Consider the following 110532-nt stretch of genomic DNA (forward strand, 5'->3'; position numbering starts at 1 on the left):
CATCGAAGTCGCCCCGCTCGCCTACATGCGCGGCCGCACGCTCAACGACGCATTCATCATCCTCGACGAGGCACAGAACACCACCGCCGAGCAGATGAAGATGTTCCTGACGCGACTCGGATTCGGGTCGAAGATCGTCGTCACCGGCGACGTGACCCAGGTGGACCTTCCCGGTGGCGCGCGATCCGGGCTGCGCGCGGCGTCCGAGATCCTCACCGACGTCGACGACATCCACTTCGCGCAGCTGACCAGCAGCGACGTGGTGCGGCACCGATTGGTTTCGGAGATCGTCGACGCGTACGAGCGGTTCGAGTCGACGTCGGAAGGCGTCATTCCCAATCGGGCGCAACGGCGGACCGGTGGACCGCGTTCGGCGAGAAGATGATTCAGGCGTACGGAACGACAGATGCAGGCAACGAGAGCGTGGGTAGTGGCTAGATGAGTATCGAAGTGTCCAACGAGTCGGGGATGGACATCTCCGAACCCGAGCTGGTCTCGGTCGCACGGTTCGCGATCGCCGGCATGGACGTACATCCCGCCGCGGAACTGTCGATGGTGCTGGTGGATTCGGCCACGATGGCCGATCTGCACATGCGGTGGATGGATCTGCCCGGCCCCACCGACGTGATGTCGTTTCCGATGGACGAGCTCGAGCCGGGCGGTCGTCCCGATGCGCCCGAGCCAGGACCGGCGATGCTCGGCGACATCGTGCTGTGCCCGTCGTTCGCCGCGGATCAGGCTGCAGCTGCGGGACATTCGCTCGAGCACGAGTTGGCGTTGCTGACCGTGCACGGTGTGTTGCACCTGCTCGGTTACGACCACGCCGAGCCGGACGAAGAGAAGGAAATGTTCGAGCTGCAGAACCGACTGCTGGCCGAATGGTACGAGGACGCAAGGCGAGCGGAACAGGCTGCCGAACAGGCCGCCCGCGATGCCCGGCTCCTCGGCAAGGCCGGTTTCGTCGATGGACTCGATCGATGAGCTGCGTCGTCGAACAGGTGGAAGTGTGGGGTCGTAGCGCGTGAGCAGTGCTGCTGCGCTCATCGTGTTCGCTGTCCTTCTGGTGCCTCTCGGAGGCCTGTTCGCTGCCGTCGATTCCGCGCTGAACACGGTGTCGCGGGCGCGAATCGACGACATGGTCAAGGACGAGCGCCCCGGTGCCGCCGGCCTCGTCGTGGTGGTCGGCGACCGCCCGCGGTACGTCAACCTGATGGTGCTGCTGCGCATTCTGTGCGAAATCGGCGGCACGGTGTTGCTCGCGGGTGGCCTGACGCAGTTGATCGACTCCACCACGGCACTGGTGATCAGCGCGGTGGCGATGGTGTTGGTCAGTTACGTCGTGATCGGCGTCGGTCCGCGAACCCTCGGTCGGCAGAACGCGTACTCGATCGCGTTGGCGGCCGCACTGCCGCTGCGTGCACTCGGGTGGCTCCTCGGGCCGATCAGCCGCCTGCTCATTCTCATCGGTAACGCGATCACCCCCGGTAAGGGATTTCGCAACGGCCCCTTCGCTTCCGAGATCGAACTGCGTGAACTGGTGGACATGGCCCGCGAGCGCGGTGTCGTGGCCGACGACGAACGGCGGATGATCCAGTCGGTGTTCGAGCTCGGAGACACCTCCGCCCGTGAGGTCATGGTTCCGCGCCCCGAGATGGTGTGGATCGAGTCCGACAAATCAGCAGGACAGGCCACTTCGTTGGCCGTGCGCAGCGGCCACTCCCGCATCCCGGTGATCGGCGAGAACGTGGACGACGTGGTGGGGGTCGTCTACCTCAAAGACCTTGTGCAGCAGACGTATCACTCCACCGACGGTGGCCGCGGAGTGCAGGTGTCCGAGGTGATGCGTCCGGCCGTCTTCGTTCCCGACTCCAAGGCGCTCGACAGTCTGCTCGCCGAGATGCAGCGCGATCGAAACCACATGGCCCTGCTCGTCGACGAGTACGGAGGCATCGCCGGACTGGTGACCATCGAGGACGTGATCGAGGAAATCGTCGGCGAGATCGCCGACGAATACGACTCGGACGAGGTTGCGCCCATCGAGGAACTGGACGACGGACGTTACCGGCTGTCCTCGCGGTTGCCGCTCGAGGACCTCGGCGAGATCTTCGGCATCGACATCGAATCCGAGGAAGTCGACACCGTCGGTGGACTCCTCGGCTACGAACTCGGCCGAGTACCGTTGCCCGGTTCGCAGGTCATCACCCACGGACTCCTGCTGCGCGGAGAAGGTGGAGCCGACCCGAAGGGGCGCGTCCGTATTGCCACGGTCCTGGTCGAGAAGCTCGAACCGGACGAAGAAACCACCGAGGACGACGACTCGTCGGACGTCACTCGCCAACACTGAAATCTGGAGGTGCTCTTGTGTCAGAGCAGAACAACGGTGAGTTCCGATCCGGATTCGTCTGTTTCGTAGGTCGACCCAACACCGGCAAATCCACGCTGACCAATGCGTTGGTGGGATCGAAGATCGCCATCACGTCCTCACGTCCCCAAACGACGCGGCACACCATCCGCGGCATCGTGCACCGAGAGCACGCCCAGCTGATCCTGGTCGACACCCCGGGGCTGCACCGACCGAGAACGCTACTGGGTCAACGCCTCAACGACCTGGTGCAGGACACCTACTCCGAGGTCGACGTCATCGGACTCTGCATCCCCGCGGACGAGAAGATCGGGCCCGGCGACCGGTGGATTCTCGACCAGGTGCGGCACATCGCGCCCAAGACGACGCTCATCGGCATCGTGACCAAGATCGACAAGGTCAAGAAGGAACGCGTCGTACAGCAGCTGATGTCGCTGTCGAAGCTGCTCGGCGAGAATTCGCACGTCATCCCGGTGTCGGCCGAATCGGGCGAGCAGATCGAGAAGCTCGTCGACCTGTTGGCCTCCGAGCTCCCACCGGGCCCGGCGTTCTACCCCGACGGAGAGTTGACCGACGAGCCCGAGGAAATCCTCATGGCCGAACTCATCCGTGAGGCCGCGCTCGAGGGCGTCCGCGACGAGTTGCCGCACTCGCTTGCCGTCGTCATCGACGAGGTCCTCCCTCGGGAGGGCCACGACAACATGCTCGACGTGCACGCAATTCTGTACGTCGAACGATCGAGTCAGAAGGCGATCATCATCGGCAAGGGCGGTTCGCGACTCAAGGAAGTCGGCACTGCATCGCGACTGCAGATCGAGAAGCTGCTCGGCACCAGGATCTATCTGGACCTGCACGTGAAGATCGCCAAGGACTGGCAGACCGACCCGAAGCAGATGGGCAAGCTCGGCTTCTGACCGGAGCGGCTTCGCCGCACGTGCACGACAATTCGTAGCAGACTACGAAGTTTCGCTCACCTGGTCCACCAGGGATCGGGGCGCTTGCGGTGCCACTGCAACACGTTCTCGAGCTGAGCGGCCACCGACACCAGTAGCGGCTCCGAGGATTCGTGGCCCATCAGTTGCAGGCCGATCGGAAGGCCGGCGGTGGTGAACCCTGCCGGCACGTTGACGCTCGGCCAGCCAAGCACGTTCCACGGCCAGGTGTAGGGACAGTGCTCGGTGATCACCCGATCGGTGTCGGCATTGGAGATGCCGTCGATGGCCTCGATCCGCGGCGGTGGGGTGGCCGTCGTCGGGGCGAGCACGATGTCGTACTCGTCGAAGAATCGGCCGATACGACGCCCGATGCGCGGCTCGGCGGCGCGGGCTGCACGGAGCGGCGCTCCGGCGAGAGCTCGGCCGCTCCTGGCATTGGCTCGGGTCCTCGGGTCGGCGAGAGACGGATCCGGCAGACGGTCCACCCAGGCCGCCACACCGGCCAGCGAGCGGGGTAAGAAGTTGAGCCCCAACAGCATTCCGTAGGCGGGGTCGTCGACGACCACTCGATGTCCGAGCAGTCGCAGCACCGCGGCCATCTCGTACGCGGCAGCCGCGATCTCGGGGTCCAGGGGTGCGGGCGTCGGGATGAAGGGCTTACGCAGGCTGAGCGCGATGCGCAGCGAGCCGGGGTTGCGTCCGACGGCATCGGAGACGGTCAGTGGTTTCGGACGATGCAGATCTCCGTCGTGACTACCCGAGACCACGTCGAGGAGCAGTGCCGCGTCGGCCACGGTACGTGCGAGCGGGCCGATGACGGTGATGCCGTTGAACGCCTCGGGCTCCGGCCACGACGAGATGCGTCCGCGTTGCGGCTTGATCCCCACGAGATTGGTCCAGGAGGCCGGAATTCGCACCGAGCCGGCACCGTCGGAACCGAGAGCGGCAGAGACCAATTCGGCAGCCACTGCGGCAGAGCTCCCACCCGAGGAGCCGCCGGGGGTGCGCTCGCGGTCCCATGGATTGCGGGTGTGCCCGAAGGTGCCGCCGGTGAAGGGCCATTGGCCGAGTTCGGGGCTGTTGGTCTTTCCGACGATGACGGCCCCGGCCGCACGCAGTCTGCGCACCACCTCCGAATCCGTGGGGGCCGGTGGAAAGTTGCCCGCGCAGCCGAAGGCGGTCGGCTCCCCGGTGACGTCGACGTCGTCCTTGACGGCAACGGGAACGCCGAGCAGGGGAGCGCTGGTGCCGGCGGCGCGCAGCCGGTCCGCTTCGGCGGCCTCGGCGAGGGCCGCGTCGCGGCGCACGAGGCGGAACGCGTTGAGCGTGGGTTGGCTCTTGTCGATCCGATCGAGCGATTCGGTGACCGCCTGTACCGAGGTGATGCGACCCGACGCGAGAGCGGCGGCCTGGGCAACGAGAGTCGACCGATGGAAATCCACGCCTGCACAGTATCGACTTCTCGTCAGCGCGGGAACGGTCGCCGCCGCTGCGCGCGTGGGACACTGGACGACGTGAGGCCATACCGTGACAACGCAGTCGTCCTGCGCCAGCACAAGCTGGGCGAGGCCGATCGCATCGTCACGCTGTTGACCAGGGAGAACGGCATCGTGCGGGCCGTCGCAAAAGGGGTTCGCCGCACCAAATCCAAGTTCGGTGCACGGCTGGAACCGTTTGCGCACATCGACGTCCTGCTCTACCCGGGACGCAACCTCGACATCGTCACCCAGGTGCACACCGTCGACGCGTTCGGTGGAGACATCGTCGCCGACTACGGCCGCTACACCACCGGTTGCGCGGTTCTCGAAACGGCCGAACGGCTGGCCGGTGAGGAACACGCGCCCGCGCAGCGCCTGCATCAGCTGACTGTCGGTGCCCTGCGCGCCCTCGCGCAGCACGTGCGGCCGCCCGAGTTGGTGCTCGACGCATACCTGCTGCGCGCGATGGGCTTCGCCGGATGGGCACCCGCACTGACCGACTGTGCGCGGTGCGCCGCGGTGGGACCACACCGAGCCTTTCACGTCGCGGCCGGTGGAGCGGTGTGCGTGCACTGCCGACCGCCGGGCTCGGCGACGCCGTCGACCGGGGTACTCGACCTGATGGTGGCGCTCGAGCGAGGCGAGTGGGACTACACCGTCACCACCTCCGATGCCGTCCGCAAGCAGGCCAGTGGCCTGGTGGCGGCTCATCTGCAGTGGCATCTCGAACGACAGTTGCGCACCCTTCCGCTCATCGAACGCTCGCACCCGCACCAGGTGCCGCTGGCCCAACCTGACTCCGTGTTCGCCGACACCGTCGGGCAGGATGGGGACCGTGATTCGACGACGCGAGCCGCAACCCCGGCCTGACGAACGGCCGGCGGTGCGCCCGCCGGACCCGCACCCCTCGGGTGCGCGGCCACCGATCCTGCAGCCGGAACTGATTCCTCGTCACGTCGCTCTGGTCATGGACGGCAACGGTCGGTGGGCACAGGATCGTGGATTGCCGCGCACCGCAGGGCACGAGCAGGGCGAAGCGGTACTGATGGACGCCGTCTGTGGCTGCATCGAGATCGGTGTGCAGTGGTTGTCCGCGTACGCATTCTCGACGGAGAACTGGAAGCGCAGTCCCGACGAGGTCAAGTTCCTGATGGGCTTCAACCGGGACGTCATTCGTCGTCGACGCGACGAGATGAACGAGATGGGCGTCCGGGTTCGCTGGGCCGGCCGTCGCCCGAGGTTGTGGGGCAGTGTCATCAAGGAACTCGAGGTTGCCGAGGAGTTGACGAAACGCAACACCGTGATGACCTTGACGATGTGCGTCAACTACGGCGGCCGAGCCGAGATTGCCGATGCCACAAGGGAAATCGCTCGACAGGTGGCCGCGGGCAAGCTGAACCCGGAGAAGATCACCGAGGCCACCGTCGCCAAGTACCTCGACGAAGCGGACATGCCGGACGTGGATCTGTTCCTGCGTCCGTCGGGGGAGCAGCGGACGTCGAACTTCCTGCTGTGGCAGTCGGCGTACGCGGAGTTCGTGTTCCAGAAGAAGCTCTTCCCGGATTTCGACCGTCGGGATCTGTGGGAGGCGTGTATCGAATACGCCTCGCGGGACCGACGATTCGGTGGAGTCAAATATGAGTGAGGACGCGAACGGGACGCCGGACGACAGGCTCTCGTTGCAGGCCCGCGCCCAGTTGGCGCTCTCGCAGTTCGCGACGGTGACACTCGGCGACGAGGGATCTCTCGGTTTCGACTACGCGGGCGCTCTGTGCTCGCTGCGTGCCGTTCGACTCTCGCCCGAACTCGAGGTGCTCTCGCTCACCGCGGTCTTGGCCTGGGACCGGCCGCTGAAGCCGGCCCTGCACAAGAAAGTTGCCGACCGCAATGCGGACTCCCAATTCGGCGCGATCTCGGTCAACACTCACGGCAAGCTCGCGGATGTGTTGTTGCGCTACACCTTTCCCGCGAATGGTCTGGACGACGAGGCGATGTTGACGATGCTCATTCTGGTGCTCGCCGGAGTCGAGAAGGCGCGTGAGGGCCTACTTCCCTGACTCGTCGGCTAAGGTTTGCCTGTACTTAGTTTCTAGTAGAGGTGGATGCGATGACTGTGCGGCGGACCCGAATGCTCACGGTAGTGGTGGCGGTGATCACCCTCGGTGCGGCCGTGACGGCCTGTTCGACCACCGACGACGTCGACACGGCGACGCAGTCGGCGGACGGTGCGTTCCCGGTTGTCATCGACCACATCTACGGCAGCACGACCATCGCCGAGAAGCCCACGCGCATCGTCACCCTCGGGGTGTCCGACGCCGATGCCGTCATCGCGCTCGGCACCGTTCCCGTCGGGAACACCGGGTACACGTTCTACGAGACCGGACTCGGTCCCTGGACCGACGAGTTGGTCGGTGACGCGCCGTTGACGCTGCTGGGCTCGGAGTCCGAGCCGAACTTCGAGCTGATCGCCTCGCTGGCACCGGATCTCATCACCGGACTCAACGCGGGTTTCGACGAGGCGACGTACGACAGGCTCAGCGGCATCGCGCCGACGGTCGCCCGACCTGCAGGATCTGCTGCCTATGCCGTCGATCGTGAGGTTGCCACCGACACCATCGCTCGCGCGATGGGTGAACGCGACCGCGGCGAGGAGTTGAACGCGCAGACCGACGCCGCGCTCGAGCAGGTTCGAAACGAACATCCGGAGTTCGCGGGCAAGACTGCAGCAGTGGTGCTTCCGTACGACGGCCAGTTCGGCGCATATCTGCCCGGTGATGCCCGCGGCACATTCGTCACCTCACTGGGCTTCGAGGTCCCGGAATCGATCCGCGCCGAGGACGACGGCACCAACTTCTTCGTTCCGGTCTCGTCCGAGAACATCTCGATGCTCGATGCGGACCTGGTGCTCTATCTCGGTACCGGTGCTGACATCGACGTGGTGGCGGAGAACCCGATCTTCGGAACGCTCGATGCTGCTCGGCGCGATGCGATTGTGCCGTTGTCCACCGATCAGCGTGGAGCGATCACGTACAACTCGGTGCTGTCGATTCCGTTCGCCATCGACGCGTTGGTACCTCGCGTGGCAGAGGCCGTCGCCTGAGCGGGCTCAGCGACCGGCAGTGCTGCACTGACTGCAGGTGCCGAAGATCTCGATCGTGTGGCTCACGTCGCTGAAGCCGTTGGATTCGGCGACACTCTGCGACCACTTCTCGACGGTGGGGCCTTCCACCTCTACGGTGAAACCGCACGAGCGGCACACCAGGTGATGGTGATGTCCGGAGGAGCAGCGCCGGTAGACCGACTCGCCGTTGTCGGTGCGCAGTACGTCGACCGTCCCGGCGTCGGCCAAGGTCTGCAAGGTGCGATACACCGTGGTGAGGCCGATACCCTCACCGCGCTTGCGCAATTCGTCGTGCAGATCCTGTGCGGACTTGAACTCCTCGATGGTGTCGAGCAGATCCGAGATCGCACTGCGCTGCTTGGTGGCCCGCACTCCGACGACGACGGGTCGTCGCGATGTCGCGGTGTCGGTGGACTTGTCGGTCACAGGTTCCGGCCTTCCTCGGCGTGGGCCACGGCGTCGACGACGATATGGGAGAGGTGATCGTCGACCAATCGGTAGAGGACCTCGCGTCCGTTGCGTTCTCCGCGCACCACACCCGCTGCCTTGAGCACTCGAAGGTGCTGGCTGATCAACGGTTGCGTGACGCCGAGGGCGACGACGAGTTCGTGTACGCACCGCTCGGACTCACGCAGCTGCAGCACGATGGCGATGCGCACCGGGGCCGCGAGTGCCCGGAGGATGTCGCCCGCCGCGGTCAGAGTCTCCTTCGGCGGGATGTGAGCCGGGGGAGCGGCGGCGAACGGATCGCCGGAGTGCAACGGGTGCTCCGGGTCCTGCCGGTGGGTCGAACTTGCTTCAACTGTCGAATCCGTGGACACGGTTGCGGCTCCTTCGATCGCCGGTTCGTTGTCGGCGGACTCTCCCTGCACGAGCGACGTCATGACACCAGGTTAGTGCAGTAGTTGTTATTGCAAATCGTATTCATTGTGATATGCACAGGTGCGCATGTCAACTTCCGCACCCGACCGCTGTTCGGTTTCGCCCGCCGAGCCAGATAGTCTGATCAGGGCGAAAACCGCCCGTCACCTCTTACACGATGTAACCGAAGATGGAGAGCTCCGCCAGTGGCACCCAAGTCCAAAGTCGAAACCGTCGCCAACCTCGCCAAGCGCAGAGGCCTCGTCTACCCGTGCGGCGAGATCTACGGCGGTACCAAGTCGGCCTGGGACTACGGCCCGCTGGGCGTCGAGCTCAAGGAGAACATCAAGAAGCAGTGGTGGCGCAACATGATCACCAGCCGCGACGACACCGTCGGGCTGGACTCCTCGGTGATCCTGCCCCGGCAGGTGTGGGAGGCGTCGGGCCACGTCGAGACGTTCTCCGACCCGCTGGTGGAGTCGCTGCACACGCACAAGCGGTACCGCGCCGATCACCTCATCGAGGCCTACGAGGAGAAGCACGGCCACCCGCCGGAGAACGGCCTCGCCGACATCCGCGACCCGGAAACCGGTGAACCCGGCTCCTGGACCGAACCGCGTGCATTCTCGGGTCTGCTCAAGACCTTCCTCGGCCCGGTCGACAACGAAGAGGGCCTGCATTACCTGCGTCCCGAGACCGCACAGGGCATCTTCGTCAACTTCGCCAACGTGCTGACCACCTCGCGCAAGAAGCCACCGTTCGGCATCGGCCAGATCGGCAAGAGCTTCCGCAACGAGATCACTCCGGGAAACTTCATCTTCCGCACCCGTGAGTTCGAGCAGATGGAGATGGAATTCTTCGTCAAGCCCGGCGAGGACGACGAGTGGCATCAGTACTGGATCGACTACCGCATGAAGTGGTACACCGATCTCGGTATCGACCCGGAGAACCTGCGGCTCTACGAGCACGCCAAGGAGAAGCTGTCGCACTACTCCAAGCGCACCGTCGACATCGAGTACAAGTTCGGCTTCCAGGGCAGTGCGTGGGGCGAGTTGGAGGGCGTGGCGAACCGCACCGACTACGACCTCTCGGTGCACTCCAAGGCGTCGGGCCAGGACCTCAGCTACTACGAGCAGGCCACCGACACCCGCTACACCCCGTACGTCATCGAGCCTGCGGCCGGTCTGACGCGTTCGCTGATGGCGTTCCTCGTCGACGCGTACACCGAGGACGAGGCCCCCAACGCCAAGGGCGGCGTCGACAAGCGCGTCGTGCTCAAGCTCGATCGTCGCCTGGCACCGGTGAAGGTCGCGGTGCTTCCGCTCTCGCGTAACGCAGACCTGACGCCCAAGGCGAAAGACCTTGCGCAGCAACTGCGTCAGTACTGGAACGTCGAATTCGACGATGCCGGAGCCATCGGTCGCCGTTACCGTCGACAGGACGAGATCGGCACCCCGTTCTGCATCACCGTCGACTTCGACACCCTCGACGACCACGCAGTCACCATCCGCGAGCGCGACACGATGGCGCAGGAACGCGTGGCACTCGATCAGGTCGAGGGCTACATCGCCTCCCGTTTGATCGGCGCGTAAGAACCTCACTCACCCGACAGGGCCCGATCTCGCGATGAGATCGGGCCCTGTCGGCTGTCGAGGGGTGGGTCAGAAGCGGCCGCCACCACCACCGAATCCGCCGCCGCCACCTCCGCCGAAGCCCCCGCCGCCGCGAGGACCGTGACGATTCTCCCAGTTCTGGACATCGGACTGGGCGATCTGCGATGCGCGTGAGGCCAATTGGCTGGCAGCGTGAGCATGCTTGAGGGCTTCGTCGGGGTTGTCCTGGCTCAGCTGCCGAGCCGCACCGAGGTGGCGTTCGGCCTCGGACAGGCGCGTTCTGGCATCGGCCCCCACACCGCCACGGCGGGTCGAGATGTAGTCCGCGGCTGCGGTGATCTGCGCCTGAGCGGCCGCAATATCGCGATCCAGACGGGCCCGCAGTTGATCCTCGGCAGCCTTGTCCGCCGAGGCCTCGTCGACGATCTTCTCGAGTTCGGCGTCGGCCGCCGCGAGCGCGGTGTAACTGCCCAGAGGGTCCGAGGACTGCGCCGTCTCTGCGTTCTTCAGAGCCGCCTGTGCCGCCGTCATGGCCGATTGCAGTTCGGCCCCACCGTGTTCGGCCAAACCACGCGCCTGCTCGATGTCGCGGCGAACGTCCGCGATGGCGTCGGGCAGGGTGGCGATGGCATGCCGGATGTCGTCTCGCGCATGGTCGACGCCGTCGAGCAGGGTCTTGGCCTGGTCGACGGCTCGTTCGGCCGTTCGAATGGCGGTCACAGCAGGTCCCTGCTTACCGGGCGGGAGTGCTGCCGCCTTGCGGCCGGCTTCGATGTTGTCCTCGGCCAGGGCCATTCGGTCCTTGGCCATCGTGACGTTGTCTGCGATCGAGGCCAGGGCGGAGGCGGCGAATTCCGAATGCAGCTGCGCGAGAACCGACTCGGATTGCGGAATTCTCACCGTCAAGCCGACGACCGCCTGGGTCAGTTCGTCGAGGTGGGCGTCTGCGTTCATCACGAGATCGCGGAACCCGTCGAATTCCTCAACCCGCGAATCGAGTTCGCGATCGGCCTGGCCACAGGAGGAGATGATCTCGACGAGCATCGCGCGACGCTGATCGGGAGTTTCCGGAATGGCGTCGTCGAGGCGTTGGCGGATCTCGAAGGCGGACGCGAGGGCCCGTTTGGCGTTGTCGTGGGCGGCGATGAAGGGTGCGGCCGCAGAATCTCCGAACTCTCCACGAGCGAGGTTCAATTCCTCTTCGCTGGCGCGTACTGCATTGTCGGTCTCGACCAGGATTTCCTTGGCACGGGTGTCGAGTACGTCGATGGGGAAGGCGGCCAGTGCGGCCGGATCGCTCGGGTCGATCTTCGCCACGGCCTCGACCTCGGCGGCGACGCGGGCCTTCTTGCGCCGCGACGAGTAGACGACGGCTCCGCCGCCGGCCACGGCCAGTACGCCGACGCCGATCAGCAGGGGTGCGGACGAGCCGCCGCTGCCGCTCGAGGCATACGCGTCGCCGAGCGCACCCGCTGCTGCGATGGCCGCACCGGACCAATCTTCTTCGCGCAGTGCGGGTTCGACGTCATTGACCCGAATATCTTCCTGCTCGGACGAGGTGATCTGCGACAGTCCGGTGTTCACACCGAGGTAGTACGAACGGTCCACGGTCGCCACCGCGAGCAGAACGTCGCGCTGCCCGAGATCGCTCCTCGATGCAGTCTGCTCGGCCCAGCTCGCCGCCGACATGTTGTCGAAGTCCGCGACGTACGTGACCCACAACCGAAGCTGGCTGCTGCCGTAGAGGTCGTCGACGGAGGTCTGTACCTCGGCCATCGAGTCGGGGTCGAGTGCCTGGACGTTGTCGGTGATCTGCGTGGGCAGGCGCGACGGAGCCTCTGCGGAGGCGACCCCCGGCGCGAGCAGGACCGCCGAGAACAGGGTCAGGGCACCCACGGCGGCGAGACGACGAAATCGATGGACCGAGCTTCGGGCGGCTGACTTTCGAACGACTGTGGCGCTGCTGTGCCGCCGGTGCTGGACTGCCATGCGCTGAAATCTACCGGCTGGGCGGCGAGGAGATCGAGCAGGTCGATGTGGATGCATGACAGTTGTCACCTCGCAATCGTGACGCTCGAACGAGGTCGACGCTGCTCGATCGCAGCAGAGTGATTCCCATGACCACAACGAAGGCAGTCGAACTGCGAAACGTCACCAAGACCTACGGCTCGGTCCGGGCGGTCGACGGGCTCAGCCTGTCCATCGAATCGGGCGAGGTCGTCGCATTTCTCGGACCGAACGGAGCGGGAAAGACGACCACCATCGACATGATGCTCGGCCTGGCGACACCCACCACCGGGTCGGTGTCGGTGTTCGGGGGAACACCCGCGGACGCGATCGCCCAGGGCCGCATCTCGGCCGTCATGCAGACCGGCGGTCTGCTTCGCGACCTGACCGTCCGAGAAACCGTCGAGCTGACGTCGGCACTGTTCGCCCGCACACGGTCGGTGAAGGAAGTCCTCACCCGGGCCGGCATCGCCGACATCGGAGATCGCCGAGTGGCCAAATGCTCCGGCGGACAGCAGCAGCGACTGCGATTCGCGCTGGCACTGCTACCCGATCCGGACCTGCTGGTGCTCGACGAGCCGACCACCGGAATGGACGTCGAAGGACGTCGCGACTTCTGGAACGCCATTCGCCAGGACGCCAGCACCGGCCGAACGGTGCTGTTCGCAACGCACTACCTCGACGAGGCCGACGCGTACGCGGACCGCATCGTGCTGGTGCGGCACGGCAAGATCGTCGCCGACGGCAGCGCCGCCGAGGTGAAGAACCTGGCGGCAGGGCGCACCGTCACCGCCACGCTGCCCGGCGTCGACCAGTCGGTGCTGCTGGCTCTGCCGGGAGTGGACCGCGTCGACACACGTGGCGACAAGGTGATCGTCCACGGACGCGACTCCGACGCGGTGGCCCGGTACCTGCTCAACGACGCACAAGCGACCGATCTCGAAATCGTCTCGCGCAACCTCGAGGACGCATTCCTCGCCCTGACCACCGACTCCGAAAACAACCTCGCCGGGAGCATCCGATGACCACGACCACGCAGTCCACAACCACCCACACATCTGGCAGAGCCGTTGCCTGGGGCGGATTCTCGACCACGTTCCTCGGACTCGAAATCCGCAGACTGTTCCGAAACAAGCGCACGCTGATCTTCACGTTGGTCATGCCGCCGGTGTTCTTCGTCATCTTCGGCACGCAGTCGGACTACCGCACCGACTATCCCTTTGCGCACGGCAACGTCACCGGTTACATCGCCATCAGCATGGCCGTCTACGGAGCGATGCTGGCGACGACCAGCGGGGGAGCGATGGTGTCGGTCGAGCGGGCACAGGGGTGGAGCCGACAGCTTCGCCTGACGCCGCTCAGGCCCGTCGCCTACATCGTCACCAAGGTGCTCGTGGCCATGACGATGGGCGCGGCCTCGATCGTGGTGGTGTTCGTCGTCGCGAAGTTCCTCGGGGCGGACATGCCGATCTGGGTGTGGATCGTCAGCGGCCTGATCGGCTGGATCGGCTCGGCGGTGTTCGCCGCGTTCGGACTGTTCATGGGCTACCTGCTGCCCTCGGAGAACGTGATGCAGATCCTCGGACCCGTGCTCGCGTTCCTGGCGCTGGCAGGCGGACTCTTCGTTCCCCTCGGTGACAGCGGCTGGTTCCCGATGTTGGCCCAGTTCACCCCGCTCTACGGCTTGGCCACCGTGTCCCGGGCCGCGTTCGCCGGGACCGAAACCGGAACGTTGCTGATCGCCGTGATCAATCTGGTGGTGTGGGCGACGATCTTCGTCACAGGCGCGGCGATGCTGTTCCGGAGAGACACCAAGCGTGCCTGAGACCGAAACCACTGATCGTGTCGCCCACAGGGATACCGTGGGCGACATGACCACGTTCACCGCCGATCTCCCCGAGGGCCGGGTCTGGCGGTACGGCTGGATGTTCGGAGCCATCTGGCTCATCTATCTGATCTATCCGTTGAACGAGATTCTGTCTCTGGAATCCGTGCCGGCCCGGGTCTTCGGGATCGTCGTGATTCTCGGCTTCGGTGTCGTGTTCACATCCACCTTCTGGCGTTTCCGCAACGGACACCGCCGAGGACATCCACTGCCAACGTCGCAGGCATGGATCGCGCTCGGGGTGATGGTGGCCCTGACTTTCGCGATGAGTGCCTTGGTCGGTACCACCGGTTTCGGCGCGACCGTCTACATAGCGGTGCTGGCGATGATGACCCTGCCGGTCCGGCAGGCCTGGGCGTTGGTGGCGGCGATGGTGGTGATCGTCGAAGCGGCTCCACGCTTCGTCGATTCCTGGGAGCCCGACAACTTCTTCGCCTTCCAGCTGCTGATCAGCGCGGCCGCGGCTTGGGGAATCACTCAGGTCTTCCAGCGCAATCACGAATTGGCCGTGGCCAGGCAACAATTGGCAGACCTGGCCATCGTGGCCGAACGCGAGCGCATGAGCCGGGACGTGCACGACATCCTCGGTCATTCCCTGACCGTCATCACCGTCAAGAGCGAACTGGCCGGCAGGCTCATCGAGATCGACCCCGCCCGAGCGGCCGTCGAGATCGCCGAACTGGAAACCCTTGCCCGGCAAGCACTTGCCGATGTACGCAGCACCGTCGGGGGCATGCGACAGGTCGACATCGGATCCGAGTTGGCCAGTGCACGAACCGCATTGACCGCTGCGGGAATCGATGCCGAACTTCCCGATGACGCCGACGTGGTGCCACTGCGACATCGAGAACTGTTCGGTTGGGTGATCCGGGAGGCGGTGACCAATGTGGTCCGCCACTCGAGCGCACGACATTGCCGAGTGACGCTGACGGCGTCGACCATCTCCATCGTCGACGACGGAGTGGGACCGGCAGACAAGGATTCCGGCGGCAACGGTCTGCGGGGTCTGGGAGAACGAGTGGCCGCCGCGGGTGGTGCACTGACGATCGCCCGGGTGCCGACCGGTGGTTTCAGGGTGGAGGTACACGGTGAATAGGACGCAGGCGCAATGACCATCACACTCCTGCTGGCGGACGACCAAGCCCTGGTGCGGGGAGCGTTAGCAGCTCTGCTGGGGCTCGAACCGGATCTCGACGTCGTCGCCGAGGTGGGACGCGGGGACGAGGTCGCCGCTGCCGTTCTCGAACATCGACCCGACGTCGTCCTGCTCGACGTGGAGATGCCCGGCAAGAACGGTATCGAGGTCACCGCCGAACTGGCCCTGATCGCTCCGGAGTCGAGAGTGCTGATCGTCACCACATTCGGGCGACCCGGCTACCTGCGGCGCGCGATCGATGCGGGTGCGTCGGGTTTCGTGGTCAAGGACACCCCAGCCAAGCAGTTGGCCGACGCCGTTCGGCGCGTGCACATGGGGCTTCGCGTGGTCGATCCGACGCTGGCGACCGAAACCCTCACCGACGGCGTCTCTCCACTGACGGCCCGAGAGCAGGAGGTTCTCCGGGCGGCCGCCAAGGGCGGGACGGCGGGATCCATCGCTGCTCAGGTCCACCTCTCGGAGGGCACGGTACGCAATCATCTGTCGTCGGCGATCGGTAAGACCGGCACCAGTACCCGGGCCGAGGCGGTACGGGTGGCCGAGGACAGAGGGTGGCTGTAGGTCGTTCGGGGCGCGCCGTGACCACGCCGACGAGCAGGCCTGGCAAACTCGAGGGGTGAATTCAACTCTCGACCGAGATTCGTACGGAGATCCGTACGACGATCGGTATGCCCCGGACCCCGGTCCCGAGCGCCTGGGCTTCTTCGGAACGCTCGGACGCTGGACCGGTCGGCTCGTCGCGGGAGTGGTGCTGATGTCGCTGGTGCTGGTCGCGGGAACAGCAGTGCGGGTGTGGCAGGTAGCGCGCATCGACGACTATTCCAAGGCGGACGCCATCGTGGTGCTCGGTGCCGCGCAGTACAGCGGCACCCCCTCGACGGTGTTCGAGGCACGACTGTCCCAGGCCGCGACGCTTTACGAGCAGGGTATAGCCCCCGAGATCGTCACCGTCGGTGGCAAGCAGGAGGGGGACCTGTTCACCGAGGCCGCATCGGGCCGCAACTATCTGATCGATCAGGGCGTTCCCGCCGACGCCATCGTTGCCGTCGAGACCGGCTCGGACACACTGGAGAGCATCGAGGCCGTGAGCAACACCCTGCGCGAGCAGGGCAAGTCGTCGGTGGTGTTGGTCAGCGATCCGTGGCATTCACTTCGCACCCGAACCATGGCGCGCGACGCGGGCCTCGACGCCTGGACCTCGCCGACGCGCACCGGTCCGGCTGTCTACACCAGAGAATCCCAGGCGCACGGAATCGCCAGGGAGACAGGCGCTCTGCTGTGGTATCAGCTGACCCACTTCACCGCGGACTTCTCTTACACGGCAGGCCAGTAGATGACCGGCACGTACTCGGCCCACGACGTCGAACGATTCGTCCCCGAACCGCCCAAGACCGCGGGACTGCGGGCCGGGGCAGACAACGCCTCGCACCGAAGCGCCTTCGCGCGCGATCGAGCGCGCGTGTTGCACTGCGCCGCACTGCGCAGGCTCGCCGACAAGACCCAGGTCACCGGACCGCGAGACGGAGACACCCCACGCACGCGGTTGACGCACTCGCTCGAAGTTGCCCAGATCGGCCGCAGCATCGCCGAAGGACTCGGCAGCGATCCCGATCTGGTGGACCTGGCCGGGCTGGCGCACGACATCGGCCACCCGCCGTACGGGCACAACGGCGAACGCGCCCTCGACGAAGTGGCCCAGGATTGCGGTGGGTTCGAGGGCAATGCGCAGAACCTGCGCATTCTCACCGGACTCGAGCCGAAGATCCTCGATGCCGACGGTCGCAGCGTCGGGCTCAACCTGACCCGAGCCTCGCTCGATGCCGCCACCAAGTACCCCTGGATCCGACCAGCCCCGGGCGCGAAATTCGGTGCCTACGACGACGACTCCGCCATTCTGGGTTGGGTGCGTGACGGCGCTCCGGACGAACACAAGTGCCTCGAAGCGCAGAGCATGGACTGGTCCGACGACGTGGCGTACTCGGTGCACGACGTCGAGGACGGTGTGATCGACGCTCGAATCGACCTGCGGGCGCTGTCCGATCCGATCGAGCGACGCGCCCTCGCAGAACTCGGCGTCTCCGAATTTCGCGGACTCGATGTCGACGAACTGATCGAGGCCGCGGATCGACTGTCGAGGATGCCCGTCGTGGTCGCGGTCGGACGCTACGACGGAACTCTCGCCGCATCGGTGGCGCTCAAGCACATGACCAGTGAACTCGTCGGCCGCTTCGCCACCGCCGCCATCGAGGGCACGCACGAGAAGTACGGCACCGCGCCGTTGAGTCGCTACGACGCCGATCTCGTGGTGCCGTCGATCGTCGGCTCGGAGGTTGCGCTGCTCAAGACCATGGCCCTGCGGTACGTGATGTCCGACGCCGGACACAAGATCCGCCAGGAGCGTCAGCGCGATCGCATCCACCGTGTCGCCGAGTGGTTGATGCGCTCGGCTCCGGGCGAGCTGGACCCCATCCTGGTGCCCGCCTGGCAGCGGGCCGACAGCGATGCCGAACGGACCCGAGTGGTGGTCGACCAGATCGCGTCGTACACCGAAAGTCGACTCGAACTGATCGACAAGCGTTCGCTCGGAGCTCAGGCCAGCTGGGGCTGACCGCTCCGCGACCGAATGTGGGTAGGTCCGGATCGGGACTAGACTGCCCTTCGTGGCCGGCCGAATTCCTGAACGCGACATCGCCGCCATTCGCGAACGCACACGGATCGAAGACATAGTCGGCGACTACGTCTCTCTCAAGCGCGCGGGCGGCGACTCCATGAAGGGGTTGTGCCCCTTCCACGACGAGAAATCTCCGTCGTTCCATGTCCGACCCAACCACGGTCACTATCACTGCTTCGGCTGCGGCGAGGGCGGTGACGCCTACTCCTTCCTTCAGAAGATCGAGCACATCTCCTTCGTCGAGGCCGTCGAGCAATTGGCCGATCGGTTGAACTACTCGATCTCCTACGAGGGCGGAGGGCCGTCGGTTCAACGTGACCGCGGCACCCGAGCACGCCTGATCGCCGCGAACGCTGCCGCGCAGGAGTTCTACGCGGGCAGGCTCAGTGGTCCCGACGCCCAGACCGCGCGGGACTACCTCACCGAACGCAACTTCGACGGCCACGCCGCCCTGGCCTACGGCTGCGGATACGCGCCCGACGGCTGGGACACCCTCACCAAACACCTGCTGGGCAAGGGCTTCGAGGCCAAGGAAATAGTCGACGCGGGGCTGGCGACACCCGGTAAGCGGGGGACGCCGATCGATCGCTTCCGGCGTCGGCTGGTGTGGCCCATTCGCAGTCAGAGCGGCGACGTCATCGGCTTCGGCGCGCGCAAGCTGTTCGACGACGACACTATGCCGGGTAAGTACATCAACACCCCGGAAACGATGCTGTACAAGAAGTCTCAGGTGTTGTTCGGCCTCGATCTGGCGCGCAAGGAGATCGCGAAATCGCATCAGGCCGTCATCGTCGAGGGCTACACCGACGTGATGGCGATGCACCTGGCAGGCGTCAAGACTGCGGTGGCGTCCTGCGGAACCGCATTCGGCGAGGATCACCTGGCGATGCTGCGTCGATTGATGATGGACGACAGCTACTTTCGCGGCGAAGTGATCTACACCTTCGACGGCGACGAGGCCGGCCAGGCCGCCGCGATGAAGGCATTCGAGGGTGATCAGAAGATCGCCGGTCAGACGTTCGTCGCCGTCGCGCCGGACGGAATGGACCCGTGCGATCTGCGCCTGAAATCCGGCGACAACGCCGTTCGCGATCTCGTGGCCAGGCGCACCCCGATGTTCGCTTTCGTCGTCAAATCGCTGCTGCGAGAACATGATCTCGATACGCCTGAGGGGCGCGTCGAAGCATTGAAGCGAACCGTCCCCGTGGTCGCCCGCATCAAGGATGCGTCGCTGCGGGACGAGTACGCGCGGCAGCTCGCCGGCTGGACCGGGTGGGACGACACCGCGATGGTGCTCGCCCGCGTGCGCGACGAGGCGAAGAAGGGTGCCCGAGGCGACTCGAGTGGAAAACGCGTGCCGTTCGAGAAGCGTCAGGCAGCGCCCGCCGAAGCCCCCGCCGGGCCGCCGCGCCCCAATCCCACCGATCCGTCCCTGTGGCCGCAACGGGAAGCGCTCAAGGCGGTATTGCAGATGCCCGCGATGGCAGGAACGGTGTTCGATTCGCTCCCGCCGGAAAGCTTCCATCACCCGGCGTACGCGGCTGTGCGCGACGCAGTGGCCGCTGCCGGCGGCACCGCTGCCGGGCTGGGCGGAGGGGAGTGGGTCGACGCCGTGGCCAAACAGGCCAAGGACGCCGTTGTCGTGTCGTTGGTCACCGAGCTCGCCGTCGACCCGATGCGCGTGGCCGACGACGCCCTCACCCGCTACATCTCGGGCGTGCTCGCACGACTCCAGGAGGTATGGGTCGGCCAACAGGTGGCGGAACTCAAATCGAAACTGCAGCGCATGTCGCCGGTGGAGAAGCCCGACGACTACAACGCGCTGTTCGGCGACCTCATCGCCCTAGAGCAGTACCGCCGCAGTCTGCTCGAGCTCGCCGTCGGGAGTGTGGCCGAGGTCGGTTAGCGCCGCAGCTGATCGCGGGGAACGAAGACCTGGGTCTCGTCGTCGATCGGCTTCATCGGTTCCAGTCGTGGCTGGGTGTTCAGGGAATCGGACAGCTTCTGACGGCCGACCTCGATCGCCTTCTTGGTGGCCGGGCTCGACGCGACGGCGCTCGCCGTCTTGCGAATCTGCTCGTACCGGCCACGTCCCGCCTTGGCACCGAGTACGTAAGCAGCTCCGGCCGCCAGTACCAAACGAATCATCAGTAGGTCCTCCCATAGGGCGTGCGGCTGTTCTTCCATCTTGCCCGACGAACCTCGAGCAGGGCGATTTGGTACTCGGCAGAACCCGATTTGGTAGTAGCAAGGGGGTGTGCGCTATTGTTTCCAACGGCTCGCACGAGAGTGTGACGCCGCGAGGTAATCCCCCATAGCTCAATTGGCAGAGCATTCGACTGTTAATCGAAGGGTTCCTGGTTCGAGTCCAGGTGGGGGAGCTCAGAGCCCCCGTCCGGTCCATCCGGGCGGGGGCTTTCGACTGTCCCCGTCTGCAGCCAGCTCACCGGAACACCGGTGGCAAGTGCCCACGCATTGAAGATCAGCTTCCGCGGGGACGTCTTCCCGCTCTCCGCGTTCGACACGCTCTGCCGAGAAATCCCGATTCGTTCCGCCAGCTCGGCCTGTTCGAGGCCGGCTTCTTCGCGCGCGATGCGCAGCCGGTGTCGCGGCTGAATCTCAGGTGCCCTGCCCTGGTCATACACGGTTGTCATAGTTCGTAGCTTAGAACCACGTTCGTAACTTGGCAACCGATCCGAACGCTGTGTGTGACGAATAACAACACATAGTCCACAAAAGCCGGTATGTGTTCAATAGTTGACGTGTGCCAAGTTGCACGGTACAACTTGACCTATGCCAAGTATCGAACACCTGCTAACCGTCGCTCAGGTGGCGTCTCGGCTGGGCATCACCCGCCGCGCAGTCCAGCAGGCCATCGCGCGCAACGCGCTGGCCGCCCAGAAGCTCCCGACGAAAACCGGGGCCTACCTGATCGAGCCGGCCGAAGTCGATCGATACGACCAGGCGCGACGTCACGAAACGGCAGTCTCGTGATTGCCATGCAGCGCAACCGATCTCCGCGCAGTCTCGCACTGTGGTTGCTCGGGACCTGTGTGGCCGGTGCGGGGGCGTGGGTGCTGATCCTCTACGTCTTCATGCTCGCTGGTGCGGTTCTGCGGAGTTGGCTGTGAGCGCGCCGGAGCGGGACGGCCTGCGGTTCCTGCTGTCGCCGGACAAGAGAAAGCGTCGGCCGTTCAGGCCTGAGGCCAGCCAGGTGCAGCCTGAGATGCAAGACGAGACGACACGCCGCGACGACGAACGCCAGCGTGCGCAGGACGTTCGGGACGCGGCTCGCCTGGCGACGTTGTGGATGCGGGACGCGATCCGCGCGATCGAGGACCTGGACTACGTCGACCGCGTCGGATTCCTCTCGGAAGGGGCCGACCGTCTCGATGCCGTTGCGGCCGAACTGGATCAGCGAATGGAACGCCTGCAGACGGCGCTCCGCATTGTGCTGGATACGGCCGAGGACCTGTCTGCGCGAGTGGGTTGGTCGAAACTCGCCAATGTGAACATGCTCCCGCTCGATCCGCTAGAGATCGCTGCGAACACAGCGCACCAGATGTCGCCGATGGCGCGTGATGCGGCCGCCAGACGCAACATCGATCGGATCACCGCGCATGTCAACTCTCTGCACGGCAACGATGCGTTGCGCACGGAGCCGGATGTTCCGAAGCCTGGCCAGCATCTCAAGAGCCGCCCGTCGGGGAAACCTGCCGGGCCGTCTGACCGTCACGGTGGCGCGCTGAATTCCACTGCGGCCCCTGATGGTTCAGGCCCCGGTGGTGGCGGCTGACCGGCCCCCCGGGTCGCCGCCACCACCGGTCACCACCTACCTCGACCGAATAGGTAACGGGCCCCGCATTGCCCGCGAGGCCCGTCTACTCACCAGAAGAATCGAGTGAATCCTGATGAGCACTAGCAACAATACCCCCGACTGGCTGCAGCAGTTGTCCTCCGAAGTGCAGGCCGACGCGCAGCTCGCGTACGACCGCTACATCCCGGCCGCCGCGACACCGACGGACCGACCGCACGGCGTCGATCTTCTCGTCCCGCACATCAACGAGCAAGGCAAGACCGTCTACACGGTGTACCCGTGCCGAGTGGTGTACCGCGGTGAGCTCGACGGTCTGCACCTGTGGCAGGCAGTCAACGACCGGTGGATGCAGCCCGGCGACAAACTCCGCGTCGCATACCTGCCCCCGCACTCGCAGGTCACCGGGCCACCTGTCGCAGCGCCGGCGGTGGCTCATGGCTGACACCGCCTGCGTCGGCGTCATCAACGGCCGCCGCGTCGTCCGAATGGTCCGAGAGGCGAAGCGCGCGCAGCTGATCGACAACGCCGAAGTCATCCGCCGTGCCGCCAAGAGCGCACTCGATCAGCTCGCCGAAACCGACGACGCGCGCGATCAGCACAAGCTCATCACCCACATCGGTTACCAACTCAGCCTGCTCGAGGCAGTCCTCGAAAACGTAGCGGAGGCATGACATGTCCGACATGAAAGTAATCGTGTCCGAGGTCAACGCGAAACGCGGCCTGGTCAACGAGCGGTACTTCATCCAGATCGATGCCGTCGACAAGCAGTCGCCACTCGGCAAGGCAGTCGTCGAGCAGTCACCGCAGGGCGGCGGCGAGACACCGATCACCGAGGTCACCGCCGACGCTCTCCCGAAGCACGTCCGTGACGCCCTGTACTTGTGGCTCGCATCGGTCGAGGTGACTGCAGCATGACCGCCGAACGCATCGCCTACGTGCTGATCGCCGCCACCGCGGTCTGCGGATACTTCGCGCTCCGCCTGATCTGCTCGCTCGTCATCGCCGCCGGGTGGTACGTCTCATGAACGAGCAGCTGCCACCGCAGGTTCGGTGCCGCCTCCGCTTCTACATGCTGTTCATCGTCGTACTCGTCGGCATCATCGTCGTGTCGTCCCTCGCCCCGTTGGTAGGTGCGCGATGACCACGCCCGGCGGCGTGAAGCCGAACTGCAAGACCGGGGGGTGCGAGCGCCCAACGCGATCTCGCGGATTATGTCGAGCCTGCTACGAACGCTTCCGAATACGCCAGCAAGCGTACGGCCGGTTCGAGTCGGTATATGTCGATGCCGGACCTGTCCGCGAGCACGTCACCCAACTCCTGAAAGCGGGACTCTCGCGTAGACGTATCGCCGAACTGGCGGGGCTGAACCGCAAGTCCATGGAGTACCTGTTGGTCGGCCGCAAGGATCGTGGACACGGTCCGTACAAGCGGATCACCTCCGAGAATGCGCGCAAGTTTCTTGCGGTGTCGATGCCGCCGTCCCTCGCAGCCATCGCTCCGGATGCTGCGGTGGTCGACGCCACCGGCACGATCAGACGGGTCCGCGCCCTCGTGGCATTCGGGTACACCGCAGAAGGTCTGACGGTCGAGCTCGCAGGACAGGTGTCTGCGTGCACTGTCCACGAACTCGTGCGTGGTCACCGCACACAGTGTCTCGCCCGAGTCGCCCGTGCGATCAAGCGCTTGTTCGACCGGTTGCAGTTGATTCCGGGTACCTCGCAACGGTCTCGGAACCACGGCGTGAAACGTCGTTGGGCTCTGCCGTTCCAGTGGGACGAGGAGACGATCGACGATCCGGCTGCCAAGCCGGAACCTGTCCGCCTGCCCCGGAGCCGGTCGCCGAAATCAAGGTCACCTGAGGTCAAGTCGCTGCGAGTGCAGAAGGTCGCCGAGCTCACCCGAACGAACCTCTCGGCCAATGAGATCGCCACGCGTCTCAACATCTCATCCCGGCAGGTCGTGCGCGACCGCTCGGTGCTCGCGCGCACCGGCTGAACGAGAGGAAGGAGGAACGCGGGCTGTGGCGAGCGAATGCAAGGACTGTCACGCACCGGTGCATTGGTGCAAGTCGATGTCCCGGGAGGACCGATGGATACCGGTGGACATCTCACCGGACCCGGAACTCGGCACCGTCCGAAAGCACTTCTCCGGACCGGTGAATGGCCGCGTGGTGTACGGCGAAGTCCTCAAAGGCTCCGACCTCGACGCTGCCCGAGCAGACGGGGAGCGCCTGTGGATACGGCACTCCGAAATCTGCACCGCACGCAAGCCGTACAACCCCCGCCCAGCTCACGTCCAACTCGATCTGCCGAACAGAACATGACCGCCCGCCCGCTACATGCCAGGAGCGACACACGATGACCACCACCACGACGCCCGCCACCGAGGTCCGCGAGACCACACTCGAACACCTCCGACCGACTGCGATCGTCCCGCACCCGAAAAACCCACGGACCGACCTCGGTGACGTCACCGAGCTGGCCGAGTCCATCAAGGGCCAGGGTGTCCTCGAACCGTTGATAGTGACGCCCGCGAAGGCGAAGGGAAAGTACACGCTCATCGCCGGGCACCGCCGTCACGCGGCCGCGAAGCGAGCGGTACTGAAGACGGTGCCGTGCATCGTCCGGTTCGACCTAGCCGGTGACGATCGCGCGCAGCTCGAAGTGATGCTCACCGAGAACCTGCACCGCTCCGACCTCAACGTCGTGGAGGAGGGCAACGCCTACCAGTCTCTGCTCAAGTTCGACGACATCGACCTCAAAGGTCTCGCCACCCGGACCGGACACAAGCAGAAGACCATCAAGGATCGGATCAAACTGGCGAATGCGCCGCAGACGTTGCGCGACAAACTCGTCGCCCGTCAGGTGACGATCGAGGACGCCCTGGCGCTCACCGAATTCGCCGACGATCAACAGTTGTACGACCGCCTCGCACTGTTCCTCGGTACCCCGAACTTCGCATTCAACGTCGAGGAGGCGCGCAAGCAGAGGGCCTGGCTGAGACGCGAGGCGAAGATCGTCAAGGAGCTCACCGACAAAGGGATTCGCGTGGCCACCGACGACGCACTCGACGAGGAGGCCGACGCGGCAACGGACGCTGCGGAAACCGATCCCACGGTTGTCACCTTCGATTGGATCGAAGCTCAATCCGAGGACGAGATCCCCGACGGTGCGGAGCGCGTCGCTCTCACCGACCGGCACGTCGATTCCGGATACGTCTGGAAGTACAAGCAGTTCTTCTCTGGCGATGGTGGTGATGGCACCGACCCTGCGGGTAAGCCGATCAAGCCCGTCGTAGAGACGCCAGCTCAGGTGCAAGCGCGGCAGGAGCGCGAGCAGAAGGCGAAGCTCGACGAGGACCTCCGGACTGCGGCGACGGTTCGTCGTCGCTTCCTCGCCAAGGCGGCTTCCGAAAGCGACGGCGACCTCGCCGTTCGATGCCTGCGCCTGTACGTGATGGACCACTGCACCCGATCTGGGTACACCAAGTCCGCAGCGATGGAACTGCTCGGCGTACCGCCGATGACGAAGGACGACGACGAGAACGACCACGCCGAGATCGAACGCCACGTCAACAAGATGACCCTGCCGCAACTCGCGGTGTCCGCGTACCTGCTCGCCAACGTCCTACAGGAAGCCCACCTCGCCACCAGCTTTCAGTGGCAGCGCGAGCCGTACCCGGCATTGGAGGCCTGGCACCACGACCTCACGACGGTGTTCGGGTACGAGTACTCCGACATCGAGCAGTCTCTGCTCGATGCCCGCGACGCGGCTGCGGCCGATGCGAAGGAGTAGCAGGTGGATTCCGCCGCTCTCGCTGCCGCGCAGGAGTGGTTCCTCTCCCTCGCGCCGGAGCGGCAGGTCGGTATCCACCGCTACATCGCGGGCAAGGAAGCGGCCCCGCACACCGAAGTCGAAGGCCAACTCGCAATACCTATCCCCGGACAACGACACCACCGAGCAGGAAGGACGTAGACCATGAGCGACGTCATCATCACCGTCGGGACTGCCGATCTCCGCGCGGCGCTGTCATCGGTGGTTGTCCACGCCGGCAACGACGAGCACCTCCCGACGTACACGCGAGTCCGACTGCTCGTCGACCCGGTCAATCTGTGGGTCATGGCGACCGACCGGTTCTCGATGGGGCAGGCGATCGTGTCGATCTGGGAGCAGGTCGAACCGGGCCGCGCAACGATCGATGTTCTGCCGGAGGACGTGAAGAAGATCCTCTCGATCTTCAAGGCAGGCAAGGAAAAGGCGGACTCGGACGCCCCCGAGTTTCAGGTCCGCATCGAGGCCGATGACGAGTTCGTCACCCTGATCGACTGCGCAGGGTTCGTCGACGGCCGCTCGTACAAGATCCCACGGCTGCCGACCGATGAGCAGTTCCTCGACATCCCGAAAATGATCTCACGATCGCACCACGCGCCGCCGGTGTTGCTCGAGAACATGGCCGTGAACGGGACGGACCTCGCACGCTTCGCTGTCGCCGCCAACGCGTACGTCAAGCCGCTGCTGATCGAGTCGCACACCGGATCCCGCGCGCTACTGATCCGGGCGGGGGAGTCGTTCCTCGGAATGCTGTTGCCGCTGAACATCAGCGAGGAGACCGAGGCCCGGAACAAGGAATGGGCTGTCGCGTGGTCCTCGCGGCTACCGAACCCCGACCACATCAACAACCACGACGAGGCGGCGAGCTGATGTCCAACACCTTCAACGTGTTTCGGCACTCGATTCCGATCGATGCCCCCGAGTTTTACCTTCCACTGACACCGAACTCAGTGCTTCTGTCGGTAGCTGAGTCCCGTGACCGCCCCCCTCGTGTCGCTCGACGTCTGGGTGCGTGTGCCGAAGGCCGATCGCTATGCCGCACAGACGAACCGGTACGCGGTGTTCCGTATCGCGGGCACCGGACACGACGTCGAAGCCGAGGACGCGACTGAATTCCTCGGCACCGTCGTCACCGGCATCGGGCTGGTGTGGCACGTCTTCTACCGCTTCGAGACCTCGACCGACGGGATGGCAATCCGATGAACGACACCGACACTCCGACAACGCCGCCGGACTTCTACGGCTTCTACGCCGCTATGGAAACCCCGGAGGTGACCAGCGACATGAGAGTGATCATCACCTGCCGAGGCATCGGCGAACCGTACGGTACCAACAGCCTGTCCGGTGTCACGAAGAACCTCGACCCCAAGAAATACTTGATCATCGAACTGGTCTGGTCGGCAGCGTTCGGGCCCGTACCGCGCTGGGACGGAGACAGCTTCACAGTCAACGTCCTTCACGCCGAACAAGCTCTGCTGGGACTGATCGCGAAGTACCCGGGCGCGATCCTCCTCGGGTACTCCGGCGGCGCACAGGTGGCCGGCAACGTCGCAGCCCAGATCGGCGAAGGCCTGCACCCGGGGCTGATCATCCGCGCGGTCGTCCTGATCTCCGACCCGTCTCGCCACAAGAGCCAGATCGTCGGAGTCAACCGCGGCGGCCAAGGCATCCTCGGTGGCCGGTACATCAAGTCCGACCGGTTCCAGGTGCTGCAGTTCTCCGCCCCCGGCGACCCGATCTCCGAGCTCCCCGAAGGCAACGCCCTCGCCGACCTCGCGCAGCTGATCACAAGTCTGTCCCTCGTCGACGTCCCCGCATGGATGGAAGACCTCCGCCGCAAAGCACTCAAGGGCGCACTGCAGATCTGGAAGCGCAACGGAGTCGACTGGTGGAACGCCTACAAATGGTCCCTCGGCTACACCGCACACGGCCGCCACACCTGCTACCTCCACGAGAAGATGCAGGGCGAGTCCGTCACCTACGCCGAGCGCGCCGCCAGCATGATCGCAGGTGTCCGATGAAGAAGTTCAGCACACTTACCGTCTGGCGGCACGGCAACAACGAACGCGCCCGACATCCGAAAGCCGGCGAATTCGTGAACTGGCGCGGATGGATCGACATCCGGAGCAGCGAAAGCGACAAAGCCCGATCACTGGCATCGGGACAAATCCAGATCGTGCTCGCACGTAAAGGATTCAACCTCTTCAGTGCGCGCCTACATGTCGGCACCCTCGCCTCGGAGACCCCGTTCGACGGCAACCTCCAGATCGGTGGCGCAGCGGTCTACTGGGGCATCGGCAACGGCCGCAAACTCGCACAGTGGCTCACCCACTTCACCGGCGACGAGCACGAATACGACGGCCGCGACATCGGCGTCGCAATCACCGACGGTGGTGCCCTCTCTTGGGATCTGTGGGTGCACCGCGACCGCACAGAACCCGACGAGTTCGCGCGGTGGCGTGACCAGTACATCAACATCAACCTGCTCGATCGGATCTGGGGACCGAAGCGATACGACTACGCAAACCTCGCGACCGCCGCGTTCATGATCGACATGCCCGAAGGCTCGTATCCCGTCGTCGCAACCGTCCAACGCCAGACGTACTCCCGAACCAAATCACGACGCATCATCGAGCAGAAGCTGGTGCTCGATGTCCATGCGCAGAAGGGTGTTCCGTACCGATACGACTCCTCCGGAGGATGGAAAGGGGATCGAGTCTACGGATTCAGTCTCCCGTTCAAAATGCCCCGCGAGCAGGACTGGCAGATCGACGCCAAGGCCGCCATCACCGGTTGGGTGTACCAACGCCGAGCCGACACAGGATTCCGCACAGCACAGGAGCAGTCGTCATGACCAAGCCCCAGAAGACCCCCGCCGGCGCACCGGACATCGACCCGGAGGAGTTGATTGCCAAGGCGGTCAACGCCCTTGTCGATCGCCAGCGCATCTTCGACAACGGCATCGCCAATAAGTTGACGGGCGAACAGGTCGCCGATGAGGTGCTGATGGAGCTGCGGAGTAACGGCTGCTCGATCTCGACGCCTCAACGATTCACACCTACACCCGCCGACTTCGCATTCACGGCGTACGGAGTAAGTCTCTCCGAGCTCGGCGAAGACAGCGACAGCATGATCGCCCTCGGCCACGTCGAGCCACGCCGAATGTTGGCCGCTCTCAACAGGTACTGGCGTAAGTTCTGCGGACTGGACTACGCCGACATCAAGTGGGCGTTCGAGGACTCTGTCGGATCGACACAGGTCAAGCACAGGTGGGTTCAGTTCACCAGGAATCCTCACGCCGACGGTGGGGACTTCGAGTTCGAGTGGATGGCGTGGCCGGCACCGGCCCCGAACCCTGGCGACCCCTACCGCTTCGACGTGGCTACTCCCGTGACGAGGTGGGAAGCATGACGTGGCCCGTAACGCACGTGTACCGCAGCACCGCAGCAGATCTGGTCGAAGCACTCACCTTGGCAGAGGCGCGGCGCGAGAACTTCAAGGCCGAGTGTGACGACTGGGCAGATACCTACCCGATGGATTCCGTCGACCGCGAGTATCAGATCCGGTACGACGGCGTCACCTTGGACCGCTGGTTCGCGGGCTTCGAGTTCGTGGAGGGTGATGACACCAGGTACCGCCGCAAGGCAGCCGACGCACCGCACCCGGGCTGGAAGTTCAACCGGCGAATCGGGTGCTGGGTGGCAGACCCTCGCACCGAAGCAGGTAAGGCGCTCGGGCGATCGATGCCGTACGTGAAGGGATCGGCGTCGATCGCCGATCGGCTTACTGGCCTACCCACCATGATCACCGTCGGTGAGACCGGTAACGGCGGCTTCTCCTGCACGTCGGCTCGCATCACAGTCGCGGACGGCGTTGTGACAGCTGCTTGCCCAGGCGATCCGTTCGACCAGCGAGGCCCGAAGCCGAGAGAGAAGTTTGCCAGCTACTGGACACCCGTGAAGTTGTCCGACTACTACGCCGAGCAGGGGCTCTGACAATGAAGGCGATCACCGTTCAGCAGCCTTGGGCATGGGCAATCATGCACGGCGGCAAGACCATCGAGAACCGCACGCAGAACTGGAAGTACCGCGGCCCACTGGCGATCCATGCCGGCAACCGCTGGTCCGAACGCGGAGAGCGATCGCCGCTCGTTAAGGCTCAGTACCGCAGGATGATGACTGATCTCGCCCCGACACAGCCCCTCGTTGGATGGGAGTTCGGCGGCAAGATGGTTCGCTGGCCGTTCCGTACGGGCGCGATCATCGGCATCGTGGACGTCGTCGATGTGCACCCCGAGGCAGGGTGCTGCAAGCCGTGGGGCGAGGCCTCGTACCCCGACCCCACAGGCAAAGAACGCCGCCAGATCGTGCACCTGGTCCTCGACAACATCACCCCGTTACCCGAACCGATCGAATGCGGTGGCGCACTCGGTTTGTGGACGCCGAAGCGAGAGATCGTCGATCACCTCGCCGAACGCTGCCTGCAGTGCGGCAACCCACGTAGCTGGGGCATCGGCAACTGCACCAACGACAGCAACCGTCCGCACTACTACGCGGCCGACGAGCGCGCCTACAACGCCGCTGCAGAGAGCGCGGGCCTCACATGACGGTTCACTACCAGGATGCCGCGGTCACTCTGCACCACGGTAAGGCTCTGGACGTCCTGCGCACACTGCCCGATTGTTCCGTCGATTCTGTGGTGACGGATCCGCCGTACGGAATCGCGTTCATGGGTAAACAGTGGGATCAACCTGGCGAGTTTGGGTCGGAGCGAGGGAACGGGACGCCTGGTGTGCACAGGCGCGGCGCTGACCGTCCAGACGAGAAGATCGGCGATACCGGTGCGATGGATGCCGGGACGTACGATCTGTCGCCCAGCGCGATGAAGAACTTTCAGCTCTGGTGCGAGGCGTGGGCCACCGAGTGCTTGCGTGTCCTGAAGCCTGGCGGCTACCTCGTCTCGTTCGGTGGTTCACGGACATGGCATCGACTCGCGACCGGTGTGGAGGACTCGGGTTTCGAGATTCGGGATTCGATCGCGTGGCTCTATGGATCCGGATTTCCCAAGTCGCGTGACGTATCGAAGGCAATTGACAAAGCAGCGGGAGTCGATCGACCCGTCATCGGGACAACGAAGGCGGGCACATCGAGCCTCAGTCGTGTGAGTCGAGTAGAGCAGGGATACCGGGACAGTCTGACCGACGTGACGCCTGAAGACCTGGCGATCACTGCACCTGTCACCGACGCAGCTCGGGAGTGGAATGGCTGGGGTACTGCACTCAAGCCGTCGTTTGAGCCGATCGTCGTCGGGCGGAAGCCTTTTACGGGTTCGGTTGCGGTAAACGTCCTCACCTACGGAACGGGCGCGATCAACGTGGACGCGTGCCGGATCGAGGGACGTGAGCGAGTCGACTACGGGCTGTCTGCGTCGACGCGGACCCAAGGTGCCACCTACGGCGCTCCTTCTGCTGCGGCTGACTTCGATGCCAGTAAGGGGCGGTGGCCGACGAACGTTCTTCTGGACGACTCCCAAGCTGCTGTCCTTGACGAGGAGGCTGGTCCGCGCCGTGTTGGATGTACTCCCGCCAACAGGCGTGGAATCGGGTTCACCGAGAGCGGCCACAACAGCGGGACACAGGGCGTCAAGATCGTGCACGGCGGGGGCGGCGCGTCGAGATTCTTCCCGACATTCCACTACGAGGCGAAAGCCCCAACCAGTGAACGACCGATCGTGGACGGTGTCCAGCATCCAACCGTGAAGCCGCTCGCTCTGATGCGGTGGCTCGTTCGTCTCGTGACTCCACCCAACGGTGTTGTCCTTGAACCGTTTGCGGGCTCCGGAACCACGGCCGAGGCCTGCGTGCACGAGCACATGCGGTGCATTGCGATCGAGCGAGAGGCTGAGTATTTACCGCTGTTCGTGGCGCGGTTGTCGAAGCCCATCGAGGTTGGATTCGACTTCGGCGGTGCGGCATGTGGCTGATCTTCATCGCGGCCGCTGGCGTCGCGCTGGGTGGGATTGCGTGGGCCGTTCTCCGCGAACCGGACTCGACACGCGCGCGCGGCTACCCCTGGAATTCTCCCGAAGCTCGGATACTGAGAGGTGAACTGTGACAAACGCACTGGTGTTCTTGGACACGGAAACGACTGGCCTGCATCACGATCGCCGTCCGTGGGAGATCGCGGCGATTCGCCGGGAGCCGAACGGCTACACGACGGAGCTTCGTGTGTTCGTCGCCGATGTGGATCTCTCGTCGGCCGAGCTGATGGGCCTGAACGTTGGGCATTTCTACGACAACCACCCGTCGTTCCGAACGAATTCTCCGATGCGCATTCCTGCGGGTGATGAGGAGTTTCAGACGTCACCGCGGGTGTGGTTGGCGTCCGAGGCGAAGGCTGCGGTGTTGGTCGAGCGGATCACTCGCGGCGCGACAATCGTCGGGAACAATCCGACGTTCGATGTCGAGGTGCTGGCCGCGATGCTGCGCCGTCACAAGCTCTGTCCGGCATGGCATTACCACCCAATCGATGTCGTGTCGCAGGCCCTAGGATTCCTGAGCGTCCTCAACCTCAAGGTGTTGGGGGACTTGCTCGCGCCTGAGCTCGTCGAGGACCTGACTCCACCGTTGAAGTCGGACAAACTCTCGAAGCTCTGTGGCATCACACCACCCGAAGGGGACGAGCGCCACACAGCGATCGGTGACGCCCGGTGGGTGCAGCGTTGGTACGACCGGCTGAGCAATCCATTCGAAGATGCCGACACGACCGAATCGGAGCAACCGCAGTGAGCCGCGCCGAGATCGGTTCGGTCGCGGTGGCGTTGGGTATCGCGACGTCGGCGGTGTTCTTCGTCGCGTTCCGTGTGACGTCGGCGGCCGTGGCGTTCGGCGAGGTGTATCTCGAGCGTCGGGGTCGGACATGATTCGGCCGTTTCTCGAGCGCGGGATGAAGGGCTGGAAGATCACCTGTGATTCGTGCGGGAAGGTCGCGCACTTCTACGTCGACACCGCGCGCGAGGCGTTCGACCTTGCCCGCCGGCACTCGTGGATCAAGAGCAGTAGCCGCGATCTCTGCCCGGACCACCCGTCCTGACCGAAGGAGAAGCCAGTGCGTGTATTCGCCAGGGCACCGCCCCTTAACCATTAATCGTCCCGCCACCGTTGTTACCCGTTCTTCGACAAAGGATGTCCGTTGCCGTTCTTCCAGCTGGTCGACGAGTTGGCCACCAACCGCAAGATCAAGGCGCTGTTGGATCCCACACTCGACGGCGACACCTCTGGATGTGCAGCGTTCACCGTGTGGGCACTGGCGGGAACGACGTGTCAGGCGGCAGGTGAAGATGGGGTAGTCAAACGTGCTGACGTCGCGAGGATTCTTCTCGACACTCGGATGAGCCTCGACGCCGCCACCATGTTGGTCGAGGTCGGTTTGTGGCACGCACCGGGGCACGAGTGCCCTCGGTGCCCGCCTGTCGCGGACGGGACATTCCTGTTCCACGACTGGTTCGACCTGAAGTACGACACGGGCGCAGCGGTCCGGCTCAAGCGGCGCAAGGCCGCGGAGCTGAAGACCGAAAAGATCGTTGCGGCTGTGTGGGCGCGGGATTGCGTCGATCCGAAGGTCCCGGCGAAGCAGATGTCGGCGCACTGCCGTTACTGCGGCGTCGTGGTCAAGCGCATGGACAACAGGTCGGGTGTCAAAGCACACCTCGAGCACGTCGACCCTGCAGTGGCGAACGGTGCACGCAACATCGTGATCGCGTGCTCGCCCTGCAACCAGAGCAAGGGCAACCGAACACCGCAGGCCGCGGGCATGACGTTACGTCCGGCACCGCGCTCGGGTCCTGAGCAGCACAGTTCGACCGTGGTCTCGCCGCCACGTTCCGATGACGGGTTGGTTTCGTCTCCGCGTTCCGACGCCGGGTTGTCTTCGACGGGTAGCTCCCGCGAAGGCGTACTCGCCGGCCGCGATGCAGACGATGCGGTACTCGCCGGAACGGACGACGCAGGGACGCGGAATGCCGCCCAGGACCGTCGCACGCGGCCGCAGGTGGCCGACCCGTCAGCAGTTGTCACGCCAGGCTCACCGGGGCAACCCGTCGCTGGGACAGTGCACGACAACGCCGACGAGTCGGCCACCACCCGGCCAGCGGGCGACGAGCCGACCAAACCGGAACAACCGGCGATCAAACCGGCACGGACAGCGGCGGATACGGAACAAACCCCGATCAAACCGGATCAACCCGGAAATCAACTTTCGGGAGCTGTGCTCGGGCGCGTGCGGGCGCAGGTGCGCCAGGCAGGGTCAGGGCAGGGTGATGGTTTGGGTAGGGGTCTGGGGGAGGGTCACTCGTCTGGGTCACCCGACCACCATCCATCCGGAGACACCGCTCGTAAACGTGGACGCCGCAGATCTCGTGGTCGTTCCCGTAGCTCTACGAAACAGGCCAGTCCAGATCCATCTCCTGACCGACCTGTGAATCCATTCCCACCGAGACCAGTCAGCACCGCCCAGCTTCTGAACCTGGTCGATCAATCGATGGACGCGGGCGCTGCACCCGATGTCGAAGTCCCCGCCAGATTCGGCTCGCCGTGGTTCGGCTGGCGCGGCCCGGCGTCGACGGTGACGGAAACCATCTGCGAGACCCACGGTCAGCACGAACCGTGTTCCACCTGCAAGACGAGCGAGGAGTGACGACCATGCCAGAGAACATCGATCCCGCCGAGAAGGCCGCTCAGCTGATCCTGCAAGCCAAAAACCATGAGGGCCACCTGCCGTCTGACTACCAACAGCGTCTCGAGATGTTGACCGCGGCACAGGTGTGGGCGACTCTCGCTCTCCGCCTGCCCGAAAAGCCGGAAGTGAAGGCGGCCGCGTGGACGTCGTCTACTCCGGCCGTACGTGTCGGTGAACTCGTCTGCCGCAACGCCCACTCGAACGACCGCATCAGCCTGCGGTTCGCTGCACAGAATCGGATGGCGATCCTGCTGATGAAGCACGGCGGCCTCGCGGTATCGGAAACGTTCATCACCGAGCCGAGAGCCGCTCGTATCGCTGGTGAAGTCCTGCAGGGGAAGTTCGGCGACATCGACGAGGACACCCTCGACGAGCTGTCGTTCCACCTCGGCGTACTCACCGAGGCGCAACGCCTCTCGGCCCTCGAAAACCTGTGATGCCGACAATGATCGAAGCCACCACGTACGTGTGCTCGCTCCCGCACAAACGCATCCCCGACAAGGGCGAGCCGTTCACCGCGGCCGACGGCAAGACCGGCGTCGGGGACGGGATGACTGCGGTGTGGGAACGAGTAGCCGACGGCGGCCGCGCGGTCACCGCATCCCACGACGGCTCGACTCTCTGCCGCGGGCACCTCACCCGGCTGCAGGATCTCATCGCGTCGACTCCCCGGACGGTGGAGTGGATGCGCGAGCAGATCGAGCCCTCGAACACAGCTCCGGATCGCAGTGGCGGATACACGAAACCGTCGAAGAAGGAACCACCCCTGCCGATCTCGGCGGCCGCCGTCGACGCCGCCGACGAGGAACTGATCTTCCTCTGCGAGTGGGCCGACCAGGTCTCGGCGGCTCGCGGCGAGATGGGACCGGACTTGACCGGCGCACGAACCACGTGGCGATCGACGTACCGGCCGCTCGCGCCGCTGCAGCAGGAGCGCCGCGTCGTCGGATTCCGGGCCATCGAACCGATCCTGGTGAACCGCACCGTCAACTCGGTCACGAAGTACCTGCTCGATCGCCTCGACTGGATCGCCGAGCAGGAATGGGCGGGGGAGATGATGGCCGAGCTCGGCGCGAACCGTCGCTCACACACCAACCGGTGGCCACTCGGCGATACATCACGGCGTGCCAAGGGATTCCGGTGCATGGACTGCAACCGCGAATCCATCGTCGTCCACCCACCAGCCCACGCACCGATGTACGAAGAGATCCCGGTTCTGCGGGAGCCACCCGAGCACTACCCACCCGGCGGCATCGGACCGCGGATGGAACCGGCCCCGTTCCCTCGGCTCGACGAGTACGGGCACCCGCTCCTCGACGACGCCGGCCAACCGGTCCTGCACATCATCCGCCGGGAGCTGTATGCGCACCCGATGCTCGTCGCCTGCTCGGACCTCCGCTGCGGCGGCCGGGTCGACGAAGTGTATTGGAACTGGGCCAGTCTCGTCGCCGAGTCCGGCGCAGACATCCGAGACAAAGACATCCGAAGCCGAGCGATGGGCACCACGTCCGGAGCGAGCATCTACGAAGGGAACGGCTGGTCATGACCGCGCAGGAGACACTCGCAGCCGCGCTCGCGGCGAAGCTCACCGAGGAACTGGGTTGGGACTGGAAGGGCGAGCAGTTCGAGGACGTGTGCATGCGCGGTGGATCAATGGACGTGCCTTCAGGCAAGCAGGTGATCGACGAGTTGGCCGAGAGCCTGGCGTCTGAGGTTGCTGCCCTCCCGACCATCGCCATCGTGCCTGTGCGGAATCGCAAATCTGACGACGTCGCCGTCCAATACTTCGACGGCGTCAACTACAAAATCAACGACCAAGGCGTATTGCTCAAACGTTTTGTGGTCGATGGGGTGTCGGGATACGCGATTGCGTCACCGTCGCGCGTCGAGGCGCACGCGATCGAGCTTCTCGCCGCTGCTCGCACTGCGGGAGCCCGAGCATGAACGTACCAAGTATCGAACCGGGACTGTTCGACCCACCGTGCAGCACCGCATCAGTGTCCCACGACGGAAAGTATCGATACACACTTCGCCGCGTCTGGGGTGACGGTCTCTGGCTCACATTCGTGATGCTCAATCCGTCGACTGCCGATGCGTCGCAGGATGACCCGACCATCCGTCGGTGCTGCGGGTTCGCCCGCACACTCGGGTACGACGGCATTCACGTCGTGAATCTGTACGCCTACCGGGCGACCAAACCGCAGGATCTATGGACCGTCGATGACCCCATCGGCCCCGAAAACAACACCGCATTGCGTGTCGCCCTGGGCCGTCCAGGCCTGGTGCTCGCGGCGTGGGGTGCGAATGCCCGCCCCGATCGTGTTCGAGAGGTCGCTGCGATGCCGGGTGCGAATCGACTGTCCTGCTTAGGGATTACGAAGGATGGCGCGCCACGGCATCCGTTGTATCTAAGCGCCGATAGCAAGCCAGTCCCGTGGGAGCGACCGCTGATCACTACCGCCCGAGAACCTCGTGCCGCTAAGGGGGAGGAGGCATGAGCGCGCCGCTGCCAGAGGCTGTCATCGCAGGGCAGGTCGCCGATTCGATTGGACGCGCACTGTTCTCGGTCGTACGCGCCGAGGAGATGGACCGCAAGATGCCGGCCGTTACGCGTCCGGATCTCATTCGATGGATGCACCGCAACGGCTGGGTCCTTCGGGCCGTGGGTTCGCTCGGTGGCATGTGGCAGCACATCGACACTCACACCGATGTCGGCGTGCCCTTCGTTCTCGACGCAGAGTATGAGCCACACATCCTGGCACGCCTGATCCGCTTCACTCACCTCGGTGAGGATCTCGACGCCCTCCGACGCGTCATCACGGCTACACAGTTCGATGCAGCGAAACCAAGAGCCGATGCGCAGGCCGGGCACAGCTGCGGGGGAATGGGTGCAGATCGCCGGGTCCAAGTCGGAGACACCGACTACGAGGTTGGAATCTACGGTGGTCGACTCACGATCTTCGGTTGCGACTGCTTCGAATCTGTTCCCACCGTCGAAAACGCTGAAGCCATCAGGGATCTGATCGAGGAGTGGATTCACTACACACCGAAGCGCGGTGACCGATGAACGAGTGCGATCCTCTGGATGTGGACTCGGACCAGTACGTGACGCTGGCCGAAGCTGTGCGCCGGACGTCTCGATCCCGCCCGACTATCTTGCGGTGGGTGAAGGCCGGCACAGTGCGCACGATCGAGCATCGAGGCGTTCGCGGATTCCATCTCGCCGACCTCGTCGACACGGAGGCAGCGGCACATTACAACGCGGCTCGGACACGAAAACAGTAGAAGCGCTGTGACCAGCGTATGGACACGTGGTGGTGTACTCTTCGCGTAAGCGATCGGTGACTCCACGTCCCGGTCGCTTTGTCGTTCCCTGACTGAGGAGATCCAATGTGCCGCAGTGAGGAGCAGCGTGAAGCTGACGATGCGCTGACTGCCGCTATCGATCGTGTCTGGCTCGCCTACTACCCGGATACTGCGCCGGGCATTCTGATGGAGTATGTCGTCAACGCCAGGCGTCGAACCTTCGACAAGGATGACGGCAGCCCACTCACCTCGAACGCGACGATGCCTCGCGATGGTGACGTGCCACTCGACACCATGCTCGGTCTTCAGATGTTCGGAGTGCTGCGGACACAGGCTCAGATACAGCAGGACTGATGGCACGGGCATCCAAGCGTGTGTGCTCGGTACCGGGATGTCCGTCGATACAAGCTGGACCACTGTGCACGGTGCATGCGAGGGAGCGGGAACGCTACCAACGAGCAACGGTGCCGACCAAGGTAACTCGGGACTGGGCCGAGCAACGACGCCGCGCGCACGCCGTCGCGGACTGGGTTGCGCGGCATGGCTATTGGTGCCCCGGTGTTCGACGGCCAGGGCACGCATCGCGGGACCTCACTGCGGCCCACGATCCACCGATCGCACTCGGTGGCGACCCGCGTGGGCCGCTGAAAGTGCACTGCCGGAGCTGCAACAGCAGGCAGGCTGCACGCTTCTGACCAGCGGAAACGCAAATGGTTCGCGTCGGTAACCAATGCTCTGACCTGCGGCGATGCACCCCAGGGGGGTGCCCCTACGGGGCCCTCCTCGAGGTTCGCCGTGGGGGAGGTCGCAAAATGGTGCGGAGGGTTCAAGATGTTCCGGAAGAAATTTCGCTTCGCGCCGCGGTGGGAATTCACGGCCATTCGTTGCAACGGAGAGCGCGACGCGTGGGTGCACATAGGCCTGCAGCGATTCCCTGATTACGGCTACTGAATATTCGATTTCAGTATTTGGCCATTGTTCTTGATCGTTGTCGATCGAAATCCACCGACCTGAGCACGACGAAAGGAACTGCGACATGCCAGCGCAGAATCTGAATCGGAGCCGAATGCATCTACTACCGCAAAGGTTCCGGACTCGTTGCGTCGATGTCGATGCAATGCAATTCGATGGATCATCGGCGCGGGGCCGAGACATCGTCAGCTGGGTCTTTCTGAGAGGCGGTATCGCGTCGTGGACTGAGGCGCGGCCGGCCTTTGTTTCAGACGACGGTCTCCAGGGATGTCCCGCCCAACCGGCCATCCTCGTCGTTGGCGGCGTAGTCGTCGAACCCGGGTCATGGGTGCTCGATGACAAGTGGACCGTCATGGACGACGCACAGTTCCACGAAAGGTTCCAGTCATGGCCCTGAGCGACCGTGCGCACAACTTGATTGCGGCGGCCGTCCGAAAGTTCGCACGTCGGATGGGTTGGTTCTGATCTATCCGTTCGGCGCAACGCCGGCGGATTTCTAGTTCGGCGCAATGCCGACGGCAGGAGTTGACCATGGGCAGTCACGGAGGTGCACGAAACAGGTCCGGCCCGCATGCGGCGATGTTCTCGGCGCGATCGGATGCGCGCGATGTCCGAGCGCTGAAGCTGCCGATCGGTGGTTACGACGGCGACTTCCCTCCGCTGTCGGAGTTCCTCCCCGATGCGAAGGAACGTGAAGGCATCGTGTGGGCGCAGGCGTGGCGAACCCCGCAGGCGGCGCAATGGATTCGCGAGTCGTGGCGGCACCGCACGATCGCGATGTGGGTACGGTGGTCGGTCAAGATGGAAGACCCCGAGGCCTCGGCCGCGACATGTGCGGCAGCGCAGCGCCTGGCCGACAACATCGGCATGACGCCGGCCGGACTGAAGGAAAACGGTTGGTTGATCGTGGCCGATGATTCGGCCGAGCATCCTGATCAGCAGGCGAAGCAGACGACGGTGAAGAAGTCGGTTGGCCGGACGATGGGCAACGGCAGGAGGATGCGCGCCGTCGCCACGCCGATAGTGCGCGACGATGACGACGACTGAGGGTTTCGTTGTCGACTTCCCGACCCTCGCGCACGTCACCGATCCGTGGAAGCAAGCGCACTGCTCGATCCCGGACGGGTTCGATCAGGGTAAGCCGTTCATCAGTTCGGACTGGCAGTTCTGGTGCGATGCAAACCATTACGCGGTCAAGCCGCGTGCGAAGTGGCAGCCGCTGAAGCCGCTGATGAACGAGGCGTTCGTCTACCGTCGTTCGTTGGTTGTCGGTCCGCAGAAGTCGGGAAAGGGTCCCTGGTCGGCGACGGGTGTTGCGCTCGAAGCTGTCGGGCCGTCGCTGTTCGCGGGCTGGGCCGAGTCCGGTGACGGGTACGCGTGTTCGGACTGGGGCTGCGGCTGCGGGTTCGAGCACGAATACGAGCCTGGCGAGCCGATGGGTATGCCTCACCCGTCGCCGCTGATCCAGTTGACGGCAACGTCCGAGGACCAGGTCGACAACGTCTACCGGCCGCTCAAGACGATGATCAAGAACGGCCCGCTCGCGGACCTGATGTTGATCCGCGAGGGGTTCATTCGCCTACCCGGCGACGAGAACCGTATCGACGTCGTCACCGCATCCGCGAACAGCCGACTCGGCAACCCGGTGTCGTATGTTCTGCACGACGAGAACGGCCTGTATCTCAAGTCCAACAAGCTGATTGCCGTTGCGCAGACTCAGCGTCGTGGTCTTGCCGGTATGCGTGGCAGGTCGATGGCGACGACGAACGCGTGGGATCCGTCGGAGAATTCCGACGCGCAGCTCACGTGGGAATCGCGCGCGAAAGACGTGTTCAAGTTTTACCGGATTCCTCCGAAAAACCTGTCCTGGGGCGACAAACGGGAACGCCGGAAGCTACTGAAGTTCGTGTATGCGGATTCTCCGTGGGTGTCGATCGACTCGATCGAGGCCGACGCGGCCGAGCTCAACGAGCGCAACCCTGCAGAGGCCGAACGCTTTTACGGGAACCGGCTGGTGAGCGGCCAGGGCGCATGGCTGAAGGCGGGATTGTGGGAGCGGGCATATGCCGGTAGCGAGTAAGACCAATCTCTGGTTGCCCAATCCTGCTCGCGGGACGATGATCTGCGCGGGTTTCGACGGGTCGCTGAACAACGACTGGACGGCGATCCGTTGCGAGACGAGGTCGGGGCGCAGTTTCACCCCGAGATTCGGGCCTGACAAACGCCCGACGATTTGGAACCCCGCAGAGTTCAACGACGAGATCCCGCGCGACCAGGTCTATGCGGCCGTCGACGAGATCTTCTCTCGCTGGCATGTCGCGCGGTTCTACTGCGATCCGGAGGACTGGGAATCCGAGATCGGGGACTGGTCGGTCAGACACGGCGACGAGCATGTCTTCGAGTGGCGCACCAACCGCACCGCGCAGATGTATTCCTCGATTCGCCGGTTCGAGAACGACCTGCGGAGTCGGCGCATCGAACAGGACGGGTGCCCGATCACGGCCACTCACATGGACAACGCCCGCAAAGCGCCCAAGCCCGGGCAGATGTACCTACTGCAGAAACCGAACGAGCACCAGAAGATCGACGCCACCATGGCCTCGATCCTGGCGCACGAAGCGTGCGCCGATGTGCACGTCGCGGGATGGCCCGAGCCGGTCGATTCGCGAGTGTTCTGCCTGGCCTGATCAGAGAGAAGGTGACCATGGTTCTGTTGCGCACCCTGCTCTCGGACGACGAACGCGACATGGTCGAGAAGATGCAGGCCAAGATGAGTCGCCGCAAGCGCCTCGATGATCTGTTGGAGGCCTACCACGAGGGTTCCGTGCGGATCTCGCAACTCGGTCTCGCGATTCCGCCGAACCTGTGGGTGCTCGAGACTCTGGTGAACTGGCCGCGAGTGCAGGTCTCGGAGATTTCCAATCGGATGCGTATCAGGTCGATCATGCGGCCGGACGAAGTCATCGCCGACGCGGCGCTGATGGAAGGTTTCCGTGCCAACAACCTGGCGTCCGAAGCACCTCTCAACCACACACAGACGATGGTCTATGGTCGCGGGTTCGTCTCGGTCGGCACGAACGAGGAGGACCCGGAGCATCCGCTGATCCTGATCGAGTCGCCGCGAGAGAGCAGCTGCTTGATCAACACTCGTCAACGGCGGATGGACGCCTACATGAGGACGTTCCGCGCCGACAACGGCGATGCACTGGGAACGTTGATCCTGCCGAACAAGACGCTGCAGATTTCTCTCGGTGTGCACGGGTGGCAGATCGACGAAGTCGGTGACGACACCGGCATAGACGAGCACGAGCTCGGCCGCGTGCCGGTGGTCATGTTCCTCAATCGCCGAAAGGCGGGTCAGTGGGACGGTGAGTCGGAGATGACCGACGTCATTCCGATCACGGACGCGGCCGCGCGCGCGTTGACCAACCTGCAGTTCGCTCTCGAAACGCATGCGACGCCGCAGAAGTGGGCGCTCGGTGTCGATCAGAAGGACTTCGTCAACGAGCGGGGCGAACCTATCCCCGCGTGGGAGTCGTACATGCACTCGGTGTGGTCGACGAAGAACGACAAGGCGAAATTCGGTAACTTCACCCCCTCGGATCTGCGCAACTTCCACGAAACCGTGTCGCTGTACGGGGAGATGGCATCGTCTGTCACTGGCCTGCCGTTGCGGTACTTCGGCAAGAACACCGCCAATCCCGCTGCGGAGGGTGCGATTCGGGCCGACGAGGCTCGAATGATCAACAACGCCGAGAACAAGATGGTCGACAACGGTGCGTCGTGGTCATGGGTGGCCTCGCTCTACGAGCGGTTCCGCACAGGAGAGTGGTTGCCGGGCAATCAGATCACCGTCGAGTGGTACAACGCGGCCACACCGACGACCGCTGAGCAGGCGGACGCGATCCAGAAGCTCAACGGCGGAACCCCGGTGTACTCCCGCGAAGGCTCGTGGGACGAGATGGGTTGGTCGGAGCCCCGAAAGAACCGCGAGCGTGAGTACTTCGAGAAGCAGGAGGCCGATCCAGTGTTCGATCGCCTCAACCGAGACCTGGGGAACATACCCAGGCGCACGTCAGTGATCCCTGCCGACGACGATGCTGCCGCAACCGTCAGCTGAGAACTACCTGCGACAGCAAGCCATTCAGCGTGAAGCACTCATCGCCGCGAAGCGGATCTGGGGCAGCCGACCGCCGAAGGACTTCGACGCGTGGTTCGCAGCCAACGTCGATCGGCTTGTGGCAGTGATCGTTCTCGGTCAACGCGCAGCAGTCGACGATGCAGAACAGTACGTGGCGGACACACTCGATGATCTCGGTGTGTCGACGTCTCCGACCGACGAGGTGGCACCTGACGGCCTGACGGGAATCGCCTCGGATGGCCGGCCACTCGACTCGCTGATGTACGGATCGATCATCACGGCGAAGGGCAAGATCGGCGATGTCGTCGATCGAGGTCTGCCGGTGACGGGCGATGTCGTCTCGGCGGCGTGGGAAGCCGGGCTGCGTTCTCTGCAGCTGCGCGTGCAGACGCAGATTGCCGACGCGAACCGGGTCGGTACCGGTCTGGCAATCACCTCGCGGCCGGGCATCGGGTATGTGCGAATGCTGAACCCGCCGTCGTGTTCTCGTTGCGCGGTGTTGGCCGGCAGGTTCTTTCGCTACAACGCCGGATTCGATCGACACCCCGGGTGCGACTGCCGACATATAGCCGCGCCGGAGGATCGAGCCGACGACCTGCGGACCGACCCGATGGACTACTTCGTATCCCTCGACCCTGCGATGCAGAACAAGATCTTCACCATCGCCGGCGCTCGAGCGATCCGCGAAGGTGCCGATATCGCGCAGGTGGTCAATGCCAGACGTGGTGCGAACGGACTTGACACGGCCGCCGGGCTGATGGGCAACGCCAGATATCACCACACCAAGCGCCGGGATGTGTATGGCCGCCAGCTCATCACCACCACCGAGGGCGTGACCAAACGCGGTGTTGCGGGCAAGGTTATCCGCGCTCGCGGCCGCGATCCGAAAACTACTCCGAGGCTGATGCCGGAGGACATTTACCAGCTCGGTGAGGACCGCGACGAGACGCTCAGGCTGTTGAGGTTGAACGGGTACCTGCTGGAGCGATCCGGTCCGAGGTCCGGTGCAGGCTCGAGAACCAGTCTGGTGCCTGATCTCGGATCCGCCGCGAAGCCGAAGCCGAAGCCACAACCGGCAACAGTCGACCTCGATGCGGTCACGGCCGCGGCGCAGGCCGAGGCTGCAGCTCGTGCGCGTCAGCGAGCTGCACCGCAGTTCGCGTTCTCGGTCAGCGCCGGAGTTTCTGCCGCCTCGGCGTTGGCCGCACGCAGGACCATTGCCCGGATCCCGTTCGAGGCTCGGCGGGAGTTGGATCGCCAGGGTATCCGACTCTTCCTCGCGCGCCGTGTTTCTCTGATCGACGACCAGCAGGTGCGTGATCGCTATGCCGGGAAGTTCACCGGCGATGGTCGTCCACTGGAGGAGACCTCGTTCTTCAACCCCAGCTTCGGCGATGTGATCATCGGGACCGACTCGCGGGGTGGCTCACTCGACGTCGTCGCTCACGAACTGGGCCATGCCCTCGACTATCGGGCGTTGCGTCGACTGCCACCGGAAGTGACGTGGCAGGAACAGGGGTCGGCGTCGCTGTCGGACGCCGCACGAGAGGCGGCGCAACGACCCGCGACGGCGGCGATCTACCGGATCCAGGACGACCCGTACATCAAGTGGGCGCACGAACGAGTCGCTGCGGGGAAGGGTCCGGAGTACTACCGCGCTGGCTCGCAGGGCAATCGGGGAAGTGGCCGCGCGGAATGGATTGCGGAGGGGTACGCCGCGGTGCTGAGCGGGAACCGGCCGTGGTTGGTCTACATCTCGGGCGGCGACGAGCAGGCCGCCGACATCCTGGCGTGGTCGTTCCGAAGATTTGGGGTGGTCGCATGATCCTGCCTGTCCTGATTCTGGGAGCCGGCCGATACCTCGACATCAGTGGGCGGGTTCTGAAAGCCGAACGCACCTACAGTGCCGCGGAGGTCGCCGCACACAGTGTGTGGGATCCAGGCTTCGATCCCGTGGCGGCTGGTGCCCCGGGCGAACCGGAGTCGTTGTCTCCGGAGCGTCGAAGCTACTGGGAGTCCATCGCAGCAAGCGGGGGACACGTTCTGAGTGAGTTACTCGCACCCACGTGAGACATGACTCTTGCCTAACCCGTTGATCCGCAAGGGATCAGCGTTCGAGCCGCCCGCAATGGGTTTGGCCGTATCCGAAGGAGCAGTACTTTCATGAAGCGAACCATTCTCACGGCCGACCAGTTCGCAGCATTGGCGCGCCGTACGTCCCTGCCGCAGTGGACTCAGCAGCCGCTGCAGCAGCACTTCGCCGAAGGTGATGGCGATGGCGACGGCGGTGGTGACGGGGGCGGGGACGGCGGCAACGACGGCGCAGGCGACGGTGCCGGTGATGGCACCGGCGACGGCACCGGGGACGGTGACGGGGACGGCGATGGGGACGAGGACAAGAAGCTCGGCCCCGCGGGAGAGAAAGCACTGGCCGCGATCAAGGCCAAGGAGAAATCCGAACGGACCCGTCGTATCGCAGCCGAGAAGGAACTCAGGGCGCTGAAGGCCGGAAAGAAGCCAGGAGCATCCGGCGGGGACGATGCCGCCGAGCAGGCTCAGCGCGAACGCGAGGAGCAGATCATCGCCCGCGCGAACGCCCGAGTCCTCAGCTCCGAAGTGCGGGCCGCTGCAGCAGGTGTGCTGGCGGATCCCGCCGATGCCCCACGATTTATCGACCTCGATCAGTTCGAGGTGGGTGAGAACGGCTCGGTCGACGCCACCGCGATCGCAGATGCGATCAAGGAACTCGTCGAAGACAAGCCGTACCTGGCCGCGCAAGGCGGCACCGGAAAGTCCCGAACTCCCAACCCCGACAAACGTCAAGGCGGCGGGGGCGGAAGGAAGTTGTCGGGCAAGGATCTCGGGAAAGCCGAAGCAGCAAAGCGATTCGGCAACCGCGACAAGAAGTAGCCGCAGTGTGAACGACCCCATCGAGCATCACCCATCTCACCCTTGAAGGAGGGACGTAGCGCCATGACCTCGATCGAAGTGCAGACCAACGCGTTTCAGAACGACAACAAGCAGTGGCTCCTGAGCCCGCACGGTACCGACCCGGGAACCACACCGTCGATCACTCTCGACGTGTCCGCGTTCACTCAGGCCACGCACTACCCGAACGGATTCATCCTCTCGGGAATCGTGCTCGGCAAGATCACCGCCAATCGCAAGTACGGCCCCTACGACGACACCGCAACGGATGGTCGTCAGACGGCGGCGGGAATCTTGTTCGCCGCACGGAAGGTGCCGAACCTGCTGGATCTGAGCAAGGACGTCGGATCCGCTCTGCTCGTCCACGGGTTCGTCGATCCCGCGAAGTTGCCGATCGCGAACGCAGCGACCGGCGGAGGTTTTCTCGACACCAACGGTCGCACCGACTTGCGACTGATCCACTTCGCGTCCTGATCCGGACCGACTGACCTTCTCTGTCTCGAAAGGACATTCAGCTCATGGCACAGTTTCTCGATGCGCCGGTTCCACCCGACGCACTCACCACGTTCGTTCGTGAGGTACCCAAGCCTCGCAACAACCGCCTGACCGAGTTGTTCGGCACTCCGAAGATTCTCGACAGCAACACCGTCGACTTCCTCGAGATCGTCAAGACCAACCGGACGGCGAAGTACCGCAGCTACGACGGGCGTATCCACGTGTCGAGCCGCGACACCGGTTCGGAGAAGCGCGTTCCGCTTGCGCCGCTGTCGAGCTCGTCTCCTGCGATCGGCGAGTACGAGCGCCTGCAGCAGGAGTTCGCGCGGACGCAGGGAACCAACAAGGCGGTCCTCGAGCGCGCGATCTACAACGACGGCGAGAATCTCACGAACGAGATCTACAACCGGATCGAGCTCGCGTGGGGCGACGTGCTCACCGATGGCATCTTGAACATCGACGAGAACGGCTTCATCAACGAGGCCGACTACGGGCTGCCCGCGAACCACAGCGTTGCTCCGGCAACACCGTGGACGAATCTGACTGCAGCGACACCGCTCACCGACCTCCAGTCGTGGTGCGACGTCTACAACGCAACGAACGGTTTCCTGCCGGGCTCGTTCCTGCCCTCGCTCAAGCAGATGCGGCTCCTGCAGCGCAACAAGGAGATCATCGACGCGGTGTTCGGCGCGACTCAGGGTCGCACTCACGTCACCACGGCCGACCTGATCAACCTGTTCAGCTCGGAAGGTCTGCCGACGCCGCTCGCGCCGTACGACAACGTCCTCGACGTCGACGGCGTCTCGACCCGCGTCATGGCCGAGGATCGTCTGACGATCCTGCCTCCGAATCTCGAGGACCTCGGGTTCACCGCGTTCGGCCTGACGGCAACCGCGTTGGAGATGGCCGACTCGGGCGAGATCGATCGCGTCGAGACCGACCCGCAGGGCATCGTCGCCAAGGTCGTCAAGGTCGACGGACCGCCGACCCGGCGATTCACCTGGGTCGATGCATGCGGGCAGCCGATCCTCTCGAACGCCCGTCGCCTCATGACAGTGGACGCGTTCTGATGGCGCGCCTGGCTGTGTTCGTGCACGTCGCGGACAAGAACGGTGACATCCACGCTTTCGGCCCGGACGACGACGTACCCGCATGGGCAGTCAAGTCGATCACGAATCCGGGCGTGTGGGCCGAAGCGCCCGAACCGGCGAAGGCACCGGCATCACCACGCAAGACCGCCGCCAAGCCGGCGGTGGCCAAGACGGTCACTCCGGAGACTCCCAAGACGGAGGCACCCGCGGGCGACGGCGGACAGGCTCCCAAGCCTGCGCCGGGTGAGGCGTTCGCCGCCGAGACCGGGAACACCGGCGGTGCTGACGACGCCGGCGCGGGTGACGATTCGGAGGAGTGAATCATGCCCAGCACGGAACCTCTGATCACCGTGCAGGACATGCGTGACGGCACGATGGAGCCGTTCCCCGAGGCGGACACCGAGGAACAACAGCAACTGCTGTTCCTCATCAGATTCGCCTCGGGGAAGGCCCGCCGCGGGGTTATCCGGGCGTCCGGCCTCGATCTCGACGACGGTCTCGCGAACGGCACCGTCGACCGCGATCTCATGATCGGCACCATGGTCGTGGCCGTGCACCGCGCGCTGCTGCTGTGGCGGCGCGGGTTCGGAGTAAGGAACAAGCAGTACCTCGAGGAATCGACCGAGTACTCCGACGGGGATGCCGGATCGTCGTCTCTGGTGTACTTCACCACCGACGAGATCGACGATCTCACCCCGAATCAGCCGTCCGGATCGTCGCGGGAGGCGTTCACGATCACGCCCGGGCCACGCTGATGGCCCGCTACCCACAGCGTTGGTCGATCGTGCGACCGAATCCACCGGAGGTCGACGAGAGCACCGGCAACCTCGTTCCCGTTGCCCCGACGTACCAACCGTGGACGGGACTGCTGCAACAGCGGTTTCTGGACACCAAGCAGACCGAACTGGCCGGGGACCGAACGCTCAGCGAGCTTGTCCTGCAACTCGATCCGTATCTACCAGGCGGTCTCAGTGACCGCGACCAACTCCGATTCGACGGTGACCGCAGAGTCCACGGTTCGAACGAAGGTGTCGGTGGGTTGATTTCGGTCGGGGACATCGTCCACGTCCGCGGCCGACCGAAGGAACGCAGGCCCACCGAAGGCGGCCGGGTGGAGTACATCGTGGCGATCGTCGTGCACGCCTCGGACATGACGTCGAACTACAGGTCTTCGCCGTAACCGAAAGGCAGTGATCCGCAATGGATCAGACCGAATCGCAGCAGCCGAAACCGCAACCGCCCTACCCGACCACGTCGCATTTCGTGGTGACGCAGTTGGCCAAGGATCTCGACGGTCTGGCGTTCGGTGCGGCCGATTGGCATTTCAACTTCAGGACCGACCCGAACTATTACGCGTCACTCGCGCAGGCAGTGCTCAACGCACAGGCCGGGTGGTTCCTCGACATGCGGACCCGCGAATGGGTTCTGCGTGAACAGCTTTCCGATGAACAGAAGGCAATGACCTGACCTGTCCCGGTCCGGTCGCCCCCACTTACGAAGGAGATTGACCACCATGGCCGATACCGAAAACACCGAGCCGTCCGCTCAGCCGATCATCGAGTGGACCGACGACGAGGGGCGCAAGCACCACGCCGCCGAGGGCACGTTCGCTCACAAGGCGCACCTGGCCGAGGAAAAGCTGAAGGAGAGCAAGACTGCTGCGGCCGCCGAGCCCGACGCCGACGCAGACCAGGGCGGGGACGCCGACGTCGCCAAGACCGACGCACCCGTTCCCGCGGCTCCCGCCGAGCTGACCTCGACACCGGGTGGTCGGCCTGCCGGTCCGCCGAAGGCCGCCGCGCCCAAGTCGTCCTGATGTCTGCTCGCCTGACCATCTTTCCGGGGCAGGTACGCGAGCAGGTCACTGCGACAACGATCGAGGGTCGCATCGCAATCGCGACGGAGATCGTCGACGAGGCGCGCGCAGCTGCCCCGGTCGACACCGGCTACTTCCAGTCGGAGTTCCTGGTGGAGTACGAGGGTAGGCGGGTGTTCGCGGTGAACGCGGCCGACGACGCCAGCTACATCGAGTACGGCACTCTCGATACTCCGCCGGCGGCGGTGATGACCGATGCGGCTCGCGCGCACGGTAAGTACTCCGGCTGGACTCCGCGATGACGCCGAAGGTGCGAATCCCGTTCGCTCCCGGTGCCGTTCGTGAAGCGCTGCAGGCGGACGGCGATCTCACCGAACATGTTCCTCTGAGCTTGATCACCACTCGTGACATTCCCGAGGACATCGTCCGGCCGTTCATCGTGATCCGCGGCGCTGGCAATCGGGGTGATGACCCGATGCTGCGAAAGCCGTTCGTACAGATCGACGTGTTCGCTCCGCCGCCGGCCATTCTTCGGGCCGAGCCGTACCCGATCAACGCTGATCCCGAGGAAGTTGCATGGGATCTCGCTGGTCTGTGTGGGGAGATCATTGGTCACACGACCGCCCGGCAGTTCCGGAATTGCTCGTGGAACGGCCGATGGGTGGACGGTCCCGGTATCGGCCCCCAGATCGACAAGTCCCGCGGTGAGAACATGCCGCTCTACCGCCAGACGGTGCGCGTCGAATTGACCGTCACCGTCCGAGAACACCCCACTTTCTGGTGGGCGTGAACTCCGGTCCGGGGTGTACTGGCATGCGCCCCGGGCCGGACCCAAACATCGAGCTCACGGACGTGGGCCGAAACGCTGAAAGGAATCACCCGTGAGCAACCACGCCGATCCGAACCTTGCAGTCGTCTACCTCGACTGCGACTTCTACCGGGCACCCGCCGGTACCCTGCTCCCCGCGAATCCGTTCGCCGACAACCCAGTCACCGGCACAGCGCCCGGCGTGGCATGGGATCCGTTCGGTGGTCTCCAGATGGGCTTCGATATGACGCCCTCGCAGGACATCAAGAAGCACCGAGTGATGAACTTCCGCAAGTCCGCCTACGGTGTGACGTCCTCGCCCCGCGACGACACGCTGAAGTTCAAGGCGACGGACCGCTCGAAGGCCACGTTCCTGACGATGCTCGAGGGTGGCGAGGTCATCGAGCTCAGCACCGGCAACTACGAGTACAAGAAGGGCAACGGCGAGGAATTCGCCGTGCTCGCAGTTTGCCGTGACATCACCGCCAACGCGTGGTTCTACTGCGAACGTACCCGCCTCGGCACCCCGCCCCCGCGCTCGTTCAAGGGCGAGGACCTCGACGGTTGGGAGTTCGAGCTGATCGCGCTGAACGAGGTCCGTGAGGGCGGCGACGCCAACCCGCTCGCTCCCTGATTCCACATCCCACCCGGCTAGGTAAGGTAAGGAACTCGAATTCACATGCCAGAGAACAAGAGCAAGAACAAGGACCCCCGCCCCGTCGACACCGACGAGGCGGGGGCTCCGCCTCAGCCCGAAGAGGACACCACCCACGACACGGAAGAACGTCGGGAACCGTTCGACCTCGAATCGGTCCTCGCGGTCGGCGGTCCGCCGGTCAAGTTGCCGATCGAGTGGAACGACTACCGCCCGGTGCCGATCGTGTTCGACGGTGTCGAGTACATGATCGGGCGACGGTACTCGGCCAAGACCGTGCGCAAGTTCTTCAAGCTGATGCGTACGACGGGCGAGGATGTCGCGGACCAGATCCTCGGCGTCGTTCTCACGGAGGGCGACCCGAAGCAGCTGTGGAAGGACCTCGGTGTGCTGTCGATGCCGGAGTCGGACAAGCTGTTCGCCACGATCTACAAGATCGCCGGCCTGATGAGTCTGTCGGGGAAATTCTTGGCGTCCTAGCCACCCTCGACGATGAGGAAGGTTGGGACGCAGCACTCGCCGCGGTGCGGGCGCACTGCCACCTCGATCTCCGCGAGGCCATGGAATCGATGCTCTGCGCGGACCTCGCCGCGCTGGTCGAATACGCACTCGCACGGGACGATCAGCAGGGTCGCACGGACGAGAACATCGCAATGCTCCTCGACCGCGACAACTTCGAGCTCGATTCGCTGTACTCGCAGTGGACCACGGACCCGAACGATCCCGAGGTCAAAGCGGCCGCGGCCGATCGGAAGCGCCGCGGAATCAAGCCGTCACCGCATCCGCTGATTGCTCCGATCGCTCTCCGTCGTCAGGAGCTGCAAGAGATCTACATCAAGCAGTACACCGAAGCGGTGCAACGGTATTCGGCTCCGCAGTCCGATCGAAAGCTCACCTTGGCCGAAGTTCTGAGAATGCGAAAGAGGTGATCTCGTGCCCGGTGGTCGGATAGACGTCGAAGTTGCAGTCAACGCACGCAACGCACCGGGCGATCTGCAGCGTGAACTCGCGCCTGCGATGACTCAGGCGAAGGCGTTCGGTAGCGCGATGGGGTTGGCCATCGGTGGCGCGGCCGTCGCGGCCGGTGTCAAAGAAGTCATCGACATCGGCAACGACTACACGACCACGATGAACACCCTGCAGGCGGTGACGCGGGCGACCGAGTCCCAGATGTCTGCCGCGGGCGATCGCGCGAAGGCACTCGGCAACGACATCTCCCTGCCGGGAACGTCGGCGTCGGATGCTGCAGCGGCGATGACCGAGCTCGCCAAGGGTGGGTTCTCGGTTCAGCAGTCCATGGATGCCGCGAAGGGCACGCTGCAGTTGGCGGCGGCCGCGCAGATCGATGCCGCGTCGGCCGCGACGATTCAGTCGCAGGCGCTGCAATCGTTCGGTCTCAACGCCGACTACGCGGCCACGGTATCGGACGTACTGGCGAACTCGGCGAACGCCTCGTCGGCCGAGATCACAGACGTCGCAATGGGTCTGGCACAGTCGGGAGCGGTGGCCAACCAGTTCGGCATGTCGATCGAGGACACCGCGGCCACCCTCGGCGTCCTGGCGAACGCGGGTATCCAGGGCTCCGACGCAGGCACCTTGCTGAAGTCGACCCTGTTGGCACTGACCGATCAGTCGAACCCGGCGCAGGGCGCGATCGAGGATCTCGGTCTCACCGTCTACAACGCGCAGGGACAGTTCGTCGGTATGTCGGAGTTGTTCCGTCAGCTCGACGAGGCTGCTGCGTCGATGTCGCCGGAGCTGTATCAGGCGGCGACCGCAACGCTGTTCGGTTCGGACGCGATGCGTCTGGCCGGTGTCGCTGCCGAGCAGGGGCAGGCCGGGTACGACAGCATGCGTACCGCGGTCGAGCGGCAGGGTGCGGCGGCGGAGGTCGCGGCTGCGAAGACGAAGGGTCTACCGGGTGCGATGGCGTCCGCGGGCAATGCCGCCGAGACTCTCGCACTGGGTGTGTACGACCTGGTGGACGGTCCGCTCGAGGGTCTGATCACCAAGGGTGCCGAGTTCGTCACGAACACCACCCCTGGCCTGATCAGCGGTCTGGAATCCGCAGGCCAGGCGATGGCCCCAGTGGCGGGGTTCGTCGGCGATCTGGTGAGTGCGTTCACCGAACTGCCCGGGCCGGTTCAGGCTGTGGCCGTCGGTCTGGGTGCGCTGAAGATCTCCGGTCTCGACGACTCGATCGGTGAGCGGATCGGCGGCTGGCGCGACTCGATCTCGGACTTTCGCCGTGAGATGGGCGACCTGCAGATGGAGCAGGCGCTGTCCGGGATCTCGGATACCGACACCGCGAACCCGATCTCTGCCCTGACCGGTGATGCAGAGGATCTCGCGGGCGCACTCGAGGAGAACGCGGAGCCGCTCTCCGAACTGGCGGCCGGCCTCGCCACGTTGGAACGCCGCTCGCCCGCGATCCGGAACATGGCCGAGGGTTACCGCGGTGTCACTGCTCGCACCCGCGAGTTCGCGAACCAGCAGCGCGCGGCCGCCGGCCAGTCCGGCGCGCTGACGTCGGCGCTACGCAACGGTGCGGCTCGTGCGGCTCAGTTCGGTGGCGTGATCGGCGGCTCCGCTGTCGCTGGCCTGCGCGGCATGACGTCCGCAGCCAAGGGTGCGATCGGTGTCCTCGGTGGTCCGTGGATGGTCGGGATCATGGCCGCGACGTTCGCCGTCGGGAAGATCTCGTCCGAGTACGCGGCTCTCGATGCGCAGCAGGAGTCGATCGACAAGTCGTCGGCCGATGTGGCTGCCGCGCAACGCGATGTGGCGAAGGCCTTCCAGGAGTCGCAGGGCGCGGTGTCGGACAACGTTCTGGGTGCCGTTGGCATGCAGATCGATTCGGTTCGCGAGAAGGCCAACACGCTGGCGGAGAACGGGCCGGGCGCGTTCGGGATCTTCGCTGCTGCCGGTAGTGACATCAAGGGCTGGTTCTCCGGTGTCGCCGAGGCCGGCACCGACGCAATGCGTGCGCAGGAGGACCTGGCCGAGCAGGGAGCGAAGACCGAGTCCGGATTCCGGAACCTCGGTAAGACCAACCAGGAAGTCGCTGCGGCACTCTCGGGTTCCGACGCAGAGTACAACGCGATCGCCAACAGCCTCCGCGGTATCGACGACGGTGGATCGGAAGCGCTGGCCGTATTGCAGCCTCTCCGTGAGGAATTCGTCAAAGCTCGCGAGACTGCTCAGAACACCACACCGGGCTTCTTCGATCTCCGCGATGCGGTGAAGGTGTTGTCAGACGAGTCATCGTCGGCAACGGACCGCATCAACGCGATGAAGACCGCGCTGGATGTGTTGTCGGGCAAACCGATCCCCCTCTCGGATGCGCTGCAGACGTACAACGATCAGGTTCGGGCTACAGCCGAGGCCACGAAGGACGTCTGGGATGCAGCGCAGGGGTGGGGCGCTGAACTGATCGGGCAGGGCGGTGCCGTCAACACGGCGTCGTCCAATGGTTCGCGTCTGCGGGATTCGTTGCTGGCGATCAAAGACGCGACGATCACCGCTGCCGAAGCCGGTGCCGATATGGGGCCGATCTGGGCGTCGAACGATGCTCAGCTGCAACAGTTGTCGATCTCGACCGGCGTCGCGGTCCAGGACCTGCAGCGCATGATCGAGGCCGAGGGCCTGATCCCGAAGAACATCGAACTGCTCGCAAGCCTGCGAGGCGCGGACACCGTCGAGCAGCAGATCGCCATTCTCAGCGGTCTGCTCGGCGCGGTGGGGCAACCGGTCGACATTCCAATCGATGCGCTCACCGACGACGCGAAGCGCAAGATTCTCGACGTCGGTGGAACCATCGAGTCCGACATCAACGGCAGGCCCGGCATCGTTCGGATCACCGCGCCGAACCAGCAGGCCCTCGATGCGATCCGTGCGATCAACGAGCAGGCGGACAACGCCACGCGGCCGCGCACTGCGGTGGTGACGTTCACTGTCGAGGAACGGCGTGCGCAGCGGCAGTTCGGTATGTCCGATGCTGCGTACGCCGACCTGGTGTCGCAACTGCCCGGTCGTGCGACCGGTGGCGCGTTGGTCGGTCCGGGGACGTCGACGTCGGATTCGATGCTCATGTACACGCCCGGGTTCGGTGCGTGGCGTGGCTCGACGGGCGAGCATGTCCTCGACGCCGGTGACGTGCAGGCGATGGGCGGGCAGGAGAACGTCTACCGGTTCCGGCAGATGCTCGACACCAATGCTCTGCCGATGGAGGACCTGCTCAATGGGAACCTCGCTCTGCCGGGATTCGCTGAGGGTGGGGCACTGGATCGGGTGTTCGATCTCGGTCGGCGCGGCAACGGTAACCCGTACGGCTGGGGTGCCGCGTCGGTGTCGGCGGCGGACTGCTCGGGCTGGGTTGCGATCCTGCAGAAGGCCGCGATGGGGCAGGGCGAGTCGGGCCGTTTGGGCACGACGTATTCGTTGCTGGCCGGCGAATGGCCGGGTTTGGTGCCGGGTACGACGGGCCCGTTCGTCGTGGGCACCAACGAGGAGCACATGGCGGCCACGATCGACGGCGTCAACTTCGAGTCCGGTGGCGCGAACGGAAACATGCAGATGGGTGGCGGTGCTGCGGGCGCGTTCGATGCGCAGTTCACCAACCAGTACTACCTACCGTGGGAACTATTCGCTCCTCCGTACGATCCGGCGACGTCCGGTGCGCCGGGTACCGCGGGGATCGGCGGTCTGGATTCTGCGAGCGCGTACAGCACGTCCGGTGGTTCGCGATCGAAGAAGGCGACGTGGGCGGAGAAGGACGAGCTGGCCCTCGATTCGGCTCGCATCGCGATCAGGCAGGCCGAGGAGGATCTCGCGGCGGCGCTGGGCAATCCGAAGAAGTCCGACGCCGACAAGGACCAGGCTCGGTCGAAGGTCGAGCGGGCGAAGCAGAAGGTCAAGGATCTCGAGGCGAAGAAGGACGCGGCGGCTCGCGGGTTGAATGAGCCTCCGGCTCCGCAGGCTCCGGACCTGACGACCAATCTGTCCGACGAGGAGTTGTCGGCGCAGGACGCTCAGGCTGCGGTCGTCGAGGCCAACGCTCGCCGCAACGAGGTCTACGCCGATCCGGAGTCGACTCCGGAGGAGAAGGCCGCTGCCGACCGTGCGCTGCAGCGTGCACGGAACTCGGCTGCCAATCAATCCGTCAGTGGTGCTTCGGGATCGGGCACGGGTGCGTTGACGACGGCCGATCAGTGGTCGTCGGCGCTCGGCGGGATCGTCGGCGATTTCGTGACCGAGAACATCGCGGATGTCCTCGGCTACTACGAGGCCGACAACATGGGCCCGCTCGCGAAGGCCGGTGTGGCCTTGGTGTCGGGTCTGGCGGAGATGCAGAAGCAGCATCTGGAGGACAACGCCAGGTTGCTCGACACTGCCAAGCCTGCGACCGAAGGCGAACTCGCCAATCAGTTGCCGGCCACTCCGGGCACTCCGGACTGGATCGAACTGTTGGCGAAGGGGATGGTGACGCCGACGCCGAAGTTGTTCGACACCGGTGGTCTGTGGAAGCACGGTGAGCTCGGTCTGAATCTGTCGGGTCAGACCGAGGAAGTGTTGACCGGTTCGATGCGCACGTCGGTGGCGCAGGAGTTGGCGTTGGCACGTGCGGAGCGGATGGCACCGCAGCGGTCCGCTCCGGAACGTCGGGAGGCTCGACCGATCACGGTGAACAACAACGGATTCGACCGTCACGAGGTGGAACGCGGTATCCGTCAGGCGCGCCACGAAGACGAGTGGCGCTCGAACAGTGTTCGGTTAGGGGAGTCGTGACGTTCTTTCCGGAGGGCACCGCCAATGTGGTGATCGCAGGGCCCGGCGCAGCAGCCGATCTTCCGGAACGGGCCTGGTATCTGTCCGAACACCACCTCGTCGGACGTCAGTCCGGCGGGGTGGTGCTCGCCGGTGGCTGGGCCGATTACGTCGAACCGGAAGCCAAGCACCAATGGTTCGAGACCGCCCGCGGCGACGGAGCGATCTGGCTGGGTGCGGTGATCGAGCCGCGGCGTTTCAAGATCCCGGTGCACGTCCACAAGATCCACGGCTCGCACATCCACAAGGTCGAGGATGGTTTCTGGTCCGACATCTGGTACGAGTTCCAGTCCCGGCTCTACGTCAATTCCCCTCGTGGAGTGAAATATTGCGACTTCCGTCTCGACGCCATGCCGTCGGTCGAGCACGAGGTCGACCCGGTATTCGAGGGCTTCCAGCCGTATCTGATCCCGGTCGTGGTCGAGAAGTCGTGGTGGTTGGGCCTGCCGGAGGAGTTCGCGTGGGCGAACGGTCAACCGGTGACAAAGAAGTCGCTCTACAATTCCGGTGACCGCAAGGCAATGCCGGTGATCACCATCAAGGGACCGGGTGTCTTTCAGCTCCCGGACGGTGTGAGCGACAAGGTGGTGACCACACCGAACCTGAAGCCCGGCGAGGTGGTGGTCATTCACACCGACATGTCGGTGCGCCCGAAGTCCAACATGCGCAACAACTTCTACGGCGACATGGGCGGTCAGCGCTTCCTCAAGGACAACGCGATACCGGGTCGTCGGCGGATGGACATGTCGCGTCTCAAGTGCATCGGTGGCAATGCCGCGTCGTCGGCGGTGTTCACGATCGAACCGAAATCACGGAGGCCGTTTTGACCGCACCGGTGATGGACCCCGTCAACGTTCCTCTCGATTCGTGGTCGGCCGCGGCATGGCGTGAGTTGCTCGACGAGCCGCCGCGTCGCGGGTCGGCGGCCGAGTTCAGTGTGGAGGTCTTCACCCCGCAGTTGGTGCCGTTGGGGATGGTCACCGACTACGGCGAGGCACGATTCAAGAAGCAGCGCCGCGGCGTGGGTCCGGCGAAGCTGCTGTTGCCGGGGTCGACCGAGTTCGCTGATCTGCTGATGAAGGCGGACACCACCGTCATCCCCGTGCGGATCACCTACAACGACGAGCACTACGACGGATTCGTCGACACCGCAGTCCGCAAGGGCATCAAGGGAAACAAGACGATCACCGTCACCCTGGTGGACTCGAAGATCTTCCTCTCGTGCATCTTCGCCTACCCGATGCCGATCCCCGGGTTCGAGGAGGTCCAGTTCCCGCCGGAGGACCTGTTCGTCGGACCCCTCAAGGGCGGCATTCACTGGTACTCGGAACGCAACTTCTTCCGACTTCGCTTCCGCACCGGACAATGCCCGGTCACCATGCTGCCGTACGACTTCTTCTCCGACCGCTCGGAGTGGACGACGATGCAGGCCCGCATGGTCTCGCTCGAGGAACTGTTCGATCCGGTCCTCAAGGACTCGGACGTCATGATCGAGATGGGCTTCTTCATCAAGGGTCGCGACAAGCAGCCCTCCGATCGGGTGACACTGCTGTCCTCGCAGGTGTGGATGCGGGTGGTCGATCGACCGAAGTCCGGCGGCATCAACACCGGTGTCGCACCGCTCGACGGTCTGGCGAACACCATCGCCCAGATGATCGCCGACGGTGTCGACTCGTTGATCGGCGGCTTCCTCCCGGGCTTGGCCGAGCAGATCTCGAAGCACCTCAAGCAGACCGAAATCCCGTCGTGCATCTGGACGGAGGACTCGCCGGGCATCATCGACGCCACGTTGGAAGTGACTCACCCCCAGGCATATTCGGTCATCGTGGGCGGAAAATCACCCACCTGGCTGAACAAGTTGCTCCAGCTCGCAATCGAGCAGGGGATCATCGCGTTGGCCACCGCGGCTCTGACAGCGTTGTCGATTCCGATCGGCGGGCTGGGCGGGATCATCGGCGCGGTCGCCGGTGCCCTGTCGACGATCCTCGACGACGTGTTTCTCGCGTTCATGAAAGCCACGAACTACAAGGCCAAGCGCGAGCTCGGCCCGCTGGCTCGTCCGGAGAAGTTCGTCAACGGCGGCTCGGCCGGATACACGTTCTCCTCCAAGCAACGCGCCGATCAGGGAATCTTCGACATCGCCGGAAAGCGGCGCGGCAAGGTCTCGATCATCGATTGGGCCCCGCACGCAGCGTTCCGTGACTTCGATATCGGGCATCTCGTCGGGTGGGAGGACGAGGGCGAGATGTTCACCGACCGGGTGGAGTCGATCGAGGTCGTCGACACCCGCGAGGACCGCGTTCTGGTCGACTCGGTGATCGGTGACGACGAGCCGGAGAAGTCTCCGCAGCAGCGCAACCAGGAACGGTTCAAACGCCTGTTCTCGATGTTCAACGCCATGACCCTCGCAACGAACTAGGAGCACGCACTATGCCGGACATTGTTCTGCCCCATAATGTCTCGATCATTCCGCAGGAGACCGGCTACTGGTGCGGCCCCGCGTCCACGCAGGTAGCACTCGATGTGCGGGGGATCGGGTCGACGGAAACGGATCTCGCTCGTCAATTGGGGACTACCCGTAACGGCACGAACCACATCGGGCTGATCACCGACCTGCTGAACCGGAACGTCGACGCCGACTACGTCACTCGGCAGATCCCCGGCAACGATGCGACACCTGTACAGCGCGAGTTGCTGTGGTCGGACATACGGTCGTCGATCCTCGGTGGTTACGCGGTGGTCGTTAACGTCGTTGTGCCGCCGTCGAACTACCCGCGCGGTACTCGCGGCGAGAAGCCCGCGTACGGCGGGGGGACGGTCTACCACTACTTCACGGTTGTCGGTTTCAATGCCGATACCCGCGAGGTGTTCGTCGCCGACTCGGGCTTCCGGCCGTACCAGTATTGGATGTCGGTCGATCAGTTGGCGTCGTGCATCGCGGGTAAGGGGTACACGGCCACACCGAACGTCGCACCTGTTGCCCCCGAGGATGATGCGGCGTGGGCTCGGATCGAAGAGCAGTTTATGGGCCCACGCCGATGAGCGCCTATCTGCCCGAGGGCAGCACCCTCGACGACGGCGGTAAGTACGACGCCGGACACGGGATGCACTACACGCCCTATTACCGCGACGAGGCTTGCACGCAACTCGATGGCATCTGGTTCTGGCATCCATGTGCGAACGAGCTGGCTACGCCTCGCGGCCCGCATCCCGGCCCCAATGGGCGGACAAACGAGAACTGGGACTACACCAACAGGCATACACCGGATCGGTTGACGATCCGCGCGTCCATCCTGTGCGACTGCGGATTCCACGGCTTCCTCACTAACGGACGATGGGAGCCCTGCTGATGGATGCTCAGACGCTCCGGGCGGCGATGCAGGAGACCTACGTTTCCGACGCCACCATCGCCGCGTACCTGCCGCATTTCGAGGAAGCGATGCGCGCCGCGCAGATCGACACCGTCCTCCGGGCTGCGGCGTGGTGTAGCCAGATCGGCCACGAGTCATCGGGCTTGCGCTACATGGCAGAGATCGAGGAGACGAACCCGACGTGGACGTGGGATCGCACCAGGTACCGCGGCCGCGGACCGATTCAGCTCACGTGGCAGGGGAACTACCGGCGATTCGGCGAATGGTGCAAGGCCGCCGGATACGTCACCGACTCCGAGCTGTTCGTCAACCGCCCCGAGCTCGTCGAGGAACCGCGATGGGGATTCCTCGCAGCGTCGTGGTACTGGCTCAACGGTGGGCCGCGCCGCGGTGAGATCAACGCTTTCGCGGATGCGGGCGACATTCTCTCAGTCTCACGATGCGTGAACGGCTGGGTCCAAACACCGAACGGGATGCCGGACAGGCAGTCCCGCTACACGCGCGCACTGAAACTCGGTGATGCGCTCCTACCCCAGGAGGATGACATGGCAGGTGCAGCGGAGAACATCGAAGAGCAGTTGCTGGGACGCAAGGAAGTCGACGGACAACGGCGCGGCTGGGAGCAACTAGGCGACCACACCCAGAAGAAGCGAAGCCTCGTCGATGGCGTCGGCCGTGTGATTCAGATCGGCAACTTCGAGGTCGAACAGCTCAAGCGCGTCGAGCTGAAACTCGATGCGGTTCTGTCCGCACTGAAAGTCGAGAATCCTGCACCGTACGAGTACGAAAAGGGAAAGTGATGGCCGACAGAAATGTGGTCGATCTGATCACCGAACGTGTCGTCGAGCAGGTATCGGCCACGTTCGCGGGTGCGGTGGCACAGCTCGAAGCGGCCGGCGCAGATGCCCGTGCGCGTCTCGACGAAACATTCGAGCGAATCGAGGCCGAGGGCCGCGCGAAGCTCGACTCGCTGTTCGATCTCGGTGGACTGCCGATGGGCGGTCCGGTGATCACCGAGGATGGGGACTTCGACCCGGTGGGATGGATCAAGTCTCAGGCGCGCTCGCGTGCGCTGCGCACCCTGGTCCAGGGTCTGCTCGCCGTGGTGCTCGTCGCGGCGGGCAATGCGGTCGTGCAGGTCATCGCCCAGGGAAGTTTTGACATCTTCTCCTGGGACGACTGGAAGGTTGTCGGTGCACTGGCGGGTTCGGCCGCGCTCGCGTCCGGGATTGCCTACGTACAGAACAAGTTCGGGATCAAACCACCGAAGGTCTCGTGACCACTCGGTTGGTCTCCGATCTGCTGTTCTTCGCGCGATCGGTGACCGTGGTCCTGGGAGCTCTGGCAATCGGGTACGGCACGTTGACGTTCACTTTCGGTGCTGCGCTGTGGAGCGGGCCCTCGCACGTCTACGGGACCGCGCTCACTGTCCCGTACGCACCGCAATCCTGGGGCGTCGTGGCTATCGTGGCCGGCGTCCTCGTGGTGACCGGGCAGCTTGCGAGCCGTCACCGGGTTGTGGTGGCGGGCGCGGCAGTGATGATCCTGTGGTTCCTGTTCTTCGCGATCTCGTTCCTGTTCGACGTCGTGAACTCGGGCAATCCGTTCGGTGCGCCAGGTGTCCTCGTCTACACGTTGCTGTGCGTGCTGATGGTGCTCCGCGTGACCGTCCGGATCCCGGCGGTGTCGCGATGAGCGGGCGCGTGGGTGCGGTATCGAAACGCGTGATGGCGTTCGTTCTCGGTGGACGCCGGGTTGTATCCGGGTCTTGGCCGTTGTATCGCATCCTCGCTATGGCACTCACCATTTCCGGTGTGGTCCAACTGGTCACGGGAAAGGTGCCGGGGTCGGTCACGGCCACGCAGTCTCCCGAGTGGACGGACGTCGCATACATGTGGATGCAGCTGATCGGGGGCGGCGCGATCACGGCCTCGCTCACCGTCGGCCGCTCGAACTACTCCATCTCGCTGTACCTCGAACGGCTCGGCGCGGTGCTGGTGTTCGTGTCGAGTCTGGTCTATGTCCTGTCCGTCGTCGATTACAACTCGGGCCCGCCGACGTCGTCGGGGGTGTGGTTGGTGATCGGCTTCGGCATCTATTGCGGGTTCAGGGTCGTCGAGATCACCCAAACGTTGCGCGAAGTGTCTGCGCAGATGAAGAGGCGGCGATGACCCTTGCAACCCTGATCCAGCTCGTCATCACGGGTGGACTCGCCGCGGCGATCACCTCGGTGGTGTCCTGGCTGAAGGATCGTCGTCGCAATGCGGCGGACACGAACCAGATCGTGCAGGGCATCTACGCGGGATCGGTGAAGTTCGCCGACGACCAACTCGCTACGGTGCGGGCCGAGCTCGCGCTGTGTAACCGCAAGTGCGACGCGTTCTCGGACCTCGTTCTGCAGCTGATCGATCAGACGATGGATCAGCCGGCGGCGTTGGCGCGGCACCGCGAGATCCAGCGCTGGCAGACCACGAGCTGACGTCAGCCACTCCTGCTTTCAATCCGGTGCCGACGTGTCGGTGCCGTCTCCTGTGCACCAGAAAGGTCCCCGATGGCTGGCTTCAACTTTGAGTTGCCGATGACCCTGAAGCTGCGACTCCACGATCAGTGGGACATCCGCACGACGGGCCGCGGTCTCGCCGAGATCGAGGGCGGCGAAATGGACGTCGACGTCCTCGCCTACAAGGGCGACCCCGGCGACGCCGGCCGTGACGGCACCCCGGTGCAGATCCACCGCGCACAGATCCCGGCCGACATCCCAGCGATCGGCACCCTGTCGCCGGAGTGGATCGGTCACGGCTGGCGTGTCGACGGGTCCCGCGACGTGAAGATGGTCGTCGAGGAATACCCGGGCGGACCGGTCAAGTTCGACACACTCACCAACTACCTCGGCGACAAGGGCGACACCGGCGCAGTCCCGACGTTGACGGTGCGGTCGGTGACCTCGACGACCGAGGGCAACGGATCGGTCGAATTCGAGGAGATCTCACCGGGCGCGTACGCAGCTGACTTCGTGCTGCGTAAGGGCGACACCGGCGCGCCGTCGACAGTCCCCGGCCCTGCTGCTGCGGTCGAGGCCGCGACGGACTACGAGGACGACGACACCGCGGCGGTCACCGGTGATGTGCTGGCGAAGCGGGCGGACGGTAAGTGGGGTCCCCGCAAGATCTTCCAATCGCCCGGCGTCTACAAGAAGGCAGGCTCGGCTGAGGACTGGCTGGCTGTGAACTCGGGCAACGGGTGGGCGGGGGAGTACCTCTCGATCGTCACGATGCCGATGCCGGCGCAGCCGTTCGCATGGGAGCCGGAGGTCGACGGCATGGTCGAGTTCTTCACCACCGCGAACGTGCGCATCGACTTGGAGTGCCGCCTCGGTGCGGTGTCTGGGCCGTTGCTCGCGCGTGGTCCGGCGATCGCGATCACTGCATTCCAGAATCAGTGGATACCGCGTGTGCTCTCCCGCGCGGCGGAGGAGACGATCTCGGTGCCGACGTCGTCGTCGACGATCGTGCCGAAGAACACCGCGGTGAACATCTTCCTGATCGCGCGCAAGATCGAGACGACGGCTCAGACACGTCTCGAGACGCGTAAGGAACGCGCCTACTTGCGGGTCCGCCCGATTCCGGTTCCGGTGTAGGCCTGTGCCCGAGTACTTCGCTCCGAACAATCCGGACATCGGCTACAACGGTCGCGATCAGGACAAGCCCACCGGTATCCAGATCGGCAACTCCGAGACGCTCCGCGCTCTCGGTCAGGTGTTGGCGGGGGACCAGGGTTTCGAGAACACCCCGGACGCGCAGGACCGCGAGTACACCGCGCAGGTTCTGACGGCGGGACTGGCGGCGCGGGTGCAGACGCTCGAGGGTCGGATGGCGGCGGGAGCTGAGTACTCCGACAACTTCAACCGCATCAACGCCTCGTCTCTCGGGTCACCGAACCCTGGCGTGATTCCGGTGTGGCAGCAGTTCGGCGACGGGCAGCCGTTGGAGATCATCGACCAGGCCGCGCAGCTCAACCAGTCGGCCCCGTTCAATCTGGTCGACGACGGCACCCGGTATGCGCTGTGCCCGCAGGCGGCATCGTCGCCGAACTACTCGGTGATCGCGATCGTGCACCCGCTCCCGAAGTCGGGGAAGATCGCGACCCGCGCGCGTACCAGCATCTACGGCCGGTGCAACGCGGCCGGCACCGAGGGCGTGTACGTCGACTTCTGGGGCGGGCACTGCGAGCTCGGCCGCTTCACGCGGTCGGGCAACTCGATGACCCGATCGCAGTGGAAGTCCAACGACGAACGGTCCTACAGCCTTTCGTCCACTCCGGAGCTGCGGATGAAGGACGCCCGCTACGTGGTGGTGGTCGATGGCGTCGAGCTGATCGTCCACGACGACGTGTCGGGCTTCCCGGTCGACGGGAACCACAAGTTCTCGATGTTCTCCTGCATGACGTGGACCGGGTTCTTCGGTGCCACACCGGAATTCTCGGCAGGCCTGACCGGTTTCGCGATCCGCGGGAGCGAGTTCACGGCGATCGAGGACGCGAAGGCCGATGCCGGTGCGGCGCTCGAGGCGGCGCAGGGTGCGCAGGAAGCGATCGGCACGGTCGTCGAGGATGCGACCGCGGCCGCGACGTCGGCGGCCGAGGCAGCTGCGGCAGCGATCGGTGCCGCTCAGCAGCAGCAGGTCAACGCAGTACAGGCCGCGATCATCGGTGTGCAGAAAGGCCTCCCGGTCGTCCCGTACCACCACTGCATGACCAACCACGAGTGCACGTTCCACCAGATCTCGCGTGACCGGGATGTCAACGGTCTGTCCGGCGGCGTGTCGAATACGTCCGGTTCGGGGTGGAGCACTCACGATCACGTCCGCGGCACTACCGGCACCCGCACGGGTGACACCACGCTCGACCCTCATGGGCACAACGACAGCTTCGCGGTGACCAAAGCGGACCCGGTGTATCTTCCGCCGCAGAACTCGGTCGAGGCGGGGTTCGTTCGGGTTCAGTGGTCCGGTGGTCGTGGCTCGGTCGTGTACGCGTTGGGCAGCATTCCTGCGTCGTCACCGAACCCGCTCTACATCCTGATCGGACGAATGAATCCGGACGACGGGTCGGTGTTGATCGAGCATGTGTCGCCGGACCAGTCCGCGGCGATCACCGGTCCGGGGGAGCAGATCTACAACCTGCCGAACGAGTTGGTGTTCGAGGCGAACGAGTCGGTGTGGCTGGCTGTTCATCAGCCCGGCCCGGCGAACACGCAGCGCCAGCTGGTCGGCAAGATCAACAACGCACCGATATCGCGTGAGGGCCTGCTGTATCCGCCTCAGATCGCGAATCGGATCATCTCGTCGTCGGTGATCACCGAACAGTCGGTCATCGCATCGACATCGCTGACGTTCCCGTCGGCGGCGGCGCTGTTGTGGATCGGGATCGGGCAGCCGACGAATCTGCCGTTGCCCGAGCGGGTCGTCTATTTCGAGGACTTCTCCTCGGGCTCGATTCCGCCGACGCTCTCACGTCAGGAGGGCGCGGCGGCCGTGGTGGTCTCGGGTGCGATCATGCTACCGAGCGGCCTGATCGACAACGGTCGACGTCGGTATCGGGTCACGGCCAAGATGGCGCGTGACAATCACGAGGTGTCCGGGCAGATCCGGACGCCGACCGCGCGGCCTGCGTATCTCCGCGTCCGCAGCTATGTCGATGTCGAAGTCCGTTCCACGGGTGTGACATTGGCGTATCGGCCGTGGCTCGGTGGTGGTGTGCTGACGTCGCAGGACTTCACCGTCAACTCCGGCGACGTCTTCAAACTGCGCGCCGAGGGCAATGTGTTCACGGTATTCAAGCTCACCGGGACCGATACGTGGACAACGGTTCTCACCTATCCCGACTCGTCGAACGCGATTCCGCGTGGGTCGGCGTACCGCTACACCGAACTCGGATTGAGCCGTTCCGATTTCCTCAATTCCGGTGGCTGGGAATACATCCTGGCCCAGGACCTCCCCGACCCCGAATAGGAGCAGGTCGTATGCGAGCTGTGTTCACCGACGAGGAAGGGTGCGAGTACACCGCGCACCGAGATGGCGAGATGTTGGTGATCACCCGAACCGATGTACCGGACATCTCGTTCGCGGGCCGGGTGGAACCGCTGCCCGCGTACGAGCCGGTGTTCGTGGTGCCCGAGGCCGAACCGTATGCCGGGATCGGTCCCGTTCTCGAAGGTCAGATCGTCCCCGAACCGGAACCCGAGTCGGGGGCCGTGCTCGCTATCGAAGCTCAGGAAGGATCGGCATGACGTCACCGGTGTTGGAGTACGGGCGTGTGGAGGATTGGATCGGTGGTCTCGTCATGGACGGCCTCGACTCCGACGATCTGCCCGATGATGTGGCGCTGACCGGGACGGTCAAGCTCGAACCGATGCTCGCCGAGTCGGCCGGCGGAATTCGTGTGCCGACGATGCCGAAGTGGCTGTCGGTGCAGCCGATCACGTGCTCCTACGTCAACGGTCGGCTGACTCATCGTGGGTTGCCGTACGTGATGCTGCTGGCCCCGAACGAGGCGACCAATCCGACGAACTGGAAGTGGCAGGCCTCGTTCGATCTACGGCTCAACGGTGCGCAGGTGGTGCGTAAGCAGTTCGCGTTCGTGCTCCCGGTCTACGATCCCGATGCCGAATTGGTGGCGGGGCGCAATCCGACGGTCGTGAATCTGACGACGGTGCAGCCGGTGAACGTGCCGGGCTCCGGTACCGGTGTGGTGCAGGGTCCGGCCGGGTTCTCGATCTCCGGTGTGGAGATCGTCGAGGACGGGATCCAGTTCTACCGCGAGGCCCCGGGATCTCCGGGCGGTCAGGTGCCGGTCGGTGTTCCTGTTCCGTTGCCTGCGGGTAGCGGGGAGGTCGCGGACGATTCGATCGACGCGGCCAAGCTCGCCCCGGCGGTGCGCACGAAGGTGGAGTCTGCCCTCACACAGGACGAGGCCGATGCTCAGTACGCAGAGTCGAAGGCTCCGTTCTTCGCTCGGCGCGACGATGCCATCCCGAAGGTGTACGGATACTTCGGTGACCGCGCGAATGCGTATGGTGCAGCTCCGGTGCTGGATTCGGGGGAGCAGACGACGTTCGCCGGTGTCGCGCCGTCGGTGGCGTCGGGAACGCTGACCTCGCTCGGCTCCGGTGTCCGCGCCTCGTACACCCGGTCCCCGGATCTGGGAGCGAATGTCACGCGCATCGGGGGCCGGTTCATGTTCATCCCGGGGTCCGGGAATCGGACGGCCGGAGGTACGGCGTGCATCGCGATCGCGACCGGTCTGATCGATCCGAGCAATATCACCGTCGACATGGCCTGCCATTTCTTCAGCACGCGGACCGCGTGGGCGTTCACGGTGTGGCTGCACGGTGTGGGACAGACCGTTCTCGCGAACGGCACCTACGCGACGGCGTTGGCGGCCGATGCTCGGACCGAGTACGAGATGCAGGCGTGGCTCGACGGCACGACGGCGACGTTCGATCTGCCGGATGGCTCGCGCCGTACGGTGCAGGATCAGCGGGTCGTCGACTACGCGGGTCGGTTCGCGTTCTGGGAGTCGTATCTTCCCGGTGGCGATACCGACGATCTGGCGGCGTTCCGGCATGTGTGGGCCGACACCGGTCCGATTCGTGTGCCGCGTCAGGTCATCGACAAGGTGGAAGCTGACACTCGTTATGTTCCCTTCGAGCGGCTCGCGAAGAACCCGGATCTGCTGATCTCGGGGGCCATCACACGCGATGCGAATCAGGCAGTGACGAGTGCCGCTGTGGTCTGGCCGGACGGCACGCCAGGCACCTTCACGGCCGAAACTCTGTCGAGCGCATTCCCCGGTGCTGTCGACGGATACCGCATCACCTACGGCTCGCCCGCCACGAAGACCTACACCCAACCGACCATCACGCGGAACGCTGCCGGTGCAGCCACCGCCGTACCCGCGATTGTGGTGAGCTGACATGGGCGTACTCGACGCACCAGCACTGTCCCCGAAGACCGCTGCCCTGACCTACCGTTCACGGAAGAACTCCACCATCGTGTGGTGGGGGGACTCAAACACCGCCAACGGCTCGAACGGGTCGCTGTCGACACGGCCCGGCTCGTTCTGGCCGTGGGCGAATATCATGCTCGGCCACCGACTACGCACGCTGAAGAACGCGGGCGTCGGCGGCGAGACCAGCACGCAGATCCTCGCCCGATTCGACGCCGACGTGAAAGCATTCGCCCCCGCCTGGGTACATATCCTCGCCGGAACCAACGACGCGGGAGACACCGCCGTCGCAGTGCCCCTCGCCACGACTCAGGCGAACATCCTCGCCATGATCGACAAGTGCCGCGAGATCGGCGCACGAGTCCTTGTTGGAACCATTCCGCCTCGCAACACACGCACCACCGCATCACGAGCTCATGCGATGGGACTGAACGGATGGATTCGCCAGCTCCCGTACCTGCAACCCGACGTCATCGTCGTCGACTACTTCGGCGTTCTTGCGGACCCGGCCGTCGCAGACAACTGGATTGCCGGTTACGCAATGGACGACAACACGCACTTCCGGGGAATCGGCGCGTGCACAGCAGGCAAGCTGCTGGCTGACACGCTTCGCTCGCTGGTCCCACCACTGATTCGCGTGTCCCGCGTTCACGCCGTCGACCCCACGAACTTGCTCAGCTCGCAGGGGCTATTTCAAGGCGCGGCGGCAGGAACAGCACCGTCCGGATGGACAGCATCCAATGCGTCGTACATCTCCGGTCTCGTCGACCGGACAGATGGAATCCCAGGCAAATGGTTGCAGGTCGTGGTTCCGGACGGAGGCACGTTCTCACTGTCCCGCAACGGTGACCCTGCCGTCGCGACCGGCGAGACTGCAATCTTCGCCGTCGAGTTCGAGGCGACCGGATTGCAGGCGGTCGCCACCTCGGGCACCCAGTATCTGGCTGCGGAGTTCAACGTGCCGTCAGGGATCTTCCCGTCCGAGCTATCGCACGTATCAGGGGGCTCCGGCGATCCGATCCACGGAAACATGGCGCGCTCCGGCGTCCTGGAAACCCCGCCCTACACGCGGCTGGCGGCAGACACCCAACTCCGCCCGATGATTTCCATCGCGGGCGGCGGAACCTACCGGTTCGCGTGCGGAACGGTCACGAAGCTCTAGACGATGTTGCTCGACGCGTAGTCGGCGGCGCACTCCTCGCTGCACACCCCCGACTGCGCGTCATCGCGCAAGATCGTGTCGCAGCCCAAGCACCGACCGTGGCGAAGCTTCTCGTTCGCGATCATCTGACGGATCTTCTCGAACATGGTGGACCTTCCTGAGAGAGGCTGCGATGCCGACCGACAGCCACAACAGCATCGCAGAGCTGGGCCATGCGAGCGCATCGAAGATGAAGAACTGGGCGAGCCACACCCCGATCACAACACGGGCCGTGCCCCGGTCTCGACGGATGGCTGCGATGAGTATGCCTGAGACCAGCAGTGTTCCGGCGAGACCGTATTGAATGAACAGCAGCAGGAACTGGTTGTCGATGGCAATGAAGCGATCGGACTGCAGGAGACCGGCGTTCTGCAGGCGAGGTGTCGAAGCACTGCCGTCACCGAACATGAGGGTGGGGAAATCTCGAATGTTGAACAGCTTCGGCACGACCTCGAGGGCCCCGGCGCGGTGCGAGTACGAACCACTGTCAAAGAACTCTGCGATGCGCTCGGAACCGAGGATTGCTGCGACGAGCAGGATCGGGATACCGAAGAACATTGCCCGACCGAGCATGGCGGTCCAGGTCCGTGCGCCCCACAGGATCAGCAGGAGGGCACCGAGAACGATGACTGCGTTGCGACTGCCGGACGCCAGAATCCCGGCGGTGAGCACTGCCAGAAGGGAGAGGCGAGCAGGTAGGCGCGGCACTGCGTCGGTGGCAATCGTCAAGGTGACCGCCATGAGCGCTAGCGCGGCGAGGACGAGGGGGTGCCCTAGCGTTCCTTGCGCTCGGGCGAATCCCTCGATCAATTCGGATCGGATCGCAACGGACTCCCCGTCTGGCATCACCCGCGCCCCGCGCCACAGTGGCTCGATGCCGGCCATCACCTCGACGACGGCATAGGCGCATTGGGCTGCCGCGATGCCGATTACCCACTGGAACACCGGTCGGACGACGTTGTGCTGCACCAGCGATGCGCCGAGGATCGTGCCTGAGGCAGCGATGCCGACCATCGATCCGAGCGCGAGCCACTGGTACGTGTCGTCGGCGCGAAGGTTGGCGATGCAGCCGACGACCAGGAACGCTGTTCCGGCGACACCTGTCGATGGGTGCAGTGTGGTGCCACCATCTTTGATCACGACGCCGATCGTCGCGATAGCGATGAGAGCGAGGACGGGGAGCCGTAGCGAGGTGTCTGCGCCCGTCAGTCGAAGTACTGGGATCAGAGTAAGAATCGCGATCACAGCGACAGTCGCGGCGAGTGTCAGATTCGCGCTGGATGGTCGGTGCACCTTCGCATTGTGCCGCACCCGGACGGAATTGCTCGTCTCAGCGGAGGTTCGACCGCACTCGCTGCACGAACCATCGGGCAGTGTCGGTGATCTGACGGGTTTCGTACCAATGCAGGAACGGTCTGTCGATGAAGGCCCAGATAACAAGGATGGCGATTGCAGCTCCGAGGTAGACCCATCCCGCGCCACCGAGTGCGAGTCCGGCCAGATAGAAGACTGCGAGGAGCAGCACCAGCTTGCATACGGTCTGGGCGGGCAGCGGTGGTCTGTCCATGCGCGACATCATGCCGTACCGCCCGCCATTAGGGTTCCTCAGTTGGCGTAGTAGCCGTCGATGTAGGAGTCGATCGCGGCGTGTGTCGGCTTCTCCTTTGCAAGGATTCCGCGAACTGCTTCCGGAAGGTAGTCGCCGTCGCCCTCGGTCTGATACCGCTTGGCGAGCTTCACGGTCAGACCGCCCTCCTTGAGCATGGTTTCAAGAAGAGTCCAGGACGAGTCATTGCTGGTTGCCATGAAGCGAAACATTACAGAGTCGGCTGTTTGAACGACCCTCTCCGAACGGGCGCATAACGCGAGGTGTTGTAACAGGTGTTGGAACACCGCAGTTGACGGGTGTTCCAACACCGGGCTAAGATTGACGCATGTCAAACACCGAAATTGAAGTGACACCGGAAATGGTTCGGGCGGTAGCTGGATTGATCTTCGACACGGGGCTTCCCGCGTCGATTGCTCACGAGCTGACCGGCATGGCCGAGCAGATGGAGAAGGAAGCCGAAGAGCCTCGCCGGTACTGCGCCGGCCGTCCGGTCTTCTTCGCCGATGACATCGCCGAAGCAGACGGGGAGCCACTCAAGATGTACAGCGCACGTCCCGACCCGGATGGGCTCTGGACGGTCTGGTCCGACGAAGGCTTGATCGAGTGGCGCTACCGGGCCGAAGAGCTGCGTTTCCTGGGCGCACGTACGACATGAGTGTTGGAACACCGGCTAACGTTCCGCGTGTGCCGAACAAGCCCAAGACCACCATCCGCGGATTCCGTATCGACGACGACCTGTACGACGCGGCTCGCGCTGCGGCTGAGTTCAACGGGGAGACGTTGTCGGATGTGGTGCGGCGTGCACTCGTCGGGTACGTCAAACGCACCGACAAGAAACGAGGTCGGGAGTAATGCCGAATCCGGAACGAGTTCAGCGGAAGCGGACGAAGGGTTGGCGGATGCCGAAGGGTGCCGTCTATGTCGGTCGACCAACCAAGTGGGGCAATCCCTATCGAGTCGGCGACGAAAGCGCATGGATCGGTGCGGACCTGCTATTCAGTGGTGATGACGGCGAACCACTAAATGCTCGTGACACCGTCGAGCTGTTCTCGGCTGCAATGGGGCGATACGTGCTTGCAGTCACTCCCGAGCAGGTTCGAGCGGAGCTGGAGGGCCAACTACTGGTGTGCTGGTGCCCGCTTGATCAACCGTGTCACGCAGACGTCTTGCTGGAGCTCGCAAACGGCACATAACAGTAGGTTTGTCCCCACCGTGGGGACACATCAGAGGTAGGGTGTAGCCATGATGGAGTTCATGCCCGACGGCAAATCGCAGACCGGAGATCCGTTCTGGCGGCTATTTCTGAGTGACCACGAGAACGAGGATGGTCGCGCCCAGTGGGATCCCGATACGGGGAAGATCAGCCTGCTGGGTGTTCCGTACTCGCTGACCGAGGATCACGTCGAGAAACTTGCGACAGCACTCCATCGGTTCCGCACATGGAGGATCGCTACACGCAAGGCTGAGCGCTACGCAATCACCGAGGACTCGGAAGGGCAGCCGACGATTCGCATCATGGATCAGCCGGTGCGCGTCTCCGAGGAGTTCTTGCGCGACATACGCAAACGGTGACTCCGCAGAAACGCGGCGTTGTCCCGACGGTCGAGGAGCAGCGGTTACGTGCTGCGGTGATCGGCGCGGAGGCAGCGGAGAAGGAACTGCACGCCGCTGTCGTGGCCGCGCTGATTGCGGGCGGGTCGGTCCGGGAAGTCGCCCGAGTCTCCGGCATCAGCGTCAACACGATCGAGCGTTGGGGTCGTGCGGGTGGTTGGCCGTCGAAGGAGCAGTCGGCGGCGTGGGCGAAGGCGAGAGCCGACCAGGAAGCACTCCGGGCGCGGCAGGCAGAAGCACGACGACGACTCGAGGAGATGGACCATGAGTGAGGCAGCGCAGGAGTCCGAATCGTGCTGGACGTGCGGTGGCGATTGGGATGACTGCCGACACTCGTCCTACTCCGCGTACCTGCCGAGCGCCCCTGAATGGCTCAGCTGGAATTGCGTCGATGCCGAGACAGGGTCTGTGAAAATCACCCTCGTCGACTGGCTTGGGCGCGTCCGTGGCGAACAGAAAATCGCGGTCGATCTCTACGGCACTGGAGGCGTCAGAGAAGCCGGTCAACGTCTGATCGAGCGCGACGCGACACGGCTCTGGTATCCCATGCGTCCCTCACCCGCGGACACCTGAACTGCAGAGAAGTGTGCCCGAGGCTGTGTTGCATTGGCGCGCATAATATTGCTCGAGCAGCGATATTATGCGTGCGTTTGCAACACTCCGGCACAGCTCACCGGGTGGCAGTATTCTGGCCTCATGCTCGTACAGGAGATGCGCACCGGTAGTCGGACCATGAGGTGGACGTGTGGCCGCGAAGGCTGCGACTTCACCGCCGTCAAGGACATCACCGACGCGCAGCCCGGCGAGCACTTCGACCTTCCTGAGATCGACGCCCACAACTTCGAGGCCCACAGTGCTCGCCAGTACGTCGGGCTCGACGTTCGTCGCGAGCCGTTCGCGGCCGTGTCGCTCTCGGACCTGATCGTCGACGAGGACGAATCTCGATGACCGACGGCAACACGTTCACCCCGCCCGCCGACGAAGGACAGGCCGGCTGGGTGCTGCTCCCGGACGGCCGCTACGGCTACCGGTACGAGGGCTCGGACGACGTCATCATCCACAACACACGTGAGGACGGAAGCGGCTATGACGCTGCACGTTGACCTGAACATCAACGCCGACTCGATCGGATCGCTTCACGTCACTCGAATCCTGAGCGGGCCAGATGGAATTCACGAGTACCGCGTGGAGTACCGGGACGAGAACAACCACTTCTACGTCGAGCTCACACACCAGGAATCCCGTGGCGCATTGGAGCTCACGCGCCTCGCGATCGAAGCAGTGCAGGCAGAGCAGACGCGACAGGCGAAGGGGATCATCGATCAGATGAAAGCAGTCTCGCGGTCGCGTGACATCATTGCCGACCTCGCGATCTAGCTAGGGTCCGATCTCGACCAACTGGATTTCTTCGACGTCCTGCACCGACTTCCTGCCGGATTGAGTCCACGTTTCGCGCCCGGTCTCGGCGTCGCACTCGTAGGTCCATTCCGTGACCCATGGCCGACTGGCCATCGCACCCTCGAGCGTGGCGAATGGCTCGGCCATGCCACCGCGCGCTTCGTAGCTGATGGTGTCGACGAGGTACACGGATGCCATGACCTGATTATGCCCGGTTATCGGGCGCGGCCGTCGAAACTGCTGTCGGTGCATTCGGCGGTCATGGGTGGGAAGTGGGTCACCGCGCCGCATTCTCGGCATGTATGGGTTCTGTGGTGGTGGATCTCGCAGGAACAGGCCTGCGATCCGACGAGGACCCGGCCGGCGCGTAGTGCGTGACCGCGCGGGCAGTGCGTCGGTGCTGGTTCGGCCCATCTGTCGCCGATCCGGTACAGCTCCACAGGCGCGCCTCCCAAACGTAGTCGCGGGACACGATCCAGGCTTCCCTTCCCGACCGCGTCCCGCTGACAATCAAGCTAGCAGAACTCGAACACCCGTGCGAACCGATGCGTGAGGTGGTGGCGCTGATGGCTGCTGGTGGCCCAAGAACTGATCGGTGAGTATCGCCCGATCGCAACGCTTCTCAACAGGAGGAGGTGTCGCCCTGTGTGGTGGCAGATAGGCGGAGCGGTCGCACTCGCGGCCGTGCTCGCATCGATGGAATACAACCGAAGGAGCATCATCATGGCAGTAGGAATCGAATCCGCCAAGGCCATCGCCGAGGTCCGGGAGGCCATCGCGATCGAGGTCGATCAGGCAGCGACGAAGATCATCGAGGCGACCGGTGCCGACGCGGATACCGCCGCGGAGATTCGCACGTTGCTCGATCCCGTCAAGGGCATCGTGCCCGACGCCGCCGTCGACAACAGTGGTAGTGACACCGGCGGCACTCTCGAAACGGGAGAGGTCAGCGTGAACGAGACCGGCACGGACGAGACCGTTCTCTGATCTGACCGGTCTGCTCGACAACGAAGCCCCACTCGCAATCCGTTGCGGGTGGGGCTTTTTCGTGTCCGAAATCGGTACCGGTGTGCCCGTTTCGGGCGTACTGTGGCGAGAATTAGAAGCGGCCCCGGCCGGTGTTCGAGCACCGGACGAGGCCTTGCCACCCACCAATCCTGAAATTGGAGTGTGACCGTGCTGAACGGTACCGTGCTGTCCGCTGTCCCGCAGTCGTTGACCCCGATCGATCGCGAATTGTACGTCGAATCGTTCCTGCAACGCTGGGACGGGAACACTCGGGTGTCGTACCGATCCGACATGGATATCTTCCTGTTGTGGTGCGACAGAACAAGACTCGACATGTTCGCGGTGCAAAGGCCGCACCTCGAAATGTACATGCGACACCTCGCCGAGGAACGACACAACTGCGCCTCGACCATCCGGCACCGGATGGGCACACTGAAACTGTTCTACGAGATCGCCCTGGACGACGACCTGGTCACGAAAAACCCTGCGCGCCTGCTGAAATTGCCGAAAGATCGTCGGGACACGAACACGAAGGTGCACCTGGACCGCAACGAACTGCAGGCTGTGTGCCGCCAGGCGTACGACTCCTCGCCCGTGGACTACGCCCTCGTCGTCATCATGGGCTACAACGGTTTACGAGTATCGGAGGTGTGCAGCCTCGACGTCCCTGATGTTCTCGGCTACTCCCGTGGCCATCGCGTCATGACCTTCACCCAGAAGGGCGGCGCGCGGGCCATCGTCCCGCAACCCGCCGTCGTCATGCGGGCAATCGATGCGGTCGTCGACGGCCGCACCGAGGGTCCGCTGCTTCGGCGGCGCGACGGATCGCGCATGGTCCGGCACTCGGCCGCGAAAGTGTGCACCCGTGTGGCCAAACATGCCGGGATCGCGATGCGTGTGACGCCACATACGTTCCGGCACAGCATGATCGTGAACGCGATCGACGCAGGTGTCCCACTACGGGAGGTGCAGATCGCCGCGCGTCACGCCGACATCTCAACGACCATCGGCATCTACGACCGCGGCCGCCGGAACCTCGACACCCATGCCGCACACACCCTCGCTGCGTATCTCGGCGCGGTGGCGTGACTGGGTGGGGGCTTAGGCCTCACTCAGCTGCATGCGTGAGGTGTCACCGTCGTAGCTCCAGAGAAGCTTCCATCCATCCCACTCGGCGGTTTGGGTACCGTCGATCGGCCGTGTCTCCTTGATCTGGAAGTCGACGTTGGACGGTGCGGATGACTCGGTGAGAATGCACGTGTAGATGGCTTCGGTCGACTCGGTGCCCGGGTCGAAGTTGTACTCGAGCGAAGTCCCATCAGTTGCCATGTCGAGTGTGGACGACGGACCGCACTTGTCCACGATCTGTTGGGCGGTGACCCGTGATGGTTCCGGGTCACCGCCACAGGCGGAGACGAGGAGTGCGAGCGGAACAAGACCGGTCAGGATTCGAATGTTCATGGAAACTGTGTAGCAGACATTGCCTGAGCTGTTGCTACGGGCGGCGCACGTTGTGCCGACACGTCATTCGCACGAATGAATGGGATTCGCCTCCGATTCAGCGCATGAGCCGTGCCCGAGTTATCCGGCTTGCCGTGCAGTGCGAAACGAGGCCGCGAGATCAGGCATCTCCTGTTCGCTTGCCCGCACTGTGGTCAGCAATGGTGCGGGTGCGGGTGCGGTTACCGGTGCCGGATCCACGATTCTGTTCGGTCGGTGTGCAAGTAGGTATGTCAGGTGGGTGACAGCCAGCAGCGACAGTGGCGGTACTGCGGCAACGAGGATGCGGACGGCGACGGGCAACTCCCCGGTGTACGTCGCGTGCAATGAGTTGCCGGCCAATGACAGGCTCGCGCCGATAGCGAGCAGAGTCCAGGCGTACCAACGGTGTTCGTCGAGTGCGACGACGGCGATGGTGGCGACGAGGACCAGGCCGTCGACGATCAGCGGCCACACCCAGGCCTGCCCGGTCGGTACGCCGGATCTCTCGGCGAGGTCTCGTAGTGCGGTGAAGCTGAGCCAGAACGCGCCGAGCGCGATGAGGATGGTTCCTGCGATCGATGCCGCAGTGAGGAATCGGGACATGGTCTCTCCTGAATCAGGCCGCGGCGGCGAGTGCGTTGACTGCCGCGCGGAGATCTTCGTTGCTGGTGGCGAGGTAGCGCTGGGTGGTGGCGACGTTGGAATGACCGAGGAGGCGGCAGACGATCATGATGTCGCGGCCGCACGCTCGGTACATCCGGGTAGCGAATCGGTGGCGCAGCTTGTGCATGGTCCATCCGGGCGGGAGCAGGTCGCCGACGAGCTTGCCGACGTAGTGCGCCGAGATGTGGCCGTCGACCGCGCCGGGGAAGAGGTAACCGCGCCGGCCGAGACCGTAGGTGTGGCCGCCCGGGCCGCGCAGGATGTCCTTCGCCAGTTTGTCGGTGATCGGCACGGTGCGTTGCTTACCGCCTTTGCCGTGCACGACGAGCTCATAGCCGTCGAACGATTCGAGAACGTCACTGGTGTGGCACTTGGCGACCTCGTCGCGCCGCATCCCGACCTCGTCGGCCAGACGCGCGGCCATGAGCTCGCGTGGTCCGGCGTTGACGATGAGCTGTGCCCACATGTTGTCCGGGACCGGGCGGGGGCGTGGCCGCGACTCGGAGACCTTCGGTAGGTCGATCGCCGGGTTGCTGGTGGCGATGCCGACCTTGATGGCCCAGTCGAAGAACTTGATCAGCGACGACTTCAGGCCGCGGCGATGGTCTTTCGACCAGTCCTGGTGCGCGGTGACGTGCACGATGTCGTCGGCGGTGACGGTCGCCGGAGACTCGCATCCGAGTTTGCGGGCGACGCCACGCACATGACTGCGGCGGGTTCGGATGGTGGTCGCGGGAGCGCCGCCGGAGATCAACCATTCGACCCAACGGATGACAGCGTCTTCCCACTCAGGGGGCAAGGAATACATTTGCTTGTGCATGGTGTGACTGTGACGCAGATAACGTGCGACGTGGTTGGGTTTTGGGACACTCGTCCCAGAGCCGTCGCACGCATTTAGCGTCGGGCGCAGGTGTGTCGTGTGCATGACTGCCTCACGCCGCCGCGGGGAAAGCCAAGGTCAGGACGTTGCCAGACTGGTAATCGAAGGGTTCCTGGTTCGAGTCCAGGTGGGGGAGCGCAGTCCCCGTCCGGTTCGCCGGGTGGGGATTTTTGCTGTCGGGGGTAGGCCACCGGAGCCAAGGCGCGGCGCAGGAACGTACCGGACATGTGGTACCGCGAGTTCGAGCTAGATAACAGATCGTGACGGTTATTTCTGTATATCGAATGAATGAATCCCGTCGACCGATGTCAGTTTTGTCGGTCGTCCGCGACATACTGAACGAGCGATCCCGGTGGCTCGACAGTGCTATTAAAAACCGGGTCGGTCGGTTTTTAAGGGGCTTCATGAGTTTGAGTTACGCAGCAACCGTTCCACGACACCTCGTGCATCGGCGGTCTCCGGCCGACGTTCTGTTGACCGATTACGAGACCGTCGACGGCACCCATCGGGCGGCGGTCCAGTTGCCCACATCGCATCGCATGTTCGCGCCGGTTCGCCGAACCCACGACTCGTTGATGGTGGCCGAGGCTCTACGCCAGGCAATCAGCCTCTTCTCTCACGTCAACCACGGCGTGCCACTCGATCACGTGGTGTTCATCGAGCACTCTCGCTTCGAGATCCTGGACCCGCTGTCGGTCGACGACATCGAAGACTCGCTTGTCGCAGAGTCGATCACGACCGACGTGACGTTCGAGAACGAGTCGCTGGACAACATGAAGCTCTCGGCCCGACTCCTGAACGGCACCCACCTCGTCGCGTCGGGGACGGCGTCGGTCCGGACCATCGGACCCGAGGTGTATTCGCAGGTTCGGAAGTCGACCGTTGCCGACCCCCACTTCCGTTTCCTGCCGGCCGGAACCGAGGTGGTCCCGCCGTCCTCCGTCGGACGCCTCGATCCGTCCGACGTGGTGCTGGCGCGGCACACATCCGACGGAACCATCGTCGTCGCGCCGGATCCGCGCAACCTGGCGATGTTCGACCATTCGGTCGAGTACCTGCCGGGCGTCACGATGCTCGAGGCAGCCCGTCAGGCTCTACGCTTGGCCACCGGAACACCGGCACTGGATTTCACCTCCTGCGAGGTGAGGTTCATGGGATTCGCCGAGTGGACCAACCCGTGCTCGGTGATCGTCGACACGGACTCCACCGACGGCGTCTTCCGTATTCAGTTCGAGCACGACGGCGCGGTGCTGTCGGCGATGTCCGTCACGGCGACGTCCGAACCGTGGTTGGCTCCTACCGATCGCTCCAGTCGATAAGGGCGTCCTCGGCAACTGACATCGCCCGCGGGAGACGTCGGCGCGGCACCACCGCGGGCAGCAACATCTGCCACATCTCGGTCAGCCGCTGCTGTAGATCGGCACGTCCGGTCAGCATCTCCGAGACCGTCTGCACGCCGGTGAACGACGCGACGATGTAGCGGCCGAGCGTGAGTGCGTCCATACCGTCGACGATGTCGCCCTCGGCCTGAGCGCGTGCGGCCAGATCGCCCATCTTGCCGACCCAGTCCTCGAACGCTTGCGCGTTGGGACTGCCCACGATGGCCGACTCCAACGTCAACCGCATACCCCCGCGGGCGATCGATTCGGTCTGCAGTTGGCGTCCCAACTCCTTGCTCACCAGGATCAAGGCGTCCAACGCTTTCGGCGTCCGCTCGATGACGATGGCGCTCGCACTCGCCGCCATGGCCAGTTGCGCGTCGATCACGGCCTGCGCCAGATCTTCCTTGGACGAGAAATGGAAATACATCGCGCCTTTGCTGACCCCGGCATGCGCGATGATGGTGCTCAAACTTGCTGTGCCGTAACCGAACTTCTCGAAACTGGCGGCAGCACCTTCGAGTACGGCCTGCCTGGTGGACGCTGCACGCTCCTGCATCGGTCGACAATAACTGTTACCCGGGTTCGCGGCACGGCGTGCAGCAAGACATTCTCCTGCGAATTGATGGCAGGCTGAGACCATGGTCGATACGAGCGCAGGAATTCTGTTGTACCGCGTCGGAGTCGACGGTCCGGATGTGCTGATCGCTCACCCCGGCGGACCGTTCTGGGCTCGCAAGGACGACGGAGCCTGGTCGATCGTCAAAGGTCTGATCACCGACGGCGAAGACCCGTGGACGGCGGCGCAGCGAGAATTTCGCGAGGAAGTCGGGATCGACGTTCCGGCGGGAGATCACATCGAACTCGGCACGGTCACGCAGCGCGGCGGGAAGATCGTCACCGCGTTCGGCGTCGAGTCCGATCTGGATGTGTCGAATGCGGTGAGCAACACATTCGAGATCGAATGGCCTCCGAAATCCGGCATCATGACATCGTTTCCCGAGGTCGACCGCGTCGAGTGGTTTCCACTGGCTCAGGCGAGAGCGAAGTTGCTCGCCTCGCAGCACCCATTTCTGGACGCGCTGGAGGCGGTTGTCGCGGCACGGTAGTTTCGGCGCGGGTTCCCAGGGTATCCACCGGCCGGAAATGACGAGGGTCGCGGATGCAGGGTGGGAATCGAATCATGACGACGATGGATACGGCGGGCGCGAAAACCGTCTCGGAGGGAACTCGTGCCGAGACTTCGGTCGTGGATACATCTGTCGTGGAGACATCCCTCGTGGAGACTCAGTGGGGTGGCCGAATCGTCGCATCGGCGTTCGTGGTTCTGGCCGGCGGACTGTCGTGGGTCTTCGTCGCAACGGCAATGATCGGCCAGTGACCGAGGATCGGTCGACCGATACCGCCCGGCGACAACGACGAAGGACAACACAGTGACCGACGGCATCGCCTCTGCAACCCCACCGGCAACGGAGGTTCCCAAACGCGCCTGGCAGGCGCTCGTGGTCCTTCTACTCGGAATGTTCATGGCGTTGCTCGACACCACGATCGTCAACGTGGCGCTCCCGACGATCAGCACCACGTTGGAAGCGTCGGAGTCGGTTCTGTCGTGGATCATCTCGGGGTACGCACTCGCCTTCGGCCTGGCTCTCATCCCGGCAGGCAAGGTGGGCGACCGGATCGGCCACAAGTGGGTCTTCTTTACCGGGCTCGCCCTCTTCACCCTCGCGAGTTTCGCGTGTGGGCTGGCTCAGGACGACCTGCAGCTGGTCGTCGCGCGAGTCGTGCAGGGTCTGGCCGGCGGTATGTTCGTCCCCGCGGTCACGGCGTTCATTCAACTGCTGTTTCCAGGTCCGGTGCGAGGCAAGGCATTCGCCATCATGGGTGCGGTCATCGGCGTCTCGACGGCGCTCGGACCGATCGCGGGCGGCCTCATCATTCAGGCTTTCGGCGACGAGAACGGCTGGCGGCTGGTCTTCTGGGTCAACCTACCGATCGGAATCGTCGGTCTTGTCGCGGCTGCAGTGCTGCTCCCCAGCAAGACCGACACCGAACCGACGGCCCGCCCAGGAATCGACTGGCTCGGACTGTTGCTCATCTCGGCAGGTCTCATCGCACTGCTCGTTCCGCTGATCGAGGGCCAGGAATCGGGCTGGCCGATGTGGACTTACCTGACGATCGCCGCAGGCCTCGGCCTCATCGCGCTGTTCGGCCGGTGGGAAGTGATCCGGAGCGGCCGCGGACAGAATCCGTTGGTGCCGCCTCGATTGTTCACCCGTCCGGCGTTCACCGGAGGTGTGATCCTCGCGCTCGTCTACTTCGCCGCCTTCACGAGCATCTTCTTCACCATCTCGCTGCTGTGGCAGACCGGGCTGGGCAACACGGCACTGGCATCGGGACTGGTGTCCATACCGTTCGCCATCGGCAGCATCATTGCCGCCTCGCAGAGCAACAGGCTGACGATCCGGCTCGGTCGTACCGTTCTCGTACTCGGGGCCTTGCTCGTCTCGATCGGGCTGATCTGGCTGTGGATCATCCTTGCGACCAGCTCCGCCGACACGATCTCGCACTGGACGTTGCTGGTTCCACTGTTCATCGCAGGTCTGGGCAACGGCGCGTTCATCGCACCCAACGCGCAGTTCATCGTCGCGACCGTCGATCGCGACGACGCGGGAGCCGCGAGCGGGGTCATCTCCACCATGCAGCGCGTCGGCTCGGCGATCGGCATCGCCGTCATCGGCAGTGTGCTGTTCGGATCTCTGAACATCACCGGCCCCGATACCGTCGGCTCCGGTTTTCTGCACGGCGCGGCCATGGCGATGGCCGTGAGTGCCGCGTTCAGTCTCGTGGCACTGGCGTTGGTGTTCGCGCTCCCCAAGAAGGTCCAGAGTGGGCACTGAGCGCACAGCTCAGGACTTCAAGCCCTTGCTGTGCCGATCGACCACGGTTGCTGCGAGGTCGGCGATCTTGACGTTCAGGTCCTGAGAGGACTTACGCAACAGGGCGAACGCCTCGTCGCCGGACACATCGTGCAGAGCCATGATCAGGCCGATCGCCTTGCCGATCTCACGGTTGCTCTCGAGTCCGTCACGCAGAGTCGACGCCTCCTGACCGTTCATGACCGCAGCAACGGCGACGGCCGTGAACGCCGTCAGAATGATCGCCTTGCTCGCGCTGTCGGCGTCGAACACGCCCGGCTCGTCGGTGAACAGGTTGAGCGCGCCCACCTTCTGATCGTCCACCTTCAGGCGAAATCCCATGGCCCCTCGCACCGGCGTGCGGTTCAACACACCGCGAGCCATTGCGGGCCACTGCGTCGGTGTCCGGAAGTCGGCCTCGAGCTGCGCCGCCTCGCTGGTGATCGCGTCCAGACACGGGCCTTCGCCGGTGGCGCGCTCGATGTCGTCGATGACACGAGCGACGTCGTCGGAGGCCGCAACGGTGACGGGCTTTCCATGACGCATCAGCATCAGGCTGGCGTGATCGCAGTGGGGAACGATCAGCACGGCGGCATTGCAGATCGCGGTGTAGATCTCTTCCGCGCTGCTGCCTCGGTACACGATGTCGGCCAGTGCGGCGAACACGGTGGCCGGGTCGGTCACCGGGCCGTCGGTGGAGCCTGCAGGAACGGCTGGAGGTCCGCTCGGCTGCGATTCGTCGTTCATTGGTTACTTCCGTCCAGTGTGTGAGCATCGAGTGACCGGGACTCGGAGTGCATCAACCGTACCGTCACCGGATCGGGTGGCCGATAGGACGGGTCTCGGCAGTAGCCTCGACTGGTGAGCGACGCACAAGGATCCACCGGTTTCGAGTACGGCCACGACGGTCCGAAGTCGATCGTGGTGGGTGTCGACGGTTCCGATTCCTCCTGGCGCGCCGCCGCCTATGCGGCAGGGCTCGCTCGTAGGCAGCGGTCTCTGCTGGTGTTGGTGTACGTGCAACCCATTGCGACGGCGTCGTGGGGCCAGGCCGGCATCTCGCTCGTCGAAACCGGCCAGCAGATAGCCGACGAGTTGCTCGAGTACGTTCGTGCCTCCGCTGCACGATTCGGGGATCGGGAACACGTGCGGTGGGAGTTCCGGACCGCGCAGGGCGACCCGTACAACGGGCTGATCGCCGTGGCAGAGCAACTGCGCACCGACGCGGTCGTAGTGGGGGCGTCCGAGACTGCGGGCCACCGAATCGCAGGTTCGGTGGCGGTGCGGTTGGTCAAGGCGGGCCGCTGGCCGGTGACCGTGGTGCCCTGAACGATCCGAAATCGAGCCTGTCTGCCGTCGGCCCTGTAAAAATAGGCAGTCACCTCGTCGGATGCGAGGCGGACGTGGTGCCGTTCTCGAGGATCCGAGGAGTTCCATGGCTGGGCTGTCGCGTCGACAATTCATCGCTCGGGTGGGCGCGCTCGCGGCGGCCTGGGGAATTGCACCCCACGTGCTGGGTCAGGCTCTCGTTGCGCGCGCCCAACCTGTGGAGGCGGACGGGACCGGAACACTGGCGCAGACGATCCTGCGAACCTCGACCGGACCGGGCAAGTACCGCGTACTCGGTACCGGACCGGGGGAGCCCTACGTCGCTCGCCTGGACGTCCTCGGACGAGCGCCGAGTCCGTCGAGGGTGCAGTCCCGGCGGTCGTTGCTCTACCTCGGACACCTCTCGGACATGCACGTCATCGATGCGCAGTCGCCCGGACGGATCGAGCCGATGATCGTCTCCGACCATGCCGCCTGGGGCTCGGCGTTCCATCCGCAGGATCCGCTGACCGTGCACGTCACCGCGGCGATGGTAAAGGCGTTCGCGGATGCGCGGATCAGCCCGGTCACCGGCGCACCGATGGGGGCGGCCGTGGTCACCGGGGACAGTGCCGACATGCATTCTCATCTCGAACTACGCTGGTACATAGACGTTCTCGACGGAGTCCCGGTTCGGCCGACGAGCGGGGCCGCGAACGTCTTCGAGGGTGTTCAGGCCTGGCCGGAGGCGCAGTGGGCCTATCGGCCCGGTGACCCGTCGGGAGGATCGTTCGGCGACTACGGATTCCCGACGCTTCCCGACCTTCTCGACCAGGCGATATCGGGCACCGTCGAATCGGTGGGTCTACCCGTGCCGTGGTACTCGGTGTACGGCAACCACGACACCCTGTTGCTCGGCACCTTCGATCTGTCCTCGCAACTGCACGCGCTCGCTGTCGGTGGTCGCAAGGCGTACACGCTCGAGGCGACAGCCACCTCGGCCCTTGCCGGCTATGCCTCGACCGCGAGTCCGCTGCAACGAATGGTCGATGCGCTCGGCGTGGGATCCGGTGCGCGACCGGGGTTTCGCGCGGTGTCCGCCGATCCGGCTCGATATCTGTTCGAGCAACGCGAGTTCATGGCGGAGCACTTCGAGACCACCCCGACGCCGGGTCCGATCGGTCACGGCTTCACCCAACACAACCTCGACTCCGGCGAGACCTGGTGGACCGCAGACCCCACCCCGAACATTCGCACGTTCGGGCTCGACACGTGCAATGCCGTCGCCGGCCCCGACGGTGCGGTTCCGGAGAACCAGTTCGAATGGCTCACCCAGCAATTGGAGCGGGCGCAGGCAGAGAACAAGCTCGTGCTGATCTACACGCACCACAACAGCCTGACACTGGAGAACCGAGCACAGCGGCCAGGGCCATCGGTGAAGCTCTACGGCGCAGACGAATTCGTCGATCTGCTGCTGAAGTATCCGGTGGTGATCGGCTGGCTCAACGGCCACACCCACCAGAACCAGATTCTGGCGCACTCGCGAGACGGACGAGGATTCTGGGAGATCACGACCGCGTCGTGCATCGATTTCCCGCAGCAGCAGCAGGTGGTCGAGATCGTCGACAACCGAGACGGGACACTGTCGCTGTTCACCACCGTTCTCGATCACGCATCTCCGGTCACGCCCGGAAACAGCGGCAGCTACCTGGATCTGGCGTCCCGTAGCCGTGAGTTGGCGGCCAACGACTGGGCCGAGAATCCGCTGATGCGGAGGGGTTCGCGCCTCGATCGCAACACCGAGCTGCTCCTGCCTGCACCGTTCGATCTGAGCAGCATCACCGACGCCGCGCTCGAGCAGCAACACCTGGACGAGCACGCGAGACTGATCGCCTACGAGACGAGGCAGGGCCGATGAACAGTGTTCGCAGGACGATCCTGCTGTTGTCTGTGCTGGTGGCGTGCGCGGGGTGCTCGCAGACCGCCGCACTCGCCCCGGTCGGTGGTGCCGAGCTCGGTGACCTCCGCTACGCAGTGAACGACGTCTTGTTCGAGAAGGGGATCGAGATCCTGGTCGCACCGGTGTGCTCGGGTACCGGAGCCGATATCGAATGTGCCGGGGAGACAACCGACAACGAGGCGATCACCGGTTCGGCCACCTCGGACGACGCGAGCACCGTCGAGGTCAAGGTCGGTACGGAGGTCCTCTACTCGGGATCGGTGCAGGACGTGCTCGATCGCAATTCGACGGTCGGTGCACCGTGAGGGGGAGTGCGGTTCTCGCTGCCGTGGTGGTCGTGTCGGCACTGGTTCAGGCGCTGACCGTACTGGGGGATCCGGTTCCGACGTCGTCCCTCGGTTTCGCGGGGCTGGTTGCGGCCTCCGCCGCGGCACTGGTGATCGCACTGTGGATCACCGCATCGACGGCACTCGACGTGGCGGACGGCAAAGCGTCCGATGCACTGGGTCGGGCGTGGCGACGGCCGCGTGTCCTGATGTGGTGCGTGGCGTTGACTCTGGTGGCCGTTGCGCTGGCGATTCTGTTCCCACTGCTTCCGATCATCGTGATTCTGGTTGCGCTGCTGGTGCTTCCGGCCGTGGCCGACGGGCAACAAAATCCGTTCCGCGCAGCGTCGGCGACTGTCCGGCAGTCCCCGGGGCGGTGCGCAATCGCGGCAGTCGTCACGATTGTTGCCTACGTCCTCGCCTGGGTCGTGGCACTGGTACTGGGCTTCTTCGTCACCGGTGTTGTGGCCGCGTTCGTCACGTGGCTGTGGTTCGGGGCGAATACCGCTGCGTTGCTAATCCTTTGGTCGCGGCTGTATCGAAGGGCGGCGATGCTTCGACTGCACTCAGCCGCGGGCTCGCCGACCGGCCGCGGCCTCGGCGACGATGTGCGCGATTCGAGCTGAGCGAGTGGCGTCTCGCGCAGCGCTGACGACCCACCACAGCATCTGTTTGCGGGCACTGGGCGGAAAACCGTCCCAGGTGCTCCGGGCGTTCGGGTCTCGGTTCAGGGCAGTTGCCAGTTCGAGTGGTTCCTCGAGGTCTTCGACCTGATCGGCAATCGTCCACCAGCCGTTGGCCTTCGCGGCAGCGATGGCACGTCGGCCTGCTTCGGTCATGAGGCCGCTGTCTTCCATATCGGCTGCGCGTTTTCGGTTGAGCCGGGTCCACGGACTCTTGGGCCTGCGTGGCGTGAACATCTGCACGCTGCGCTCGTCGTCGAGGTTGCTGCCGGTGGAATCGATCCAACCGAAGCAGATGGCTTCCTCGACGGCGTCCGGGTACGGGCACCGTGACCGGGTGGTGGTGTTGCGCCACGAACACAGCCACACGCCACGGGTGGATGCATGATGGAGCTCGAGCCAGGTACGCCACTGTGTCCGAGTCTCGGCGTGAAAAATCGGGTACTCGAACTTCCACGTCGGCGGGTGGTCGGATGCTGTCGGCGGCTCCGGTGACGTCACGTGCTCGCGCAATCTACTGCTGCCGGTGCCACCTCGCCGCGGTTCCACATTGCTTCAGTGTGCTCGCCGTCGAGGAAATCTGCTGCCCCATTGTCGGGTGAAGATCGCGAACGCCGGACCTCGTCGTGGGGCGGGCGGGGCTCGAACCCGCGACCAATGGATTATGAGTCCACGGCTCTAACCGACTGAGCTACCGCCCCATGCCCGTACCAGGTACGAGCCTGCAGAATCGTACAGAATCGCGTCGCCTCGACGGTTCATCGGGGCGCTATTTCGCCCTCACCTGCACCGGGACCCCGTTCAAGATCGCATTGGCCGAGACGGCGTCGACCCGGCCCGGGTCGGTGATGTCGTTGACACTGGGGCCCGTCACCGTCGTGGCAACGGACAGCTCCACGCCGGGGCGCTGATGCCCGAAGCCGTGCGGCATGCTCACCACGCCCGGCATCATCTTGTCCGATGCCGCCACCTCGATGTCGACGGTTCCGGCGGCGGAGGTCACCGACACCATCGCCCCGTCCTCGATGCCGCGGTGTTCCAGGTCGTCCGGGTGGGCCAGAAGCTGATGTCGCGCTTTGCCTTTGGTGAGCCGGGCGGTGTTGTGCATCCAGGAGTTGTTGCTGCGCAGGTGTCGCCGACCGATCAGCAACAACTCGTCACCGGTCGCAACGGGGCTCGAGTGCATCAGGTCCACCAACGCGGGAAGTTCGGCAACAACGATGTCCTGAATCAGCTGTACCCGCTTGTCCCGCGTCTTCAGCTTCTGCGGGAAGCCGGGCCGCAGGGGTCCGAGATCGACACCGTGGGGGTTGGCTCGAAGCTTCTTGAGCGACAACCCTTTTCGTTGACTGCGGAGCAGGATGTCCAGGGTGCGCGCGGGGGACAGGCGCAGGCGCGCCTCGCTGATCACGCTCTTCGGAGTCAATCGCGACTTCACTCGACCGATCGTCGAACCGGCCATCGCGCTCTTGTAGCGGAGTGACAGGTCTCGGAATATCTCCCAATCATGCTTTGCGTCGGCCTTCTTGGGCAGGACCGCCGGCATGTACTTGGCAGTGTTGTGTACCGCGAAGGAATTGAAGATCAGGTCGTAGTGGTCGCGTTCGAGAGACATCGTCGGCGGCAGAATCACGTGTGCATGACGCGAGGTCTCGTTGATGTAGAAGTCGAACGACACCATGAAATCGAGACTCGCGAACGCGTCGTTCAGGGTGGTACCGCCCGGCATCGACAGCACCGGATTGCCGGACAGAACCGCCATCGCGCGGATCTGGTCCTTGCCCTCGGTGGTGATCTCGTCGACGAGCGTCGAGCAGGGGTATTCGCCTGCGAACTCGGGCAGGTCGCGAACGCGGCTGCGCCACTTGTCGAAATGTCCGCGGCCGACGATGCCCTGCTTGATCAGATCGATCGCAGGATCGGTCACCATGGCACCGCCGGGGCGGTCGAGATTGCCGGTGATGATGTTCAGTACCTGAATCGCCCACTGGCACACGGTGCCGAACTGCTGGGTCGAGACCCCCATTCGGCCGTATGCCACCGCGGACTTCGCCGACGCGAAATCACGTGCCAGGGCCGAGATGTCCTCCGCGGCGATCCCCACGACCGGAGCAACGGATTCGGGGGTGAATTCGGCGACGAGGTCGGCGATGCGATCGGCGCCGTCGATGTAGTCGGCCACGCGCACGGTGCCGTCGGCGACGATGACGTGGATCATCGCGAGCAGGAGCAATGCATCGGTGCCGGGGCGAACGAAGAAGTGCGTGTCGGCGATGTCGGCGGTCTCGGTCTTGCGTGGATCGACCACGACCAGGCGTCCGCCGCGTTTACGCAGTGCCCGCGCTCTCTTGGCGAAATCGGGGACGGTCATCATGGAGCCGTTGGACGCCATCGGGTTGCCGCCGAGTACGAGAAAGAAGTCGGTGCGGTCGATGTCGGGGATAGGCAGCAGCAGTTGATGCCCGTACAGCAGGTGATCGACGAGCTGATGCGGGAGCTGATCCAGCGAGGTGGCGGAGTATCGATTACGCGTCCGCAGGAGCGAGGTGAAGGGAATACCGTGGGTCATCGCACCCATCGAATGCACGTTGGGGTTGCCCTGATAGAGACCGACCGCATTGCGCCCGTACTTCTTGCGCGTCGAGATCAGGCCGTCAGTCACGAGGTCGTATGCCTCGTCCCAGCCGATCTTCTCCCACTTCTCACCCACACGTTTGACCGGTGTGGTGAGTCGATCGGTATCGGCGTGCAGGTCGATCAACGACAGAGCCTTCGGGCAGATGTGACCGCGCGAGAGCGGGTCCTTCTCGTCACCGCGGACGGACGTGACCGCATCGTTCTCCACCGTGAACTCGAGCCCACAGATCGCCTCGCACAGATTGCACGAGCCATACACAACCGACATCGCATTCCTCCCACTCAGGTGCTGCGAGCGTAGCCCGGCGGGGGACCGGGGCACCGTCATCGACCGACAATTAGGCTCGTGAATCGTGACCACCCTCGATCTCACGTCCTCCTGGCCCGTCGACCACGTCAGTGCAGCAGTCGTCACCGACTCCGGAGTTCGTGAGGAGGTCGGCGACACCGATCGCGTCTACGAGCTGGCCTCGGTCACCAAACTGCTCAGTGCCTACGCAGTCCTCGTCGCCGTCGAGGAAGGTGCGGTGGAGCTCGATCAACCCGCAGGGCCGGAAGGGTCGACGGTGCGTCACCTGCTGGCACACGCGTCGGGCCTGGCGTTCGGCGACCGCACGGTCCAGGCACCGGCCGGCACCAAGCGGATCTACTCGAGCTCCGGGTTCGAGGTACTGGCCGAACTGATCGAGACCGAAGCAGGCATCGCCTTCCCGGACTACCTCGACGAGGCCGTGTGCCGGCCACTGCAGATGACGAACACCGCGCTACCGGGATCGGCAGGCCACGGTGCCAGCTCCACCCTGGCGGACCTGAAGAAGTTCGCGGCGGAGTTGTTGGAACCCACGCTCCTCGCGTCGCAGACCCTCTCGTCGGCGACGGCTGTGCAGTTCCCCGGCCTCAACGGGATCGTGCCCGGGTACGGATCGCACAGGCCGTGCGACTGGGGACTCGGGTTCGAGCTGCGCGGTGAGAAGAGCCCGCACTGGACCGGAAGCGGCAACTCGTCGGCCACGTTCGGTCACTTCGGTCAGGCCGGAACGTTCCTGTGGGTGGACCCGTCCGTGCGGACGACATGCGTGGTGTTGACCGACCGAGCCTTCGGAGACTGGGCGAAACCGCTGTGGCCGGAGCTCTCCGATGCCGTTCTTGCAGGGTGAATGCCGATCGTTCACAGATTGCACTGGCGCAACAGGGGTAACTCGGGGCACACTAGTACACATACGTGTTGATTGACTGCAGCCAGCCGAAGCATGTCGAGGTCGTTGGGGAAGACGTCCCTCGTCGAAGCTGGAGGTAGTGCAATGCGTGGATCGAATCAATTCGCAGAAGCGACGTCGGGTGTCGTGTACATCCACTCGTCGCCCGCTGCGTTGTGCCCGCATGTCGAATGGGCGTTGTCCGACGCCCTCGATTGCCGTGCGAATTTGAAGTGGTCTGCGCAGCCGGCCTCCGACGGGCAGCTGCGCGCCACCACCGACTGGGTAGGCCCGGTCGGCACCGGAGCGACCCTCGCCGGCATCCTGCGCTCGTGGCAGATGCTGCGCTTCGAGGTGACCGAAGACCCCAGCGAAGGCGTCGACGGCGAACGATTCTCGCACGTACCCGGTCTGGGGCTGTGGCGTGGATCGACGAGCGCGAACGGTGACGTGGTCCTCGGCGAGATGCGTTTGCGCGCCCTCATGGAGAACAACCAGGGCAACCTCACCGCGGCCGTGGAGCACGCTCTCGGGTCGGACTGGGACGCCGCCCTCGAGCCGTACCGCACCGGGGGAGCCGGAGCCGAAGTGACGTGGTTGAGCCGCAACGTCGGCTAGTGGTGAGAGTTGCTGGGGGTTCGGTGTCGCGGTAGTTTCGCGGGCGTGCCTGGGGTAGGCATGTGGGAACGACCGTGGAGTGGTGAGTTCGATGTTGTCGACCGGAAAAGTGATTCGATTCGACGAATTCAAGGGGTACGGATTCGTAGCGCCGGACGAGGGCGGCGAGGACGTGTTCATTCACGTCAACGATCTGGATTTCGACAAGAGGCTGTTGGCACCGGGTGTTCGCGTCGAGTACGTCGCCGTCGACGGTGACCGAGGGCTCAAGGCCACCCAGGTACAGATAATCGACGGTCCCGCATCGACTGCGCTGGTGACCCGACACAAGCCCGACGTGCCGTACCACCACACCGTGCCGGTGACCGACCATCAGAACCTCGAAGACGTCATCTGCGACGTCCTGTCCGAGGCGGACTTCACTGCCGAGGTGACCGAGGCACTGTTGACGTCCAACGGAACCGTGACGGCAGCGCAGATCCTCGACATCCGATCAGCGATGCTGCGAATGGCTCACGACCACAAGTGGATCGAGAACTGACCGACGGGTAGCCCCTCCATCCTGCCCTGCAGCCCGTTCGGTTCCGGATGAATGTGGCTTCGTTGCACTCGGAGCGCTATTGATCCACACCGTGAATGGACCATTACATACGTCTGGGCGCTGCAAGGGTCCATTCACGCGGCCGGGGAGGACGGGGCGGGGGCTGAGTCAGGGCCGCAAGCGAGGACGGTTGATCAGAGCGGAATGTTCTTGTGGTTTCCGCGTGCCGCGGGCGCGGCCGCGAGAGCCTTGGCGACGGTGCTGCGGGTCTTGCTCGGTTCGATGACCTCGTCGACGACACCGATGGCCACAGCACGCTCGACGCCACCTGCGATGCTTTCGTGCTCGACGGTGAGGCGATCGTGCAGTGCTTCGCGCTCCTCCTCGGGAGCGGCCGCGAGAGCCTTCTTGTGCAGGATGCCGACGGCTGCCTTCGCGCCCATCACGGCGACCTCGGAGCCGGGCCAGGCGTAGACCGCAGTGGCACCGAGCGCGCGAGCGTTCATTGCGATGTACGCACCGCCGTAGATCTTGCGGGTCACGAGGGTGACGCGGGGGACCGTGGCTTCGGCGAAGGCGTGCAACAGCTTTGCGCCACGACGCACGACGCCTTCCCATTCCATGCTGACGCCGGGGAGGTATCCGGGTACGTCGACCACCACGACGAGCGGTATGCCGAACGAATCGCACAACCGAACGAAACGTGCTGCCTTCTCGGCGCTTTCGGAGTTCAGGCAACCACCGAGTCGGATGGGGTTGTTGGCGATGACCCCGACGGTGCGGCCACTGATACGGCCGAGGCCGATCACGATGCTGCGAGCCCAGCCGCCCTGGAATTCCTCGAACGTCGATTCGCCTTCGACGTTGTCGAGCAACTCGTGCACGATCGGGTGGACGTCGTATGCGCGACGGTTCGATTCGGGCATCAGAGCCCGGAGGTCGGTGTCACCGTGTTCGGCAGCGGCGATATCGAAGTCGCCCTGCTCGCAGAACATGGACACCAGACGGCGGGCGCGGGTGAACGCGTCCATCTCGCTGTCGGCGACGATGTGGCACACGCCGGACTTCTTGTGGTGGGTGTCGGGGCCGCCGAGCGAGGCCATGTCGACCTGCTCGCCGGTGACGCTGCGGACGACGTCGGGACCGGTGACGAAGACACGTCCCTCGGGAGCCATGATGACGACGTCGGTCAACGCAGGACCGTAGGCGGCGCCGCCGGCTGCGAAGCCGAGGACGACGGAAACTTGGGGGACGAGGCCGGACGCTCGGACCATGGCCTCGAAGACGAGTCCGACGGCGTGGAGAGCTTCGACGCCCTCGGCGAGGCGAGCGCCTCCGGAGTGCCAGACGCCGACGATCGGAGCGCGCTGCTCGATGGCCGTGTCGATGGCGGCGACGATGTGCTTGCAGCCGTCGACGCCCATGGCACCGCCCATGACGGTGGCGTCGGAGCAGTAGGCGATGGTGTGGACGCCGTCGATTTCACCGGACGCTGCGAGGATGCCGGATTTGTCCCGATCGTGCAGCGGGACAGTGGTTCCGGCGTCGAACAGATTCTCGAGGCGGGCGAGTGGATCGCGGGGATCGGTCGAGGTACCGGATCGTGTGACAGGGGCCAGAATAGTCATCGCTTGTCCTTCTTCAGGGCCCCTGAGGGGGCGAGGCCCGAACCGGAACCGTTCCCTGGGAAACGGCCCCGGTCCGGATCATGCACTGCGAGAGCGAGATCGGCTGAGTCGAAGAAACGACTCAGTGCATCACGCCTTTCCGAAGGCGAGCGCTACGTTGTGCCCACCGAATCCGAACGAGTTGTTGATCGCGTAATCGATCTGTCCGACGCGGGGCTCGCCCTTGACGACGTCGAGATCGATCTCGGGATCCTGGTTCTCCAAATTCAGTGTGGGAGGGATGATTCCCTCACGCACTGCCAGCACCGTCAGTACCGACTCGAGAGCGCCGACGGCACCGATCGAGTGGCCCAGAGCGGATTTCGGTGCGTACACCGCTGCGTGATTTCCGACTGCCTTGTTGATCGCCAGCGCCTCGGCGGTGTCTCCGATGGGAGTTGCCGTTGCGTGGGCGTTCACGTGGGTGATGTCGGACTTCTGCAGGCCTGCGGTCTCGATGGCGCGCTGCATCGCACGCGCGGCACCCTTGCCCTCCGGATCGGGAGCCACCAGGTGGAACCCGTCGGAGGTGATTCCGGCACCGAGCAGGCGGGCGTGAATCGTTGCGCCGCGAGCCTTGGCGTGCTCCTCGGTCTCGATGACCATGAGCGCACCCGCTTCACCGAAGACGAAGCCGTCACGGTCCTTGTCGAACGGACGTGACGCACCCTTCGGGTTGTCGTTGTTGGTGCTCATCGCCCGCATCATGGAGAAGCTGGCGATCGGAACCGCGTCGATGTAGCCCTCGACGCCGCCGGTGACGACCATGTCCGCATCGCCCATCACGATCATCCGCCACGCGTGTGCGATGGCTTCCGATCCCGAGGAGCAGGCGGAGACGGGAGTGATGACACCGGCCTGTGCTTTGAGCTCGAGTCCGACGACCGCTGCGGGGCCGTTCGGCATGACCATCTGAACGGCGAGCGGAGACACCTTGCGGTAGCCGCCTGCCTTCATCTTGTCGTTGGCGTCGATCAGCGAATCTCCGCCACCGAGGCCGGTACCGATCGACACACCGAGGCGAAGGGGATCGACGTCGGGGGTTCCGGCGTTCTTCCAGACCTCGCGGCCGAGGACCGTCGACAGTTGCTCGACATAGCTCAGGCGACGAATCTCGACCCGCGAGAGCAGGCTCTGCGGGTTCACCGCGAGGTGTCCGCCGATCCGCACAGGCAGGTCGTACTCGGCGACGAAATCGTCTTCGAGCTTCGCGATTCCGCTGTCGCCGTTCAGCAGACCCTTCCACGTGGCATCGACGTCACCCGCGAGTGACGTGGTCGCAGCGAGGCTGGTGACGACGACACTGGGGAAGCGTCCGTTGGCGGTGGATGGGTTGGTCATGGGCCCTGTCACTCGCTCGCGGAGTCGTCGAGCTTGGCCTTGATAGCTTCCGCGGCTTCGGGGTTCTCCGCTTCGAGCTTCTGGATGTAGTTGACGGCGTCACCGACGGTGCGCAGACCTGCGAGGTCCTCGTCGGGGATCTTCACGCCGTACTTGTCCTCGGTCTGCACTGCGATCTCGACCATGGAGAGCGAGTCGATGTCGAGGTCGTCCACGAAGGACTTCTCGATGGTCACCTCGGACGGTTCGATGCCCGTGACCTCCTCGATGATCTCTGCAAGTCCGGCGATGAGGTCTTCCTGGCTGGCCACTGTTGTGGCTCCCTTCTCTTCTGTGTAGAACGCCGAAGTCATGTGCTTCGAGACGCGGTTGTGCATTTCTGCCACTCGGGGAGTGGAAGTGCGATCCGCAGTGTGTGACGGCGGAGTGTGTGGGGCGAGCTAACCGAGCTCGGCCATTGCGGAGATGTCCGCCGGTGTCTTCAGGCCGAGGTTGGCAACGCCACGCAGTTCGCGTTTGGCGATGCCGACCAGTGCGCCTGCCGGGGGCAGTTCCACAAGTCCGGTGACCTGCGCGGTGCGCAGGTAGGCAGTGCACAGATCCCATCGCACGGGGCGAGTGACCTGAGCAGCAAGCTTGTTCAGTGCGTCGGCACCCGAGGCGACCGGCTGACCGTCCGAGTTGGACAGCAGCGTCCGCGTCGGCTCCGACGGAGTGATCGCGGCAGCGGCTGCGGCAACGGTGTCGCCGGCAGACGCCATGTATCTGGTGTGGAACGCGCCTGCGACCGGCAGTGCGCGAACCCGAGCCTTCTCGGGCGCGCTCTCGGCCAGCTCGGCAAGTTTGGTGAGCAGGCCGGCCGCGACGATCTGACCGGCAGCGTTGACGTTGGCCGGCGCGAGGTCGAGTTCTTCGAGGCGGGCCAGGACGGCAGCTTCGTCTCCGCCGAGCACGGCGGACATGCCGGTCGGTTCGAGTGCACACGCCTTGGCCATTGCTGCGCCACGCACGGCGGCGAGTGAAACGGCGTCGTCGGAGGAGATGACGCCGGCGATGGCAGCGGCGGCGAGTTCGCCCACGGAGTGTCCGGCGACGACGGCGTCCTCGGGGAACAGGCCGCGCGATGCGATCTCCTCGAAGGCGAGCAGGGCCGACGCCACGACCAGGGGCTGGGTCACCGCGGTGTCGGTGATCTCCTCGGCGGTTGCTGTGGTGCCGAGGCGGACGAGGTCGAGACCGGAGGCCTTCGACCACAGTGCGAGTCGGTCTGCCGCACCTGGCAATTCGAGCCAAGGCAACAGCATGCCGGGAGTCTGAGAGCCCTGACCGGGCGCAAGCAACGCAATCACAGGGTTAAGAGAACACTGTCGGGTGCCGAATGAGTGATGTCGCGCTCGATGAACTCTCGACAGGCAATTTGTGGGAACCCTACAAATCGCCTCGTGGGGACTCGCTATCGCCGGAGGGTGATAAAGCGTTACGTGACCACTTCTCCGAATGTGACCTGTGTGACATATGGGGCTGGATGTGCCGGTTCGTGATGCGTTCGAGCCAACCTACCCACCGTTGCCGCGACCCTGAGCACGTACGCGTCGCGCGGGTGAGTGGGGTCGCGACCGGTGACCTCTGCGATGCGCTTGAGCCGATACCGAACGGTATTTGGATGAACAAACAGCTGCCGTGCGCAGGTTTCGACGGCTCCGCCACAGTCGAGATACGCATCGAGGGTGTCGGCAAGTCCAGAACCCGCCGCCGCCAATGGAACGACCACGTGATCGTTCAACGCCGATATCGCCGCACTGTCGTTGAGCAGTGCGCGTTCGGGCAACAACTCGCCTGCGTGCACCGGACGCGGTGCACCACGCCAGCCGGCGACGGCCTGCATGCCGGCGAAGGCTTCCACCGCGCTCGAGTGCGCCGCGCCCAGGGTGCGAGTGGTCGGGCCGATGACCACGGGCCCGTCGGAGAAGTTCTGCAACATGTCCTCGATGAACGCGTGGTGGGCCGGCGTGTCCTCGATCTGGCCGCTGACCACCATCACCAGCCGAGTGCCTTGCACCACGGCGAGTGCCGCGCGGCCGTGCTTCTGCGCCACGGCGTGCACTGTTCCGACCACCGAGACGCCTCGATCGTCCGGGGGAGTACCGACCAACACCGTCGCGGGGGCCGTGGCGTCCCAGTTCAGCGTTGCGGCACGCGAGAGCATGTCCGAGCCGGTGTCCCCACGCACGACGGCATCGACGACGAGAGCTTCGAGGCGGGTGTCCCAGGCGCCGCGAGACTCGGCCGCACTGGCGTAGACCGACGCGGCCGCGAAGCCGAGCTCGCGGCCGTACCGCAGGACGGCCTCGGTCAGGGCCACCAACTGCTGATCGTTGCGAGCCAGCGCCGGAAGCCACTGCTCGAAGAACTCCATCGCCACCCGGACCATGTCGACGGTCTGGCGCAGAGTGAGGCGGCGGGCCAGGTCTTGGGGGATGACCTGGAATGCGTCGAGGCTGAAGCGGATATCGCTGTTCGGGTTCTTGAGCCATTCGAGAAAGTTGTCGACGGCTGTCTGAATCAACAACTGCACGCTTGCGCGTTGGGCTGCGTCGAGATCGCCGAAGAACGGCAACTGTCCCTGCATCGTGGTGACGGCTTCTGTCGAGAGTCGGCCGGAGAACTGTTTGACCCGCCGCAGCAGGGCATCGGGCAGGGGATCGCGCTTCTGGCGTGAGGGAGCCAAGGAGGCGACCGGAAGATGCACTTCGTTGTCCGAGGTCAACGACTCACGCAACGCCTCACGATAGGCGTCGCGTCGGGACACTTCGCGTGTGGAGGCACTGTCCGGGGAACCGGGCTTCGCATCGGACATAAGGAGAACCTACGCCCGACCCCCGCCCACCTCGCGCTGGACGTGCCGCGCGAGGTGGAACGGGGGTCGGGTGATCAGGGGTCGAACCTACGCCGAACCGGTATCGGCGTACGACGTGGGAGCGGCGGTGACGTCGTCGATCTTGTACTTCTCCGCGGCCTCGACGGCCTTGGAGCGGTCGACCTCACCGGATGCCGCCAGAGCCGACAACGTGGCAACGACGATCGACTCGGCGTCGACGTTGAACACTCGACGCGCGGCCGGACGGGTATCGGAGAATCCGAATCCGTCGGTACCGAGAGTGACGTAATCGCCCGGAACCCACTGACGGATCTGGTCCGGAACCGCACGCATCCAATCCGAGGACGCGATGACCGGGCCGTTGGCGTCGGCCAGCGCCGAGGTGACGAACGGAACGCGCTTGTCGGCACCGGGGTTGCGCAGAGACTCCTGCTCGGCCTCGACACCGTCGCGGCGCAGTTCGCCCCACGAGGTCACCGACCAGACGGCCGAACGAACGCCCCACTCCTCGAACAGCAATTCGCGGGCCTTACGGGCCGACACGATGCCGACGCCGGACGCCAGCAGCTGCGCCTCGGGTCCGTCGCCCTCCTGCGGCTCGGCGAACCGGTAGATGCCCTTGAGCAGACCCTCGACGTCGAGGTTCTCCGGCTCGGCGGGCTGTACGTACGGCTCGTTGTAGAGGGTGATGTAGTAGAAGATGTTCTCGCCGCCGAAGCCCTCGACACCTTCGGTTCCGCCGTACATCCGTCGCAGACCGTCCTTGACGATGTGCGCGATCTCGTACGAGAACGCCGGGTCGTAGGCCACGGCCGCCGGGTTGGTCGAGGCCAACAGCAGCGAATGACCGTCGGCGTGCTGCAGACCCTCACCGGTGAGGGTGGTGCGGCCGGCCGTGGCTCCGAGCACGAATCCGCGAGCCATCTGGTCCGCCGCTGCCCAGAGACCGTCGCCGGTGCGCTGGAAGCCGAACATCGAGTAGAAGATGTACAGCGGGATCATCACCTCGCCGTGCGTGGCGTACGAGGTACCGACCGCGGTGAACGACGACGTCGAACCGGCCTCGTTGATGCCCTCGTGCAGGATCTGGCCGACCGAGCTCTCCTTGTAGGCGAGCATCAGCTCCGAGTCCACCGAGGTGTACAGCTGGCCGTTGCGGTTGTAGATCTTCAGCGACGGGAACCACGAGTCCATACCGAAGGTGCGGGCCTCGTCGGGGATGATCGGCACGATTCGGTGGCCGATCTCCTTGTCTCGCAACAGCTCTTTCATGACGCGCACGAGCGCCATGGTGGTGGCGACTTCCTGCTTGCCGGAGCCCTTGCGGAGCGTCTTGTAGGTGTCGTCGCCGGGCTGCGGGAGCGGCTTGACGTCGACCCGCCGCTCGGGGACGAATCCGCCGAGCTTGTTGCGGCGATCGAGCATGTACTGGATCTCGGGAGCATCCGGGCCGGGGTGGTAGTACGGCGGCATGTACGGATCCTTCTCGAGCTCTTCGTCCGAGATCGGGATGTGCTGGAGATCGCGGAACGTCTTGAGATCGTCGAGCGTGAGCTTCTTCATCTGGTGCGTGGCATTGCGGCCCTCGAAGTGCTTGCCGAGGGTGTAGCCCTTGATGGTGTGCGCCAGGATGACCGTCGGCTGGCCCTTGTGCGACATCGCCGCCGCGTAGGCAGCGTGCACCTTGCGGTAGTCGTGGCCACCGCGCTTGAGGTTCCAGATCTCGTCGTCGGACAGATCCTTGACCAGTTCCTTGGTGCGCGGATCGCGACCGAAGAAGTGATCGCGGACGTACCCGCCGTCGTTGGCCTTGTACGTCTGGAAGTCACCGTCGGGAGTGGTGTTCATCAGGTTCACGAGCGCGCCGTCGCGGTCTGCGTGCAGCAGTGAATCCCACTCGCGGCCCCAGACGACCTTGATGACGTTCCAGCCCGCGCCGCGGAAGAACGACTCCAGCTCCTGAATGATCTTGCCGTTGCCGCGGACCGGGCCGTCGAGGCGCTGCAGGTTGCAGTTGACGACGAACGTCAGGTTGTCCAAACCCTCGGTGGCGGCCACGTGCGCGAGTCCGCGCGACTCCGGCTCGTCCATCTCGCCGTCGCCCAGGAATGCCCAGACGTGCTGATCGGAGGTGTCCTTGACGCCGCGGTCGTTGAGGTAGTGGTTGAAGCGGGCCTGGTAGATGGCGTTCATCGGGCCGAGACCCATCGACACCGTCGGGAACTCCCAGAAGTCCTGCATCAGGCGGGGGTGCGGGTACGACGGCAGTCCGCCGCCCTCGTTCACATGACTGGCCTCCTGACGGAAGCCGTCCATGCGCTCGGCCGGGATGCGGCCCTCGAGGAAGGCGCGGGCGTAGATGCCGGGGGAGGCGTGACCCTGGATGAAGATGTGGTCGCCGCCGCCCGGGTGGTCCTTGCCACGGAAGAAGTGGTTGAAGCCGACCTCGTACAGCGCAGCCGACGAGGCGTACGTGGAGATGTGGCCACCGACGCCGACGCCGGGGCGCTGCGCGCGGTGCACCATGATGGCTGCGTTCCAGCGGATCCAGGCGCGGTAGCGGCGTTCCATCGACTCGTCGCCGGGGAACCACGGCTCGTTCTCGGTGGGAATGGTGTTGACGTAATCCGTCGACGTCAGCGACGGCAGCGCGACGCGGCGCTCACCGGCGCGCTCGAGCAACCTGAGCATCAGGTAGCGAGCGCGGTTGGGGCCGGACCTCTCCAACAAGCCGTCGAACGACTCGATCCATTCGTTGGTCTCGTCGTTGTCGATATCGGGCAGGTACGACGCGACACCCTCGCGGATGACGCGGACCCGGCCGTCAGAGCCCTTCTTGCCTGCAGACGATGTGTTCTGCCGTTCGCCGCTGTTCACTTCGGACAACGTGTGCACTCCTCAATGTGGCGGACGCTCGGTGTGGCGTCCGGTCCGGTAGCGCGCCCCTGTGACGGCGCTCTACTTTCCTCGTTCTCGTGATTCCTCCCAATCCTGCTACATCTTCTCGGTTCTGGTAGTACAGAGGTCCGATACCCACCAGTAGAAATTTATGTACGCAATTTCGGCGCGGTCAGCTTGCGCGAACGGCTCCGACCCTGTTCGCTTTGTCTACTGCACCCACAATTCAAGGAGGTCACCACCGTGGTCGCCGCGGCGGACGCTCAGAACTACGCTCAGAAGCTTGGCATCACTCGCGACATGGTCGTACAAGAGCTGGGCTGGGACGAGGACACCGACGATGATCTGCGCGCCGACGTAGAAGATGCGATCGGTGGCGAGACCCTCGACGAGGATTCCGACGAGGTGATCGATGTCGTACTGCTGTGGTGGCGCGACGGAGACGGTGACCTGGTCGACGCACTCATGGATGCCATCGGGCCACTCTCGGACGATGGAATCGTGTGGGTCCTCAGCCCCAAGACCGGCCTGTCCGGTCACGTCGAACCCAGCGAGATCGCCGAGTCCGCCCCGACCGCAGGATTGACGCAGACCTCTGCGGCAAACCTCGGTGACTGGATCGGAAGTCGTCTGGTTCAGCCCAAGACCCCTGCCACCAAGCGGTAGGTCGATGCTCGATACAGGAAGACGGTTCTAGATGCCGATCGAGGTTGGCGCGGTTGCGCCCGACTTCACTCTGAAGGATCAGAACAACCAACTGGTCACGTTGTCGTCGTACAGGAACGTGAAAAACGTTCTGCTCGTGTTCTATCCACTGGCCTTCACCGGCACGTGCCAGGGCGAGCTGTGCAAAGTTCGCGACGAGTTACCGACCTTCGAGAACGACGAGACTGCGATCTTGGCAATCTCGGTGGGTCCGCCTCCGACCCACAAGATCTGGGCTGCAGAACAGGGTTACACCTTTCCGCTGCTGTCGGACTTCTGGCCGCACGGCGAGGTTGCTCAGGCGTACGGCGTGTTCAACGACAGCGCCGGCTTCGCCAATCGTGGAACGTTCGTGGTCGACAAATCCGGAATCATCCGGTTCGCCGAAATGAACGGACCCGGTGAGGCTCGCGACAGTTCGTCGTGGGCCGAGGCTCTCGCACAAGTGAGCTGACCTGCGGAATTGTAGTTAGAGATCAGACACGATAAATTTCTCCAAGCGTTCCGGTGGCCCGGGGTTGTACCCAGGCCACCGGTACTCGGGCGTATAGCTCAGCGGTAGAGCTCTGGTTTTACACACCAGCGGTCGGGGGTTCGAACCCCTCTGCGCCCACCATTCACAGCGATTCTCGGCTCGCCCGAACCTCTCGCACGATCTGCTGCGCCCGGTGTTCCTCGGGCAGTCGATCACCTTTGCCGAAGAGCTTGTGGCGCAATGTGCCCGGTGTGTATTCGGTCCGGTAGACACCCCGCCGCTGCAATTCGGGGACGACGAATCGAACGACATCCTCGAATGTCCCCGGTGTGATGGCGTAGGCGAGATTGAAGCCGTCGACGTCGGTCTCGTCCACCCACTCCTGCAGTTGATCCGCGACTTCGCCGGGGGAGCCGACGATGCGCGGACCGGCACCACCGATGCCGCCCCACTCGGCGATATCGCGCACCGTCCACTCCTTGCCATCGGCACCGATGGACTGGAACGACGCGACGAACGACTGAATCGCATTGCTCTCGACATTGCCGAGCGGCTCGTCGAGCGCGTACCGCGACAGGTCGACGCCCATCCAGCCCGACATGAACACCAACGCACCCTCGGCACTGGCATACGACCGATACTCGTCGTGCTTGGCATGGGCGAGTTCGGATGTCTCATCGGTGACGATGGTGAGCAGCTGATAGATCCGCGCCGAGTACGGATCACGGCCGGCAGCTCGCAACGCTCGACGAACATTCGAAACCGTCTGCGCCAGAATCTTCTTGGTGGGTGCACCGACGAAGATCGCTTCGGCGTTCTGCGCCGCGAACCGTACGCCACGCGGCGACGCGCCGGCCTGGAAGATCACCGGCGTCCGCTGCGGCGACGGCTCGGCCAGATGAATGCCCGGCACCGTGAAGTGCTTGCCGCGGTGTTTGATTCGATGCACCTTGGTGGGATCGGTGAACACACCGGTCTCACGATCGCGGACCACCGCGTCGTCGTCCCACGACGACTCCCACAACTTGTAGAGCACCTCGAGATATTCGTCGGCGTGGTCGTAACGATCGTCGTGCTTCAGTTGATCGTCGTGTCCCATGTTCTGCGCCGCCGACGGCAGGTAACCGGTGACGACGTTCCACCCGATGCGGCCGTTGGTGAGGTGATCGAGCGTGGAGAGCCGACGTGCGAACGGATACGGATGCTCGAAACCGGTACCTGCAGTGATGCCGAAGCCCAGATGCTCGGTGACCGCGGCCTGCGCACTGACGAGCAAGAGTGGGTCCGACACCGGAATCTGCGCGCCGTGCCGAATGGCGGCGTCGTGATTTCCGCCGTACACGTCGTACGTGCCGAGAACGTCGGCGACGAACAGACCGTCGAAAAGGCCGCGCTCCAACAGCTTCGCCCAGATCGGTCCAGTAGCCGAGTTCCTTGTATCGCCACGATTGATCCAGCGGATGACGCCAGAGACCGGGGGACTGATGCGCGACGCAGTTCATGTCGAAGGCATTGAAACGGATCTCGCGTGACACGGGGAACTCCTTCGGCGGGACGGCCTGTCTTCGATATCGACAGCGGTGCGACGCTACCGACGACCTAGGCCGGTGGGAACAGTTCGGATCGTGATGAGTCGATAGCTGGTCATCGAGTCGCCGGTAGCTCATCGTTGCGCCGTCACATCAGCGAAAAGAGCGTCGGAGCATGATCGAAATAGCGCAATTGACCAAGACGTACGGGACGGGGGAGAACACGACCGTCGTCCTCGACCGACTGGATTTCACGGTGCAGTCCGGCGAGATCCTGGCCGTCGTCGGGCCCAGTGGTGCCGGCAAAAGCACGCTGGCCCAATGTATCAACCTCTTGACGCGGCCCACCTCGGGCTCGGTGATCGTCAACGGGGACGATCTCGCGCAGTTGAACGCCAAGCAGCTTCGGGTCGCGCGCCGGCGCATCGGCACCGTGTTTCAGTCGTCGAGTCTGCTCTCGCGCCGAACCGTGGCCGAGAACGTCGCATTGCCCCTCGACTTCCTGGGGGCCACGAAAGCCGAGACGGCCAGGCGTGTGGGTGAGCTTCTCGACCGAGTAGGGCTGTCCGACAAAGCAGCTCGCTATCCGTTTCAACTCTCGGGCGGGCAACGCCAAAGAGTGGGAATCGCGCGCGCACTGGCGCTTCGGCCGTCGGTGTTGCTGTCCGACGAGGCGACATCCGGCTTGGATCCGCAGACCACCGAATCGGTGGTCGAGTTGTTGCGTGAACTGCGTCGTGATCTCGACCTCGCCATCGTGTTCATCACCCACGAAATGGATACCGTTCTGCGAGCCGCAGATTCGGTGGCCAGGCTCGATCACGGTCGTATCGTCGAATCGGGAAAGCTGGTCGATCTGTTGACCGACCACCGCTCGCGGCTCGGCAACGAGCTGCGCCCTCGGCGTGACGACGCACAGGCTGCAGCCGGCGACGTGCACTGGAAGGTCACCTACGATTCGCCCGATGTTCCGCAGGACTGGATCGGGAGGCTGGGCCAGAATCTGGGCGCACCGGTCGCGCTGCTGGGCGCGTCCGTGCAGGTTGTGGCCGGAGTGACGGTCGGCAGCGCGTCGATCGGCATCGGTGGCCACCTGAGTGCACGCGTCCCTGATGCACTCACGACGCTGGGGTTGTCCGGCTCCGTCGACGGGAATCATCCGGTATTGGAAGTCGCGTCGTGATCGCGGTACTCGCGGCAGGTAACAAGGTTCCGGTCGACGAACTGCCGGCTCTACTGTTGCCCGCGTTGGGCGACACCCTCACGATGGTCGGGATCGTGATGTCCATCGTGGTGATCGTCGGTGTTCCACTCGGAGCGGTGCTGTTCAACCTCGGTCCCGGCGGACTGTTCGAGAACCCGGTGCTGCACACGCCGGTCAGCTGGATCGTCAGCATCGGACGATCGTTGCCGTTCCTGATCCTGATGGCCGCGCTGGTTCCGGTGACCCGATGGATCACCGGAACCAACATCGGCATCGCAGCGGCAGTGGTACCGATGTCGTTGGCAGGCATCGCCTTCTTCACCCGCATCGTGGAGAACTCTCTGCGCTCGGTTCCGACGTCGGTGGTCGACGTCGCTCGGGCATCTGGTGGTTCCACACTGCAGGTCACCACCACGCAGCTGTCCGAGGCGGTTCCGTCGATCATCGGCGGGCTGACCATCAACGTCATTGCCATGATCGAATACTCGGCCATCGCCGGCACCATCGGCGCAGGCGGGATCGGTTATGTCGCAGTCACATACGGATACCAACGATTCGATCACACCGTCATGATCGCCACGATCGTCATCCTGATTCTCACCGTCGCCGTCGTACAGCTCGTCGGCGATGCACTCGTTCGCTTCACCACACCTCATCAGCGCGCTGTGCGCACTGCCTGAACCACACCCGAAAGGTTCCATCCACCATGACAACGTCCACCGAAGCGCACGGCTTCGAGCTGAAGAACCGTCGAAAAGCGCCCTGGATCATCGCCGCCGTCGTAGTGCTGATCGCCCTCGCCGTGATCGTCCGCATCGCGTTCTTCGGCGACACCGCATCGGCCAACGACACCGAGGGAGCAACACTCGTCGTCGCCACGGCAGAGGGCAATGCGTCCGAGCAAGCGCTCGTCGAATTCGTCGCAGACCAGGTTGCCCCCAAATACGGCATCTCGGTCGCATTCCGCGGTCTCGCAGACAGCAACACCATCAACCGCGCCGTCAGCGAAGGTGAGGTGGCCGCAACCGTCTACCAACACAAGCTGTGGCTCGGTCAGGTCCTCGAATCCAACCCGGACTTCCAGGAGGAGGCCGCAACGCCGGTGTTCCGGTGGGGATTCGGCCTGTGGTCCGACAAGTACTCGGACCCAGCTCAATTGCCGGACGGCGCAACGGTTTCGCTGTACTCCGACCCGGCCAACGAGGCGCAAGGCCTGTGGGTGCTCGAGCGAGCCGGCCTGATCACGCTCGATCCCGCTGTCGACAAGTCGACGGCCACGCAGAAGGACATCGTCGGAAACCCGAAGAATCTGAAGTTCACGCTGCTGGACTTCGCTGCGCAATCGAGGGCACTGCCGGATCTCGATGCGGCGGTGGGCTACACCGAGTACTACCTCGCCGCAGGCATTCCCGTCGAAAAGCAGATCTTCGCCCCGCCGGCACCGGACGAGTTCGCCGGCCAGCTGACCATCGGTAGCCGGTGGGCAGATACGGACAACATCAAGAATCTCGTCGCCGCATTCAAGGACCCGGCGGTGCAGGAATTCCTGGCGACCGACCTGCGCGTGAAGGACATCCTGCTTCCTCTCCAGTAGACCGGGCCGTGCCCGACGGTCCAGCACATGACCGTCGGGCGCAACCGTGGTGTTACCTTCGACCCGCACCCGACAGCACTGACACGAGGCGGACGACGTGACCCGGTACGACGCGCTGACAGAACTACTCGACGAGCGGTACTCGTGCCGGCAGTTCCTGCCGAAGCCGGTCCCTCACGAGGTCCTCGAGCAGCTACTCACGGCCGCCCAGCGAACTCCCTCCTGGTCCAACACCCAGTCGTGGCAGATCATCGTCACCGAGGGCGATGCCACCCGAAAGTTCTCCGAGGCATTGGTGGAGCACGTGGCGTCCGGGGCACCGCAACCGGACTTCCCGTTCCCGGCGAACTACAACGCCCTGCATCGAGCCAGACGACGCGAATGCGGTGGTGCACTCTACGAGAGCATCGGGGTGGTCAAGTCCGACACCGAGGCAACGACGCGTCAGTTCATCCGCAACTACGAGCTGTTCGACGCACCGCACGCGGCCATCATCACCACCGACGTCGATCTGGGCGTGTACGGGGCCGTGGACTGCGGGTTGTACCTCCAAACTTTCCTGCTTGCTGCGCAGAGTCTCGGTCTCGGGGCCATCGCGCAGGCAGCATTGGCGGCGTACTCACCGTTTCTGCACGAATGGTTCGACATCCCGGACACCCGAAGAGTGGTGGCCGGCATCTCCTTCGGTTACCCCGACGAGACACATCCGATCAACGGATTCCGTACCAGCCGAGCGCCTCTGGACGAGACGGTGACATTCGTCAGCAGCTAGGGAGCGAGTTGCGGGCCGAACTTCGTCTCGATCTCGGCGAAGAACGCATCGGCCAATGCGACGAACTGCTTCTCGTCGAGCGCGATTCGATCGCCGACGGCGTATCCGAGAATGCTTTTCGCAGGATCGAGATTTATGGTCGGATCGCTGGTCATGATGTCGTCGGCAGTCGTCATCGACGCAGCCAGGACTCGGACCTCGTTGAGTGGATTGCCGTTCTTCTTCTCCTGGCCGCGCATGCGGTGCAGAAAATAGACCTCGAGCGTCAGGACGAGATTGTTGAAGAAGGCGACGTCGAATGCCTCGTCCACGGCAGTCGTCGTCGTTCGATTCGACGCGACCGCACGGTATGCGGCGAGCTGAGAATCGAGGCGCGCACGGCAGGCGTCGATGTATTCGCGGGAGTACGACTTCACGGACAGCACGCGGGCGATCCTAATCCGGCTCGTGGTTCGACGCCGGGCAAACGTCAGTGCGAAAGGCGTCGCACGAGTTCTCTGCCCACGTCCGTTCCCGAACGCCAGGCGCTCTCGACCCGGGGCACTCCGGACTCGCACCACTGATCGCCGGCCAGTCCGACGAAGCGTCCGTCCCGGTGCTGGAGCTCGAAGTTGGAATCGTGTTGCGCCGCAGGCTTGGCGAATGTCCACCTGTGGGCGTGGGTCCACGCGGGGTCCGCCGAGACGACGGACAATTCGCGTAGCGCGTCGAGAACCGGGGCGATCGCCCCGTCGGGGTTGTCCAGATGCTGCTGCGCGCGCCCCGACGTCGTGTGCACCACGAGAACCGGAGCGCCGTCGCCGCGCCGGGCACCGTCGTCGACGACGAAGTCGATATCGGGATGATCGTTGACGAACGCTGCGTCTCGAAAGGGAATGTCGAGTCCGTCGAATCCACACGCCACCGCGATGACCGGGTCGTAGTCGACGGCATGGGGAACGGCGGTCAGTCGCGTCGCCTGCGGATCCGGCATCGCCACCACGACGTGGCCGTCGGGAAGGTCGGTCAGCTCCGTGGAATGTTCGATGTCGAAGCCGTCGAGCATGTTTCGTACCAAGGATCGAAGCCCGTTCGGGGTCGCCCAGCGAACCGGGCCGGTCGTCGTGCACGGAACCGTTTCGGGTTTGAGAATGCCGAACGTGTTGGCCCACTGACGCGCCAATCCACCCGACTCCCAGTCGGCCACGACCGTCGCAAATTCTTGATCTCGGACGGTGAAGTAGCCCGCTCCCAGATCGACGCGACGGCCGTGCAACTCGGGCGAGGACATCCGCCCACCCGGAGCGCGGCCTCGGTCGACGATGCGAAACGGTACGTCCGCGTCGCGGAGAACCCGCGCGCAGGCCGCGCCTGCTATGCCGGCACCGATGATGGTGACCGGATCGGAGATGATGCCCGCTTCGGAGTTCATCCGTCCAGTATGCCGGGATTCGTCCGAATATCTCTGTACCACCGGCTGTCTGGACATATCGGTCACCCGCTGCGTCTGCGTTCACTTTGTGTTCGACTACAGGGATGGCCATTACGGAGAAGCCGGATACCGGCGAGAACGGACTCGGCACCAGCCTCAAGCCACGGCACGTGACGATGATCTCGATAGCCGGAGTCATCGGCGCAGGATTGTTCGTGGGTTCGGCCAACGCCATCGCGACGGCAGGTCCAGCGGTGCTGCTGGCGTACCTGTTCGCGGGAACACTCGTGATCCTGGTGATGCGCATGCTGGGGGAGATGGCGACGGCCAATCCCGACACCGGCTCGTTCTCCACCTATGCCACTCGCGCCCTGGGGCATTGGGCCGGATTCTCGGTCGGATGGCTGTACTGGTGGTTCTGGGTGTTGGTGATCCCGGTCGAAGCCACCGCGGCTGCATCCATTCTCACGAACTGGCTCGGCGGCGCGCAATGGATGTGGGCACTACTCATCGTCGTTGCCCTCACCGCGACCAATCTGATCAGCGTCGGCAACTACGGCGAATTCGAGTTCTGGTTCGCCCTGGTGAAGGTCGTGGCCATCATCGCGTTCATCGGCCTCGGGATCGCGGCGATCTTCGGGTTGCTACCCGACTCGGAAGTCAGTGGTGTCGACCAACTCTGGGCCTCGGGTGGTTTCATGCCGCTGGGCTTCGGCGCGGTGATCGCGGCCATGCTGACGACGATGTTCTCGTTCATGGGCTCGGAGATCGTCACCATCGCCGCTGCCGAATCCAAGGATCCGGCCAAGGGAATCACCCGCGCCACCAACTCGGTGATCTGGCGAATCTCGATCTTCTACTTCGGTTCCATCTTCGTCATCGTCGCATTGGTGCCCTGGAACGAACTGGATCCCAACACGGGCTCGTACCAATTCGTCCTGTCCAAGATGGGGATCCCGCACGCCGAGACCATCATGGACATCGTCATTCTGACCGCGGTTGCGTCGTGCCTGAATTCGGCGCTCTACACCGCGTCGCGCATGCTGTATTCGCTCGGCGATCGAGGTGACGCACCCAGGGCGGTCAAGAAGATCACGACGAACGGGGTGCCGTGGGTTGCGGTGATCGCCTCGATGGTGCTCGGGTTCCTCGCGGTGGTCGGAAACTACATCCTGCCCGAGAAGCTCTTCACCTACCTGCTGGCGACCACCGGCGCCGTCGCGCTGTTCGTCTACCTGGCCATCGCCAGTAGCCAGCTGGTGCTGCGGCGTCACCTCGACCGCGACGGCGAACGCCCCGCCGTTCGGATGTGGCTCTACCCGTGGCTGACGTACCTGGCTATTGGGTTCATCGTCTTCGTGCTGGTGATGATGGTGGTGCGGCCGGAGCAGCGGTCGTCCATTCTGCTGTCGGCAGTGCTGGCGGCCGTGACCGTTATCGGTGGAATTGCGGTGCAACGCCGAAATGCGCGGCGCGACACCGTGGCCGCCCGCGCATCCGGTTCTCCCGACTAGATTCCCGCGTACACCTGCCGGTACAGGTCGACGATCTGCTCGGCTGTCGGCACCACGGGATTGTTGCCCGGGCTGCCCGAGGCGAGCGCCTGCTCGGCCATCAGCGGCAACAGCTGGTCCCACTTCGCCTTCTCGATCCCGAAGGTCTCCGGCGTCGGAACCTCCACCGCACGGCACAGTGTGACGATTGCGTCCTGCAACTTGCCACCGGCAAGCTGATCCGAGTCGCTTTCCGACGCCGCGCCCAGTGCGCGGGCGCAATCGGCGTAACGCGCCTGGGCCCCGTCGATCGAGAATGCCGTGACGGCAGGCAACAGCATCGCGTTGGAAAGCCCGTGTGCCACATGGAAATGCGCGCCGATGGGTCGACTCATACCGTGCACCAGGCAGACGCTCGCATTGGAGAAAGCCATTCCCGCCTGCGTCGAGGCATGCATCATCGCCTCGCGCGCCTGCCGGTCGTCGCCGTCCCGATAGGCCCGCAGCAACGACGTCCCGATCGTGCGAATCGCACTGAGGGCCAAACCGTCGGAAATGGGGTTGGCCTTCTTGCTCACGTACGCCTCGATGGCATGAGTGAGCGCATCGACGCCGGTATCGGCCGTCAAGCGCGCCGGCATCGACATCGTCAACTCGAAGTCGATGATCGAAGCAATCGGCAGGAACGACAGCCCGGGGCACAACATCTTCTCGTCCGATGCCACGTCGGTGATGATGGTGAACTGAGTTGCCTCCGAACCACTTCCGGCCGTGGTAGGTATAGCGATGATCGGTAGCGAGGGGCCGGTCGACAGCACCGGAGCCTTGAAGTCCCGCATCGTGCCGCCCTGCACCGCGAGAATGGCCAGTGCCTTGGCCGTATCCATCGGACTGCCGCCGCCGAACCCGATGATCGAATCGGCCGAATGCTGCTGCACCGCGTCGAGGCCCGCGACCAACGAATCGGTCGTCGGATCGGGAACGGTGCCCGAGAACAGTGCCGGTGTCTTCCCGGCCTCGGTCATGATCTTCATCAAACGATCCGCCGAGCCGTTACCGGCCATGAACGCATCGGTGACGAGCAACGGCCGTGACACGTCGAGATCGGTCAGCACCGTCCCCAGCTCTTCGACGGCACCGCCGCCCAGCTTGAGGAACCGAGGAAACGAGATGTTGGAAACCATGGTGTGCTCCTTCGCGAGGTGACCATGTGCGCGAAACTTCGTAACCTGCTACGAAGTTCCGCGCACATGGGCTGGCTGT

General features: G+C 64.4%; 133 protein-coding genes, 3 tRNA genes and 1 pseudogene (1 of these 137 running past the window's edge). 109 read left to right on the forward strand and 28 right to left on the reverse strand.

The genetic code is table 11. The annotated features are described in order from the left end of the window. The 4 genes in view from CH273_RS25445 to era are tightly spaced (at most 53 nt apart) and all read left to right on the forward strand, a layout consistent with a single transcriptional unit that may run on beyond the window. On the forward strand, positions 1-385 hold the 3' portion of the coding sequence (locus CH273_RS25445) for a PhoH family protein (protein WP_032394544.1). Its footprint begins 659 nt before the window's first position; 385 of the gene's 1044 nt are visible here — the last part of the coding sequence; its start codon lies off the left edge, out of view; the stop codon is at positions 383-385. A gap of 53 nt (positions 386-438) precedes the next feature. Continuing rightward, positions 439-981 (forward strand): rRNA maturation RNase YbeY, encoded by a 543-nt coding sequence (gene ybeY / locus CH273_RS25450; protein ID WP_032394543.1) that lies wholly within the window; start codon positions 439-441, stop codon positions 979-981. Positions 982-1021: 40 nt separating this feature from the next. Next, positions 1022-2344 carry a hemolysin family protein gene (locus CH273_RS25455; protein WP_032394542.1) on the forward strand — a complete coding sequence of 441 codons (1323 nt, stop codon included), beginning with the start codon at positions 1022-1024 and terminating at the stop codon, positions 2342-2344. Between the two features lie 17 nt (positions 2345-2361). Next, positions 2362-3276, forward strand: coding sequence for a GTPase Era (gene era / locus CH273_RS25460; protein ID WP_032394541.1), 915 nt, complete (start codon positions 2362-2364; stop codon positions 3274-3276). A 56-nt stretch (positions 3277-3332) separates the two neighbouring features. On the opposite strand, the gene CH273_RS25465 is transcribed toward era, so the two are convergent. After that, positions 3333-4739 carry an amidase gene (locus tag CH273_RS25465; RefSeq protein ID WP_032394540.1) on the reverse strand — a complete coding sequence of 469 codons (1407 nt, stop codon included), beginning with the start codon at positions 4737-4739 and terminating at the stop codon, positions 3333-3335. A 72-nt stretch (positions 4740-4811) separates the two neighbouring features. On the opposite strand from CH273_RS25465, the gene recO reads away from it, so the two are divergent. Genes recO through CH273_RS25485 form a run of 4 tightly spaced genes read left to right on the forward strand, consistent with a single transcriptional unit; the run spans position 4812 to position 7875 of the window. Further along, a complete protein-coding gene (gene recO, locus CH273_RS25470; RefSeq protein WP_008715506.1) occupies positions 4812-5645 on the forward strand; it encodes a DNA repair protein RecO in 834 nt (277 codons plus the stop codon). Beyond that, positions 5602-6420, forward strand: a complete 819-nt coding sequence (locus tag CH273_RS25475) for an isoprenyl transferase (protein ID WP_045194677.1) — start codon at positions 5602-5604, stop codon at positions 6418-6420. Before recO ends, CH273_RS25475 begins: the two co-directional genes overlap by 44 nt. Further along, positions 6413-6832, forward strand: coding sequence for a hypothetical protein (locus CH273_RS25480; protein ID WP_052049345.1), 420 nt, complete (start codon positions 6413-6415; stop codon positions 6830-6832). Before CH273_RS25475 ends, CH273_RS25480 begins: the two co-directional genes overlap by 8 nt. A gap of 50 nt (positions 6833-6882) precedes the next feature. Continuing rightward, complete coding sequence (locus CH273_RS25485) at positions 6883-7875, forward strand: iron-siderophore ABC transporter substrate-binding protein (protein ID WP_032394753.1); 993 nt, start codon at positions 6883-6885, stop codon at positions 7873-7875. Positions 7876-7881: 6 nt separating this feature from the next. Here the strand turns inward: CH273_RS25485 and CH273_RS25490 are convergent, their stop codons facing one another. Together CH273_RS25490 and CH273_RS25495 are read right to left on the reverse strand one after the other, a co-directional pair. After that, the gene (locus tag CH273_RS25490; protein ID WP_032394539.1) at positions 7882-8322 is read right to left on the reverse strand and encodes a Fur family transcriptional regulator; all 441 of its coding nucleotides are present in this window, start codon (positions 8320-8322) and stop codon (positions 7882-7884) included. Beyond that, positions 8319-8780, reverse strand: a complete 462-nt coding sequence (locus tag CH273_RS25495) for an ArsR/SmtB family transcription factor (RefSeq protein WP_306436606.1) — start codon at positions 8778-8780, stop codon at positions 8319-8321. The genes CH273_RS25490 and CH273_RS25495 overlap by 4 nt, the downstream gene beginning before the upstream one ends. A 183-nt stretch (positions 8781-8963) precedes the next feature. Here CH273_RS25495 and CH273_RS25500 point away from each other — a divergent pair, with 183 nt between their 5' ends. Further along, positions 8964-10349: a glycine--tRNA ligase gene (locus tag CH273_RS25500; RefSeq protein WP_032379159.1), complete on the forward strand. Its 1386-nt coding sequence runs from the start codon at positions 8964-8966 to the stop codon at positions 10347-10349. A 69-nt stretch (positions 10350-10418) separates the two neighbouring features. Here CH273_RS25500 and CH273_RS25505 read toward each other — a convergent pair whose 3' ends face one another. Beyond that, positions 10419-12266, reverse strand: a complete 1848-nt coding sequence (locus CH273_RS25505) for a TPM domain-containing protein (RefSeq protein WP_256991361.1) — start codon at positions 12264-12266, stop codon at positions 10419-10421. Between the two features lie 221 nt (positions 12267-12487). Here CH273_RS25505 and CH273_RS25510 point away from each other — a divergent pair, with 221 nt between their 5' ends. From CH273_RS25510 to dnaG, 7 genes are read left to right on the forward strand one after another with little or no spacing between them, the layout of a single operon-like run. Then, a complete protein-coding gene (locus CH273_RS25510; RefSeq protein WP_032394538.1) occupies positions 12488-13402 on the forward strand; it encodes an ABC transporter ATP-binding protein in 915 nt (304 codons plus the stop codon). After that, positions 13399-14202 carry an ABC transporter permease gene (locus CH273_RS25515; protein ID WP_032394537.1) on the forward strand — a complete coding sequence of 268 codons (804 nt, stop codon included), beginning with the start codon at positions 13399-13401 and terminating at the stop codon, positions 14200-14202. The genes CH273_RS25510 and CH273_RS25515 overlap by 4 nt, the downstream gene beginning before the upstream one ends. 46 nt (positions 14203-14248) lie before the next feature. Further along, a complete protein-coding gene (locus CH273_RS25520) occupies positions 14249-15358 on the forward strand; it encodes a sensor histidine kinase (protein WP_032394750.1) in 1110 nt (369 codons plus the stop codon). 12 nt (positions 15359-15370) lie between these two features. Next, the gene (locus CH273_RS25525) at positions 15371-15979 is read left to right on the forward strand and encodes a response regulator transcription factor (protein WP_032394536.1); all 609 of its coding nucleotides are present in this window, start codon (positions 15371-15373) and stop codon (positions 15977-15979) included. Positions 15980-16034: 55 nt separating this feature from the next. Then, the gene (locus CH273_RS25530; protein ID WP_032394535.1) at positions 16035-16751 is read left to right on the forward strand and encodes a YdcF family protein; all 717 of its coding nucleotides are present in this window, start codon (positions 16035-16037) and stop codon (positions 16749-16751) included. Continuing rightward, positions 16752-18026: a deoxyguanosinetriphosphate triphosphohydrolase gene (locus tag CH273_RS25535; protein ID WP_032394534.1), complete on the forward strand. Its 1275-nt coding sequence runs from the start codon at positions 16752-16754 to the stop codon at positions 18024-18026. It begins immediately after the preceding gene. Positions 18027-18078: 52 nt separating this feature from the next. Beyond that, positions 18079-19995 carry a DNA primase gene (gene dnaG, locus CH273_RS25540; RefSeq protein ID WP_032394533.1) on the forward strand — a complete coding sequence of 639 codons (1917 nt, stop codon included), beginning with the start codon at positions 18079-18081 and terminating at the stop codon, positions 19993-19995. Here the strand turns inward: dnaG and CH273_RS25545 are convergent. Next, entirely contained in the window at positions 19992-20237 is a 246-nt protein-coding gene (locus CH273_RS25545; RefSeq protein ID WP_032394749.1) for a hypothetical protein, read from the reverse strand. The two genes, dnaG and CH273_RS25545, sit on opposite strands and share 4 nt — an antisense overlap. A 160-nt stretch (positions 20238-20397) precedes the next feature. Here CH273_RS25545 and CH273_RS25550 point away from each other — a divergent pair. After that, positions 20398-20470 (forward strand) — tRNA-Asn (locus CH273_RS25550). Here CH273_RS25550 and CH273_RS25555 read toward each other — a convergent pair. Further along, positions 20432-20743 carry a helix-turn-helix transcriptional regulator gene (locus CH273_RS25555; RefSeq protein ID WP_082322409.1) on the reverse strand — a complete coding sequence of 104 codons (312 nt, stop codon included), beginning with the start codon at positions 20741-20743 and terminating at the stop codon, positions 20432-20434. The two genes, CH273_RS25550 and CH273_RS25555, sit on opposite strands and share 39 nt — an antisense overlap. Positions 20744-20882: 139 nt before the next feature. Here CH273_RS25555 and CH273_RS25560 point away from each other — a divergent pair, with 139 nt between their 5' ends. From CH273_RS25560 to CH273_RS25855, 62 genes are all read left to right on the forward strand, one after another. Continuing rightward, on the forward strand, positions 20883-21083 hold the full coding sequence (locus CH273_RS25560) for a helix-turn-helix domain-containing protein (protein WP_082322399.1): 201 nt from the start codon (positions 20883-20885) through the stop codon (positions 21081-21083). 5 nt (positions 21084-21088) lie between these two features. Next, the gene (locus CH273_RS28325; RefSeq protein ID WP_256991363.1) at positions 21089-21220 is read left to right on the forward strand and encodes a hypothetical protein; all 132 of its coding nucleotides are present in this window, start codon (positions 21089-21091) and stop codon (positions 21218-21220) included. Further along, positions 21217-21885: a hypothetical protein gene (locus CH273_RS25565; protein WP_143546268.1), complete on the forward strand. Its 669-nt coding sequence runs from the start codon at positions 21217-21219 to the stop codon at positions 21883-21885. The genes CH273_RS28325 and CH273_RS25565 overlap by 4 nt, the downstream gene beginning before the upstream one ends. 115 nt (positions 21886-22000) lie before the next feature. Continuing rightward, positions 22001-22348 carry a hypothetical protein gene (locus CH273_RS25570; protein ID WP_032394531.1) on the forward strand — a complete coding sequence of 116 codons (348 nt, stop codon included), beginning with the start codon at positions 22001-22003 and terminating at the stop codon, positions 22346-22348. Continuing rightward, a complete protein-coding gene (locus CH273_RS25575) occupies positions 22341-22577 on the forward strand; it encodes a hypothetical protein (RefSeq protein WP_032394530.1) in 237 nt (78 codons plus the stop codon). Before CH273_RS25570 ends, CH273_RS25575 begins: the two co-directional genes overlap by 8 nt. A 1-nt stretch (position 22578) precedes the next feature. Beyond that, positions 22579-22821 carry a hypothetical protein gene (locus tag CH273_RS25580; protein ID WP_032394529.1) on the forward strand — a complete coding sequence of 81 codons (243 nt, stop codon included), beginning with the start codon at positions 22579-22581 and terminating at the stop codon, positions 22819-22821. 222 nt (positions 22822-23043) lie between these two features. Then, entirely contained in the window at positions 23044-23901 is an 858-nt protein-coding gene (locus CH273_RS25585; protein ID WP_143546269.1) for a hypothetical protein, read from the forward strand. A gap of 76 nt (positions 23902-23977) precedes the next feature. Further along, on the forward strand, positions 23978-24229 hold the full coding sequence (locus CH273_RS27855) for a hypothetical protein (RefSeq protein WP_143545184.1): 252 nt from the start codon (positions 23978-23980) through the stop codon (positions 24227-24229). Positions 24230-24263: 34 nt separating this feature from the next. Beyond that, the gene (locus CH273_RS25590) at positions 24264-25700 is read left to right on the forward strand and encodes a ParB/RepB/Spo0J family partition protein (RefSeq protein ID WP_052049344.1); all 1437 of its coding nucleotides are present in this window, start codon (positions 24264-24266) and stop codon (positions 25698-25700) included. 3 nt (positions 25701-25703) lie between these two features. Continuing rightward, complete coding sequence (locus tag CH273_RS27860; RefSeq protein ID WP_155290790.1) at positions 25704-25880, forward strand: hypothetical protein; 177 nt, start codon at positions 25704-25706, stop codon at positions 25878-25880. Positions 25881-25883: 3 nt separating this feature from the next. After that, positions 25884-26606: a hypothetical protein gene (locus CH273_RS25595; protein ID WP_032394526.1), complete on the forward strand. Its 723-nt coding sequence runs from the start codon at positions 25884-25886 to the stop codon at positions 26604-26606. Positions 26607-26711: 105 nt separating this feature from the next. Continuing rightward, positions 26712-26939 (forward strand): DUF7352 domain-containing protein, encoded by a 228-nt coding sequence (locus tag CH273_RS25600; RefSeq protein ID WP_032394525.1) that lies wholly within the window; start codon positions 26712-26714, stop codon positions 26937-26939. Continuing rightward, the gene (locus CH273_RS25605; RefSeq protein ID WP_052049343.1) at positions 26936-27757 is read left to right on the forward strand and encodes a hypothetical protein; all 822 of its coding nucleotides are present in this window, start codon (positions 26936-26938) and stop codon (positions 27755-27757) included. Before CH273_RS25600 ends, CH273_RS25605 begins: the two co-directional genes overlap by 4 nt. Beyond that, the gene (locus CH273_RS25610) at positions 27754-28590 is read left to right on the forward strand and encodes a hypothetical protein (RefSeq protein ID WP_032394524.1); all 837 of its coding nucleotides are present in this window, start codon (positions 27754-27756) and stop codon (positions 28588-28590) included. The genes CH273_RS25605 and CH273_RS25610 overlap by 4 nt, the downstream gene beginning before the upstream one ends. Then, the gene (locus CH273_RS25615; protein WP_032394523.1) at positions 28587-29147 is read left to right on the forward strand and encodes a hypothetical protein; all 561 of its coding nucleotides are present in this window, start codon (positions 28587-28589) and stop codon (positions 29145-29147) included. The genes CH273_RS25610 and CH273_RS25615 overlap by 4 nt, the downstream gene beginning before the upstream one ends. Next, the gene (locus CH273_RS25620; protein WP_032394522.1) at positions 29144-29731 is read left to right on the forward strand and encodes a hypothetical protein; all 588 of its coding nucleotides are present in this window, start codon (positions 29144-29146) and stop codon (positions 29729-29731) included. The genes CH273_RS25615 and CH273_RS25620 overlap by 4 nt, the downstream gene beginning before the upstream one ends. Before the next feature lie 2 nt (positions 29732-29733). Further along, positions 29734-30342: an ASCH domain-containing protein gene (locus CH273_RS25625; RefSeq protein ID WP_032394521.1), complete on the forward strand. Its 609-nt coding sequence runs from the start codon at positions 29734-29736 to the stop codon at positions 30340-30342. Beyond that, complete coding sequence (locus CH273_RS25630; protein ID WP_032394520.1) at positions 30339-31718, forward strand: DNA-methyltransferase; 1380 nt, start codon at positions 30339-30341, stop codon at positions 31716-31718. The genes CH273_RS25625 and CH273_RS25630 overlap by 4 nt, the downstream gene beginning before the upstream one ends. Before the next feature lie 127 nt (positions 31719-31845). Continuing rightward, positions 31846-32523 carry a 3'-5' exonuclease gene (locus CH273_RS25635; protein WP_052049342.1) on the forward strand — a complete coding sequence of 226 codons (678 nt, stop codon included), beginning with the start codon at positions 31846-31848 and terminating at the stop codon, positions 32521-32523. Beyond that, positions 32520-32657, forward strand: a complete 138-nt coding sequence (locus CH273_RS27865; RefSeq protein WP_155290789.1) for a hypothetical protein — start codon at positions 32520-32522, stop codon at positions 32655-32657. Before CH273_RS25635 ends, CH273_RS27865 begins: the two co-directional genes overlap by 4 nt. After that, complete coding sequence (locus tag CH273_RS27870) at positions 32654-32827, forward strand: hypothetical protein (RefSeq protein WP_155290788.1); 174 nt, start codon at positions 32654-32656, stop codon at positions 32825-32827. Before CH273_RS27865 ends, CH273_RS27870 begins: the two co-directional genes overlap by 4 nt. Before the next feature lie 99 nt (positions 32828-32926). Beyond that, a complete protein-coding gene (locus tag CH273_RS27985; RefSeq protein WP_052049341.1) occupies positions 32927-34429 on the forward strand; it encodes an HNH endonuclease family protein in 1503 nt (500 codons plus the stop codon). A gap of 5 nt (positions 34430-34434) precedes the next feature. Then, positions 34435-34908 (forward strand): hypothetical protein, encoded by a 474-nt coding sequence (locus CH273_RS25645; RefSeq protein ID WP_143546270.1) that lies wholly within the window; start codon positions 34435-34437, stop codon positions 34906-34908. An 8-nt stretch (positions 34909-34916) separates the two neighbouring features. Next, positions 34917-36017 (forward strand): hypothetical protein, encoded by a 1101-nt coding sequence (locus CH273_RS25650; protein WP_094638088.1) that lies wholly within the window; start codon positions 34917-34919, stop codon positions 36015-36017. Continuing rightward, the gene (locus CH273_RS25655) at positions 36014-36415 is read left to right on the forward strand and encodes a hypothetical protein (RefSeq protein ID WP_032394516.1); all 402 of its coding nucleotides are present in this window, start codon (positions 36014-36016) and stop codon (positions 36413-36415) included. Before CH273_RS25650 ends, CH273_RS25655 begins: the two co-directional genes overlap by 4 nt. After that, a complete protein-coding gene (locus CH273_RS28535; RefSeq protein WP_052049340.1) occupies positions 36412-36969 on the forward strand; it encodes a DUF1643 domain-containing protein in 558 nt (185 codons plus the stop codon). The genes CH273_RS25655 and CH273_RS28535 overlap by 4 nt, the downstream gene beginning before the upstream one ends. After that, complete coding sequence (locus CH273_RS25665; protein WP_032394515.1) at positions 36966-37538, forward strand: hypothetical protein; 573 nt, start codon at positions 36966-36968, stop codon at positions 37536-37538. Before CH273_RS28535 ends, CH273_RS25665 begins: the two co-directional genes overlap by 4 nt. A gap of 323 nt (positions 37539-37861) precedes the next feature. After that, positions 37862-38131 carry a hypothetical protein gene (locus tag CH273_RS25675; protein WP_032394513.1) on the forward strand — a complete coding sequence of 90 codons (270 nt, stop codon included), beginning with the start codon at positions 37862-37864 and terminating at the stop codon, positions 38129-38131. Positions 38132-39280: 1149 nt separating this feature from the next. Further along, positions 39281-39796, forward strand: coding sequence for a hypothetical protein (locus CH273_RS25690; RefSeq protein WP_032394511.1), 516 nt, complete (start codon positions 39281-39283; stop codon positions 39794-39796). Further along, positions 39783-40829, forward strand: coding sequence for a hypothetical protein (locus CH273_RS25695; RefSeq protein ID WP_032394510.1), 1047 nt, complete (start codon positions 39783-39785; stop codon positions 40827-40829). Before CH273_RS25690 ends, CH273_RS25695 begins: the two co-directional genes overlap by 14 nt. Further along, the gene (locus CH273_RS25700; protein WP_032394509.1) at positions 40813-41436 is read left to right on the forward strand and encodes a terminase; all 624 of its coding nucleotides are present in this window, start codon (positions 40813-40815) and stop codon (positions 41434-41436) included. The genes CH273_RS25695 and CH273_RS25700 overlap by 17 nt, the downstream gene beginning before the upstream one ends. 17 nt (positions 41437-41453) lie before the next feature. Then, positions 41454-42869: a phage portal protein gene (locus tag CH273_RS25705; protein ID WP_082322408.1), complete on the forward strand. Its 1416-nt coding sequence runs from the start codon at positions 41454-41456 to the stop codon at positions 42867-42869. Next, positions 42847-44715, forward strand: coding sequence for a hypothetical protein (locus CH273_RS27875; protein ID WP_052049339.1), 1869 nt, complete (start codon positions 42847-42849; stop codon positions 44713-44715). The genes CH273_RS25705 and CH273_RS27875 overlap by 23 nt, the downstream gene beginning before the upstream one ends. Continuing rightward, positions 44712-44960 (forward strand): hypothetical protein, encoded by a 249-nt coding sequence (locus CH273_RS25715; RefSeq protein ID WP_032394508.1) that lies wholly within the window; start codon positions 44712-44714, stop codon positions 44958-44960. Before CH273_RS27875 ends, CH273_RS25715 begins: the two co-directional genes overlap by 4 nt. 93 nt (positions 44961-45053) lie before the next feature. Further along, entirely contained in the window at positions 45054-45800 is a 747-nt protein-coding gene (locus tag CH273_RS27880; protein ID WP_052049338.1) for a hypothetical protein, read from the forward strand. 63 nt (positions 45801-45863) lie between these two features. Then, positions 45864-46292, forward strand: coding sequence for a head decoration protein (locus CH273_RS25725; protein ID WP_032394507.1), 429 nt, complete (start codon positions 45864-45866; stop codon positions 46290-46292). A gap of 44 nt (positions 46293-46336) precedes the next feature. Further along, positions 46337-47383, forward strand: coding sequence for a major capsid protein (locus CH273_RS25730; protein WP_032394506.1), 1047 nt, complete (start codon positions 46337-46339; stop codon positions 47381-47383). Next, entirely contained in the window at positions 47383-47724 is a 342-nt protein-coding gene (locus CH273_RS25735; protein WP_032394505.1) for a hypothetical protein, read from the forward strand. Before CH273_RS25730 ends, CH273_RS25735 begins: the two co-directional genes overlap by 1 nt. 3 nt (positions 47725-47727) lie before the next feature. Next, complete coding sequence (locus tag CH273_RS25740) at positions 47728-48159, forward strand: hypothetical protein (protein WP_032394504.1); 432 nt, start codon at positions 47728-47730, stop codon at positions 48157-48159. Further along, a complete protein-coding gene (locus CH273_RS25745) occupies positions 48159-48584 on the forward strand; it encodes a hypothetical protein (RefSeq protein ID WP_032394503.1) in 426 nt (141 codons plus the stop codon). The genes CH273_RS25740 and CH273_RS25745 overlap by 1 nt, the downstream gene beginning before the upstream one ends. A 20-nt stretch (positions 48585-48604) precedes the next feature. Further along, positions 48605-48871, forward strand: coding sequence for a hypothetical protein (locus CH273_RS25750; RefSeq protein WP_032394502.1), 267 nt, complete (start codon positions 48605-48607; stop codon positions 48869-48871). A 46-nt stretch (positions 48872-48917) separates the two neighbouring features. Continuing rightward, positions 48918-49220, forward strand: a complete 303-nt coding sequence (locus CH273_RS25755) for a hypothetical protein (RefSeq protein WP_032394501.1) — start codon at positions 48918-48920, stop codon at positions 49218-49220. Beyond that, positions 49220-49522: an HK97 gp10 family phage protein gene (locus CH273_RS25760; RefSeq protein ID WP_032394500.1), complete on the forward strand. Its 303-nt coding sequence runs from the start codon at positions 49220-49222 to the stop codon at positions 49520-49522. The genes CH273_RS25755 and CH273_RS25760 overlap by 1 nt, the downstream gene beginning before the upstream one ends. Further along, positions 49519-50010 (forward strand): hypothetical protein, encoded by a 492-nt coding sequence (locus CH273_RS25765; protein WP_032394499.1) that lies wholly within the window; start codon positions 49519-49521, stop codon positions 50008-50010. Before CH273_RS25760 ends, CH273_RS25765 begins: the two co-directional genes overlap by 4 nt. Before the next feature lie 91 nt (positions 50011-50101). Beyond that, positions 50102-50662 carry a hypothetical protein gene (locus CH273_RS25770; RefSeq protein WP_032394498.1) on the forward strand — a complete coding sequence of 187 codons (561 nt, stop codon included), beginning with the start codon at positions 50102-50104 and terminating at the stop codon, positions 50660-50662. Between the two features lie 45 nt (positions 50663-50707). After that, a complete protein-coding gene (locus CH273_RS25775; RefSeq protein WP_032394497.1) occupies positions 50708-51163 on the forward strand; it encodes a hypothetical protein in 456 nt (151 codons plus the stop codon). Between the two features lie 80 nt (positions 51164-51243). Beyond that, complete coding sequence (locus CH273_RS25780; RefSeq protein ID WP_052049337.1) at positions 51244-51612, forward strand: hypothetical protein; 369 nt, start codon at positions 51244-51246, stop codon at positions 51610-51612. 4 nt (positions 51613-51616) lie between these two features. Then, positions 51617-56470 carry a phage tail tape measure protein gene (locus CH273_RS28540; protein ID WP_052049336.1) on the forward strand — a complete coding sequence of 1618 codons (4854 nt, stop codon included), beginning with the start codon at positions 51617-51619 and terminating at the stop codon, positions 56468-56470. Then, positions 56467-57336 (forward strand): hypothetical protein, encoded by an 870-nt coding sequence (locus CH273_RS25790; protein ID WP_032394496.1) that lies wholly within the window; start codon positions 56467-56469, stop codon positions 57334-57336. The genes CH273_RS28540 and CH273_RS25790 overlap by 4 nt, the downstream gene beginning before the upstream one ends. Then, positions 57333-58928: a Gp37-like protein gene (locus tag CH273_RS25795; RefSeq protein WP_032394495.1), complete on the forward strand. Its 1596-nt coding sequence runs from the start codon at positions 57333-57335 to the stop codon at positions 58926-58928. The genes CH273_RS25790 and CH273_RS25795 overlap by 4 nt, the downstream gene beginning before the upstream one ends. Before the next feature lie 11 nt (positions 58929-58939). After that, a complete protein-coding gene (locus tag CH273_RS25800) occupies positions 58940-59551 on the forward strand; it encodes a C39 family peptidase (RefSeq protein ID WP_052049335.1) in 612 nt (203 codons plus the stop codon). Continuing rightward, positions 59548-59859 carry a hypothetical protein gene (locus tag CH273_RS25805; protein WP_032394494.1) on the forward strand — a complete coding sequence of 104 codons (312 nt, stop codon included), beginning with the start codon at positions 59548-59550 and terminating at the stop codon, positions 59857-59859. The genes CH273_RS25800 and CH273_RS25805 overlap by 4 nt, the downstream gene beginning before the upstream one ends. Then, a complete protein-coding gene (locus CH273_RS25810; RefSeq protein ID WP_052049334.1) occupies positions 59844-60680 on the forward strand; it encodes a glycoside hydrolase family 19 protein in 837 nt (278 codons plus the stop codon). Before CH273_RS25805 ends, CH273_RS25810 begins: the two co-directional genes overlap by 16 nt. Next, complete coding sequence (locus tag CH273_RS25815; RefSeq protein ID WP_032394493.1) at positions 60680-61159, forward strand: hypothetical protein; 480 nt, start codon at positions 60680-60682, stop codon at positions 61157-61159. The genes CH273_RS25810 and CH273_RS25815 overlap by 1 nt, the downstream gene beginning before the upstream one ends. After that, positions 61156-61575 (forward strand): hypothetical protein, encoded by a 420-nt coding sequence (locus CH273_RS25820; protein ID WP_052049333.1) that lies wholly within the window; start codon positions 61156-61158, stop codon positions 61573-61575. Before CH273_RS25815 ends, CH273_RS25820 begins: the two co-directional genes overlap by 4 nt. A gap of 98 nt (positions 61576-61673) precedes the next feature. Continuing rightward, positions 61674-62051, forward strand: coding sequence for a hypothetical protein (locus tag CH273_RS25825; RefSeq protein WP_179275553.1), 378 nt, complete (start codon positions 61674-61676; stop codon positions 62049-62051). Next, positions 62048-62359 (forward strand): hypothetical protein, encoded by a 312-nt coding sequence (locus CH273_RS25830; protein WP_032394492.1) that lies wholly within the window; start codon positions 62048-62050, stop codon positions 62357-62359. Before CH273_RS25825 ends, CH273_RS25830 begins: the two co-directional genes overlap by 4 nt. Positions 62360-62458: 99 nt before the next feature. Further along, entirely contained in the window at positions 62459-63517 is a 1059-nt protein-coding gene (locus CH273_RS25835) for a hypothetical protein (RefSeq protein WP_094638089.1), read from the forward strand. A gap of 4 nt (positions 63518-63521) precedes the next feature. Continuing rightward, positions 63522-65888 carry a hypothetical protein gene (locus CH273_RS25840; RefSeq protein ID WP_032394490.1) on the forward strand — a complete coding sequence of 789 codons (2367 nt, stop codon included), beginning with the start codon at positions 63522-63524 and terminating at the stop codon, positions 65886-65888. An 11-nt stretch (positions 65889-65899) separates the two neighbouring features. Next, a complete protein-coding gene (locus CH273_RS25845) occupies positions 65900-66166 on the forward strand; it encodes a hypothetical protein (RefSeq protein ID WP_032394489.1) in 267 nt (88 codons plus the stop codon). After that, positions 66163-67851, forward strand: coding sequence for a hypothetical protein (locus CH273_RS25850; RefSeq protein WP_032394488.1), 1689 nt, complete (start codon positions 66163-66165; stop codon positions 67849-67851). Before CH273_RS25845 ends, CH273_RS25850 begins: the two co-directional genes overlap by 4 nt. Position 67852: 1 nt before the next feature. Beyond that, entirely contained in the window at positions 67853-69046 is a 1194-nt protein-coding gene (locus CH273_RS25855) for an SGNH/GDSL hydrolase family protein (protein WP_052049331.1), read from the forward strand. Positions 69047-69106: 60 nt separating this feature from the next. Here the strand turns inward: CH273_RS25855 and CH273_RS25860 are convergent, their stop codons facing one another. From CH273_RS25860 to CH273_RS25870, 3 genes are all read right to left on the reverse strand, one after another. After that, positions 69107-70330, reverse strand: coding sequence for a hypothetical protein (locus tag CH273_RS25860; protein ID WP_143546273.1), 1224 nt, complete (start codon positions 70328-70330; stop codon positions 69107-69109). An 85-nt stretch (positions 70331-70415) separates the two neighbouring features. After that, positions 70416-70652 carry a hypothetical protein gene (locus CH273_RS25865; RefSeq protein WP_143546274.1) on the reverse strand — a complete coding sequence of 79 codons (237 nt, stop codon included), beginning with the start codon at positions 70650-70652 and terminating at the stop codon, positions 70416-70418. Positions 70653-70690: 38 nt separating this feature from the next. After that, positions 70691-70891 (reverse strand): hypothetical protein, encoded by a 201-nt coding sequence (locus tag CH273_RS25870; RefSeq protein ID WP_143546275.1) that lies wholly within the window; start codon positions 70889-70891, stop codon positions 70691-70693. 128 nt (positions 70892-71019) lie between these two features. Between CH273_RS25870 and CH273_RS25875 the strand changes: the two genes are divergently transcribed. The 9 genes from CH273_RS25875 (at position 71020) to CH273_RS25900 (ending at position 73682) form a co-directional block, all read left to right on the forward strand. Continuing rightward, positions 71020-71349, forward strand: a complete 330-nt coding sequence (locus tag CH273_RS25875) for a hypothetical protein (protein WP_143546276.1) — start codon at positions 71020-71022, stop codon at positions 71347-71349. Positions 71350-71378: 29 nt separating this feature from the next. Next, complete coding sequence (locus CH273_RS27885; RefSeq protein WP_155290786.1) at positions 71379-71546, forward strand: YlcI/YnfO family protein; 168 nt, start codon at positions 71379-71381, stop codon at positions 71544-71546. Continuing rightward, positions 71546-71887: a DUF4326 domain-containing protein gene (locus tag CH273_RS25880; protein WP_032394483.1), complete on the forward strand. Its 342-nt coding sequence runs from the start codon at positions 71546-71548 to the stop codon at positions 71885-71887. The genes CH273_RS27885 and CH273_RS25880 overlap by 1 nt, the downstream gene beginning before the upstream one ends. 49 nt (positions 71888-71936) lie before the next feature. Continuing rightward, positions 71937-72266: a hypothetical protein gene (locus tag CH273_RS25885; RefSeq protein ID WP_094638090.1), complete on the forward strand. Its 330-nt coding sequence runs from the start codon at positions 71937-71939 to the stop codon at positions 72264-72266. After that, positions 72263-72577 (forward strand): helix-turn-helix domain-containing protein, encoded by a 315-nt coding sequence (locus CH273_RS25890; RefSeq protein WP_052049330.1) that lies wholly within the window; start codon positions 72263-72265, stop codon positions 72575-72577. The genes CH273_RS25885 and CH273_RS25890 overlap by 4 nt, the downstream gene beginning before the upstream one ends. Beyond that, complete coding sequence (locus CH273_RS27495; protein WP_143546277.1) at positions 72570-72878, forward strand: hypothetical protein; 309 nt, start codon at positions 72570-72572, stop codon at positions 72876-72878. The genes CH273_RS25890 and CH273_RS27495 overlap by 8 nt, the downstream gene beginning before the upstream one ends. 123 nt (positions 72879-73001) lie before the next feature. Next, positions 73002-73253, forward strand: a complete 252-nt coding sequence (locus CH273_RS25895) for a hypothetical protein (protein WP_032394481.1) — start codon at positions 73002-73004, stop codon at positions 73251-73253. Further along, the gene (locus CH273_RS27890; protein WP_179275554.1) at positions 73250-73408 is read left to right on the forward strand and encodes a hypothetical protein; all 159 of its coding nucleotides are present in this window, start codon (positions 73250-73252) and stop codon (positions 73406-73408) included. The genes CH273_RS25895 and CH273_RS27890 overlap by 4 nt, the downstream gene beginning before the upstream one ends. Continuing rightward, complete coding sequence (locus CH273_RS25900) at positions 73392-73682, forward strand: hypothetical protein (protein ID WP_032394480.1); 291 nt, start codon at positions 73392-73394, stop codon at positions 73680-73682. Before CH273_RS27890 ends, CH273_RS25900 begins: the two co-directional genes overlap by 17 nt. On the opposite strand, the gene CH273_RS25905 is transcribed toward CH273_RS25900, so the two are convergent. Then, on the reverse strand, positions 73683-73901 hold the full coding sequence (locus tag CH273_RS25905; protein WP_032394479.1) for a hypothetical protein: 219 nt from the start codon (positions 73899-73901) through the stop codon (positions 73683-73685). Positions 73902-74426: 525 nt separating this feature from the next. Between CH273_RS25905 and CH273_RS25910 the strand changes: the two genes are divergently transcribed. Next, positions 74427-74690 (forward strand): hypothetical protein, encoded by a 264-nt coding sequence (locus CH273_RS25910; RefSeq protein ID WP_143546278.1) that lies wholly within the window; start codon positions 74427-74429, stop codon positions 74688-74690. A 183-nt stretch (positions 74691-74873) separates the two neighbouring features. Continuing rightward, positions 74874-75800 carry a tyrosine-type recombinase/integrase gene (locus CH273_RS25915; RefSeq protein ID WP_052049329.1) on the forward strand — a complete coding sequence of 309 codons (927 nt, stop codon included), beginning with the start codon at positions 74874-74876 and terminating at the stop codon, positions 75798-75800. 12 nt (positions 75801-75812) lie between these two features. Here the strand turns inward: CH273_RS25915 and CH273_RS25920 are convergent, their stop codons facing one another. From CH273_RS25920 to CH273_RS25930, 3 genes are all read right to left on the reverse strand, one after another. Then, complete coding sequence (locus CH273_RS25920; protein WP_032394477.1) at positions 75813-76172, reverse strand: hypothetical protein; 360 nt, start codon at positions 76170-76172, stop codon at positions 75813-75815. Between the two features lie 120 nt (positions 76173-76292). Continuing rightward, positions 76293-76796, reverse strand: a complete 504-nt coding sequence (locus CH273_RS25925) for a DUF2637 domain-containing protein (RefSeq protein WP_052049328.1) — start codon at positions 76794-76796, stop codon at positions 76293-76295. 13 nt (positions 76797-76809) lie between these two features. Continuing rightward, complete coding sequence (locus CH273_RS25930) at positions 76810-77676, reverse strand: tyrosine-type recombinase/integrase (protein WP_230596655.1); 867 nt, start codon at positions 77674-77676, stop codon at positions 76810-76812. 464 nt (positions 77677-78140) lie between these two features. Between CH273_RS25930 and CH273_RS25935 the strand changes: the two genes are divergently transcribed. Beyond that, positions 78141-79055: a ScbA/BarX family gamma-butyrolactone biosynthesis protein gene (locus tag CH273_RS25935; protein WP_052049326.1), complete on the forward strand. Its 915-nt coding sequence runs from the start codon at positions 78141-78143 to the stop codon at positions 79053-79055. Here the strand turns inward: CH273_RS25935 and CH273_RS25940 are convergent. Continuing rightward, positions 79033-79674, reverse strand: a complete 642-nt coding sequence (locus CH273_RS25940; RefSeq protein WP_032394476.1) for a ScbR family autoregulator-binding transcription factor — start codon at positions 79672-79674, stop codon at positions 79033-79035. The genes CH273_RS25935 and CH273_RS25940 overlap by 23 nt on opposite strands. Before the next feature lie 82 nt (positions 79675-79756). Between CH273_RS25940 and CH273_RS25945 the strand changes: the two genes are divergently transcribed. From CH273_RS25945 to CH273_RS25955, 3 genes are all read left to right on the forward strand, one after another. Further along, positions 79757-80224, forward strand: coding sequence for an NUDIX domain-containing protein (locus CH273_RS25945; RefSeq protein ID WP_032394475.1), 468 nt, complete (start codon positions 79757-79759; stop codon positions 80222-80224). A gap of 140 nt (positions 80225-80364) precedes the next feature. Beyond that, positions 80365-80496: a hypothetical protein gene (locus tag CH273_RS28335; protein ID WP_256988301.1), complete on the forward strand. Its 132-nt coding sequence runs from the start codon at positions 80365-80367 to the stop codon at positions 80494-80496. 52 nt (positions 80497-80548) lie between these two features. After that, the gene (locus tag CH273_RS25955; RefSeq protein ID WP_032394473.1) at positions 80549-82015 is read left to right on the forward strand and encodes an MFS transporter; all 1467 of its coding nucleotides are present in this window, start codon (positions 80549-80551) and stop codon (positions 82013-82015) included. Between the two features lie 9 nt (positions 82016-82024). Here CH273_RS25955 and CH273_RS25960 read toward each other — a convergent pair whose 3' ends face one another. Continuing rightward, positions 82025-82780 carry a GAF and ANTAR domain-containing protein gene (locus CH273_RS25960; protein WP_032394472.1) on the reverse strand — a complete coding sequence of 252 codons (756 nt, stop codon included), beginning with the start codon at positions 82778-82780 and terminating at the stop codon, positions 82025-82027. 114 nt (positions 82781-82894) lie between these two features. Here CH273_RS25960 and CH273_RS25965 point away from each other — a divergent pair, with 114 nt between their 5' ends. From CH273_RS25965 to CH273_RS25980, 4 genes are all read left to right on the forward strand, one after another. Continuing rightward, positions 82895-83362, forward strand: coding sequence for a universal stress protein (locus CH273_RS25965; protein ID WP_032394471.1), 468 nt, complete (start codon positions 82895-82897; stop codon positions 83360-83362). Between the two features lie 106 nt (positions 83363-83468). Then, positions 83469-85259, forward strand: coding sequence for a TIGR03767 family metallophosphoesterase (locus CH273_RS25970; RefSeq protein ID WP_032394470.1), 1791 nt, complete (start codon positions 83469-83471; stop codon positions 85257-85259). Then, a complete protein-coding gene (locus CH273_RS25975) occupies positions 85256-85606 on the forward strand; it encodes a hypothetical protein (RefSeq protein ID WP_032394469.1) in 351 nt (116 codons plus the stop codon). The genes CH273_RS25970 and CH273_RS25975 overlap by 4 nt, the downstream gene beginning before the upstream one ends. Continuing rightward, positions 85603-86253 carry an EI24 domain-containing protein gene (locus CH273_RS25980; RefSeq protein WP_032394468.1) on the forward strand — a complete coding sequence of 217 codons (651 nt, stop codon included), beginning with the start codon at positions 85603-85605 and terminating at the stop codon, positions 86251-86253. Before CH273_RS25975 ends, CH273_RS25980 begins: the two co-directional genes overlap by 4 nt. On the opposite strand, the gene CH273_RS25985 is transcribed toward CH273_RS25980, so the two are convergent. From CH273_RS25985 to CH273_RS25995, 3 genes are all read right to left on the reverse strand, one after another. Continuing rightward, positions 86194-86859, reverse strand: a complete 666-nt coding sequence (locus CH273_RS25985; RefSeq protein ID WP_256991364.1) for a YdeI/OmpD-associated family protein — start codon at positions 86857-86859, stop codon at positions 86194-86196. The genes CH273_RS25980 and CH273_RS25985 overlap by 60 nt on opposite strands. 78 nt (positions 86860-86937) lie before the next feature. Beyond that, positions 86938-87011: transfer RNA gene (locus CH273_RS25990), tRNA-Ile, on the reverse strand. A 68-nt stretch (positions 87012-87079) separates the two neighbouring features. Then, positions 87080-89215: a molybdopterin-dependent oxidoreductase gene (locus CH273_RS25995; protein WP_032394467.1), complete on the reverse strand. Its 2136-nt coding sequence runs from the start codon at positions 89213-89215 to the stop codon at positions 87080-87082. An 85-nt stretch (positions 89216-89300) separates the two neighbouring features. Here CH273_RS25995 and CH273_RS26000 point away from each other — a divergent pair, with 85 nt between their 5' ends. From CH273_RS26000 to CH273_RS26010, 3 genes are all read left to right on the forward strand, one after another. Next, positions 89301-90104, forward strand: a complete 804-nt coding sequence (locus CH273_RS26000) for a serine hydrolase domain-containing protein (protein WP_032394466.1) — start codon at positions 89301-89303, stop codon at positions 90102-90104. A gap of 144 nt (positions 90105-90248) precedes the next feature. Beyond that, the gene (locus CH273_RS26005; protein WP_032394465.1) at positions 90249-90761 is read left to right on the forward strand and encodes a DUF3145 domain-containing protein; all 513 of its coding nucleotides are present in this window, start codon (positions 90249-90251) and stop codon (positions 90759-90761) included. Positions 90762-90852: 91 nt separating this feature from the next. Continuing rightward, complete coding sequence (locus CH273_RS26010; protein WP_032394464.1) at positions 90853-91302, forward strand: cold-shock protein; 450 nt, start codon at positions 90853-90855, stop codon at positions 91300-91302. A gap of 194 nt (positions 91303-91496) precedes the next feature. Here CH273_RS26010 and CH273_RS26015 read toward each other — a convergent pair whose 3' ends face one another. The 6 genes from CH273_RS26015 to aceE form a co-directional block, all read right to left on the reverse strand. Next, on the reverse strand, positions 91497-92930 hold the full coding sequence (locus tag CH273_RS26015) for an acyl-CoA carboxylase subunit beta (RefSeq protein ID WP_032394463.1): 1434 nt from the start codon (positions 92928-92930) through the stop codon (positions 91497-91499). Between the two features lie 129 nt (positions 92931-93059). Beyond that, complete coding sequence (locus CH273_RS26020; protein WP_032394462.1) at positions 93060-94310, reverse strand: KasA/KasB family beta-ketoacyl-ACP synthase; 1251 nt, start codon at positions 94308-94310, stop codon at positions 93060-93062. Between the two features lie 8 nt (positions 94311-94318). Continuing rightward, entirely contained in the window at positions 94319-94663 is a 345-nt protein-coding gene (gene acpM / locus CH273_RS26025; RefSeq protein ID WP_045199610.1) for a meromycolate extension acyl carrier protein AcpM, read from the reverse strand. Between the two features lie 87 nt (positions 94664-94750). Next, a complete protein-coding gene (locus CH273_RS26030; RefSeq protein ID WP_032394461.1) occupies positions 94751-95659 on the reverse strand; it encodes an ACP S-malonyltransferase in 909 nt (302 codons plus the stop codon). Positions 95660-95787: 128 nt separating this feature from the next. Further along, positions 95788-97167, reverse strand: coding sequence for a PucR family transcriptional regulator (locus tag CH273_RS26035; protein WP_230596653.1), 1380 nt, complete (start codon positions 97165-97167; stop codon positions 95788-95790). Positions 97168-97254: 87 nt separating this feature from the next. Next, positions 97255-100074 carry a pyruvate dehydrogenase (acetyl-transferring), homodimeric type gene (aceE, locus tag CH273_RS26040; protein WP_032394725.1) on the reverse strand — a complete coding sequence of 940 codons (2820 nt, stop codon included), beginning with the start codon at positions 100072-100074 and terminating at the stop codon, positions 97255-97257. Between the two features lie 255 nt (positions 100075-100329). Here aceE and CH273_RS26045 point away from each other — a divergent pair, with 255 nt between their 5' ends. The 3 genes from CH273_RS26045 (at position 100330) to CH273_RS26055 (ending at position 101407) form a co-directional block, all read left to right on the forward strand. Continuing rightward, complete coding sequence (locus tag CH273_RS26045; protein WP_032394460.1) at positions 100330-100752, forward strand: DUF3052 domain-containing protein; 423 nt, start codon at positions 100330-100332, stop codon at positions 100750-100752. Between the two features lie 31 nt (positions 100753-100783). Next, positions 100784-101245 carry a peroxiredoxin gene (locus tag CH273_RS26050; RefSeq protein ID WP_032394459.1) on the forward strand — a complete coding sequence of 154 codons (462 nt, stop codon included), beginning with the start codon at positions 100784-100786 and terminating at the stop codon, positions 101243-101245. An 87-nt stretch (positions 101246-101332) separates the two neighbouring features. Continuing rightward, a tRNA-Val gene (locus CH273_RS26055) sits at positions 101333-101407 on the forward strand. A 1-nt stretch (position 101408) separates the two neighbouring features. Here the strand turns inward: CH273_RS26055 and CH273_RS26060 are convergent. Beyond that, positions 101409-102801 (reverse strand): annotated as a pseudogene (locus tag CH273_RS26060) (LLM class flavin-dependent oxidoreductase). A gap of 169 nt (positions 102802-102970) precedes the next feature. Here CH273_RS26060 and CH273_RS26065 point away from each other — a divergent pair. From CH273_RS26065 to CH273_RS26080, 4 genes are all read left to right on the forward strand, one after another. Beyond that, positions 102971-103978 (forward strand): methionine ABC transporter ATP-binding protein, encoded by a 1008-nt coding sequence (locus CH273_RS26065; RefSeq protein WP_032394458.1) that lies wholly within the window; start codon positions 102971-102973, stop codon positions 103976-103978. Further along, positions 103975-104679 carry a methionine ABC transporter permease gene (locus CH273_RS26070; RefSeq protein WP_032394457.1) on the forward strand — a complete coding sequence of 235 codons (705 nt, stop codon included), beginning with the start codon at positions 103975-103977 and terminating at the stop codon, positions 104677-104679. The genes CH273_RS26065 and CH273_RS26070 overlap by 4 nt, the downstream gene beginning before the upstream one ends. 26 nt (positions 104680-104705) lie before the next feature. Next, positions 104706-105593 carry a MetQ/NlpA family ABC transporter substrate-binding protein gene (locus tag CH273_RS26075; RefSeq protein ID WP_082322392.1) on the forward strand — a complete coding sequence of 296 codons (888 nt, stop codon included), beginning with the start codon at positions 104706-104708 and terminating at the stop codon, positions 105591-105593. A gap of 97 nt (positions 105594-105690) precedes the next feature. Then, positions 105691-106365, forward strand: a complete 675-nt coding sequence (locus tag CH273_RS26080; protein ID WP_032394456.1) for a nitroreductase — start codon at positions 105691-105693, stop codon at positions 106363-106365. Here CH273_RS26080 and CH273_RS26085 read toward each other — a convergent pair. After that, the gene (locus tag CH273_RS26085) at positions 106362-106790 is read right to left on the reverse strand and encodes a hypothetical protein (RefSeq protein ID WP_032394455.1); all 429 of its coding nucleotides are present in this window, start codon (positions 106788-106790) and stop codon (positions 106362-106364) included. The two genes, CH273_RS26080 and CH273_RS26085, sit on opposite strands and share 4 nt — an antisense overlap. Positions 106791-106834: 44 nt before the next feature. Beyond that, complete coding sequence (locus CH273_RS26090; protein WP_032394454.1) at positions 106835-107776, reverse strand: NAD(P)/FAD-dependent oxidoreductase; 942 nt, start codon at positions 107774-107776, stop codon at positions 106835-106837. Positions 107777-107880: 104 nt separating this feature from the next. Here CH273_RS26090 and CH273_RS26095 point away from each other — a divergent pair, with 104 nt between their 5' ends. Then, positions 107881-109290 carry an amino acid permease gene (locus CH273_RS26095; RefSeq protein ID WP_045194817.1) on the forward strand — a complete coding sequence of 470 codons (1410 nt, stop codon included), beginning with the start codon at positions 107881-107883 and terminating at the stop codon, positions 109288-109290. On the opposite strand, the gene CH273_RS26100 is transcribed toward CH273_RS26095, so the two are convergent. Beyond that, positions 109287-110453, reverse strand: a complete 1167-nt coding sequence (locus tag CH273_RS26100) for an iron-containing alcohol dehydrogenase (RefSeq protein ID WP_032394453.1) — start codon at positions 110451-110453, stop codon at positions 109287-109289. The two genes, CH273_RS26095 and CH273_RS26100, sit on opposite strands and share 4 nt — an antisense overlap. Positions 110454-110532 lie beyond the last annotated feature (79 nt).

This window comes from Rhodococcus sp. 05-339-2 (genome assembly GCF_002258965.1).
Classification (GTDB): Bacteria; Actinomycetota; Actinomycetes; order Mycobacteriales; family Mycobacteriaceae; genus Rhodococcoides.

Excerpts from the sequence above, each read along its gene's own strand:
- ybeY (WP_032394543.1), top strand. The coding sequence starts at position 439 with ATGAGTATCGAAGTGTCCAACGAGTCGGGGATGGACATCTCCGAACCC.
- CH273_RS25475 (WP_045194677.1), top strand. The coding sequence starts at position 5,602 with ATGGGGACCGTGATTCGACGACGCGAGCCGCAACCCCGGCCTGACGAA.
- CH273_RS25480 (WP_052049345.1), top strand. The coding sequence starts at position 6,413 with ATGAGTGAGGACGCGAACGGGACGCCGGACGACAGGCTCTCGTTGCAG.
- CH273_RS25485 (WP_032394753.1), top strand. The coding sequence starts at position 6,883 with ATGACTGTGCGGCGGACCCGAATGCTCACGGTAGTGGTGGCGGTGATC.
- CH273_RS25495 (WP_306436606.1), bottom strand. The coding sequence starts at position 8,780 with ATGACGTCGCTCGTGCAGGGAGAGTCCGCCGACAACGAACCGGCGATC.
- CH273_RS25510 (WP_032394538.1), top strand. The coding sequence starts at position 12,488 with ATGACCACAACGAAGGCAGTCGAACTGCGAAACGTCACCAAGACCTAC.
- CH273_RS25515 (WP_032394537.1), top strand. The coding sequence starts at position 13,399 with ATGACCACGACCACGCAGTCCACAACCACCCACACATCTGGCAGAGCC.
- CH273_RS25520 (WP_032394750.1), top strand. The coding sequence starts at position 14,249 with ATGACCACGTTCACCGCCGATCTCCCCGAGGGCCGGGTCTGGCGGTAC.
- CH273_RS25525 (WP_032394536.1), top strand. The coding sequence starts at position 15,371 with ATGACCATCACACTCCTGCTGGCGGACGACCAAGCCCTGGTGCGGGGA.
- CH273_RS25535 (WP_032394534.1), top strand. The coding sequence starts at position 16,752 with ATGACCGGCACGTACTCGGCCCACGACGTCGAACGATTCGTCCCCGAA.
- CH273_RS25545 (WP_032394749.1), bottom strand. The coding sequence starts at position 20,237 with ATGATTCGTTTGGTACTGGCGGCCGGAGCTGCTTACGTACTCGGTGCC.
- CH273_RS25555 (WP_082322409.1), bottom strand. The coding sequence starts at position 20,743 with ATGACAACCGTGTATGACCAGGGCAGGGCACCTGAGATTCAGCCGCGA.
- CH273_RS25560 (WP_082322399.1), top strand. The coding sequence starts at position 20,883 with ATGCCAAGTATCGAACACCTGCTAACCGTCGCTCAGGTGGCGTCTCGG.
- CH273_RS28325 (WP_256991363.1), top strand. The coding sequence starts at position 21,089 with ATGCAGCGCAACCGATCTCCGCGCAGTCTCGCACTGTGGTTGCTCGGG.
- CH273_RS25570 (WP_032394531.1), top strand. The coding sequence starts at position 22,001 with ATGAGCACTAGCAACAATACCCCCGACTGGCTGCAGCAGTTGTCCTCC.
- CH273_RS25575 (WP_032394530.1), top strand. The coding sequence starts at position 22,341 with ATGGCTGACACCGCCTGCGTCGGCGTCATCAACGGCCGCCGCGTCGTC.
- CH273_RS25580 (WP_032394529.1), top strand. The coding sequence starts at position 22,579 with ATGTCCGACATGAAAGTAATCGTGTCCGAGGTCAACGCGAAACGCGGC.
- CH273_RS25585 (WP_143546269.1), top strand. The coding sequence starts at position 23,044 with ATGACCACGCCCGGCGGCGTGAAGCCGAACTGCAAGACCGGGGGGTGC.
- CH273_RS27855 (WP_143545184.1), top strand. The coding sequence starts at position 23,978 with ATGTCCCGGGAGGACCGATGGATACCGGTGGACATCTCACCGGACCCG.
- CH273_RS25590 (WP_052049344.1), top strand. The coding sequence starts at position 24,264 with ATGACCACCACCACGACGCCCGCCACCGAGGTCCGCGAGACCACACTC.
- CH273_RS25595 (WP_032394526.1), top strand. The coding sequence starts at position 25,884 with ATGAGCGACGTCATCATCACCGTCGGGACTGCCGATCTCCGCGCGGCG.
- CH273_RS25605 (WP_052049343.1), top strand. The coding sequence starts at position 26,936 with ATGAACGACACCGACACTCCGACAACGCCGCCGGACTTCTACGGCTTC.
- CH273_RS25610 (WP_032394524.1), top strand. The coding sequence starts at position 27,754 with ATGAAGAAGTTCAGCACACTTACCGTCTGGCGGCACGGCAACAACGAA.
- CH273_RS25615 (WP_032394523.1), top strand. The coding sequence starts at position 28,587 with ATGACCAAGCCCCAGAAGACCCCCGCCGGCGCACCGGACATCGACCCG.
- CH273_RS25620 (WP_032394522.1), top strand. The coding sequence starts at position 29,144 with ATGACGTGGCCCGTAACGCACGTGTACCGCAGCACCGCAGCAGATCTG.
- CH273_RS25625 (WP_032394521.1), top strand. The coding sequence starts at position 29,734 with ATGAAGGCGATCACCGTTCAGCAGCCTTGGGCATGGGCAATCATGCAC.
- CH273_RS25630 (WP_032394520.1), top strand. The coding sequence starts at position 30,339 with ATGACGGTTCACTACCAGGATGCCGCGGTCACTCTGCACCACGGTAAG.
- CH273_RS27870 (WP_155290788.1), top strand. The coding sequence starts at position 32,654 with ATGATTCGGCCGTTTCTCGAGCGCGGGATGAAGGGCTGGAAGATCACC.
- CH273_RS25645 (WP_143546270.1), top strand. The coding sequence starts at position 34,435 with ATGCCAGAGAACATCGATCCCGCCGAGAAGGCCGCTCAGCTGATCCTG.
- CH273_RS25650 (WP_094638088.1), top strand. The coding sequence starts at position 34,917 with ATGATCGAAGCCACCACGTACGTGTGCTCGCTCCCGCACAAACGCATC.
- CH273_RS25655 (WP_032394516.1), top strand. The coding sequence starts at position 36,014 with ATGACCGCGCAGGAGACACTCGCAGCCGCGCTCGCGGCGAAGCTCACC.
- CH273_RS28535 (WP_052049340.1), top strand. The coding sequence starts at position 36,412 with ATGAACGTACCAAGTATCGAACCGGGACTGTTCGACCCACCGTGCAGC.
- CH273_RS25665 (WP_032394515.1), top strand. The coding sequence starts at position 36,966 with ATGAGCGCGCCGCTGCCAGAGGCTGTCATCGCAGGGCAGGTCGCCGAT.
- CH273_RS25675 (WP_032394513.1), top strand. The coding sequence starts at position 37,862 with ATGTGCCGCAGTGAGGAGCAGCGTGAAGCTGACGATGCGCTGACTGCC.
- CH273_RS25690 (WP_032394511.1), top strand. The coding sequence starts at position 39,281 with ATGGGCAGTCACGGAGGTGCACGAAACAGGTCCGGCCCGCATGCGGCG.
- CH273_RS25695 (WP_032394510.1), top strand. The coding sequence starts at position 39,783 with ATGACGACGACTGAGGGTTTCGTTGTCGACTTCCCGACCCTCGCGCAC.
- CH273_RS25700 (WP_032394509.1), top strand. The coding sequence starts at position 40,813 with ATGCCGGTAGCGAGTAAGACCAATCTCTGGTTGCCCAATCCTGCTCGC.
- CH273_RS25705 (WP_082322408.1), top strand. The coding sequence starts at position 41,454 with ATGGTTCTGTTGCGCACCCTGCTCTCGGACGACGAACGCGACATGGTC.
- CH273_RS27875 (WP_052049339.1), top strand. The coding sequence starts at position 42,847 with ATGCTGCCGCAACCGTCAGCTGAGAACTACCTGCGACAGCAAGCCATT.
- CH273_RS25715 (WP_032394508.1), top strand. The coding sequence starts at position 44,712 with ATGATCCTGCCTGTCCTGATTCTGGGAGCCGGCCGATACCTCGACATC.
- CH273_RS27880 (WP_052049338.1), top strand. The coding sequence starts at position 45,054 with ATGAAGCGAACCATTCTCACGGCCGACCAGTTCGCAGCATTGGCGCGC.
- CH273_RS25725 (WP_032394507.1), top strand. The coding sequence starts at position 45,864 with ATGACCTCGATCGAAGTGCAGACCAACGCGTTTCAGAACGACAACAAG.
- CH273_RS25730 (WP_032394506.1), top strand. The coding sequence starts at position 46,337 with ATGGCACAGTTTCTCGATGCGCCGGTTCCACCCGACGCACTCACCACG.
- CH273_RS25735 (WP_032394505.1), top strand. The coding sequence starts at position 47,383 with ATGGCGCGCCTGGCTGTGTTCGTGCACGTCGCGGACAAGAACGGTGAC.
- CH273_RS25740 (WP_032394504.1), top strand. The coding sequence starts at position 47,728 with ATGCCCAGCACGGAACCTCTGATCACCGTGCAGGACATGCGTGACGGC.
- CH273_RS25745 (WP_032394503.1), top strand. The coding sequence starts at position 48,159 with ATGGCCCGCTACCCACAGCGTTGGTCGATCGTGCGACCGAATCCACCG.
- CH273_RS25750 (WP_032394502.1), top strand. The coding sequence starts at position 48,605 with ATGGATCAGACCGAATCGCAGCAGCCGAAACCGCAACCGCCCTACCCG.
- CH273_RS25755 (WP_032394501.1), top strand. The coding sequence starts at position 48,918 with ATGGCCGATACCGAAAACACCGAGCCGTCCGCTCAGCCGATCATCGAG.
- CH273_RS25760 (WP_032394500.1), top strand. The coding sequence starts at position 49,220 with ATGTCTGCTCGCCTGACCATCTTTCCGGGGCAGGTACGCGAGCAGGTC.
- CH273_RS25765 (WP_032394499.1), top strand. The coding sequence starts at position 49,519 with ATGACGCCGAAGGTGCGAATCCCGTTCGCTCCCGGTGCCGTTCGTGAA.
- CH273_RS25775 (WP_032394497.1), top strand. The coding sequence starts at position 50,708 with ATGCCAGAGAACAAGAGCAAGAACAAGGACCCCCGCCCCGTCGACACC.
- CH273_RS25780 (WP_052049337.1), top strand. The coding sequence starts at position 51,244 with ATGGAATCGATGCTCTGCGCGGACCTCGCCGCGCTGGTCGAATACGCA.
- CH273_RS25800 (WP_052049335.1), top strand. The coding sequence starts at position 58,940 with ATGCCGGACATTGTTCTGCCCCATAATGTCTCGATCATTCCGCAGGAG.
- CH273_RS25805 (WP_032394494.1), top strand. The coding sequence starts at position 59,548 with ATGAGCGCCTATCTGCCCGAGGGCAGCACCCTCGACGACGGCGGTAAG.
- CH273_RS25810 (WP_052049334.1), top strand. The coding sequence starts at position 59,844 with ATGGGAGCCCTGCTGATGGATGCTCAGACGCTCCGGGCGGCGATGCAG.
- CH273_RS25815 (WP_032394493.1), top strand. The coding sequence starts at position 60,680 with ATGGCCGACAGAAATGTGGTCGATCTGATCACCGAACGTGTCGTCGAG.
- CH273_RS25825 (WP_179275553.1), top strand. The coding sequence starts at position 61,674 with ATGGCACTCACCATTTCCGGTGTGGTCCAACTGGTCACGGGAAAGGTG.
- CH273_RS25830 (WP_032394492.1), top strand. The coding sequence starts at position 62,048 with ATGACCCTTGCAACCCTGATCCAGCTCGTCATCACGGGTGGACTCGCC.
- CH273_RS25835 (WP_094638089.1), top strand. The coding sequence starts at position 62,459 with ATGACCCTGAAGCTGCGACTCCACGATCAGTGGGACATCCGCACGACG.
- CH273_RS25845 (WP_032394489.1), top strand. The coding sequence starts at position 65,900 with ATGCGAGCTGTGTTCACCGACGAGGAAGGGTGCGAGTACACCGCGCAC.
- CH273_RS25850 (WP_032394488.1), top strand. The coding sequence starts at position 66,163 with ATGACGTCACCGGTGTTGGAGTACGGGCGTGTGGAGGATTGGATCGGT.
- CH273_RS25855 (WP_052049331.1), top strand. The coding sequence starts at position 67,853 with ATGGGCGTACTCGACGCACCAGCACTGTCCCCGAAGACCGCTGCCCTG.
- CH273_RS25865 (WP_143546274.1), bottom strand. The coding sequence starts at position 70,652 with ATGGACAGACCACCGCTGCCCGCCCAGACCGTATGCAAGCTGGTGCTG.
- CH273_RS25870 (WP_143546275.1), bottom strand. The coding sequence starts at position 70,891 with ATGGCAACCAGCAATGACTCGTCCTGGACTCTTCTTGAAACCATGCTC.
- CH273_RS25875 (WP_143546276.1), top strand. The coding sequence starts at position 71,020 with ATGTCAAACACCGAAATTGAAGTGACACCGGAAATGGTTCGGGCGGTA.
- CH273_RS25880 (WP_032394483.1), top strand. The coding sequence starts at position 71,546 with ATGCCGAATCCGGAACGAGTTCAGCGGAAGCGGACGAAGGGTTGGCGG.
- CH273_RS25885 (WP_094638090.1), top strand. The coding sequence starts at position 71,937 with ATGATGGAGTTCATGCCCGACGGCAAATCGCAGACCGGAGATCCGTTC.
- CH273_RS27495 (WP_143546277.1), top strand. The coding sequence starts at position 72,570 with ATGAGTGAGGCAGCGCAGGAGTCCGAATCGTGCTGGACGTGCGGTGGC.
- CH273_RS25895 (WP_032394481.1), top strand. The coding sequence starts at position 73,002 with ATGCTCGTACAGGAGATGCGCACCGGTAGTCGGACCATGAGGTGGACG.
- CH273_RS27890 (WP_179275554.1), top strand. The coding sequence starts at position 73,250 with ATGACCGACGGCAACACGTTCACCCCGCCCGCCGACGAAGGACAGGCC.
- CH273_RS25900 (WP_032394480.1), top strand. The coding sequence starts at position 73,392 with ATGACGCTGCACGTTGACCTGAACATCAACGCCGACTCGATCGGATCG.
- CH273_RS25905 (WP_032394479.1), bottom strand. The coding sequence starts at position 73,901 with ATGGCATCCGTGTACCTCGTCGACACCATCAGCTACGAAGCGCGCGGT.
- CH273_RS25910 (WP_143546278.1), top strand. The coding sequence starts at position 74,427 with ATGGCAGTAGGAATCGAATCCGCCAAGGCCATCGCCGAGGTCCGGGAG.
- CH273_RS25920 (WP_032394477.1), bottom strand. The coding sequence starts at position 76,172 with ATGAACATTCGAATCCTGACCGGTCTTGTTCCGCTCGCACTCCTCGTC.
- CH273_RS25925 (WP_052049328.1), bottom strand. The coding sequence starts at position 76,796 with ATGTCCCGATTCCTCACTGCGGCATCGATCGCAGGAACCATCCTCATC.
- CH273_RS25930 (WP_230596655.1), bottom strand. The coding sequence starts at position 77,676 with ATGCACAAGCAAATGTATTCCTTGCCCCCTGAGTGGGAAGACGCTGTC.
- CH273_RS25935 (WP_052049326.1), top strand. The coding sequence starts at position 78,141 with ATGAGTTTGAGTTACGCAGCAACCGTTCCACGACACCTCGTGCATCGG.
- CH273_RS25940 (WP_032394476.1), bottom strand. The coding sequence starts at position 79,674 with ATGCAGGAGCGTGCAGCGTCCACCAGGCAGGCCGTACTCGAAGGTGCT.
- CH273_RS25945 (WP_032394475.1), top strand. The coding sequence starts at position 79,757 with ATGGTCGATACGAGCGCAGGAATTCTGTTGTACCGCGTCGGAGTCGAC.
- CH273_RS25960 (WP_032394472.1), bottom strand. The coding sequence starts at position 82,780 with ATGAACGACGAATCGCAGCCGAGCGGACCTCCAGCCGTTCCTGCAGGC.
- CH273_RS25970 (WP_032394470.1), top strand. The coding sequence starts at position 83,469 with ATGGCTGGGCTGTCGCGTCGACAATTCATCGCTCGGGTGGGCGCGCTC.
- CH273_RS25975 (WP_032394469.1), top strand. The coding sequence starts at position 85,256 with ATGAACAGTGTTCGCAGGACGATCCTGCTGTTGTCTGTGCTGGTGGCG.
- CH273_RS25995 (WP_032394467.1), bottom strand. The coding sequence starts at position 89,215 with ATGTCGGTTGTGTATGGCTCGTGCAATCTGTGCGAGGCGATCTGTGGG.
- CH273_RS26005 (WP_032394465.1), top strand. The coding sequence starts at position 90,249 with ATGCGTGGATCGAATCAATTCGCAGAAGCGACGTCGGGTGTCGTGTAC.
- CH273_RS26010 (WP_032394464.1), top strand. The coding sequence starts at position 90,853 with ATGTTGTCGACCGGAAAAGTGATTCGATTCGACGAATTCAAGGGGTAC.
- CH273_RS26015 (WP_032394463.1), bottom strand. The coding sequence starts at position 92,930 with ATGACTATTCTGGCCCCTGTCACACGATCCGGTACCTCGACCGATCCC.
- CH273_RS26020 (WP_032394462.1), bottom strand. The coding sequence starts at position 94,310 with ATGACCAACCCATCCACCGCCAACGGACGCTTCCCCAGTGTCGTCGTC.
- acpM (WP_045199610.1), bottom strand. The coding sequence starts at position 94,663 with ATGACTTCGGCGTTCTACACAGAAGAGAAGGGAGCCACAACAGTGGCC.
- CH273_RS26035 (WP_230596653.1), bottom strand. The coding sequence starts at position 97,167 with ATGTCCGATGCGAAGCCCGGTTCCCCGGACAGTGCCTCCACACGCGAA.
- CH273_RS26050 (WP_032394459.1), top strand. The coding sequence starts at position 100,784 with ATGCCGATCGAGGTTGGCGCGGTTGCGCCCGACTTCACTCTGAAGGAT.
- CH273_RS26065 (WP_032394458.1), top strand. The coding sequence starts at position 102,971 with ATGATCGAAATAGCGCAATTGACCAAGACGTACGGGACGGGGGAGAAC.
- CH273_RS26075 (WP_082322392.1), top strand. The coding sequence starts at position 104,706 with ATGACAACGTCCACCGAAGCGCACGGCTTCGAGCTGAAGAACCGTCGA.
- CH273_RS26090 (WP_032394454.1), bottom strand. The coding sequence starts at position 107,776 with ATGAACTCCGAAGCGGGCATCATCTCCGATCCGGTCACCATCATCGGT.
- CH273_RS26095 (WP_045194817.1), top strand. The coding sequence starts at position 107,881 with ATGGCCATTACGGAGAAGCCGGATACCGGCGAGAACGGACTCGGCACC.
- CH273_RS26100 (WP_032394453.1), bottom strand. The coding sequence starts at position 110,453 with ATGGTTTCCAACATCTCGTTTCCTCGGTTCCTCAAGCTGGGCGGCGGT.